Origin of the sequence: Bradyrhizobium sp., from assembly GCF_049519115.1 — a bacterium.
Lineage (GTDB): Bacteria > Pseudomonadota > Alphaproteobacteria > Rhizobiales > Xanthobacteraceae > Bradyrhizobium.
The window spans coordinates 223,360-338,702 of the sequence record NZ_JBEKRB010000003.1; the positions used below are offsets into that span (position 1 = coordinate 223,360).

99 protein-coding genes and 1 pseudogene (2 of these 100 only partly in view) are annotated in these 115,343 nt (G+C 61.8%); 29 read left to right on the forward strand and 71 right to left on the reverse strand.

The features are described from left to right. The 10 genes from addA to ubiE form a co-directional block, all read right to left on the reverse strand. Positions 1 to 2,976, reverse strand: partial view of a double-strand break repair helicase AddA gene (gene addA, locus ABSE61_RS04515; RefSeq protein ID WP_423869858.1) — the 5' portion only. 537 nt of this gene lie to the left of the window's left edge; only the first 2,976 of its 3,513 coding nucleotides appear in the window; the start codon lies at positions 2,974 to 2,976; its stop codon lies off the left edge, out of view. Beyond that, positions 2,970 to 6,113 carry a double-strand break repair protein AddB gene (gene addB / locus ABSE61_RS04520; RefSeq protein WP_423869859.1) on the reverse strand — a complete coding sequence of 1,048 codons (3,144 nt, stop codon included), beginning with the start codon at positions 6,111 to 6,113 and terminating at the stop codon, positions 2,970 to 2,972. Before addB ends, addA begins: the two co-directional genes overlap by 7 nt. 85 nt (positions 6,114 to 6,198) lie before the next feature. Next, entirely contained in the window at positions 6,199 to 6,921 is a 723-nt protein-coding gene (locus ABSE61_RS04525; protein WP_423869860.1) for a nucleotidyltransferase family protein, read from the reverse strand. Between the two features lie 322 nt (positions 6,922 to 7,243). After that, on the reverse strand, positions 7,244 to 7,552 hold the full coding sequence (locus tag ABSE61_RS04530; RefSeq protein ID WP_423869861.1) for a PilZ domain-containing protein: 309 nt from the start codon (positions 7,550 to 7,552) through the stop codon (positions 7,244 to 7,246). Between the two features lie 123 nt (positions 7,553 to 7,675). Beyond that, entirely contained in the window at positions 7,676 to 9,199 is a 1,524-nt protein-coding gene (gene tsaE, locus ABSE61_RS04535) for a tRNA (adenosine(37)-N6)-threonylcarbamoyltransferase complex ATPase subunit type 1 TsaE (RefSeq protein ID WP_423869862.1), read from the reverse strand. Continuing rightward, on the reverse strand, positions 9,196 to 11,706 hold the full coding sequence (locus ABSE61_RS04540) for a sensor histidine kinase (protein WP_423869863.1): 2,511 nt from the start codon (positions 11,704 to 11,706) through the stop codon (positions 9,196 to 9,198). The genes tsaE and ABSE61_RS04540 overlap by 4 nt, the downstream gene beginning before the upstream one ends. Before the next feature lie 190 nt (positions 11,707 to 11,896). Then, a complete protein-coding gene (dut, locus tag ABSE61_RS04545) occupies positions 11,897 to 12,355 on the reverse strand; it encodes a dUTP diphosphatase (protein WP_423869864.1) in 459 nt (152 codons plus the stop codon). Next, positions 12,352 to 13,779 carry a bifunctional phosphopantothenoylcysteine decarboxylase/phosphopantothenate--cysteine ligase CoaBC gene (gene coaBC / locus ABSE61_RS04550; RefSeq protein ID WP_423869865.1) on the reverse strand — a complete coding sequence of 476 codons (1,428 nt, stop codon included), beginning with the start codon at positions 13,777 to 13,779 and terminating at the stop codon, positions 12,352 to 12,354. The genes dut and coaBC overlap by 4 nt, the downstream gene beginning before the upstream one ends. A 61-nt stretch (positions 13,780 to 13,840) precedes the next feature. Beyond that, positions 13,841 to 15,415, reverse strand: a complete 1,575-nt coding sequence (gene ubiB, locus ABSE61_RS04555) for a 2-polyprenylphenol 6-hydroxylase (RefSeq protein WP_423869866.1) — start codon at positions 15,413 to 15,415, stop codon at positions 13,841 to 13,843. Then, positions 15,412 to 16,173, reverse strand: a complete 762-nt coding sequence (gene ubiE / locus ABSE61_RS04560) for a bifunctional demethylmenaquinone methyltransferase/2-methoxy-6-polyprenyl-1,4-benzoquinol methylase UbiE (RefSeq protein WP_423869867.1) — start codon at positions 16,171 to 16,173, stop codon at positions 15,412 to 15,414. Before ubiE ends, ubiB begins: the two co-directional genes overlap by 4 nt. A gap of 114 nt (positions 16,174 to 16,287) precedes the next feature. On the opposite strand from ubiE, the gene mutM reads away from it, so the two are divergent. Then, entirely contained in the window at positions 16,288 to 17,169 is an 882-nt protein-coding gene (gene mutM, locus ABSE61_RS04565) for a bifunctional DNA-formamidopyrimidine glycosylase/DNA-(apurinic or apyrimidinic site) lyase (protein ID WP_423869868.1), read from the forward strand. Positions 17,170 to 17,203: 34 nt separating this feature from the next. Here the strand turns inward: mutM and ABSE61_RS04570 are convergent, their stop codons facing one another. Together ABSE61_RS04570 and ABSE61_RS04575 are read right to left on the reverse strand one after the other, a co-directional pair. Then, a complete protein-coding gene (locus ABSE61_RS04570) occupies positions 17,204 to 17,962 on the reverse strand; it encodes a nucleotide-binding protein (protein ID WP_423869869.1) in 759 nt (252 codons plus the stop codon). A 254-nt stretch (positions 17,963 to 18,216) separates the two neighbouring features. Beyond that, positions 18,217 to 19,578, reverse strand: coding sequence for a serine protease (locus tag ABSE61_RS04575; protein WP_423869870.1), 1,362 nt, complete (start codon positions 19,576 to 19,578; stop codon positions 18,217 to 18,219). Between the two features lie 114 nt (positions 19,579 to 19,692). Here ABSE61_RS04575 and ABSE61_RS04580 point away from each other — a divergent pair, with 114 nt between their 5' ends. After that, positions 19,693 to 20,493: a HesA/MoeB/ThiF family protein gene (locus ABSE61_RS04580; protein ID WP_423869871.1), complete on the forward strand. Its 801-nt coding sequence runs from the start codon at positions 19,693 to 19,695 to the stop codon at positions 20,491 to 20,493. A 111-nt stretch (positions 20,494 to 20,604) separates the two neighbouring features. Here ABSE61_RS04580 and ABSE61_RS04585 read toward each other — a convergent pair whose 3' ends face one another. Next, positions 20,605 to 21,606, reverse strand: coding sequence for a 2-hydroxyacid dehydrogenase (locus ABSE61_RS04585; RefSeq protein WP_423869872.1), 1,002 nt, complete (start codon positions 21,604 to 21,606; stop codon positions 20,605 to 20,607). A gap of 301 nt (positions 21,607 to 21,907) precedes the next feature. Here ABSE61_RS04585 and ABSE61_RS04590 point away from each other — a divergent pair, with 301 nt between their 5' ends. Continuing rightward, complete coding sequence (locus tag ABSE61_RS04590; RefSeq protein WP_423869873.1) at positions 21,908 to 22,432, forward strand: SH3 domain-containing protein; 525 nt, start codon at positions 21,908 to 21,910, stop codon at positions 22,430 to 22,432. A gap of 133 nt (positions 22,433 to 22,565) precedes the next feature. Here the strand turns inward: ABSE61_RS04590 and irrA are convergent, their stop codons facing one another. Continuing rightward, positions 22,566 to 23,057, reverse strand: a complete 492-nt coding sequence (irrA, locus tag ABSE61_RS04595) for an iron response transcriptional regulator IrrA (protein ID WP_423869874.1) — start codon at positions 23,055 to 23,057, stop codon at positions 22,566 to 22,568. Between the two features lie 345 nt (positions 23,058 to 23,402). Here irrA and fabA point away from each other — a divergent pair, with 345 nt between their 5' ends. The 3 genes from fabA (at position 23,403) to fabV (ending at position 26,660) form a co-directional block, all read left to right on the forward strand. Beyond that, complete coding sequence (fabA, locus tag ABSE61_RS04600; protein ID WP_423869875.1) at positions 23,403 to 23,933, forward strand: 3-hydroxyacyl-[acyl-carrier-protein] dehydratase FabA; 531 nt, start codon at positions 23,403 to 23,405, stop codon at positions 23,931 to 23,933. 81 nt (positions 23,934 to 24,014) lie between these two features. Continuing rightward, on the forward strand, positions 24,015 to 25,238 hold the full coding sequence (fabB, locus tag ABSE61_RS04605) for a beta-ketoacyl-ACP synthase I (RefSeq protein WP_423869876.1): 1,224 nt from the start codon (positions 24,015 to 24,017) through the stop codon (positions 25,236 to 25,238). Between the two features lie 246 nt (positions 25,239 to 25,484). After that, positions 25,485 to 26,660: an enoyl-ACP reductase FabV gene (gene fabV / locus ABSE61_RS04610; RefSeq protein ID WP_423869877.1), complete on the forward strand. Its 1,176-nt coding sequence runs from the start codon at positions 25,485 to 25,487 to the stop codon at positions 26,658 to 26,660. Positions 26,661 to 26,705: 45 nt separating this feature from the next. On the opposite strand, the gene ABSE61_RS04615 is transcribed toward fabV, so the two are convergent. Then, positions 26,706 to 27,302, reverse strand: a complete 597-nt coding sequence (locus ABSE61_RS04615) for a glutathione S-transferase family protein (protein ID WP_423869878.1) — start codon at positions 27,300 to 27,302, stop codon at positions 26,706 to 26,708. Between the two features lie 48 nt (positions 27,303 to 27,350). Then, a complete protein-coding gene (locus ABSE61_RS04620; RefSeq protein ID WP_423869879.1) occupies positions 27,351 to 28,265 on the reverse strand; it encodes a hydrogen peroxide-inducible genes activator in 915 nt (304 codons plus the stop codon). Positions 28,266 to 28,380: 115 nt separating this feature from the next. Between ABSE61_RS04620 and katG the strand changes: the two genes are divergently transcribed. Beyond that, positions 28,381 to 30,534, forward strand: a complete 2,154-nt coding sequence (gene katG, locus ABSE61_RS04625; protein WP_423869880.1) for a catalase/peroxidase HPI — start codon at positions 28,381 to 28,383, stop codon at positions 30,532 to 30,534. Between the two features lie 180 nt (positions 30,535 to 30,714). Here katG and pnp read toward each other — a convergent pair whose 3' ends face one another. From pnp to rimP, 8 genes are all read right to left on the reverse strand, one after another. After that, a complete protein-coding gene (pnp, locus tag ABSE61_RS04630; RefSeq protein ID WP_423869881.1) occupies positions 30,715 to 32,859 on the reverse strand; it encodes a polyribonucleotide nucleotidyltransferase in 2,145 nt (714 codons plus the stop codon). 395 nt (positions 32,860 to 33,254) lie between these two features. Beyond that, positions 33,255 to 33,524: a 30S ribosomal protein S15 gene (gene rpsO, locus ABSE61_RS04635; RefSeq protein WP_423869882.1), complete on the reverse strand. Its 270-nt coding sequence runs from the start codon at positions 33,522 to 33,524 to the stop codon at positions 33,255 to 33,257. A gap of 2 nt (positions 33,525 to 33,526) precedes the next feature. Further along, positions 33,527 to 34,633 (reverse strand): tRNA pseudouridine(55) synthase TruB, encoded by a 1,107-nt coding sequence (gene truB, locus ABSE61_RS04640; protein ID WP_423869982.1) that lies wholly within the window; start codon positions 34,631 to 34,633, stop codon positions 33,527 to 33,529. Next, positions 34,633 to 35,046 (reverse strand): 30S ribosome-binding factor RbfA, encoded by a 414-nt coding sequence (gene rbfA / locus ABSE61_RS04645; protein WP_423869883.1) that lies wholly within the window; start codon positions 35,044 to 35,046, stop codon positions 34,633 to 34,635. The genes truB and rbfA overlap by 1 nt, the downstream gene beginning before the upstream one ends. Before the next feature lie 149 nt (positions 35,047 to 35,195). After that, on the reverse strand, positions 35,196 to 37,793 hold the full coding sequence (gene infB, locus ABSE61_RS04650; RefSeq protein WP_423869884.1) for a translation initiation factor IF-2: 2,598 nt from the start codon (positions 37,791 to 37,793) through the stop codon (positions 35,196 to 35,198). Positions 37,794 to 37,812: 19 nt separating this feature from the next. Further along, positions 37,813 to 38,538 (reverse strand): RNA-binding protein, encoded by a 726-nt coding sequence (locus tag ABSE61_RS04655; RefSeq protein WP_423869885.1) that lies wholly within the window; start codon positions 38,536 to 38,538, stop codon positions 37,813 to 37,815. Positions 38,539 to 38,560: 22 nt separating this feature from the next. Next, on the reverse strand, positions 38,561 to 40,171 hold the full coding sequence (gene nusA / locus ABSE61_RS04660; RefSeq protein ID WP_423869886.1) for a transcription termination factor NusA: 1,611 nt from the start codon (positions 40,169 to 40,171) through the stop codon (positions 38,561 to 38,563). Between the two features lie 3 nt (positions 40,172 to 40,174). Then, positions 40,175 to 40,915, reverse strand: a complete 741-nt coding sequence (gene rimP / locus ABSE61_RS04665; protein ID WP_423869887.1) for a ribosome maturation factor RimP — start codon at positions 40,913 to 40,915, stop codon at positions 40,175 to 40,177. 503 nt (positions 40,916 to 41,418) lie between these two features. Here rimP and ABSE61_RS04670 point away from each other — a divergent pair. Further along, on the forward strand, positions 41,419 to 42,504 hold the full coding sequence (locus ABSE61_RS04670; protein ID WP_423869888.1) for a DUF2336 domain-containing protein: 1,086 nt from the start codon (positions 41,419 to 41,421) through the stop codon (positions 42,502 to 42,504). A gap of 185 nt (positions 42,505 to 42,689) precedes the next feature. On the opposite strand, the gene ABSE61_RS04675 is transcribed toward ABSE61_RS04670, so the two are convergent. The 15 genes from ABSE61_RS04675 to murJ form a co-directional block, all read right to left on the reverse strand. Beyond that, a complete protein-coding gene (locus ABSE61_RS04675; RefSeq protein WP_423869889.1) occupies positions 42,690 to 43,430 on the reverse strand; it encodes a tRNA (guanine(46)-N(7))-methyltransferase TrmB in 741 nt (246 codons plus the stop codon). Beyond that, positions 43,427 to 44,560 (reverse strand): M20 family metallopeptidase, encoded by a 1,134-nt coding sequence (locus ABSE61_RS04680; RefSeq protein ID WP_423869890.1) that lies wholly within the window; start codon positions 44,558 to 44,560, stop codon positions 43,427 to 43,429. Before ABSE61_RS04680 ends, ABSE61_RS04675 begins: the two co-directional genes overlap by 4 nt. A 120-nt stretch (positions 44,561 to 44,680) precedes the next feature. Further along, the gene (locus ABSE61_RS04685) at positions 44,681 to 45,097 is read right to left on the reverse strand and encodes a helix-turn-helix domain-containing protein (RefSeq protein ID WP_423869891.1); all 417 of its coding nucleotides are present in this window, start codon (positions 45,095 to 45,097) and stop codon (positions 44,681 to 44,683) included. Between the two features lie 106 nt (positions 45,098 to 45,203). After that, entirely contained in the window at positions 45,204 to 46,805 is a 1,602-nt protein-coding gene (gene lnt, locus ABSE61_RS04690; protein ID WP_423869983.1) for an apolipoprotein N-acyltransferase, read from the reverse strand. Then, positions 46,805 to 47,926, reverse strand: a complete 1,122-nt coding sequence (locus ABSE61_RS04695; protein WP_423869892.1) for a hemolysin family protein — start codon at positions 47,924 to 47,926, stop codon at positions 46,805 to 46,807. The genes lnt and ABSE61_RS04695 overlap by 1 nt, the downstream gene beginning before the upstream one ends. A 5-nt stretch (positions 47,927 to 47,931) precedes the next feature. Further along, positions 47,932 to 48,435: an rRNA maturation RNase YbeY gene (ybeY, locus tag ABSE61_RS04700; RefSeq protein WP_423869984.1), complete on the reverse strand. Its 504-nt coding sequence runs from the start codon at positions 48,433 to 48,435 to the stop codon at positions 47,932 to 47,934. A gap of 50 nt (positions 48,436 to 48,485) precedes the next feature. After that, positions 48,486 to 49,541: a PhoH family protein gene (locus ABSE61_RS04705; protein ID WP_423869893.1), complete on the reverse strand. Its 1,056-nt coding sequence runs from the start codon at positions 49,539 to 49,541 to the stop codon at positions 48,486 to 48,488. 4 nt (positions 49,542 to 49,545) lie between these two features. Further along, positions 49,546 to 50,967: a tRNA (N6-isopentenyl adenosine(37)-C2)-methylthiotransferase MiaB gene (miaB, locus tag ABSE61_RS04710; RefSeq protein ID WP_423869894.1), complete on the reverse strand. Its 1,422-nt coding sequence runs from the start codon at positions 50,965 to 50,967 to the stop codon at positions 49,546 to 49,548. A 43-nt stretch (positions 50,968 to 51,010) separates the two neighbouring features. After that, positions 51,011 to 51,460, reverse strand: a complete 450-nt coding sequence (locus tag ABSE61_RS04715) for a Fur family transcriptional regulator (protein ID WP_423869895.1) — start codon at positions 51,458 to 51,460, stop codon at positions 51,011 to 51,013. 98 nt (positions 51,461 to 51,558) lie between these two features. Then, a complete protein-coding gene (gene rimI / locus ABSE61_RS04720) occupies positions 51,559 to 52,044 on the reverse strand; it encodes a ribosomal protein S18-alanine N-acetyltransferase (RefSeq protein ID WP_423869896.1) in 486 nt (161 codons plus the stop codon). Beyond that, the gene (gene tsaB / locus ABSE61_RS04725; RefSeq protein WP_423869897.1) at positions 52,041 to 52,739 is read right to left on the reverse strand and encodes a tRNA (adenosine(37)-N6)-threonylcarbamoyltransferase complex dimerization subunit type 1 TsaB; all 699 of its coding nucleotides are present in this window, start codon (positions 52,737 to 52,739) and stop codon (positions 52,041 to 52,043) included. Before tsaB ends, rimI begins: the two co-directional genes overlap by 4 nt. A 91-nt stretch (positions 52,740 to 52,830) precedes the next feature. Then, entirely contained in the window at positions 52,831 to 53,400 is a 570-nt protein-coding gene (locus ABSE61_RS04730; protein ID WP_423869898.1) for a NifU family protein, read from the reverse strand. A 138-nt stretch (positions 53,401 to 53,538) separates the two neighbouring features. Further along, the gene (locus ABSE61_RS04735; protein ID WP_423869899.1) at positions 53,539 to 54,033 is read right to left on the reverse strand and encodes a universal stress protein; all 495 of its coding nucleotides are present in this window, start codon (positions 54,031 to 54,033) and stop codon (positions 53,539 to 53,541) included. A 155-nt stretch (positions 54,034 to 54,188) separates the two neighbouring features. Further along, positions 54,189 to 55,241 (reverse strand): tryptophan--tRNA ligase, encoded by a 1,053-nt coding sequence (gene trpS / locus ABSE61_RS04740; protein ID WP_423869900.1) that lies wholly within the window; start codon positions 55,239 to 55,241, stop codon positions 54,189 to 54,191. A gap of 98 nt (positions 55,242 to 55,339) precedes the next feature. Then, a complete protein-coding gene (gene murJ, locus ABSE61_RS04745; RefSeq protein WP_423869901.1) occupies positions 55,340 to 56,887 on the reverse strand; it encodes a murein biosynthesis integral membrane protein MurJ in 1,548 nt (515 codons plus the stop codon). Between the two features lie 99 nt (positions 56,888 to 56,986). On the opposite strand from murJ, the gene ABSE61_RS04750 reads away from it, so the two are divergent. Further along, positions 56,987 to 57,988, forward strand: coding sequence for an adenosine kinase (locus ABSE61_RS04750; RefSeq protein ID WP_423869902.1), 1,002 nt, complete (start codon positions 56,987 to 56,989; stop codon positions 57,986 to 57,988). A 55-nt stretch (positions 57,989 to 58,043) separates the two neighbouring features. On the opposite strand, the gene ABSE61_RS04755 is transcribed toward ABSE61_RS04750, so the two are convergent. Next, positions 58,044 to 59,234 carry a serine hydrolase domain-containing protein gene (locus ABSE61_RS04755; RefSeq protein WP_423869903.1) on the reverse strand — a complete coding sequence of 397 codons (1,191 nt, stop codon included), beginning with the start codon at positions 59,232 to 59,234 and terminating at the stop codon, positions 58,044 to 58,046. Positions 59,235 to 59,548: 314 nt separating this feature from the next. On the opposite strand from ABSE61_RS04755, the gene ABSE61_RS04760 reads away from it, so the two are divergent. Further along, positions 59,549 to 59,869, forward strand: coding sequence for a hypothetical protein (locus tag ABSE61_RS04760; RefSeq protein WP_423869904.1), 321 nt, complete (start codon positions 59,549 to 59,551; stop codon positions 59,867 to 59,869). A gap of 100 nt (positions 59,870 to 59,969) precedes the next feature. Here ABSE61_RS04760 and ABSE61_RS04765 read toward each other — a convergent pair whose 3' ends face one another. The 6 genes from ABSE61_RS04765 to ABSE61_RS04790 all read right to left on the reverse strand — a co-directional run bounded on the left by ABSE61_RS04765 (position 59,970) and on the right by ABSE61_RS04790 (position 67,758). Next, positions 59,970 to 60,551: a hypothetical protein gene (locus tag ABSE61_RS04765; RefSeq protein WP_423869905.1), complete on the reverse strand. Its 582-nt coding sequence runs from the start codon at positions 60,549 to 60,551 to the stop codon at positions 59,970 to 59,972. Positions 60,552 to 60,720: 169 nt separating this feature from the next. Further along, entirely contained in the window at positions 60,721 to 62,310 is a 1,590-nt protein-coding gene (locus ABSE61_RS04770) for a hypothetical protein (RefSeq protein WP_423869906.1), read from the reverse strand. A 142-nt stretch (positions 62,311 to 62,452) separates the two neighbouring features. Continuing rightward, complete coding sequence (locus ABSE61_RS04775) at positions 62,453 to 64,660, reverse strand: SLC26A/SulP transporter family protein (RefSeq protein WP_423869907.1); 2,208 nt, start codon at positions 64,658 to 64,660, stop codon at positions 62,453 to 62,455. 98 nt (positions 64,661 to 64,758) lie between these two features. Further along, positions 64,759 to 65,673: a phosphoribosylaminoimidazolesuccinocarboxamide synthase gene (locus ABSE61_RS04780; RefSeq protein WP_423869908.1), complete on the reverse strand. Its 915-nt coding sequence runs from the start codon at positions 65,671 to 65,673 to the stop codon at positions 64,759 to 64,761. A gap of 70 nt (positions 65,674 to 65,743) precedes the next feature. Beyond that, on the reverse strand, positions 65,744 to 66,661 hold the full coding sequence (locus ABSE61_RS04785; protein ID WP_423869909.1) for a pirin family protein: 918 nt from the start codon (positions 66,659 to 66,661) through the stop codon (positions 65,744 to 65,746). Between the two features lie 89 nt (positions 66,662 to 66,750). Beyond that, on the reverse strand, positions 66,751 to 67,758 hold the full coding sequence (locus tag ABSE61_RS04790) for an MBL fold metallo-hydrolase (protein ID WP_423869910.1): 1,008 nt from the start codon (positions 67,756 to 67,758) through the stop codon (positions 66,751 to 66,753). Between the two features lie 131 nt (positions 67,759 to 67,889). On the opposite strand from ABSE61_RS04790, the gene ABSE61_RS04795 reads away from it, so the two are divergent. Together ABSE61_RS04795 and ABSE61_RS04800 are read left to right on the forward strand one after the other, a co-directional pair. Continuing rightward, on the forward strand, positions 67,890 to 68,708 hold the full coding sequence (locus ABSE61_RS04795; RefSeq protein WP_423869911.1) for an N-acyl homoserine lactonase family protein: 819 nt from the start codon (positions 67,890 to 67,892) through the stop codon (positions 68,706 to 68,708). A 28-nt stretch (positions 68,709 to 68,736) separates the two neighbouring features. Then, positions 68,737 to 69,243, forward strand: coding sequence for a RidA family protein (locus tag ABSE61_RS04800; RefSeq protein WP_423869912.1), 507 nt, complete (start codon positions 68,737 to 68,739; stop codon positions 69,241 to 69,243). Between the two features lie 10 nt (positions 69,244 to 69,253). Here ABSE61_RS04800 and modA (ABSE61_RS04805) read toward each other — a convergent pair whose 3' ends face one another. Next, positions 69,254 to 70,003: a molybdate ABC transporter substrate-binding protein gene (modA, locus tag ABSE61_RS04805; RefSeq protein WP_423869913.1), complete on the reverse strand. Its 750-nt coding sequence runs from the start codon at positions 70,001 to 70,003 to the stop codon at positions 69,254 to 69,256. 138 nt (positions 70,004 to 70,141) lie between these two features. Further along, positions 70,142 to 71,011: an alpha/beta fold hydrolase gene (locus ABSE61_RS04810; protein WP_423869914.1), complete on the reverse strand. Its 870-nt coding sequence runs from the start codon at positions 71,009 to 71,011 to the stop codon at positions 70,142 to 70,144. A 187-nt stretch (positions 71,012 to 71,198) separates the two neighbouring features. On the opposite strand from ABSE61_RS04810, the gene ABSE61_RS04815 reads away from it, so the two are divergent. Together ABSE61_RS04815 and modA (ABSE61_RS04820) are read left to right on the forward strand one after the other, a co-directional pair. Beyond that, entirely contained in the window at positions 71,199 to 72,674 is a 1,476-nt protein-coding gene (locus ABSE61_RS04815; protein ID WP_423869915.1) for an MmgE/PrpD family protein, read from the forward strand. A gap of 45 nt (positions 72,675 to 72,719) precedes the next feature. Further along, positions 72,720 to 73,502, forward strand: coding sequence for a molybdate ABC transporter substrate-binding protein (gene modA / locus ABSE61_RS04820; RefSeq protein ID WP_423869916.1), 783 nt, complete (start codon positions 72,720 to 72,722; stop codon positions 73,500 to 73,502). Between the two features lie 29 nt (positions 73,503 to 73,531). On the opposite strand, the gene ispG is transcribed toward modA (ABSE61_RS04820), so the two are convergent. The 3 genes from ispG to ABSE61_RS04835 are packed head-to-tail and all read right to left on the reverse strand — an operon-like array spanning position 73,532 to position 76,299. Next, entirely contained in the window at positions 73,532 to 74,818 is a 1,287-nt protein-coding gene (gene ispG / locus ABSE61_RS04825) for a flavodoxin-dependent (E)-4-hydroxy-3-methylbut-2-enyl-diphosphate synthase (RefSeq protein ID WP_423869917.1), read from the reverse strand. A gap of 13 nt (positions 74,819 to 74,831) precedes the next feature. Further along, positions 74,832 to 75,782, reverse strand: a complete 951-nt coding sequence (locus ABSE61_RS04830) for a DMT family transporter (protein ID WP_423869918.1) — start codon at positions 75,780 to 75,782, stop codon at positions 74,832 to 74,834. A 31-nt stretch (positions 75,783 to 75,813) separates the two neighbouring features. After that, positions 75,814 to 76,299 (reverse strand): Fur family transcriptional regulator, encoded by a 486-nt coding sequence (locus ABSE61_RS04835; protein WP_423869919.1) that lies wholly within the window; start codon positions 76,297 to 76,299, stop codon positions 75,814 to 75,816. A gap of 230 nt (positions 76,300 to 76,529) precedes the next feature. Between ABSE61_RS04835 and ABSE61_RS04840 the strand changes: the two genes are divergently transcribed. From ABSE61_RS04840 to ABSE61_RS04850, 3 genes are read left to right on the forward strand one after another with little or no spacing between them, the layout of a single operon-like run. Beyond that, positions 76,530 to 77,006 carry a MarR family winged helix-turn-helix transcriptional regulator gene (locus ABSE61_RS04840; RefSeq protein WP_423869920.1) on the forward strand — a complete coding sequence of 159 codons (477 nt, stop codon included), beginning with the start codon at positions 76,530 to 76,532 and terminating at the stop codon, positions 77,004 to 77,006. After that, on the forward strand, positions 76,999 to 78,162 hold the full coding sequence (locus tag ABSE61_RS04845) for an HlyD family secretion protein (RefSeq protein ID WP_423869921.1): 1,164 nt from the start codon (positions 76,999 to 77,001) through the stop codon (positions 78,160 to 78,162). Before ABSE61_RS04840 ends, ABSE61_RS04845 begins: the two co-directional genes overlap by 8 nt. Positions 78,163 to 78,167: 5 nt before the next feature. Further along, positions 78,168 to 79,730 (forward strand): MDR family MFS transporter, encoded by a 1,563-nt coding sequence (locus ABSE61_RS04850; RefSeq protein ID WP_423869922.1) that lies wholly within the window; start codon positions 78,168 to 78,170, stop codon positions 79,728 to 79,730. A gap of 78 nt (positions 79,731 to 79,808) precedes the next feature. On the opposite strand, the gene ABSE61_RS04855 is transcribed toward ABSE61_RS04850, so the two are convergent. From ABSE61_RS04855 to pcaF, 5 genes are all read right to left on the reverse strand, one after another. Continuing rightward, on the reverse strand, positions 79,809 to 80,060 hold the full coding sequence (locus ABSE61_RS04855; RefSeq protein ID WP_423869985.1) for an outer membrane protein: 252 nt from the start codon (positions 80,058 to 80,060) through the stop codon (positions 79,809 to 79,811). A gap of 45 nt (positions 80,061 to 80,105) precedes the next feature. Further along, on the reverse strand, positions 80,106 to 80,468 hold the full coding sequence (locus tag ABSE61_RS04860; protein WP_423869923.1) for an outer membrane protein: 363 nt from the start codon (positions 80,466 to 80,468) through the stop codon (positions 80,106 to 80,108). A gap of 165 nt (positions 80,469 to 80,633) precedes the next feature. Further along, positions 80,634 to 81,236 carry a protocatechuate 3,4-dioxygenase subunit alpha gene (gene pcaG, locus ABSE61_RS04865; RefSeq protein WP_423869924.1) on the reverse strand — a complete coding sequence of 201 codons (603 nt, stop codon included), beginning with the start codon at positions 81,234 to 81,236 and terminating at the stop codon, positions 80,634 to 80,636. A 162-nt stretch (positions 81,237 to 81,398) separates the two neighbouring features. Next, complete coding sequence (gene pcaH / locus ABSE61_RS04870; protein WP_423869925.1) at positions 81,399 to 82,100, reverse strand: protocatechuate 3,4-dioxygenase subunit beta; 702 nt, start codon at positions 82,098 to 82,100, stop codon at positions 81,399 to 81,401. Positions 82,101 to 82,201: 101 nt separating this feature from the next. Beyond that, positions 82,202 to 83,410, reverse strand: coding sequence for a 3-oxoadipyl-CoA thiolase (pcaF, locus tag ABSE61_RS04875; protein ID WP_423869926.1), 1,209 nt, complete (start codon positions 83,408 to 83,410; stop codon positions 82,202 to 82,204). A 344-nt stretch (positions 83,411 to 83,754) separates the two neighbouring features. On the opposite strand from pcaF, the gene mutS reads away from it, so the two are divergent. Continuing rightward, the gene (mutS, locus tag ABSE61_RS04880) at positions 83,755 to 86,493 is read left to right on the forward strand and encodes a DNA mismatch repair protein MutS (protein WP_423869927.1); all 2,739 of its coding nucleotides are present in this window, start codon (positions 83,755 to 83,757) and stop codon (positions 86,491 to 86,493) included. Between the two features lie 63 nt (positions 86,494 to 86,556). On the opposite strand, the gene ABSE61_RS04885 is transcribed toward mutS, so the two are convergent. From ABSE61_RS04885 to ABSE61_RS04905, 5 genes are all read right to left on the reverse strand, one after another. Next, positions 86,557 to 87,378: a hypothetical protein gene (locus ABSE61_RS04885; RefSeq protein ID WP_423869928.1), complete on the reverse strand. Its 822-nt coding sequence runs from the start codon at positions 87,376 to 87,378 to the stop codon at positions 86,557 to 86,559. Between the two features lie 164 nt (positions 87,379 to 87,542). Beyond that, positions 87,543 to 88,052 (reverse strand): OsmC family protein, encoded by a 510-nt coding sequence (locus tag ABSE61_RS04890; protein WP_423869929.1) that lies wholly within the window; start codon positions 88,050 to 88,052, stop codon positions 87,543 to 87,545. A gap of 53 nt (positions 88,053 to 88,105) precedes the next feature. Beyond that, entirely contained in the window at positions 88,106 to 88,891 is a 786-nt protein-coding gene (locus ABSE61_RS04895; protein WP_423869930.1) for an ABC transporter ATP-binding protein, read from the reverse strand. 5 nt (positions 88,892 to 88,896) lie between these two features. Next, a complete protein-coding gene (locus tag ABSE61_RS04900; protein WP_423869931.1) occupies positions 88,897 to 89,730 on the reverse strand; it encodes an ABC transporter permease in 834 nt (277 codons plus the stop codon). A gap of 218 nt (positions 89,731 to 89,948) precedes the next feature. Continuing rightward, a complete protein-coding gene (locus tag ABSE61_RS04905; RefSeq protein ID WP_423869932.1) occupies positions 89,949 to 90,872 on the reverse strand; it encodes an aliphatic sulfonate ABC transporter substrate-binding protein in 924 nt (307 codons plus the stop codon). A 495-nt stretch (positions 90,873 to 91,367) separates the two neighbouring features. On the opposite strand from ABSE61_RS04905, the gene ABSE61_RS04910 reads away from it, so the two are divergent. Next, on the forward strand, positions 91,368 to 94,151 hold the full coding sequence (locus ABSE61_RS04910; RefSeq protein ID WP_423869933.1) for a [protein-PII] uridylyltransferase: 2,784 nt from the start codon (positions 91,368 to 91,370) through the stop codon (positions 94,149 to 94,151). 15 nt (positions 94,152 to 94,166) lie between these two features. Here the strand turns inward: ABSE61_RS04910 and ABSE61_RS04915 are convergent, their stop codons facing one another. Then, a complete protein-coding gene (locus ABSE61_RS04915) occupies positions 94,167 to 94,601 on the reverse strand; it encodes a DUF1330 domain-containing protein (RefSeq protein WP_423869934.1) in 435 nt (144 codons plus the stop codon). 70 nt (positions 94,602 to 94,671) lie between these two features. Between ABSE61_RS04915 and ABSE61_RS04920 the strand changes: the two genes are divergently transcribed. The 6 genes from ABSE61_RS04920 (at position 94,672) to ABSE61_RS04945 (ending at position 103,033) form a co-directional block, all read left to right on the forward strand. Beyond that, a complete protein-coding gene (locus ABSE61_RS04920; protein WP_423869935.1) occupies positions 94,672 to 95,034 on the forward strand; it encodes a DUF1304 domain-containing protein in 363 nt (120 codons plus the stop codon). Between the two features lie 132 nt (positions 95,035 to 95,166). After that, positions 95,167 to 96,393: an ABC transporter substrate-binding protein gene (locus ABSE61_RS04925; protein ID WP_423869936.1), complete on the forward strand. Its 1,227-nt coding sequence runs from the start codon at positions 95,167 to 95,169 to the stop codon at positions 96,391 to 96,393. A 588-nt stretch (positions 96,394 to 96,981) separates the two neighbouring features. Next, the gene (locus ABSE61_RS04930; protein ID WP_423869937.1) at positions 96,982 to 98,274 is read left to right on the forward strand and encodes a carbohydrate porin; all 1,293 of its coding nucleotides are present in this window, start codon (positions 96,982 to 96,984) and stop codon (positions 98,272 to 98,274) included. 34 nt (positions 98,275 to 98,308) lie between these two features. Continuing rightward, a complete protein-coding gene (locus ABSE61_RS04935; protein WP_423869938.1) occupies positions 98,309 to 98,434 on the forward strand; it encodes a hypothetical protein in 126 nt (41 codons plus the stop codon). Positions 98,435 to 98,522: 88 nt separating this feature from the next. After that, on the forward strand, positions 98,523 to 100,517 hold the full coding sequence (locus ABSE61_RS04940; protein WP_423869939.1) for a methyl-accepting chemotaxis protein: 1,995 nt from the start codon (positions 98,523 to 98,525) through the stop codon (positions 100,515 to 100,517). Between the two features lie 326 nt (positions 100,518 to 100,843). Continuing rightward, positions 100,844 to 103,033, forward strand: a complete 2,190-nt coding sequence (locus ABSE61_RS04945; protein WP_423869940.1) for a transglycosylase domain-containing protein — start codon at positions 100,844 to 100,846, stop codon at positions 103,031 to 103,033. Positions 103,034 to 103,079: 46 nt separating this feature from the next. Here ABSE61_RS04945 and ABSE61_RS04950 read toward each other — a convergent pair whose 3' ends face one another. Further along, positions 103,080 to 103,706 carry a LysR substrate-binding domain-containing protein gene (locus tag ABSE61_RS04950; RefSeq protein ID WP_423869941.1) on the reverse strand — a complete coding sequence of 209 codons (627 nt, stop codon included), beginning with the start codon at positions 103,704 to 103,706 and terminating at the stop codon, positions 103,080 to 103,082. Positions 103,707 to 103,780: 74 nt separating this feature from the next. Here ABSE61_RS04950 and ABSE61_RS04955 point away from each other — a divergent pair. Then, positions 103,781 to 104,338 (forward strand): annotated as a pseudogene (locus ABSE61_RS04955) (SDR family NAD(P)-dependent oxidoreductase); the annotation flags it as partial. A gap of 124 nt (positions 104,339 to 104,462) precedes the next feature. On the opposite strand, the gene ABSE61_RS04960 reads toward ABSE61_RS04955, so the two are convergent. From ABSE61_RS04960 to ABSE61_RS04980, 5 genes are all read right to left on the reverse strand, one after another. Beyond that, entirely contained in the window at positions 104,463 to 105,854 is a 1,392-nt protein-coding gene (locus ABSE61_RS04960) for a TolC family outer membrane protein (RefSeq protein WP_423869942.1), read from the reverse strand. A gap of 189 nt (positions 105,855 to 106,043) precedes the next feature. After that, positions 106,044 to 106,883, reverse strand: coding sequence for a M48 family metallopeptidase (locus ABSE61_RS04965; RefSeq protein WP_423869943.1), 840 nt, complete (start codon positions 106,881 to 106,883; stop codon positions 106,044 to 106,046). Between the two features lie 240 nt (positions 106,884 to 107,123). Further along, positions 107,124 to 108,452, reverse strand: a complete 1,329-nt coding sequence (locus ABSE61_RS04970; RefSeq protein ID WP_423869944.1) for a polyhydroxyalkanoate depolymerase — start codon at positions 108,450 to 108,452, stop codon at positions 107,124 to 107,126. A gap of 124 nt (positions 108,453 to 108,576) precedes the next feature. Further along, complete coding sequence (locus ABSE61_RS04975) at positions 108,577 to 109,389, reverse strand: ABC transporter permease (RefSeq protein WP_423869945.1); 813 nt, start codon at positions 109,387 to 109,389, stop codon at positions 108,577 to 108,579. Continuing rightward, positions 109,386 to 110,180, reverse strand: a complete 795-nt coding sequence (locus ABSE61_RS04980; RefSeq protein WP_423869946.1) for an ABC transporter ATP-binding protein — start codon at positions 110,178 to 110,180, stop codon at positions 109,386 to 109,388. The genes ABSE61_RS04975 and ABSE61_RS04980 overlap by 4 nt, the downstream gene beginning before the upstream one ends. A 122-nt stretch (positions 110,181 to 110,302) precedes the next feature. Between ABSE61_RS04980 and ABSE61_RS04985 the strand changes: the two genes are divergently transcribed. Together ABSE61_RS04985 and ABSE61_RS04990 are read left to right on the forward strand one after the other, a co-directional pair. Further along, on the forward strand, positions 110,303 to 111,625 hold the full coding sequence (locus tag ABSE61_RS04985) for an ActS/PrrB/RegB family redox-sensitive histidine kinase (protein ID WP_423869947.1): 1,323 nt from the start codon (positions 110,303 to 110,305) through the stop codon (positions 111,623 to 111,625). An 85-nt stretch (positions 111,626 to 111,710) separates the two neighbouring features. After that, on the forward strand, positions 111,711 to 112,265 hold the full coding sequence (locus ABSE61_RS04990; RefSeq protein WP_423869948.1) for an ActR/PrrA/RegA family redox response regulator transcription factor: 555 nt from the start codon (positions 111,711 to 111,713) through the stop codon (positions 112,263 to 112,265). A gap of 18 nt (positions 112,266 to 112,283) precedes the next feature. On the opposite strand, the gene ABSE61_RS04995 is transcribed toward ABSE61_RS04990, so the two are convergent. Next, positions 112,284 to 112,769, reverse strand: coding sequence for an MmcB family DNA repair protein (locus ABSE61_RS04995; protein ID WP_423869986.1), 486 nt, complete (start codon positions 112,767 to 112,769; stop codon positions 112,284 to 112,286). Positions 112,770 to 113,114: 345 nt separating this feature from the next. On the opposite strand from ABSE61_RS04995, the gene ABSE61_RS05000 reads away from it, so the two are divergent. Then, positions 113,115 to 113,783, forward strand: a complete 669-nt coding sequence (locus ABSE61_RS05000) for an MBL fold metallo-hydrolase (protein ID WP_423869949.1) — start codon at positions 113,115 to 113,117, stop codon at positions 113,781 to 113,783. 26 nt (positions 113,784 to 113,809) lie between these two features. On the opposite strand, the gene ABSE61_RS05005 is transcribed toward ABSE61_RS05000, so the two are convergent. After that, the gene (locus ABSE61_RS05005) at positions 113,810 to 115,045 is read right to left on the reverse strand and encodes an extracellular catalytic domain type 1 short-chain-length polyhydroxyalkanoate depolymerase (RefSeq protein ID WP_423869950.1); all 1,236 of its coding nucleotides are present in this window, start codon (positions 115,043 to 115,045) and stop codon (positions 113,810 to 113,812) included. Between the two features lie 169 nt (positions 115,046 to 115,214). Further along, positions 115,215 to 115,343, reverse strand: partial view of a glycosyltransferase gene (locus ABSE61_RS05010; RefSeq protein WP_423869951.1) — the end only. It continues 1,341 nt past the right edge of the window; only the last 129 of its 1,470 coding nucleotides appear in the window; the start codon falls outside the window, past its right edge; it ends in the stop codon at positions 115,215 to 115,217.

A 115,343-nucleotide genomic window follows, 5' to 3' on the forward strand; every position in this document is an offset into this window, starting at 1 on the left:
CGTGCCGCGCCTTAGCGCGCGCGTCCGCTGCCCGACCGATTCGCTGGATTTGACACGCCGCGCTTTGTCGTCGTTGGCGTCGGATGGACGCAGCAGGTCGGAGGTTCTCGTTGGTGCCGGCAGCGGTGTTCGCAGCCACTCTGGCAACGTGCGTTGCGCGTTTGGTGTGTCCGCCACGCCGCCGCCTGCCTCAAGGCTGTCTTCCGACCGCATGTAACGCCGGATCTGGCCATCGTCCGTCTCGATGATCTCTTCACGCAGGCCGGAGGCCGCAAGGCCCTTGTCAGCCAGATCGTACCAGCAGAACTGGCGCAGGGTTTTCGAGTTGCCGGGCTTGATGCCCGCGACGATCAGCCGATCGGCGGCGCGCGTCATCGCCACGTAAAGCAGCCGGCGATACTCGTCCTCAGTATCGCCGAGCATCGCCGTGCGGGCACTCGCCACCGCTTTGGGATCGTCGGCCTTCCTGCCGGCCCACACCGTAACCTCGCCGCCATTGTCGCGCGGCAGGTGAATCAGCCGCAATCGTTGCGTATCCGAGGGCGACGACGTGGTGTCGACCATGATGACGACAGAGGCTTCCAGGCCCTTGGCGCCGTGCACGGTCATGACGCGGACTTCGTCGCGCGAGATTTCCATGTCGCGCTTCACTTCGGTGTCGGCCGATCGCAGCCACGCCATGAACCCTTGCAGCGAAGCGGGCGCCTTGCGCTCGTAGTTCAGGGCGAGTTCGAGGAATTCGTCGAGCGCGTCGTTCGCTTCGTGGCCGAGCCGCCGCAGCATGCGTTGCCTTCCGCCGTCGCCGCCCAGAACCCACGCGTAGAATGCAAAAGGCGTTTCCTGCCTGAAACGGCGTTCACATTCTTCGATCCGTTTCAGCGCTTCCCCGAATTTTGGATTTGCCGCGGCCTCTCGCGACAGCGCCTCGCGCAGCGAACCCTTGCGATCCCAGGCAAGCGCAAACAGGTCGTCTTCGTCGAGACCGAACAGTGGGCTTTTCAGTGCGACCGCGAGCGCAAGGTCGTCCTGTGGCAGAAGCAACGCATCGGCGAGATTCATTAGATCGATAATGGCGATGTGTTCGGTCAGTTTCAGCCGGTCAGCGCCGGCGACCGGGATGCTCGCATGTTTGAGGGCCTGAATGACCGCGTCGAAAACGTTGCCACGGCGGCGAACCAGCACCAGCACGTCGCCATACGCGAGCCGCCGGCGGGCGCCTGTGGGACCTGTCAGGGTGCCGCTTGTGACCAGCCGCTTGATCTCGGCCTGAATACGTCTTGAAAGCTTCACCTCGGGACTCGTCACCGACACGCCGTCGAACGGTGCGCGCCAGCCTTCGACGTCGTTGCGATCGTCGGCTTCGGCCAGCGGCCATAGTTCGATCAGGCTGGGACCGGCGTCTTCGAGCGCCAGATGCGGCGGCATGCCGTCCTGGTCGGTGGTGATGCTCTTGTAGACGTCTGGCGACTGGAATGCGCGCTCGACCGCGCGCAACACGCCGGCGCCGGAGCGGAACGAATAGGTAAAGGAAATCGATTCGAAGTGCAGGCCAGCGGATTTGAAGCGTGAGCTGAACCGCGCCCGGCGCTCAGCGAATTCGCGGGGCGCAGCACCCTGGAACGAGAAGATCGATTGCTTCTCGTCACCGACCGCAAACATCGTGCGCGTGACGCCTTCGCGCGCGCCGTGGCCTGCAGCGAATTCGGAAATGATGTGCTCGACAATATCCCACTGCCGTGGGCTGGTGTCCTGCGCCTCGTCGATCAGGACGTGGTCGACGCCGCGGTCGAGCTTGTAATGCACCCAGCCGGCGGAAACCTTGTTCAGCATCAGAAGCGTCTTGTCGATCAGGTCGTCGTAGTCGAGCAGACCGCGTTCCTGCTTTTCGCCCCGGTAGTTTGCCGCCGCAGCAACCGCGATATGCAGCAGCGCCGTCGTGCGATCGCGGGTCATCACGGCGCGGCGCTTTTCGATCAAGGGCGTGAGGCGCGAAATCTCTTCTTCGAACAAGCGGGCGACCGAGGGATTTTCGCGGATAAATGCCTTGGTCAGGACGGCCGCGCGCGGTTCGTTTTTATCGGTGAGAAAGACACAGAGATATTCGTCTACCTGCGCCGTGCCGATGAAGGCCAGCGAAGCGCGCAATTGTTCGGCTTGATTCTGATCCTGCTTGCTGCCGGAACCAAGCGCGTCGGCGATCTCCGACCAGCGCGCGCGGGGAAGATAAGGCCCGTCGACGATCTCGCTCTCGACGTCCTCGATAGTATCGCCGGCGCCGACGCCAAGCACGGTCGACATCTCGGCCGCTGCGGCCTCTGCGCCGCCAGCGGCATCGGTCCAGGCCATGAAATGGTCGCGGGACAGACAGGCTTCACGAACGACGTCCTTGAACGTGACGTCGGCGGCGTTCGCCATCGCGGTCTGTAGCGCGCGGCCGAGCACGCTGTCAGGCGCGTTTGAAGCCTCCAGAAACACCTTGAGGTTGGCGCGTTCCATCATGTCGGTCTGGTCGCGATCGTCGAGCACGGCGAAGCGCGCCGGCACGTTGGCCTCGAACGGGAATTGCTGCAAAAGCCGGGTGCACAGCGCGTGGATGGTCTGGACCTTGAGGCCGCCTGGCGTTTCCAGCGCCTTCGCAAACAATTCGCGTGCGACCTTGCGCAGCCTTGCGTCGGAGTGGGGAACGCCGGCGTCGCGGATCGCCGCATCGAGCGCGTCGTCGCCGAGCGTCACCCAATGGCCAAGCGTGGTGAATACGCGTTCCGCCATGTTGGCGGCCGCAGCCTTCGTGAAGGTGATGCAGAGGATCTTTTCCGGCGCCACGCCGGTCAGCAGCAGCCGGATCACGCGCTGCACCAGCACGTGGGTCTTGCCGGAGCCGGCGTTGGCCGAGACGAACGCCGACGAGGCGGGATTCGATGCGCTGGCCTGCTTGTCGCGGACCGCGGGGGGGATAGTGCGCGTGGCCCTCACCATTCCGGAAGCCCCAGGCCGCCGGCCGCCGACCATTCCTTGATCCGCGCGAGATCGTCGTAACTGCCGTAGCGGTTGGTCCACATCGGCAGGTTCAGCGAACGATAGGGCTCGGTCTCGCTCTCGAATTTGCGAATCAACGTCTCGAGCTGGACCCGTGCGTAGTTGGCGGCCTCATCGGGTGGCTGCGGCGTCTCGTTCTTTAATCTCAGTTTCAGCGCCGTGTGCTCGCCCGGCGGATTGTTGCCGCTGATGCGCACATAAGCCAGCTCGCCGACGGATGAGCCTGCATCGATACCGTCGAAGCCGCCCTCGCGCAGGATCGCGGCCTCCAGCGTCAGTTGCGGCGACAATCCCATCCGCACTTGTTTGCCGGTCGGCGGCGTCCCCGTTTTGTAGTCGAGGATGACGAAGCTGCCGTCGGCGCGGCGTTCGATGCGGTCGGCGCGCGCGGAGAGATGAAACGTGCGTCCATCGTCGAGATGAATCGGGATTTCGCCGCGGATCTCGGCATCGATCGCCACGATGCCGCCGCGCCGCGCCGTCTCCCATTCGGAAAACCATCGGATGATGCGCTGATAACGCGGCCACCACAGCGCGCGCGCCTCGGGCCGCTCCATCAACGGCGCAAAATACTTTTGACCGATCTCGCGCAGCACGCGGACAGGGTCGGCAGGCAAGTCCTTCGCGAAGTTCTTGGTGAAGTCACCGAGCGCATTGTGGATCGCCGAGCCGCGATCGGCGGCCGACAACGGCATGTCGACGGGATCGAGCGCCTCGAGCTTGAGGATATGCCGGGCATAGATGGTGTAGGGATCGCGCAGCCAGTCCTCGATCGCGGTCACCGACAATCCGAGTGGCCGCGCGGCGCGTGGGGGCGTCGGCGCGGGCTGCTGGATTGGTCTCACCTCGTCGGGGGCGTCAAGCGCCAGCGCGAAGTGGACATATTGCTCGCCAGCGCTTGTGGCCGCTTCCCAGCGCGCCGCTCCAGCGACCGCTTCCAGCCGGTGCAAAAACCGCGAGGCGACCGCGGGCGCGCCACCGGCCTTGGCGGAGTGGCTGAGAATCACGTCTCTAGCGCCCAGCAGTTGCGCGAAATCGTGAGCGGACAGCCCGATGCGCCGCTCCGGCAGATCGAGGCCGAGTTCGTGTCGCATCGGCCGGCTTAGCCAGGGGTCGGTGCGCGGCGTCGGCGGCCACACGCCCTCGATCAATCCGCCGGCGATGATGCGGTCAGCCTGGATCAATCGCGATTCCAGTGGGCCGTAGATGTGAAGCGAAGCGCCCGGCCGTTCCGGCCGCCGCACCGCGCGATCGGCGAATGCGGTCTGGAACACCTCGGGATAATCAGACAGCGCCACCAACAGGCCGCTTTGCGTCTGTCCGGCGAGCAGGTCGTCGAAGGCCGATGCCAACGCGAGGCCTTCCTGCCCCTCGAACGCCCCCGCGATGCCGTCGGCGTCAGCTGAGAGGGCGATCAGCACCTCGCGGTGCCGCGTGGCAATTTCCGTGAAATCGTAAGCCCGCGTCGAGGAGAGACTTTCCATTGGCGCCAACTTGGCCTGCAATGCATCGATCACTTCGCGCACGCGATCGAGCATCGAGTCCTCAAGCCGCGCCCGCTTCTCCGATCGATGCAGCGAAGAGACTTCGTTGTTGCGAAGCCTGGTGAGTTCGTCGCGGAAGCGCGCGAAATCGAGCGCCAGACCCTTAGCGCCTGCCTGGGGACGTGTCCCGCGCAGCAATGCCAGTTCGAGCGCTTCGATCGCTGCCGTTTGGGTGTCAGACGTACTGCCGAGCCGGCACAGCGGATGTTTGAGCAGAGCGAGCAGTGTCGGCGGCTCGAGGCCGTTCGCGGCGGCTTCCGCCACCAGCCGCGCGAAAATTCCGGCAGAGGTCTCGATCAGCACATCGCCGCCGGAATCGTCGAAGTCGAGATTCCAGCGCTCCAATGCGGCCATCACCCGCCGCGCCAGCGCGCGGTCGGGCGTCACCAGCGCCGCCGATTTCTGCAAATGGGCGGCCTCGCGCATCGCGATCGCAATCGCCAGCGCCTCCATTTCCGGATTTGGCGCTTCGATCACGGCGAGATTTTTCATGCCGTCGGCGATATGCGTGGTGACTTCCGGCATAGCCAGCCGATCATGCCACTGCGCCGTTGCGTTGGATGGCCGCATGGCTTCCGACAACAGCACGTCGCGGCCGTGAGGGGCGGGGGTATCGAGGATCTCGACATCGCCGCGGCCGATACCGAAGCGCTCAAGCAGGGCATGCATGGCGAATTGCGGATGGCTCGCCGCGGGGAGTCCGGTGAAGCGGCCTTCATCGCTTCGCTCGCCGCCGATGCTGTGCCAGGCGCTTTCGTCGAGATCGGTGTCGAGCCCCGGCAAAATGACCGCGCCTTGCGGCAGTTCTGCAATCACGTGCAGGAATTTTGCGGTCGCCGGCATCGATCCGGTCGAACCTGCCGCGATCACCGGGCCGGCATGATGGGCAGCGAGGCGTTTGGCTTCCGCATCGATCAGGAGATCGCGCCGCGCCGCCGGCTCGATCTTTCCGATTTCTGCAAGATATCCGGGCCAGGCCTCGCGCGCGATCTTCAGGAACTGGAGTGTAAGCTGCCAATATTGATCCAGCGCATCCGGCACCAACCCGTCCAGCGCCTTCCACCCGATGCCGCGCGTGACCATGTCGTCCATCAGCCGCGCGAGGTCGCCCGCCAGCGCCAGCGTCGAAGCCGGACCGCCGACCACGAGCGGGGCGGTCGTGGAGGTCTTCGCCCAAGCCGCCACCAGATGCGCCAGCGTCAGCCGGCGTTCCAGTTCGCCGAGTCTGGGTGGCAGTTCCAGCGTGGCGGCCCCGCCATCGGAATCGTCTTCCTCGGCGAAAGCCAGCTCGTCCTCGTCGATATCGCCGAGCGCGACGATGCGGGGCAGCAGCACAGCCTGTGCACCGAGTTCTTCCAGAAAGATTTCCCGCACCAGCCGTCCGGCGCGTCGGGTCGGCAGGTAGAACGTGGCTTCGGTCAGCCGTTCCGGCCGCGTGCGCGCTTCGAAACCCCGGATCAACCGGCCGTCGATCAGCGCCGCGACAACGCTACGCAGGAACGGAACGGAAGAGGGAACGCTGAAGACGCGCATGGGCTGCCCGATTCGGAGATCAGGTTGCATCATGGCATGGGCCTATTTGGGGCGCGAATCCACCGATCCGAAAAAGCGAACAGCCTTACGCCACGCTTTCGAGGAACGCCTCTTCGGCGGCGCCGATCGCCTCCGGCGTGCCGACATGCATCCAGGTGCCGTCCAGCCGCAGGCCAAACAGCCGCTCCTGCTCGTTGGCGGCATCGAACATCTTGGTCAGCGAAAATTCGCCGTTCGGCGCGCCGGCGAACACCGCGGGCGAGATGATCGCGACTCCCGCGTAGACGAACGGAACGACCTGGTGCTCCTTGCGCCTGCGCAGCGCGCCGTCGGGCAGCATCGTATAGTCGCCGTTGCCTTCATATCCGGTGCTGCCGGCGGTCGGCGCCATCAGCAGCAGGATGTCCATGCGCGAGGGATCAAAGGCTTCGGCAAGCCGCGCGAGATTGGGCCGCACGCCGTCGATCCATAGCGTGTCGGCGTTGAGATGGTAGAATGGCGCATCGCCCAGCAGCGGCAGCGCCTTGACGACGCCACCACCGGTGCCGAGCACCTGGTCGCGTTCATCCGAAATGATCACGCGGGGCCGCTTGCGCGTCCTGACATGCTCGATGATCTGGTCCGGCAGATAATGAACGTTGACGACCGCCTCGCTCACGCCGGCATCGCCGAGTTTATCGAGCACGTGATCGAGCAGGGGACGCCCCCCCACCGACACCAGCGGCTTCGGCAGCCGGTCTGTCAGAGGGCGCATCCGCAGGCCGAGACCGGCGGCGAGGACCATGGCTTTGTCGGGTTTGACGGGCATTCTAGTGGTCCGATTCTAACATTTGCATCCTTTACAGCAGCCACTTTTGCAAATGTTAGAATCAAAAGGACCACTAGCAAATCTATGTTTCTGGTGGAGTTTCGGATTTGACATTCGCTTTTCAGCTTTGCGGCTAGATTGGTAGCGAATGTCAAATCCACTCCACCGGAGGCTCTCGAAGCTAGTTCCCAACTCGCTCGCGGGAAGGGGTCGATCATGTCTGCCGGACGACGTCGGGCAAATCGGAACGACAGACGAATCATAGCACTAGCCGACCGCGATAATCACTCGATATGACGGGGGTAAGACGGCGATCGGGGGGTTAAGCTTCGGCAGGACGGCGAGATTTTTTCTTCTTGTCGCCGGTCTTGAGAAAATTGACGCCGATCTGGTCGCCGTTCACCCAAGCGAGTTCGCATCGGCGATAGGCCAGTCCCGTCGACGACAGCAGCAAAAAGAATTCTTTCAGATGCAATCCTTCGACCGAGCCTTCGATGGTCAGCTTGGCACCGGTCTCGGAAACGTCTTCCATGGTGCAATCACGTCGCCACGTGCCGTCGATGCCCATCATGTGCGCGCCGAATCCACGCTCGAACGTGACGCGCTCACCTCTGCGCCGCTCTGTCACCACGACTACTCCGCTGTTGCGCGCCCCCGGCCGCGAACATGAAGGCCATCATGTTTCCAAAGCAGGGGCACCCGGCAGAATAGACGGTAGATGGCTAATATCAGGTAAATCTGGAGTTGAGACGAATTACGCTTTGGGTGGGGGGACTTGCGTGTCGTACCACCCGCGGAGGCCTGACAGCACCGGGTGCGCCAGCGAACGCCTCAGATAGGTCCAGATCCGGGGCTGATGGCGCAAATATTGCGGCTTGCCGTCGCGCCGGTTGAGCCGCGCGAAGGTGCCGAGCAGCCGCGTGTTTCGTTGCGCCGACATGATGGCGTAGCTCTCGGCGAAACCGGCCGGATCGAAGGTATGGTCGGCGGCGTGCCGGGCCTTGATGTATCGGGTCAGCAGCGTCAGTTCGAGCTGTTCTGGGACATCGATCCGCGCATCTTGCAGAAGCGAGACGAGGTCGTAAGCAGCCGGCCCCAGCACCGCGTCCTGGAAATCGATCACGCCGACTTTCGCGATTCCCGATCGGCCGTCGAGCCAGATCAAATTCGGCGAATGAAAGTCCCGCAGCACCCAGGTCCTGGGCATCGCCGCCGTCTTGCCGAGCAGACCGCGCCACTGCGTCACGAATTCATCACGTGCGGTGCTTGGCGGCGCGGCGCCGCGATCCGGCAGATACCATTCGAGCATCAATCCGATCTCGATCATCATCGCGTCGACGTCGAATGGCGGAATCGTATAAGTGATCTGCGGAGCCAAAGGCAGAACGTCCGGCGGTTTTTTCCAGTGCAGCGCCGCGAGCATGTCGACGGCGGCCTCATAGCGTTCCGCAATCGGGTGTGGGGGCTCGCCTTCGATAAAGCCCTGAACGCCGAAATCCTCCGTGATCAGGAAACCGGCGTCGAGGTCGGCGTAGTGAATCGCCGGCGCGGAAATACCGTGCTCGCGCAGGCCATTGGCGATGGCGACAAACGGTTTGACGTCTTCGGCCAGATGGACCGCGGCGCTATAGGATTTTCCGTAATAGATCGCCGGTCCATCGGGGCGCCGCGGCGAGTTCATCAGAATGACGGCGGTATCGTTCCGAAAGAGCCGCGCGTAAGAGCGCGTCGAGGCGTCGCCGGCCATGCGCTGGCGTTTCGCGTCGATCAAACCGGCTCCGTCAAGGAATTGCCGCAACGCCTGCAGGCGAGTGACCTGGGCGGCGGCCTTGCCATGGCCCGTGATCTCGGCCGCGCGCGCTGTCGATCCCAGCGCCGGCCGATGGCTGAACGCGATGTCGATCCGGTCCGGCGGCAATGCGGACGGCGCGCGCTCCGGCCATTCAATCAGTGCTACGACGCCTTCCGGCAGTGGTGACAGGCCGATCTCTTCCAGTTCGGTGGCATCGTTGATGCGGTAGAGATCGGCGTGGACAAGAGGAAAGACCGGCAAGTCGTAGCTCTGCGCCAAGGTGAAAGTCGGGCTTGGAACCTCGATGTCGGGATCGCTGGCCAGATAGCGGATCAAGGCGCGGGCGGCGGCGGTCTTGCCGGCGCCGAGGTCGCCCGACAGCGTGATCACGTCGCCGGCGCCGATCAATAGCGCGAGGTCGGCCATCAAGTTTGCGGTTGCGGCCTCGTTCGCCAGCGCCAGCGAGAATGTCGAGGGAGTGGTCATTCCGCGGCGTTGCGATGCGCCGCCTGATCGATCGGGAAGTCGCAGGTGACGGTCGTGCCCCTGCCGATTATCGAGTCGACGCGCACCCGGCCCCCGTGCAGTTCAACAAAGGATTTCACCAATGGCAGACCGAGTCCCGCGCCGCGGTGCCGCGATCCATTGGAGTGGCTCTCAAACCAGTCGAACACCTTGTCTTTGACATCGGGCGGAATGCCGGGCCCGCTATCGGTCACGGCAAAGATCACATGATGGTCGGTGCGCCTGGCGCTCAGCGTGACCGCGGAATCCTGTGGCGAAAAGCCGACGGCATTGGCGAGCAGATTATAGAGCACCTGCACCACGCGCCCGCCATCGGCGACAAAGGTTCCGATGTTCGGATCGACGTCGATCTTGAGCTCGATATGGTCGCGGGCCAGCCGGTCCTGGATTCCCTCAGCCGCGTTGTCGATGGCTTTGCGGATCTCGACCGGGGCGATCTCGAGCGTCATCGCGCCGGCATCGATGCTGGCAAGATCGAGAATATTGTTGATGAGGGCGAACAGCGAATTGGTCGAAGCGGTGATGTAGTTGAGGTACTCGGCCTGCTTGGGCACCAGCGGACCCGTCGTCGGGTCGTTCAGAAGGTGCGCAAATCCGATGATGGTGGTCAGCGGCGAGCGCAACTCGTAGGAAACGTGATGGACGAAATCGACCTTCATCTGGTCGGCGGTCTCCAGTGCTTCGTTGCGCTCGCGCAGCGCCCGTTCGACATTTTCGGTATCGGTAATGTCCTGGAATGTCAGCATCGTGGCGCCATCGGGCAGCGGCATGGTCATGCAGTCAAGCACGCTGCCGTCCTTGCGCTCAAGCTTCAGCGGCACCGCGACGCGGTTGTCGATCCGGGTTATCGCCTCGCGGAGAACGCGCCAGATTGCCGCGTCGTCGAACAGCGGCCTGCACCAGGTCTCCACGGTGTCGATATGCGGCTGTTCGCCGAGTGCCGCCGGCGAGAGCTTCCACATGCTGGCGAAAGCGGGATTGAACAACTGCGCACGGCCGTTGCTGCCGAACACGGCCACGGCTTCGGCGAGGTTATCGAGCGTTTCGCGCTGAACACGAATCAGGCCGTCATATCGCCGGGCGAGATCCAGGCTTTCGGTGACGTCGTCGAACAGATAGGTGACGCCGCCTTCCGGATTGGGCGTGGTGACGACGCTGAGCGCCCGGCCATCCGGCAAATACCAGGTGTCTTTTTCCGCCTCGACGGCGCGGTAGGCCTCATGCAGCTTGGCTTTCCAGGCCCGGAAATCCGGCTGCTCCGGCAGTTTGCGCGCGGCGCGAAGCCGGTCGAGCACACTTGAATCGTCGGGATTGCTGTCGAGGAAGGTGCGGTCGAGGTCCCAGAGCCGGCGATAGGAGTCGTTATAGAACGCGAGCCGCCTGCGGCCGTCGAACACCGCAACCCCTGATGAGAGTTGATCGAGCGTGCGGCGATGGGCGTCCGCCATCCGCACCAGCGCTTCGCTCAATGCGTTGGCTTCCGAAGCGTCGATCGCCATGCCCACGCTGCCGCCGCCGATGGTGAGCGCCTGCACGTCGTGGAAACGCCGCTCGCCCCCGACCACAATCGGCAGCCGCGCGGCGAAGGAGGATGTTTGCTGCAAGGCGCGCTCCATGTCGGTGCGATCGCCACTGTCGAGCAGTTGCAGGTTGCGCCCGATGGCGTCCTCACTATTGGCGGCTTCGGCCGCCTTGGCATAGGCGCCGTTGGCATATTGCAGGCGGCCATCGGCGCCTTTGGCCCAGATCGGCCAAGGGACGGCCTGGGCGAAGCCGCGCAGCATCCCGGTCTCTTGCAACAGCATAGAGTGCTTCAGGTTGGTCTCCGCCAATTCCCGCCGCACGCCGGAAAGCTCGCGAATTCGCACAATGGCCTGACCGCCGATGGCACGGCCGAGCACTTCGACCGCGTGCCCGTTCGACGCGGTCAGGTTCAGCAGAAATCCCTCGCCGCTCTCGCGCAAGGTGTCGATCGCGCGATCCATTTGCAGCGCCGGCCCCGGCGGTAACCAGGTTCCAAACGCCAGGACGCGCGAGGGCTGCTCCTGAGACGTCAGTGAGGCGACGTCGCCGCTGATCTCGGGACGATCTTCGCCCGCGGGCCACGCAATCAGGACCTGAGGCTCGGCGAATAGCAGCGAACGGTAGCGGTCGGCTTCGTTCTGAAGCCGCTGGATGTCGCTGCGCAAGCCGGCCTCGTTCCGTGCCGCGCGCAGGCGCGTTCGCATCAACAGGATAGCGGCGACGACCGAAAAGCCGAGCAACGACAAAGCCGTCGTCAGCGCCGCGAACTCCTGATGGTTCATGCCGAGGATGGTATGAAGGAAAGACAGATCAGCCGCGTGCGCAGGCCGAGCTAGGCCGAGCCCGGACGCGCCAACAAATGTTCCCAGGGCTGCCCGCCCGCCGCGTGCCAGTGAGGTGCACGACAGCAAGGTCCGGCGCAACGCCGCGATCACGCCCGACATGATGTACCCCAATCCGCACGAATTCAGGCCCGGCGAATCCCCCACCGTGCGCGAATCAAGCGACAATATCGCCAACGAGACTCGAGGGGTAAGAGTCCAGACCGTGAACGTGAATCCTGCCGCCAAAAAATGCGGGATTAATTAGCGCTCGCGTGATTTTTTTAAGAAAAGGCGGCGGGTCGTGTCCGGACTACCGGCCGGTTGACCCAAAACCGCCGCCGCCGCGCGCGGTGGCGGAAAGCGTCGTCACCGGGACGAGTTCCGCCTGGACCACCGATGCAATCACCATCTGCGCGATGCGCTCGCCGCGCCGGATCGTGAATGGAACGTCGCTGTGATTGATCAGGGGCACGCCGATTTCGCCGCGATAATCCGCATCCACCGTGCCCGGCGCGTTCAGCACGGTCACGCCGTGCTTGGCCGCCAGGCCGGAGCGTGGCCGCACTTGCGCCTCGTAACCCGGCGGCAGCGCGATCGAAAGTCCGGTGGGAACCAGTGCATATTTTCCCGGCGCGAGCACAATAGGGGCGTCTTCGGGAACCGCGGCGAGCAGGTCGAGGCCGGCGGCCAGTGCGCTTTGATAGGCCGGCAAAGCGAGACCGGCGCCGTTCGGCAACTGCAATACTTCGAGTTTGACCACGCTGTTCACGATGCTTGGCTCACGGCCTTGGCAACATGGGCAATCAGTTCAGTCGCGACTTCTTCCTTGGTCATGACCGGCCATGAAACGACCTCGATGTTGTCGTCATGGCGGGTCAGCAAATGAACGGTATTGCGATCGCCGCCCATCACGCCTGTTGCGGGCGAGACGTCGTTGGCGACGATCCAGTCGCAGCCCTTGCGAGCGAGCTTCGCTTTGGCATTCTCGATCAGATGCTCGGTCTCGGCGGCAAATCCGATGACAAGCGGCGGCCGCCCGTCTTTCCGGTGTGAGATCGTCGCCAGAATATCCGGATTTTCTACCAGCTGAAGCGGCGGCATGCCTTTTCCTGTCTTTTTCAATTTTTGTTCGCCTTCATGGGCGACGCGCCAGTCGGCAACGGCTGCTGCAAAGATCGCGATATCGACCGGCAGCGCTGCTTCCACCCGTTGCAACATGTCGCGCGCCGATTCAACCGCAATTACCCTGACGCCGGACGGATTGTCGAGTTCGACCGGACCCGAAATCAAAGTGACGTCGGCGCCGGCGGCTTGGGCTGCGGCGGCTATCGCAAAGCCCTGCTTGCCCGAGGAGCGGTTGGCGATATAGCGCACGGGGTCGATCGGTTCATGCGTTGGCCCGGCTGTGATCAGGATGCGCTTGCCGGCCAGCGGTTTGGGTTGTGACGGGCGCAACAGCCGTTCGGCGGCCGCGGCAATTTCCAGCGGCTCCGCCATCCGGCCAGTTCCGGCTTCGCCGGCCTCGGCCATCTCGCCGGCATTGGGCCCGATCATCGAAACGCCATCACGTTGCAGCGTCGCGACATTGCGCCGTGTCGCGGCGTTGTTCCACATCAGTGGATTCATCGCCGGTGCGAGCAGGATCGGCGCGTTCGAGGCGAGCAGGATGGCGCTGGCAAGATCGTCGGCGCTGCCATGGGCCATCTTGGCCATCAGGTCGGCGGTGGCAGGCGCCACCACGATCAGTTCGCTATCGCGCGCCAGGCGGATATGACCGGCGTCGAACTCGCTCTCTGGGTCGAACAAATCCGTGTAGCAGCGTTCGTTCGACAGCGCGCTGGCCGTGAGCGGCGTGACGAAATGCTGCGCGGCCCGGGTCAGCACACAGCGAACATGGATCTGCCGCTCCTTTAGCCGGCGGATCAGGTCGAGCGCCTTATAGGCTGCGATCCCGCCGCCGATGATCAGGGTGACTCGTGAGGCATATCCGTTGGGGTTGGGCAAATGCCGCGGTGAGGAGTCTGACGCTGGGGCGCGCAAGGCGGCCGCAGAAGTCACTGAGGGGCCATCCAGCGCCGTCTCGCGCAGGATCACCCGGACCTCGTCCTCAACCGAGCGGCCGCTGCGGGCGGCCCGCAGCCGTAAGGCGTCCCGGACCGCATCGTCGAGTTTTCGGATGGTCAGGCTGGCCATCGCCATCCCTCGCGAATGAGAAATTGATAGCAATGCTATCAATTATCTGACAGCAATGCAATCATAATTGCCGGATCGCCAACAAGATTCCGATGAACGTGAGCGCAATGATCCAGAGCGCCAGTGCCCGCCAGCGGCTCTTGCGGCCCTCGGTCCGTCCCATGGCTGCGATGGTCTCTTCCGAGAGCGTCAGCCCTTCCCGCGTCATGGTCTCCAACTGCTCGAGCACGGTCATGGCCCTGCTTGCGAGCGACGGCAGGCTCGCGGCGACGCGGCCCAATTCTCCGGCGCCGGCCATCGCGCCCTGGATACGGCCGATCGGGCCGAGATTTCGCTCGATCCATTCGCGGACCACGGGATCGGCGACCTTCCAGATGTCGAGTTTGGGGTCGAAGCCGCGCGCAACCCCTTCAACCACCACCATGGTCTTTTGCAGCAGGATCAATTCGGGCCGGGTGCGCATGTCGAACAGGCCGGTGACCTCGAGCAGCAAGGTCAACAGCCTCGCCATCGAGATTTCTTCGGCGGTACGATTGTGGATCGGCTCGCCGATGGCGCGAATGGCTTGCGCGAAGTTGTCGACGGAATGGTGCGACGGCACGTAGCCGGCCTCGAAATGCACCTCGGCCACACGTCGATAGTCGCGGGTGATGAAGCCGAGAAGAATTTCGGCGAGGAAACGCCGCTCCTTCGGCCCGAGCCGGCCCATGATCCCGAAGTCCACAGCGACAAGCCGGCCGGCATCATCGAGGAACAGATTGCCCGGATGCATGTCGGCATGAAAGAAACCGTCGCGCAGCGCGTGGCGCAGGAAGCTCTGGATCACCTTGCGGCCCAAATCGGCAAGGTCGACTTTCGATTGCTCGAGCCTGGCGTGATCGGACAGCGCAATGCCGTCAATCCACTCCATGGTCAGGACGTTGTGGGCGGTGCGATCCCAATCGACCGTCGGCACGCGAAAATCCGGATCGTCGCGGGTGTTTTCCGCCATCTCCGACATCGCCGCCGCCTCGAGGCGCAAGTCCATTTCCATCGCGACCGAGCGCGACATCGTGTTGATGACTTCGACCAGCCGAAGCCGCCGCGCTTCCGCCGAATAGATTTCGGCCTGATGCGCAACAAAGAAGAAATCGGTGAGATCGCGGCGGAAACGCGAGGCCACGTCGGGCCTGAGCACCTTCACCGCCACCGCGCGGCGGATTCCGTTGTATTCGACCTCGCCGCGATGGACCTGTGCGATCGAGGCGGCGGCGACCGGCGGGCCGAGGCTCGCAAACGCTTGCGTAACCGGGCGTTCGAGCGACGTCGCGATCACGGCCTCGGCCTCGCTTTGCGCAAACGGCGGCAAACGGTCCTGCAGGCTTTCGAGGTCGCGCGCCAATACCACACCGACAACGTCCGGACGTGTGGCGAGGAATTGCCCAAGCTTGAGATAAGCGGGTCCGAGCCGCGTCAGCGCCCGCGACAGCCGTGGTCCCGATTTGACGCCGGACCGCTCCAGGATTCGGGCGAGCCGCAGCGCCAGTTGTCCGGGTGGCGGCACCAGCGAAGGATCGACCGATCCGAACACGCCCTCACGCGCAAACACGAACGCGGCGCGGGCGAGCCGCGCGATGTGAACCAATGCCGAAATCACAGACGCCAGCCTGAATGCAGTGCCACGATGCCGCCCGAAAAACTCTGCCAGCCCACGCGGGAAAAGCCGGCCTGGCTCATCATTTCGGCGAACGCGCCGGGCTTCGGAAATTGGCGGATCGATTCCACGAGATATTGGTAGGACTCGGCGTCGCCCGTCACGGCACGGCCGAGCGGCGGGATCACCTTGAACGAAAACAGATCGTAGATCCGGTCGAGCCCGGGCACGTCGACGCTCGAAAACTCAAGACACAGGAAGCGGCTGCCCGGCCGCAGCACGCGAAAGGCCTCGTGAAGTGCGCGATCGATCCGCGGCACGTTACGGATACCGAAGGCGATGGTGTAGGCATCGAAGGTCGTATCCGCGAAAGCAAGCTCTTCCGCATTGCCCTCGATAAACGAGACCCGATCATCGAACTTTCGCAACGCCGCCCGTTCCCGGCCAACCGCCAGCATGTCGGAATTGATGTCGCAGACGGTGGCTTTGAAGCCTGCGCCGCCGGCAGAAGCGGCACGGAAAGCGATGTCGCCGGTGCCGCCGGCAACGTCGAGCAGGGAAAACGGAGCATCCGAGCGCGGTGGATTGAGCGCGTTGATCATCAGGTCTTTCCAGACCCGATGCAGGCCCACCGACATCAGGTCGTTCATCAGGTCGTAGCGCTGCGCCACGCTGTGAAAGACGTCGTTGACCAGCGTCTGCTTGTCACCGAGGGGGACGTCTCTGAAGCCGAAATGCGTGGTTTCGTCCGGTTGGCCCATTTACTCCACTCCGCCAGCACCACCGATTAGAGCTCCCGCACCGCGTGCGGCAGACCATAGCGCGCCAGCCGCAATGGAGCTATCACGTCAAACTTTCAAGGTGAATACGCCACTATGCCTGAATTACCTGAAGTCGAGACCGTTCGCCGCGGCCTGCAACCGGCCATGGAAGGTGCCAAAATCGTGAAGGCCGAGATCCGGCGCAAGGACCTGCGGTTTCCGTTCCAAAGGGATTTTGTCGCGCGGCTGGAGGGTCAAACCGTGACGGGTTTGGGCCGGCGCGCCAAATATCTGATGGCTGACCTTTCCTCCGGCGATGTGCTCGTGATGCATCTCGGCATGTCCGGGTCTTTTCGCGTCATTAACGACGATCACGGCCATACACCGGGCCAGTTTCACCATCCGCGAACTGAAGATCGCGCCCATGACCATGTGGTGTTTCACATGTCGTCGGGCGCGGCGGTCGTGTTCAACGATCCGCGCCGGTTCGGTTACATGAAGGTCATTCGGCGGCAGGCGATCGAGGAGGAGCCCCTCTTGAGGGACCTCGGTCCCGAACCGCTCGGCAACGAATTCGATGCCGACATGCTGGCGCGGTCGTGCGCCAACAAGAAAACCAGCCTGAAGGCCGCGCTGCTCGACCAGCGCGTGGTCGCAGGTCTCGGCAACATCTATGTCTGCGAGGCGCTGTTTCGCGCGCATCTGTCGCCGCGACGGTTGGCCGCGACGCTTGCGACGAAAAAGGGAGAGACAACCGATCACGCGAGAGGTCTGGTGGAGGCGATCCATGCCGTGCTCAATCAGGCCATCAAGGCCGGCGGCTCGTCGCTTCGGGACCATCGTCAAACCAGCGGCGAACTCGGCTATTTCCAACACTCGTTTCAGGTCTACGACCGCGAGGGCGAAAAGTGCCAAAGCAAAGGCTGCGGCGGCATCGTTCGCCGCTTCGTCCAGAACGGGCGCTCGACCTTCTGGTGTCCGAAATGTCAGAAGTAGAATTTAAAGGCAGCAGACTTTAAAGGCGCGCGTCCTAGCGGGTGAGAGCCTCATCCCCAACAGGCGGTTGCGCTGTTGCGGATTCTGCCTTTTGCGCTGCGTTTGAAAGCAGAGCCGGAACGTTCGCCTCTTCAGGGGCTGCGAATTTCAGCGCGCCACCATTGAGCCGGGCTTCGGCCCATCGCCAGAGGAGTGCGATCTCTTCGGCAGATTTGCCCGCGGGCGCGTATTCGCTAACCGCAAGGCCAAGTGCAAGCGCATCCTGGTGGTCGTTGCGCATCGCGATAAAGGGCCGTGCCAGCACGTCGCTGATGTCGCGCGCGGCGTCGCCGCCCAGCGCTTGCGCCGCCTCGTCGATGCGGCGGCCGCGGACCGGCGTCTGGTTGAGCACGAAGGCGAAGGGCTTTCGCCAGGCGCGAACGGCCTTAAGCGTCGCTGCACAGGCCTCGATATCGGTGACACTGGGCCGCGCCGGGATCAGGCACAGGTCGGTGCAACGGATCGCGGCCGCGGTCGTGGCGCCGACACCGCTCGCCGTGTCGACAACGGTCACCGTGATGCCGCCGCGTGCCAACTGCTCCAGCCTGCTCTCGAAGCGGCCGACGTTGTAGATGGCCTCGACAATCGGCTCGGCGATGCCGCGCCTGGCCTGCCAGTTCGACAGCGTGCCTTGCGGATCGGTGTCGATCAGCCGCACCTTGTGCCCGGCATTCTGGGCGGCAAGCGCAAGTCCGATCGTCAATGTGCTCTTGCCGCTGCCGCCCTTTTGGGTGGCCAAAACAATCGTGTGCATTCGTTAACGCGTCCCTGACGGGTTGCCCCGCTGATATGCCGAAACTGAAGGTGCATCGGGTTCTGGCCGTCGAACGCTACCTGTTCAGGAAGTCCCTGCGCGAATCGCAAGATCAGCAACGAAGGAGTGCGGAACCGAATCAGCGCGACCGATATCGGGGAGCAGTATGACACATTCGCGTTTTTAGTATCGGGTGAATGACGGAGTGCCGCCAATCGTTAACGAGTGTGGCGCGCATGAATGTGGGAGCTCCGCTATTTGCGCACGCAGATCACGCGGACCACGGCGGCCTTCGGGTCCGCCGATCCGCCGGCCGCATTGACGCCGTTGGCTTTGAGGAATTCACGCACGGTGTCGGCCGGCACCAACACCGCCTGTGCCACCGGCGCGGCATTCGATGATCCCCTGACGGACGCTGACTTCAACAACGCAATGCCGGTGAACTTGCCGCGGTCATCGCGCACCGCGGCGCCGGAAAAGCCCGCTCCCGGCGAGGGCGAAAGCGCCAGATCGCTGCCGCCGGCCACCGGCGTCATTGCCGCCTTGAGCGTGGTCGCGGCGCGGCCGCCGGCCTGATTCTGCGGATCGGAAATGCCGATCAGTTCGACGCTGGCTTTGTCGGCCGGATCGGAGGCGACGCTGAGCGGCGTTAGTCCGCGTGCACCGTAGATGTGCAGCAGTGCCAGATCATGCTCTTTGTCCTCGGCGACACGGTCGGCGTTGCCGAACGGAGGAATCGTGATGGCGAGGCATTCGTCGGTGATCTGGCGGTCGGTGACGATCGCGCCATCTTCGGTCACGACCACGCCAGTGCCGTATTCGACGGTCTTGCGCGGTGGCGGCGCGGTTGCGACCGGAAACGGATTGAACGCGCTCGACATTGCGATCACCACCGGCTCGACCGTGTTCTCGGTCGCCTGATCGTAGAGAATGGTGAGGATGCGGACTTCGTCACCCTTGAAAGTGCCGCGCACATAGAACTTCTTCAAGCCTTGCAGGCCCGACAGCACGAAGAACTCCGGCTTGACCACGGTGTAGTCGACGGTGCGCCCCGCAGGCTCCTTTTTCTCCCGCTCGGCGAGTTTGGCCGTAGCCGGGTTCGCTTCCTTGCGGCGCGTCAGCAACACCTGGATGGTGCCGGTCGGTGAGCTCCATTTGGTGCCATTGGCGTCGGATGTCTGTTGCGGCACGAGCTTTGTGGGAATGCCGAGCTGCGCGCCGGTCGGCGCATCGGTCACGATCTTCCATCCGGCATTTTCCCGCCGCCGCCGTCCGGTCTCGGCCAGCACGCTGCGCTCCTTCGGATTGAGCACGCCGGTCGGCTTGCCGCCGCCGGCCTTCTGATATTCCTTGATCGCCTCGACCATCCGCTCGCTGACGTCGCCGGATATGGCGCCGTTATATTGCCCGACCCAGGCAAGGTCGGACTGGATCGCCAGCCGTTCGCCTTGGCCCATCGCGTTGGCGGTATCGGCCGGCGATTGCAGCGCGGGACGGGCCGGTGTGGTGGCGGCTTGCTTCTGTTTGGTGCCGGTGGTGGATGGGGTCGTCGTCTGGGCTTGCGCAGAGATGATCGCGGCCACGAACATCAATGTTGCAGTCGGCATCGATCTCATGACAACAACTCCCAAATCCATTGACGAAGGCTCAATAAAGCACATCTGTTGGGTCGAAACCAACGGCCGGGCGGTTCAGTCAAGAATGGCCCGAGCAAGGGACAAATTCGCGACATGCTGAGTTCTTCAGAACTCGAACGCTATGCCCGTCATATCGTGCTGCGGGAAGTCGGCGGGCCCGGCCAGGCGGCCTTGAAGGAGGCGTCCGCGCTGGTGATCGGCGCGGGCGGCCTCGGCGCGCCGGCGCTGATGTATCTGGCGGCGGCCGGCGTCGGCACGTTAGGGGTGGTGGATGACGACGTCGTGTCGCTCTCCAATCTCCAGCGCCAGATCATTCACGACACGTTCGACGTCGACAAGCCGAAGGTCGACAGCGCGGCCGAACGCATCAGCCGGCTCAACCCCCACGTTCAATTCGCCGCGCACGCGACGCGGTTGAATGCCGGCAATGCGATGGAGCTGATCGGAGGCTACGATCTGGTGCTCGATGGCTCCGATAATTTCGAAACGCGCTATCTGGTTTCCGACGCCTGTTTCCTGGCCGCCAAACCTCTGATCACCGCCGCGCTCGGCATGTTCGACGGCTCTTTGACCACGATCCGGGCGCATGAAAAGAACGCCGACGGCCAGTTCAATCCGACCTATCGCTGTCTGTTTCCGGAACCGCCGCCGCCCGGCACCGTGCCGGCCTGTGCGGAGGCCGGCGTCATGGGCGCGCTCGCCGGGATTCTGGGATCCATGATGGCGCTGGAAGCGATCCGCGAAATCGTCGGATTCGGCGAGGGCTTGGTCGGACGGCTTCTGATGGTGGACGCCCGCGCCATGAGGTTCGAGACGCTGCGCTACCAGCGCGATCCGCTCAACCCGCTCAACGGCGATACGCTTGTTATTACTGATTTGAGCGGACACCGCTGACGCTTGATCAGGTCGAGTCGGCGGTGTTCTCCCTCCCGCTTTGCGGTCGGCGAATCGCGCAAGCGAAGCCAAGGCAAAGGAAGCCGAGGCAAATGATAGCGGTCAGCTATCTCACAGCATGCTGGGCAGCACGCGGTCCGGCGGCTTGTGATTGTCGAGGAAGGTGCGGATATTGATGATCACCTTCTCGCCCATCTCGACGCGGCCTTCGATGGTGGCTGAGCCCATGTGCGGCAACAGCGTCACCTTGCCGGCCTTCGCGAGCCGGACCAGCTTCGGACTGACCGCGGGTTCGTGTTCGAACACGTCGAGGCCGGCACCGGCGATCTCGCCGCCTTCGATCAGCTTGGTCAGCGTTTCCTCATCGATTACCTCGCCGCGCGCAGTGTTGACGATATAGGCGTCCTTGCGGATCAATTTCAGCCGCCGCGCCGACAACAGATGGAACGTCGCCGGCGTGTGCGGACAATTCACCGAGATGATGTCCATCCGCGCCAGCATCTGGTCGAGGCTTTCCCAATAGGTCGCGCCGAGTTCTTCGGCGATGCGCGGGGCGACCGGCTTGCGGTTGTGATAGTGGATCTGCAGGCCGAAGGCGTGGGCGCGGCGTGCGACCGCTTGTCCAATCCGGCCCATGCCGACGATGCCGAGCCGCTTTCCGCCGAGGCGGTGGCCAAGCATCCAGGTCGGCGACCAGCCCGCCCAGTTCCTGCCGTCGGTGAGCACCGAGGCACCCTCGATCAGCCGTCGCGGCACCGCCAGGATCAGCGCCATGGTCATGTCGGCGGTATCTTCAGTCAAAACCTTCGGCGTATTGGTCACGGTAATGCCGCGCGCATGCGCGGCCGTGACGTCGATATTGTCGACGCCGTTGCCGAAATTGGCGATCAGCTTCAACTTGCTGTCGGCCTGCTTGAGCACGTCTTCGCTGATCTGGTCGGTGACGGTCGGAACCAGGATATCGGCTGACCGGACCGCCTCGGTCAGTTGATCCCGCGTCAGCGGCGTGTCGTCGAGATTGAGCCGCGCGTCGAACAGTTCGCGCATCCTCGTCTCGATCGAGTCCGGCAGCTTGCGCGTGACGACAACGAGAGGCTTTTTCCTAACCGACATGTCCTGCCCTCATGAGGTTGTTCAGACCTCATTAACCCGGGTGTTCGACACTGCGCTGCCGCGTGGTCCGGGCGTTTCCGCATGTATCCGACGTCGCCGTCGGAGCTTTGGCGGGAGTTTTTCGGGGTCTTTCGTTCTGGCTTTCCGTCCTCTCTAGCAGAAGGCCGGGCCAAGACAAGAACCCGTAAGGGAACCGGGTTGCAAGCCGAAGGCTATCGGGCGGCGACAGGGGTTTGGGGTCTTACAGGGTAAGGTGTCTCAGCTCGAAGAATTTGAGCTGATCTCGGCAGGAGACGCGTTGATGGCGTGGGGGCGTTTCGGTTTGGCGGTGCTGGCAGCGTGGCTGCTGGGTGCTCCGTTGAGGCCTGCGGTTGCGGTCAAGGATGCCGCGCTGACGGCCAGCGGCCTACCGGTGCCGCGTTATGTCAGCCTCAAATCAGACCATGTGAATGTCCGCGCGGGCCCGACCAAGGACAACGATGTGGCCTGGGTCTATACGCGCTCGGGGCTCCCGGTGGAGATTACGGCCGAATTCGAAAACTGGCGCCGGGTTCGCGATTCTGAAGGTGCCGAGGGCTGGGTCTATCATTCGCTGCTGTCGGGCCGCCGTACTGCGGTCATCACCATGAAGAACAAGGACGACCTCGCCGCGCTGTACGAACGGGCGGATGCGGCCAGTGCCATCAACGCGCGCCTGCAAGCCGGCGTCGTCGCCCAGGTCAAACACTGCGCCGCGGGCTGGTGCCACGTCATGGGCAATGGCTTCGACGGCTGGATCGAGCAGCAGCGGCTCTGGGGCGTCTACGCCGACGAAAAGGTGGATTGAGTTAATTCCGCGTCGTCCCTGCGAAAGCAGGGACCCATACGCCGCGTCCCATCAACTGAACGATGGGGAAGACACTCTCTTAAAACAATGAGCATTGTGGTTATGGGTCCCCGCGTCCGCGGGGACGACAAGTTCAGCGCTTCTTGCGCAGGCGGACGACCATGTCGATACGCGCGATCTCGTAGCCCTCGGGCACCTCGGGCATTTTTTGCAGCACGAGATGGGGGTCTTCGATATCGACCAGCTCGTGATTGTTCTCGAGATAGAAATGATGGTGCGCCGACACGTTGGTATCGAAATAGGTCTTGGTGCCGTCGACGCTGACCTGGCGCAAGAGACCGGCATCGGTCAACTGATTGAGTGTGTTGTAGACGGTGGCGAGCGACACCGGGACCTTTGCCAGCGTGGCTTCCTCGTAGAGCATTTCGGCGGTGAGATGGCGTGCACCCTTGCCGAACAGGAGCCAGCCAAGCGCCATACGCTGGCGGGTCGGCCGCAGGCCCGCAGCCTGCAGCATCTCATTGACGTCGTGCCAGGGACAGCCGGTCAACGCGGGCTCGCGGCCCGTCACCCCGGGCTCAGAACCCGCCGATTCGTCGTTCAAAGTGTCACCGCTGTCGCTCATTGCTACGTCAAACTCTGTCAACAACCTCGATATCTCAATCAAATATAAGGAGGAACGGTCGTAGATGCAAGTTTTTCGCAACTAGGACAACCGAACGGTTAAGCCTCTCAAAAGGCCGGAAAGCGGCTATTTGCCTCGGCCGCACGCTTTGCCACCCGCAAGCGCTGTGATAGAGAGCGCGAACTTCGGTTAACGCCGGATTGGCATCGGTAAATGCCGACTGCCGCAGGGGTTCCCGGCCTTGCGGAGTTTGAGGGACATCCGCACAACAGGCGCCGATTCCCGCTTCTAGTGGGTTGGTTTCGCCTAAAATGCTTCATCGGGATTTTTGACAAGGCTGGCACCATGCTGAATCGGCGCAACGGCTATGAATATGAGGATTTGCTGGCATGCGCCCGCGGCGAGATGTTTGGCCCCGGGAACGCCCAATTGCCGTTGCCTCCGATGCTGATGTTCGACCGCATCAGCGAAATCGCCGAGACCGGCGGGGAATACGGCAAGGGCCTGATCCGGGCTGAACTCGACGTCAAGCCGGACCTCTGGTTCTTTGGCTGCCATTTCAAGAACGATCCGGTCATGCCCGGCTGTCTTGGGCTGGACGCGATGTGGCAGATGGTCGGCTTTTATCTCGGCTGGGTCGGCGGCGAAGGCCGCGGCCGGGCCTTGGGCTTGGGTGAATTGAAGCTTGCCGGCCAGGTGCTGCCGAACGTTCGCAAGGTTGTGTACAACGTCGACATCAAGCGCGTGATGCGATCGAAGCTGGTGCTGGGGATCGCGGACGGCTGGCTTTCCATGGATGGCGAGATTATCTATCGCGCCAAGGATCTGAAGGTCGGGTTGTTCAAGCAGGAAGCCGCCGCGCCGGCGGGCGCATGAACTTTCCACAGGCTCAAGACGACCTTTGAGTGGTTTGGCCACAGGCATTGCAGAAAAAGATAACGATAGGGTGAGGCGGTCATGAGGCGGGTTGTCATCACGGGGATGGGTATCGTCTCATCCATCGGAAACAACACCCAGGAAGTGCTTTCGAGCCTCCACGAGGCGAGGTCGGGAATCTCGCGCGCAGAAAAATATGCCGAGATGGGTTTCCGCTCGCAGGTGCAGGGCGCGCCAACGCTCGATCCAGCCGGCGTGATCGATCGGCGCGCGATGCGGTTTCTGGCGGAAGGTGCAGCCTGGAACCATGTCGCCATGGAGCAGGCGATTCAGGACGCAGGCCTCGAGCCGTCGGACGTCTCCAATGATCGCACCGGCATCATCATGGGTTCGGGCGGCCCATCGGCGCGTACCATCGTGGAGGCCGCCGATACCACGCGGACCAAGGGGCCCAAACGAGTTGGTCCGTTTGCGGTGCCGAAGGCGATGTCCTCGACCGCATCCGCAACGCTTGCCACCTGGTTCAAGATCAGGGGCGTGAACTATTCGATCTCGTCGGCCTGTGCGACCTCCAATCATTGCATCGGCAACGCCTACGAGACCATTCAAGTGGGCAAGCAGGACATCATTTTTGCCGGTGGTTGCGAGGAGCTCGACTGGAGCCTGTCGGTGCTGTTCGATGCGATGGGCGCGATGTCGTCGAAATACAACGACACACCCGCGACCGCCTCGCGGCCGTATGACATCAGCCGCGACGGTTTCGTCATCGCCGGCGGCGCCGGCGTGGTGGTGCTGGAAGAACTCGAGCACGCCAAGGCGCGCGGCGCGAAAATCTACGGTGAAATTGTCGGTTACGGCGCGACGTCGGACGGTTACGACATGGTCGCGCCTTCGGGCGAGGGCGCCGAGCGCTGCATGCGGATGGCGCTTTCCACGGTCAACACCAAGATCGACTACATCAATCCCCACGCCACCTCGACGCCGGCCGGCGACCCGCCGGAGATCGAGGCCATTCGCAAGGTGTTCGGGACTGGCGAGAAGTGCCCGCCGATTTCGGCGACCAAGGCACTGACCGGTCATTCGCTCGGCGCGACCGGCGTGCAGGAGGCGATCTATTCGCTTCTGATGATGAATAACGGTTTCATCTGCGAGAGCGCCCATATCGCCGAACTCGATCCGGTGTTTGCCGACATGCCGATCGTTCGCAAGCGCATCAACAACGTCAAGCTCGGCACGGTGCTGTCGAATTCCTTCGGCTTCGGTGGCACCAACGCGACGCTGGTGTTCAAGCGGCTGGATGCTTGATATCGTCCCGGCCTCTCGTTGATCGAGTCAAGAGATCGGCGGGCTAGTGGTCCGATTCTAACATTCGCATCCCGTCGCAGGGGCCGCTTTTGCGAATGTTGGAATCAAAGGGACCACCGGCAAATACAGGTTTCCAGTGGAGCTTTGGATTTGACATTCGCTAAGCGAACTCGCAGCTAGGTGGGCGAATGTCAAATCCACTCCATCAGGTATGACGATTTTGCGACGATCCGAAACGGAGTGGGCATGATTATCGAACCCCGGGTGCGAGGCTTCATCTGCACGACGGCGCATCCGGCCGGTTGCCTCGGAAATGTCCGCGACCAGATCGCTTATGTTCTCGGCAAGGGGGCCATTCCGGAGTGCCCCAAGCGTGTTGCCGTGCTCGGATGTTCAACGGGTTACGGTCTTGCAAGCCGCATTGTTGCGACCTTCGCCGGTGGCGCGGATACCATCGGCGTGTCGCTGGAGCGCGAGCCTACAGCCAACCGAACGGCAAGCGCCGGCTGGTACAACAACCGCGCGTTCGAGATCGAGGCTGAGAAGATCGGACGATCTCCGCTCACGCTGGAGGGCGACGCCTTCTCCGATGAGATGAAGAAGGCCTTCATCGACCGTGTGCGCGAAAAATTCGGACAGCTGGACATGCTGGTCTACAGCATGGCCGCTCCGGTCCGGACGGATCCGCAAACGGGCAAGACCTATCGCTCGGCAATCAAGCCGCTCGGCGCGCCAGTCGAAATCAAGACCCTCAACACTGAAACCGGCGAAGTGTTCGAGACGACGCTTGCGCCGGCAAGTGAGGATGAAGCGGCCGCGACGGTTGCGGTGATGGGTGGCGACGACTGGAAGCGCTGGATCGACCAGCTTGCCGACGCCGGAGTCCTGGCACCCGGCTTTCGGACTCTTAACTACACCTATATTGGCAGCGAACTGACCTGGCCGATCTACTGGAACGGCACTCTGGGTCGCGCCAAGGTCGATCTCGATCGCAAGGCGGAAGGAATCAGAAGCCTGCTCGGCCAGGAGGATGCGGCCCGCGTGGTCGCACTGAAGGCCGTGGTTACCCAGGCGAGTTCGGCCATTCCGGTGGTTCCGCTCTATGGAACGGTGCTGTTCAAGGTCATGAAGCAACTCGGGCTCCACGAGGGATGCATCGAACAGATCGATCGGCTGTTCCGGACTCGCCTTGGCAAGCAGGCCGAAGTCGATGACGCGCAGCGCCTCAGGCTTGATGATTGGGAGCTGTCGCCCAAGGTGCAGGCCGAGGTGTCGCGGCGATGGCCACTGCTCTCGACGGAAACCCTCGACGAATTGGCCGACCTCACCGAATATAAGAGCCAATTCCTTCGTCTGTTCGGATTTGGCGTCGACGGCGTCGACTACGCGCTGGACATCGATCCGCGCGTCGTCCCGGGTTAAATCACTTAGGGCTTCAGCCTTGCCGCGCTTCACCCGCGCGCGATGTTAACCCATCACCATCGCACCGGCGCGCTGAAACGCCGGCCGTGCCGCACAGGCGTCGAGATAGCGGTCGAATGACGGGCGCGTCGGCACCATCTTGAACAGCCGGATTGAAAAATTCAGACCCGATCCGATCACGATGTCGGCCGCCGAAAAATTCTCGCCAAGAATCCATGGTCCCTTTTCCAGCGCGGCGTCGAGCACGTCGTAGACGCGTTGCGCATCGCCCCAGCCGGCGGACATCGGGTTCATCTCGATCTTGGTGGCAAGCTGCACCATCGCCGGCTCGACACAGCCGGGCCCGAAGAAAAGCCAGTAGAGATATTTCGCGCGCAAGGGATCGCCGAGCGGGGGCGCCAGCCTGGCTTCCGGATAACGCTCGGCGACGTAGGCGCAAATCGCGGCGGCTTCCGCCAGTGTCGCCTCGCCGTCCTGGAGCGCCGGCACCTTGCCCATCGGATTGATCGCGAGATATTCCACCGTCTTCTGTGCGCCCTTGCTGATATCGGTCAGCACCCGCTCATAGGGCTGGCCGGTCTCTTCCATCAGCCAAAGCGCCGAAAACGACCGCGAGCGCGGCGACCAGTACAGTTTCATCATGACGGCGTCCCCGATTTCGATCGAGTTTACCTGACCATCATGTCCGTCTCAACTCGCCTTGCGCCGTCCGCGCGTCTTGCCGGCCGACAGGCACACGACATCGGAAATTTGCTCGAGCTGCCGCGCCAGAGGATTGGTCTTGCGCCAGACCATGCCGATGGTGCGCGAGGGTTGCGGGTTTTTGAAGCGGACGACCGACACCGAGGCCGAGCGTGTTTCGACCTCCACGGCCATCTCCGGAATCAGGGTCACACCGATGCCGGCGCCGACCATCTGGACCAGCGTGGACAGCGAACTTGCGTCCAGCATTTCCCGGGGCGGCGAGGATTGCAGATTGCAGAACGACAGCGCCTGATCGCGAAAACAGTGCCCCTCTTCCAGCAGCAAAAGCTTCATTTCGCGCAAGGTCTCCCGGCTGGGCACCGGCGCGCCCTCATGCTCGGCGGTCCGGACCAGCAGGAAGTTTTCCTGGAACAAGGCGACCTCCGCCAGCGAAGGTTCCGACACCGGCAACGCCACGATGGCAGTGTCGAGGCGGCCTTCGGCGACTTCCTTGATCAGCTTCGGCGTCAGCGTCTCACGGACATGAATATCGAGTTCGGGGTGCAGGCGCGCGAGATTTTCGATGACCTTGGGCAACAGATAAGGCGCGATCGTCGGAATCATGCCGACGCGCAACCGTCCGGCAAGTCGGTCGCGCGAGGCGCGCGCAAAGTCGCCGAGTTCATCGACGGAACGCAGGATGTCGCGGACGCGGTACAGGAGTTCTTCGCCAAATTTTGTCAGCGCGATCTGCCGCGCCCTGCGTTCCAGCAGCACCCCGCCGAGGGTTTCCTCCATTTCCTTGATCTGCATCGACAAGGCCGGCTGTGAAATCGAACAGGCCTCGGCCGCGCGGCCAAAATGGCCGTGGCGGGCCAGTGCGTCAAAGTAGCGAAGCTGCCGCAGTGTCACATTTATCATCAGATTATCCTATCGCAGCGATCATTAATCTCTATTTTACCTGATGGAAAGAGCTGCGTAGATTGGGCCTCTGGCTTTGAGAGGCGGAACTCCCAGACCACAAGAGGAGACGATCATGGACGACCAAGCGAAATGCCCGTTCACGGGCGGTACACGAGGACACGGCAACCGCGACTGGTGGCCTGATACGCTGGACATTTCCGTTCTCCACCGGAATTCCACGTTGTCCGATCCAATGGGCAAGGCGTTCGACTACGCCAAAGAATTCAAGAGCCTTGATCTCAACGCGGTGATCAAGGACCTGCATGCGTTGATGACGGAATCGCAGGAATGGTGGCCGGCCGACTTTGGTCATTACGGCGGTCTGATGATCCGCATGGCCTGGCACAGCGCCGGTACCTATCGCATCACGGATGGCCGTGGCGGCGCCGGTGCCGGTCAGCAGCGCTTCGCGCCGCTGAACAGCTGGCCTGACAACGCCAACCTCGACAAGGCACGCCGGCTGTTGTGGCCGATCAAGCAGAAGTACGGCCGCAAAATCTCCTGGGCCGACCTGATGATTCTGGCCGGCAACGTCGCGCTGGAATCAATGGGCTTCAAGACCTTTGGTTTTGCAGGCGGTCGCGTCGATGTCTGGGAACCTGAAGAGCTTTACTGGGGGCCTGAGGGCACCTGGCTTGGCGACGAACGCTACAGCGGGGAACGCCAGCTCGCTGAGCCGCTCGGTGCCGTGCAGATGGGCCTGATCTACGTGAATCCGGAAGGGCCGAACGGCAATCCGGACCCGCTCGCAGCCGCCAAGGACATCCGCGAAACTTTCTTCCGCATGGCAATGGATGACGAAGAAACCGTCGCGCTGATTGCCGGCGGTCACTCCTTCGGCAAGGCCCATGGCGCGGGTGATCCGTCGCTGGTCGGAGTGGCTCCGGAAGGCGGCGCGCTCGAAGATCAGGGCTTGGGGTGGAAGAGCACGCACGGCACGGGCATCGGCGCCCACGCCATCACCGGCGGTCCGGAAGTCACCTGGACCCAGACACCGACGAAGTGGAGCAATGCCTTCTTCGAGAACCTGTTCAAATACGAATGGGAACTGACGAAGAGCCCGGCCGGCGCCAAGCAATGGAAGGCCAAGGGCGCTGAAGCGACCATCCCCGACGCCTTCGACAAATCGAAAAAGCATGTGCCGACCATGCTGACCACCGACCTGTCGCTGCGCTTCGATCCGGCCTACGAGAAGATCTCGCGACGTTTCCTGGAACATCCGGACCAGTTCGCCGACGCGTTCGCGCGGGCATGGTTCAAGCTCACGCACCGCGACATGGGTCCGATCGTACGCTACCTCGGCCCGCTGGTGCCGAAGGAAACGCTGATCTGGCAGGATCCGATTTCGGCTGCGGATCATCCGCCGATCGGCGAGCAAGACATCGCCGCGCTGAAGACGAAGATCCTCGCTTCAGGTCTGACGGTGTCGCAACTGGTCTCGACCGCCTGGGCGTCGGCATCGACGTTCCGCGGCTCCGACAAGCGCGGTGGCGCGAACGGCGCGCGGATTCGTCTGGCGCCGCAGAAGGACTGGGAGGTCAACCAGCCGGCTGAGCTCAAGACCGTTCTCGGAAAGCTCGAGGCGATTCAGAAAGACTTCGGCAAGAAGGTTTCGCTGGCCGACCTGATCGTGCTCGGCGGCTCTGCGGCAGTTGAAAAAGCCGCAAAGGACGCTGGCCTCGACGTGAAGGTTCCGTTCACGCCGGGCCGTGCCGATGCTTCGCAGGATCAGACCGACGTCGAATCTTTCGCTCCGCTCGAACCGCGCGCCGACGGCTTCCGCAACTATACCAACGCCAAGAAGCATCAGTTCATGGCGCCTGAGGAGGCGTTCGTGGACCGCGCGCAACTGCTCAAGCTGACGGGGCCCGAGATGACGGTGCTTCTCGGCGGTCTGCGCGTGCTTGGCGCCAATGCCGGGGCGTCGAAGCATGGTGTCTTCACCCAAAAGCCGGGGACGCTCTCCAACGACTTCTTCGTCAACCTGCTCGACATGGCCACGGTGTGGCAACCGGCCGCCGACGGCACCTATGTGGGCCACGACCGCAAGACCAAAGCGGCCAAGTGGACCGGCACACGCGTCGACCTGATCTTCGGTTCGCATTCGCAGCTCCGCGCTTTCGCGGAGGTCTATGCGACCGCGGATGCGAAGGAGAAGTTCGCCAAGGACTTCGTCGCCGCCTGGACCAAGGTCATGAACGCCGATCGCTTCGATATCGCGGGCTGACCTTCTTCGTCATGCACCGCGCATGCGGGGCATCCAGTACGCCGAGGCCCATCGTTCAAGCCGCGGCTTCTCTGGAATACTGGATCGCCCGGTCAAGCCGGGCGATGACAGGAAAGTAAGATAACCAAAACAAAAGGGCGGCTGAAAAGCCGCCCTTTTTCATTGCATCTTTTTGCGAATTTATTCGCCGGCGGCTTGCGCGGGCATCGGCTGTTTGGCCTCGAGGTCTTCGCCGGTCGTTTGATCGACCGCCTTCATCGACAGCCGGGTTTTGCCGCGGTCGTCGAAGCCGAGCAGCTTGACCTTGACCTTGTCGCCTTCCTTGACGACGTCGGAGGTCTTCTGCACGCGGTTGGCGGCGAGCTGGCTGATGTGGACGAGGCCGTCCTTGGCGCCGAAGAAGTTCACGAACGCGCCGAACTCCATCACCTTGACCACGGTGCCGTCATAGATCTGGCCGAGTTCCGGATCCGAAGCGATCGACTTGATCCACTTGATCGCAGCCTTCATCGCCTCGCCGTCGTTGGAGGCGACCTTCACGGTGCCGTCGTCCTCGATGTTGACCTTGGCGCCGGTCTTCTCGACGATCTCGCGGATCACCTTGCCGCCGGTGCCGATCACTTCGCGGATCTTGTCGGTGGCGATCTTGAAGGTTTCGATGCGCGGCGCGTATTCGCCGAGCTCGGCGCGGGCGGCCGTGAGCGCCTTCGACATCTCGCCCAGAATGTGGACGCGGCCTTCCTTGGCCTGGCCGAGCGCGACCTTCATGATCTCCTCGGTGATGCCCTCGATCTTGATGTCCATCTGGAGCGAGGTGATGCCCTGCTCGGTGCCGGCCACCTTGAAGTCCATGTCGCCGAGATGATCCTCGTCGCCGAGGATGTCCGAGAGAATTGCAAAGCGCTTGTCTTCGAGGATCAGGCCCATCGCGATGCCCGCTGTCGGCCGCTTCAAGGGAACGCCGGCATCCATCAGCGCGAGCGAGGCGCCGCAGACCGAAGCCATCGACGACGAGCCGTTCGATTCGGTGATCTCCGAAACCACGCGCACCGTGTACGGGAACTCGTGATGCGGCGGCAGCACGGGATGGATCGCGCGCCAGGCGAGCTTGCCGTGGCCGATTTCACGCCGCTTGGTGCCGCCGAGGCGGCCGGTCTCGCCGACCGAGTAGGGAGGGAAGTTGTAATGCAGCAGGAACGTCTCTTTATACGTCCCCGACAGCGCGTCGATGTACTGCTCATCCTCGCCGGTCCCGAGCGTGGTCACGACCATCGCCTGGGTTTCACCGCGGGTGAATAGCGCAGAACCGTGGGCGCGCGGCAGCACGCCGACTTCGGCGATGATGTTGCGCACGGTCTTGACGTCGCGGCCGTCGATACGCTTGCCGGTGTCGAGAATGTTCCAGCGGACGATCTTGGCTTCCAGTTCCTTGAACACGCCGGCGACGCGGAGCTTGTCGTATTTCGGCTCCTGCCCTTCAGGGAAGAAGTGCGCCACCGCCTTTTCCTTGACGGCGCCGACCGCAGCATAGCGATCCTGCTTGACCGGGATGGCGTAGGCCTTGCGCAGGTCCTGTTCGACGAGCCCGAGCATTTCCTTTTCGATCGCGGTATTGTCGATCGCGGTGACTTCGCGCGGCTCCTTCGCCGCCTTCTCCGCGAGCTCGATGATTGCCTTGATCACGGGCTGGAAATGGCGGTGGCCGAACATCACGGCCCCTAACATCACGTCTTCGTTGAGCTCCTTGGCTTCCGATTCCACCATCAGAACCGCGTCAGCCGTACCGGCGACGACGAGGTCGAGCTGGGTCTCTGCCATCTCATCGAGGGTCGGATTGAGGATGAATTCGTCGTTGGCGAATCCGACGCGGGCTGCGCCGATCGGGCCCTTGAAGGGCGCGCCGGACAACGTCAGCGCGGCGGATGACGCCACCAGTGCCACGATATCGGGGTCGTTCTCCATGTCGTGCGACAGCACGGTCACGATCACCTGGGTCTCGTTGCGCCAGCCGTCGACGAACAGCGGACGGATCGGGCGGTCGATCAGGCGGGAGACCAGCGTCTCCTTTTCAGTCGGCCGGCCTTCGCGCTTGAAGTAGCCACCGGGGATGCGGCCTGCGGCATATGTCTTTTCCTGATAGTCGACGGTCAAAGGGAGGAAATCGACGCCCTCGCGGGGCGACTTGGCAGCGACGACAGTCGCCAGAACGATCGTCTCGCCATAGGTGGCGACAACAGCGCCGTCGGCCTGCCGCGCGACTTTCCCGGTTTCAAGCTTGAGGGGACGTCCACCCCAATCGATTTCGACAGAATGCTTATTGAACATTGTGGTCTTCTTTCATGAGTTTGCGAAAGGAGAGACGCCACAAAAACAAAAAACCATGCGCAAGATTGCGAGATGCTGGGCGCGTTGCCGCGTCAAGCATCCGGCGATCCTGCCATGGTTTCTGGTTTTAGGATGGTGTCCATCCTCTCGCGTAAGTATCCCGGGCACCTTGCCCGTTTCGTCCAGCGAGCCGGATTGCTGCTGGACGTTCTCGTTGGGTGCGATCCCTTCGGGAAACCGTTTCCCGCTGTTTGAGGATCACGCCTCAAGGACATGACAGCTTCTGCCTTATGCCCTTCGCGCATCACCGGTTTCGACGGACCGGACGAAGCCGGCGCACGAATCGATGATGCAAAAACGCGCGCCAAACGGCGCGCGCGTACTTCACTAAGAGCTCAACGACGAATGTTGTGCTTTTCGAGCAGCGCCAGGTAACGCGCCTCGTCCTTACGCTTGATATAGTCGAGGAGCGAGCGGCGCGTGGCGACCATTTTCAACAAGCCGCGGCGTGAATGGTTATCCTTCACGTGGCTCTTGAAATGCCCGGTGAGGTTATTGATGCGTTCCGACAGGATCGCAACCTGCACCTCAGGCGAGCCGGTGTCGCCGGCCTTGTTGGCATTCGTCTTGATGACTTCCGCTTTGCGTTCTGCGGTAATCGACATCGTCAGATACTTCCATCGTTGCGAGCCGGACTGGCAGTCAGTCCGGTCAGGTTGAACACGCGCTTGGGGATGAGTTCGCCATTGCCAATTTCAGCAAGCGCGAGAAGCCGGCCTGCCACCGTGACATAGACTGTGCCGCTACAATTGGGCGCATCCCGTCCGCGCAACAAAACGGCTTGGCCCCTGTGGAGCCTTGCCGCATCCGCCCGAGTGACGGCCAGTGCCGGGATGTCGTCCAGCGCGGTCTCAACGGGCAAAAGCGCGTCGGCGAGGCTTCCCTCGCCGGACGCGGCTCTATCGCATAAAGCCTCCAACTGTTCCAGTGGAATCATGTCGTTTTCGCCAAACGGGCCGACAAGCGTCCGTCGCAGCGCGCTGATATGGCCGAAACAGCCAAGAATCCGGCCCAAATCACGGGCCAGGGCCCGCACATAGGTGCCCTTGCCGCATTCCGCCTCGAACACGGAATCGCTGCTATCCGGCTGTTCTACAAGGGTTAATTGGTGAATCTCGACCGGGCGGGGTTTCAGCTCGACCGTTTCGCCGTCGCGTGCCAGGTCATAGGCTCGCTCGCCCTGGACCTTGATCGCGGAATATTGCGGCGGGATCTGCTCGATCAAGCCGGTAAATTGCGGCAGCAGCGCCCTGATCGCCTCGGGCGCGGGCCTGAGATCGCTGGTTCGCACCACCCGGCCCTCGGTATCGTCGGTGTCGCGCTCCTCGCCCCAGGTCACGGTGAAGCGATAGCGCTTGCGGCCATCCATCACGAAGGGGACGGTCTTGGTCGCTTCCCCGATCGCGATCGGCAATCCGCCGGAGGCGAGCGGATCGAGCGTCCCGGCGTGGCCGGCGCGCTTGGCCGAAAACAGCCGTTTGACCACGGCGACCGCGTGCGTGGACGTCATGCCGATCGGCTTGTCGAGGATGACCCATCCATGGACATCGCGCTTGTCGCGGCGCGGCTGGTTGTTCTGTTTTGGCTGCTTCTGGCGCGGATCGTTGTTGACTCGCCGGATGTCGTCTTGCCGTTCGGGAAAAATATTTTTATCCGCCGCGACTGAATCGTCGTTTGTCGATTCGACTACGGGATTTGCCGTCGTCACAGTCATCATTCTTCTTCCGAATCGGGTGCGAGATCGCGCCGCACCTCAGGTGTTCGCAATAATTTCTCGATACGTTCCGCTTCGTCGAATCGGTCATCGGCGTGGAAGCGAAGTTCAGGAGCAAATTTCAGGTTAACGCGATGGGCGACCTCACCGCGCAGGAATTTCTTGTTGCGATTAAGCGCTTCGATCACGACCTCGGTATCGCGGCCGCCGAGCGGCATCACATAGATGGTCGCAAGCTTGAGGTCCGGCGACATCCTCACCTCGGGCACCGTGATGATGTGGCCTTCAAGATCGGGATCGTGGACGTTGCCGTGCGCCAGTATCTCGGCGAGCGCGTGACGCACGGTCTCGCCGACGCGCAGTTGGCGCTGCGAGCCGCCGGGGGCGGTGCTCTTCTGATGGTGGCGGGGCATTATCGTCTCTCGAATTCGTCATGCCCGCGCTTGTCGCGGGCATCCACGTCTTTCTTGTTGAGTTAGCAAGACGTGGATGGCCGGGACCAGCCCGGCCATGACGCCGCATTTTCAGTTAATAAAATCCACGCGCTTTGTGAGATTTGGACTCACAGCGATCGCTGGATCGATTCGACGCGGTAACATTCGATGATATCGCCGACCCGCATGTCGGCGTAATTCTCGAACGCCATGCCGCATTCCTGGCCGGATTGCACTTCCTTCACTTCGTCCTTGAAACGCTTCAAGGTCGACAGCTTGCCTTCGTGAACGACGACGTTGTCGCGGATCAGGCGGACATTGGCGCCGCGTTCCACGGTGCCGTCGGTGACGCGACAACCGGCAACCTTGCCGACCTTGGAAATGTTGAACACTTCCAGGATCTGCGCGTTGCCGAGCATGGTTTCGCGCAGCGTCGGCGCGAGCAGGCCGCTCATCGCCTTCTTCACGTCATCCACGAGGTCATAGATGATGTTGTAGTAGCGAATCTCGATGCCGTTGCGCTTCGCCGCCGCCGCCGCTTCCTTGTTGGCGCGGACCGAGAAGCCGATGATCGCGGCATTGAAGCCTTCCGCGAGCGTGACGTCGGATTCCGAAATGCCGCCGACGCCGGCATGCAGGATGCGGGCGGCAACTTCGTCGGTGCCGAGCTTTTCGAGCGATCCGAGGATCGCTTCCAGCGAGCCCTGCACGTCGGCCTTGACGATCAGCGGGAATTCCTTGCGGCCGGATGTCTTGAGCTGCGACATCATCTGTTCGAGCGAGCCGCGCATGCCGGAAATCGAAGCAGCCGCGTTCTCGCGCTTCTGATGCGAGCGATAGCTCGTGATCTGGCGGGCACGGGCTTCGTTCTCGACGACAGCGAGACGGTCGCCGGCTTCCGGCGGACCATTGAAGCCGAGCACCTCGACCGGAACCGACGGGCCGGCTTCCTCGACAGTGTCGCCCTGATCCGAAATCAGCGCACGCACGCGCCCCATCTCGGCGCCGGCCACCACGATATCGCCAACCTTCAAGGTGCCGCGCTGGACCAGCACAGTGGCCACCGGGCCGCGGCCGCGGTCGAGCTTGGCTTCGATCACGGTGCCTTCGGCGGGACGCGTCGAGTTGGTCTTGAGGTCGAGGATTTCGGCCTGCAACGCGATCATCTCGAGCAATCTGTCGAGATTGGTCTTGTTCTTGGCGGAAACCTCGACGTCGACGACGTCGCCACCGAGCGATTCGACCTGAACCTCGTACTGCAGCAATTCGGTGCGCACGCGCTCCGGCTTGGCATCGGGCTTGTCGATCTTGTTGATGGCCACGATCATCGGCACCTTCGCCGCCTTGGCGTGGTTGATCGCTTCCACCGTCTGCGGCATCACGCCGTCATCGGCGGCGACCACCAGTACGACGATGTCGGTCACCTTGGCGCCGCGGGCGCGCATCGCGGTGAACGCGGCGTGGCCGGGCGTATCGATGAAGGTGATCTTCTTGCCGCTTTCGGGCGAGGTCACCTGATAGGCGCCGATATGCTGGGTGATGCCGCCGGCTTCGCCGGAAACCACGTTGGCATGGCGCAGCGCGTCGAGCAGCGAGGTCTTGCCGTGGTCGACGTGACCCATCACCGTCACTACGGGCGAGCGCGGCTCGGTGTCGGTGGAATCTTCGACGGCGTCGAACAGGCCTTCTTCGACGTCGGAAGCCGCCACGCGCTTCACCGAGTGACCCAACTCCTCGGCGATCAGCTGCGCGGTGTCAGCGTCGATCACGTCCGTGATCTTGTGCATCGCGCCCTGCTTCATCAGCAGCCGGATGACGTCGACGGCGCGCTCCGACATGCGGTTGGCGAGTTCCTGAATGTTGATCGCTTCAGGGATTACGACCTCGCGAATCAGCTTTTCCTTGGGCTCGTTCGCCTGGTGCCCCTTCAGGCGCTGGGTACGGCGGCGGAACGAGGCGATCGAGCGCTCACGGACGTCGTCGGCATTCAGCGCCGTCACTAGCGTCAGACGGCCGCGTTGTTTCTGCGGCGCCGGTTTCGCGGTCGGCTTGGGCGCGACGACCGGTCGGCCGGGGGCACCACGCCGGACCTGACGCGGACCTTCGTCTTCGTCGGAAATATCGGCGGCGATGCCCGGGGCGCGAGCCACCGGAATGGCGGGACGGGCTGCTGGCGCTGCGGCGGGAGTGCGCGCTTCGGTCTCGCCAAAACGCTTCTTGGCTTCAAGTTCGGCCTTGCGCTTGGCTTCCTCGTCATGACGGTGACGCTCTTCCTCGGCCTTGCGGCGAGCTTCGGCGGCCTCGCGCTCGGCCTGCTCGATGCCTTCGCGGCTCGAGCGGCGCTTGGCCTCTTCTTCGGCAACACGCCGCTCTTCGACGTCGCGCAGTTTGGCGTCGGCCAGCGCACTGGCGCGCGCCGAGCGCTCGTCCTCGGTAAGGGTACGCAGCACCACGCCGGAATTGTTGCGCGGGGGCGCAGGCGGCGGCGCTGGACGCGCGGCCGGTGCCGGCGCTGCCGGCTTGGCCACCACCGGTTCGGGCGCGTGGGTCTCGGCGGGACCATCGCCGCCGACCCGGCGCTTGCCGCGCTTTTCCACCACGACCTGCTTGGTCCGGCCGTGGCTGAAGCTCTGGCGCACGGTTCCGGTCTCGACCCGCGGCTTGAGCGACAAGGTCTTGGTCGGCACACTGAGCGTCTTGTCGCCAGGCGTTTTCGTATCAACCATTCAGCAGTCCTAATCCTGTCTAGTCGTGCGCGTTCGCACGGTCTTTGATCGGTAAATTCCCGCCCACGTTCTTGGCCGCGGTTCTGTCGTCGTCCGCCATCCGGTATCGGACCAGCATATGGCTACGTGACAGGAACGTATCGCTCGCCGGGCCCGCGAGCAGGGCAGCATGTATCACATTTGACCGCCCCAGTGCCAAATCCAATTGCTCGGATGTCAGCACATTAACGATAGGGATTCCGGCCGATTGGCCGTCATCCCGGCCATTTTGCCCGGCGATGGCGTCCAATTTGCGGATTCCGTCGGCGGCACCGTCGGTTGCGTGGATCAGCGCCCTGACCGCACCCTGACCGTGCCGGTCGAGGGCGTCTGCAACCTTGGTGAAGCCCGAAAGGACCTGTCCTGCCTTGGCGGCCATGGCCAGCGCGTCGCCGACGAACCGTTCCAGCAGCACCTCGGTGTCAGCGGCAAGCGTCGCCGCAGCACGGACATCACGTTTGAATCCCTTGCTAAATTGGTGACGCCGGACCGCTTCCGCAACCATCTTGCGCGAAGCCGAGACCCACAGGCCCCGGCCCGGGAGTTTGCGCTTGAGGTCCGCCACCACCTCCCCGGAGGGGGCGATGACAAAGCGGATCAGCTCATCGACCGGCCGCACCTCCCGGCTGACCGCGCACATCCGCATGGTCGCGGACCTGTTGGTCCGCGGTCCATCGTCGGTTTCGGGGTCGGCAACGGCGAGCATGCGTGTGACATGGCTCCGATCGTCAAGCCGGCTGATCTTCGGGGCTTGCGGCCTCCTCGGCCTTCTTGTCGAGATCGGCCTGTGTGATCCAGCCGGCCAGGACGCGCGCCTGCATGATCATGGCTTCTGCGTCATCACGGGTGATGTCGTTGCCATCGAGAATGCCGGCATGCTTGGTCTGCTCGCCGCTGTCCTTGCGTTCAGTCCAGCCGACCAGGTCGTCGGTGGCGCAGCCGGCGAGGTCCTCGACGTTCTTGATGTCGTTCTCGCCGAACTTCACCAGCATCTTCGAGGTCACGCCCGGCACTGTCTTCAGATCATCATCCACGCCGAGTTCCTTCCGTTTGTTTTCGAGTTCGGTCTCGAGCTGATCCAGATATTCCTTGGCGCGATTCTGCAACTCAGTCGCGGTCTCGTCGTCAAAGCCTTCGATGCCGGCCAATTCCCGGACATCGACCATCGCCAGTTCCTCCACCGAGGTGAAGCCTTCGGAGGCGAGCAATTGGCCGACGACTTCGTCGACATTGAGGGCTTCCATGAACACGCGGGTGGAATTTTCGAAATCGGCCTGACGGCGTTCGGATTCTTCCTGTTCGGTGAGAATATCGATGTCCCAGCCGGTCAGTTGCGAGGCGAGACGCACGTTCTGGCCGCGCCGGCCGATCGCGAGCGACAGCTGGTTGTTGGTGTCGGGCACCACGACCTCGATCCGCTCGCGGTCTTCGTCGATCACGACCTTGGAGACTTCGGCGGGCGCCAGCGCGTTGACCACGAAGGTCGCGATGTCGGGTGACCAGGGAATGATGTCGATCTTTTCACCCTGCAACTCGTTGACCACCGCCTGCACGCGCGATCCGCGCATGCCGACGCAGGCGCCGACCGGATCGACCGAGGAATCGCGGGAAATCACGCCGATTTTCGCGCGCGATCCGGGGTCGCGGGCGACCGCCTTGATCTCGACAATGCCGTCGTAGATTTCCGGCACTTCCTGCGCGAACAGCTTCGCCATGAATTGCGGATGGGTGCGGGAGAGAAAAATCTGGGGCCCGCGCGTTTCGCGCCGCACATCGAAGATGTAGGCGCGGACGCGGTCGCCGTTGCGGAACACTTCGCGCGGCAGCATTTCGTCGCGCCGCACGATGGCTTCGCCGCGGCCGAGATCGACGATGACGCTGCCATATTCGACGCGCTTGACGATGCCGTTGACGATATCGCCGATACGGTCCTTGAATTCCTGATATTGCCGGTCACGCTCGGCCTCGCGCACCTTCTGCACGATCACCTGCTTGGCCGATTGCGCGGCGATGCGGCCGTATTCCAGCGGCGGCAGCGTGTCGGCGATGGTGTCGCCGATCTGCGCGCCGGGGTTGGCGCGGCGGGCATCTTCCAGCGAAATCTGGTTGGCGGAATTCTCGACCAGTTCGACCACCAGCATGTGACGGGAAAGCCGCAGTTCGCCTTTCTTGGCGTCGATCTCGGCGTGAACGTCGGTCTCGCTGCCGTACCGGGCGCGGGCGGCCTTGGCGATCGCGTCTTCCATCGCCGCGATCACGATGCCGCGGTCGATCGACTTCTCGCGCGCAACGGCGTCCGCGATTTGCAGCAATTCAAGCTTATTGGCGCTGACGGCCATGGCTTAGTCTCCTCTGACAGGATCGGTGTCGCCCCGGCGCGTTTTTTCGGCGGCCAGGCGATGTTGTTTGGTGTTCTTCGGAAGCGGCTTGTTCGCCGCTTTCGGATGGGGACGATTGGCATGCGGCGGCGCCGGCGGCTCGAGGCCAAGGCTGCGCTTCAATTCACGCTCGGCTTTCTTGCCGCGTCGCATCGATTCCGCAATCAGCTCGTCGGTGAGAACAAGCCGTGCCTCCGCGATATCTTCCATCGTCAGCAATACGTTGGTTTCCTCGCCAGCCTTGGTATCATCGCGACGCAACCGTACCGCATCGCCTTCGACACCATCGAGCGTGCCGCGGAATCGCTTGCGGCCTTCATGGGCGACCGCCATCTCGACCTTCACGAGGTGGCCGGTGAAGCGTTCAAAATCGGAACGGCGCACCAGCGGGCGGTCGATGCCCGGTGATGAAATCTCCAGCCGATAAGCGCGGTCGATCGGGTCGGCCACATCAAGCACCGGAGAAAGCGCCCGCGAGATCGCCTCACAGTCCTCGATCTGCATCGATCCGTCCGGCCGTTCCGCCATGATCTGGACGGTGCAGCCGGCTTCGCCCGAAATCTTGATCCGGACCAGCCGATAGCCCATGCCCTGTAAGACCGGACCGGCAACCGCCGACACACGCGCTGCCGCGCCCGGCTCGACGACGAGCCTCGGCTCGGCGAGCAGGTCGGTTTCAACGGAACCAGGCGTTGGGTCGGTCATATCAAACGTCAAATTGGCCTTCGAGACGGGTTTGGCGGTGGTCTTTGCGATGGTCTTGCTTGTTCTGGTCTTGGGCGCGTCCCTGCCGGGTTCCCGGACCCCATCTGGCCCACGTCCCTTCAGGTAATAAAAAAGAGCGGGTCCCGGAGGGGCCCACTCTCAATACGCGATCGTATATGAGAACCTTAAGTGGAGGCGGATATAGCCGTTTTCCCAACGTCCGACAAGGCCTGCCGTGCCGGATGCGGCTAATTTTGCGGGGTACCGCAACGTGGCCAACCTAACCCTTCCTTCACCATCCAAACATTAAATGGCCGGGTAGCCTGCGTTTGGCGGGGTGAGTGTGTTCCATGACCGTTGCCATCCCTGGTGCCGCCCATTTGAAGTTCCCGCACCACAAGCGGCAAATTCCGTTCAGGAACTTCAAATGGAAAAACGGCACTAGGTTTATCGGCTTGCTAGTGCCCATGACTTTCCGAAGTTCGTGAACGGTGGGTGCTGAGGTGGAACACGAACTTCGGAAAGTGGGCGCTAGTCTCGATGAATTCGTCAGGCGCGGCGATCCCAAACGCGTCGCGGAGCTCAGTCGCGGCATCGCCGACCTGTTCGTACAGGGAGCGGCCGGTTTTCAGACCCGTCATGTCGAATTGTTCGACCACATCCTGACCGGCATCGTGCCGCAGACCGAACTGGTGGCTCGCGCCGATATTGCCGAACGCATCGCTGCCATCGCCAACGCGCCGCCAACATTGATCGGGCAACTCGCGCGTGAAGACGACATATCCATCGCGGGTCCGGTGCTGCGCCGCTCGCCTGTCCTCGGAGAGCAGGCCCTGGTCGAAATCGCGCGCATGAAAGGCCAGGCTCATCTGCTGGCGATGACCGAGCGCCCAAAACTTTCTCCAGACCTGACCGATGTCATCGTGCAACGGGGTGAGCGGGACGTCATCCGGCGCACGGCGGCCCATGCGGGTGCGAGTTTTTCGCCGATCGGTTATTCGGCGCTGGTCAAGCGCGCCGCCAGGGATGGCGTCCTGACCATCACCGTCGGGCAACGCAACGATCTGCCGGACCGGCTTCTGAAAGAGCTTCTGGTGGGATCGGTTGACGTCGTGCGCCGCCGCTTGTTCGACGTGGCGGATCCCGCTCGGCAGGCGGCCGTCGCCAAGGCGATGAGCGATCTTTCCGGCAAGAGAGAGCAGCCGGGCAAACAGCGCGACTTCACGTCCGCACAACGCACGATCCTTTCGCTCTACCGGGCCGGAGACCTCAACGAGGCGGCGTTGCTCGGTTTTGCCAAATCTTTTCGTTATTCCGAAACGGTCGCGGCTCTGTCGGCGATATCGGGCGTGCCGATCGCGGCGGTCGATCGCCTGATGGCCGGTGATCGCCACGACCCCGTCCTGATCATCTCGAAGGCGATTGGGCTCGAGTGGCCAACGGTGCGCTCGTTGGTTCTGTTGCGACTCGGGCCGGCGCGCATTCCCGCTTCCGCCGATATCGAGGGTATCCGCACCAACTATCTGCGGCTGACGCCCTCGACCGCGGAACGGGTCGTGAGTTTTTGGCGGACGCGCGAAACCGCGTGATAGCGTTGCTATGAGCCGTTCCAGTGGTCCGGTTCTGACATTTGCATCCCGGTGTGGCACGCACTTTTGCAAATGTTAGAATCAAAGGACAACCAGCCAAAATAGGTTTCTAGTGGAGTTTTGGATTTGACATTCGCAGCGTGGATGCTGCCGCTACAGGGGTAGCAAATGTCAAATCCACTCCACTAGCCGGTCTTCCTGAAAATCAGATAGGCGGCGATGCGGCCTTCACGTTCGGCCTTGCGGCCATACCGCGTCATCGTGTAGTCGGCCCACGGTTCGCGCCAGTCCGTTGCCCGCTCCGCCGTCCAGAGGAAATCCGACGTGCGCATGAAATGCGAAAGCGTCCAGGCGCAATAGTCACTGATGTCGCTGACAAAGCGAAACTCGCCGCCTTGCGCTAAAGCGCGCGCCATGGCGGCAATCGTCGTGTCTTGCACGAAACGTCGTTTCCAGTGCCGCCGCTTCGGCCATGGATCTGGATGGATCAAATCGATCCTCGCAAGCGACTTGGCCGGCACCCACGCCAGCAGTTCGGCAGCATCGCCGGCAAACAGCCGGATGTTGCCGATCTCGCCGGCTTCGATCAGCGTGAGGATTTTCGCCATGCCGTTGACATAGGGTTCGCAGCCGATGAAGCCGGTATTGGGAAAGGCGCGCGCTTCTGCGATCAGATGTTCGCCGCCGCCAAATCCGATTTCGAGACGGAGGTTGCCGACGGGGCTGTCGAACAGCGTAGCTAGGTCGGCGCAACGCGGGTCTGTGATGTCGATCGCAAGTCGCGGCAGCAAATGCGCGATCAGGTCGGCCTGATGCGCGCGCAGTTTGTGGCCTTTGCGGCGTCCGAAGAAGGCACGCTGGCCCTCAACGGTCGCATCGCTCGCGTGCGTTTCGCGATTTCCGCTATCGTCGTTTCGCGCGTTCATCGCAGCGTCTGGTAAAGCCGGTGCAATAGTCTGGTTCGCGGCTCGATCGACGAAATATACATCTGCTCGTAATGGGTATGCGCGCCCTGGCCGTCGACCCCGAGGCCATCGAGGGTGGCGGCAAAGGGCGCGGTGAAATTGCCATCCGAGCCGCCGCCGCTATAGCTGTCGTGAAGTTCGAAGCCGATCTCAGCAGCGAGCTTTTTGGCATGCTCGAACAGCGCTGTGCCGGCGCTGCTCTTCTCAAAAGGTGGACGGTTCAGTTCGCCCGTCACCTTGACGCTGACGCCCTCGGTGTTTGACGTTAGATTCAATATCTTCGGCACCAGTTCGTCGGCGTTGGCGATGGTGGCAACGCGCATGTCGACTTCGGCATAGGCCTCTTCAGGGATCACGTTCGGCTTGGTCCCGCCTTTGACGACACCGACATTGACCGTCACACCGCGTGCAAGATCGTTCATCGCCTCTAGCGTCTGAATGACGTTGCCAAGCTCCCGTATGGCGCTGCGGCCGTCTTCAGGCCGCGTGCCGGCATGAGAAGGCACGCCTTTGATGAACACTTCGAAGCGCGCGACGCCCTTGCGGCTGGTGACGATCTTGCCGCCGTCGCGCGCCGGCTCCGTCACCAGGACATATTTGGCCTTGTGCCCTTCGGCCTCGATCAGCGCCCGCGAGGTTGGACTGCCGATCTCTTCATCCGAGACGTAAAGATGGGTAATACCGAGCGGCGACGTTTCACCGCTGGCGCAAAGTTCGCGAAACGCGTGGAAGGCGAGATAGGCGCCGCCCTTCATGTCATAGATGCCGGGGCCGAACGCGCTGTCGCCCTCGACGTGAAACGGCAGCCGTTCGATGAATCCAAGCGGATGCACGGTGTCGAGATGGCTGAGAACGAGAATTCCGGGTTGCTGTTGGCCCCATGACGATCGCGCAACGATGTGGTCGCCGCATCCGGAACGCCCGGCGACGCGCTCGATGGTTGCCGGCAAATCGCGATAGCCGTCGGCGACCATGGCCGCAAGCTTGTTGACCTGGTCGGGGGCGTCGGTCGGCGTCTCGATCTCGACCCAGCGGCGGATGCCGTCGAGAACGATGCGGGGATCGAAGGGGCGGGCGGACGCCGTCAGCATGTGCTGCCTTTGTCTTTAACTAGTCGGGTGGTGGCGCGGTCGATCCGGTTCATAGCACCATTGTTCGCTCGGGCAATGCCCGGGCCTGTCGTGTCACGTTTCGAAACGGGAGCCAGCGCTTCAGCGCTTGTCCGGAATTTCCTGGGAAGCGATCTGCTCGACAAGATCGACGATGCTGCGTCGAAGCTTGGCGTCGCTGATGCGTGTAAAGGCGCGGGTCAGCGCCAGGCCTTCGGACGTCGCGAGGAAATCGGACACATAGGATGGCGAAGTGCCCTCGGTGCTGCCGTCGGCTTTCGCGATGCCGCTCGGGCCGCCTTCGAACAGAAACGATACCGGCACCTGGAGTATTTCGGCGATCTGCTGAATGCGGCTTGCGCCGACGCGATTGGTCCCCTTCTCGTATTTTTGCACCTGCTGGAACGTGAGGCCGAGCGCTTCGCCGAGTTTTTCCTGGCTCATGCCGAGCATGATGCGACGCATGCGCACGCGACTGCCGACATATTTGTCAACAGGGTTGGGCGCTTTGGTCGACATCGCCAACGCTCCTCCAGACCACGGTGTACGAGAAAACGGAGGGATTATGCCTTAGGCGGTGATGCCGTCAAACCCTGCTGGTTGCGAAGTTCTGGATGAACTCTGTTTATTTTGCGGCGCGACGCCGGATCACGTAGAGCCACGCGGCTGCAAGCATGATCATGATCGGGATATCTCCCGCGCGCGCAAAAGGTGTCGGCGGGATCGCAACCGGCAGACCCGAATCCAGAACGCCTTCAAGCCCAAGACCGAGCTGCGCGACGACGCGCCCCAACGGGTCGATCACCGCAGAGATGCCTGTATTTGCAGCGCGAACAAGCGGTAGCCCCTGTTCGATCGCACGCAGGCGCGCCTGCTGGAGATGCTGGTAAGGACCGGTCGAAATTCCAAACCAGCCATCGTTGGTGAGGTTAACGATCCAGCCCGGGCGGTCGTTACGATCGACAACATTACCGGGAAAGATAGCCTCGTAGCATATCAGAGGTAGCATTCTCGGCGCGTTCGGCACGTCCATGCTGTGACGATGTGTACCTGGAATGAATCCGCCCTGAACCCTCGTCAATTGCTCGAAGCCGATTTTTTCCATCAGGTCCTGAAACGGAAGAAACTCGCCGAACGGCACCAGATGCAGCTTGTCGTAGACCGACAACACATTGCCGTCGTGGTCGATGACGTAAACCGAATTGTAGGCGCGTGTGATCCGCGTGCCGGGCGGCAGGTCAGGCGCGCGCACCGAGCCCGTGACCAACACGGTCCCCTTCGGCAACAGATCGGCGATCTCGGCCATCGCGTCGGCTTCGCGTGTCAGGAAAAACGGGAACGCCGATTCCGGCCAGATCAGGATGTTGACATCGCGCACGCCGGTCGATTGCGGCCCGGACGCGCGGTCGGACAGCGTCAGATATTTCTTCATCACCTCCGCCTTGGCGGAGTAGTTGAATCTCGCGTCTTGCTGCAAGTTGGGCTGCATGATCCGCAGCTTCGTATTGGCAAGCAGCACGGTCGGGTGCTGACTGAGGCGTATCGCGCCAAAGACCGTCATGGCGAGTAGCAGCGCGACCGCGAGAACCGGAGCGATCCAGGGCTTGCGTCCACGGGACGTGCCGTCGATCAGGACCGCAGCGCTTGCGAAAATCGCTACGGCCAGAAATGTCAGGCCCCACAACCCGATCAGCGAGGCGGTTTGCGCGAGCGCCAGCGGTTCGCTCAAGGCGTAGCCGAGCGTGTTCCACGGAAAGCCGGTGAGCGTGTGGCCGCGCAACCATTCGCTCATCGTCAGGCTCGCGGCGAGTGCGATCACGCGCGAACCATCCCGCGTCCAGAAAAGTCGTGCGAGCCCAAAGCCCAACGCCGTGAACAGCGCGAGATAGGCTGGCAATCCGAGAATGGCGAACGGCAGCAACCAGGCGAAAGTGTCCGCATCGACCAGAAAGGCGTAGCCGATCCAGTAAAGTCCGGGCACGAAATAGCCCAGCCCGAACCACCAGCCGGTGAGCGCAGCCGCCGGCACACCACGCCACCGTCCGGCGCCCGCGCCGTCGATCTGCCAGACTGCGACCGGCAAGGTCACAAACAAAACAGGCCACGCATTGAACGGCGCCATCGCGAGCGATGACAGCGCGCCGGCGAGGAGCGCAATGGCTGCGCGCTTCCATCCCCACGCCAGGATAATCGCAAGACCAACTGCGCGAAGCTTCCCAGGAATCATCACGACGATGCGGCTCCGTCGCCGGGCGGATTGGCCGGATCGCTCGGTTGTGCGGCGTCGGGTGCAGCTTCACGTCGGCGGCTTTCACGCGGGGTTCGCGTCGGCGGGCGTTCCTTGCGCGTGGCGATGCGCAGGCGCTTGACCCGCCGCGGGTCGGCATCGAGCACCTCGATTTCGAAATTGCCGGGACCGGAAATTACTTCGCCACGCACCGGCAGGCGGCCGACATGGGTGACGAGAAACCCGCCCAATGTTTCGACTTCCTCGCCGGCTTCTCCGGTCACGAACTCGTCTCCGATCACGGAGCGGACGTCGTCGAGGCTGGCGCGCGCATCCGCAATGAAGGAATTGTCCGCTTGCCGGACAATCGCCGGAGGCTCGTCGCTGTCGTGCTCATCGTCAATCTCGCCGACGATCTGCTCGACAATGTCCTCGATCGAGACCAGCCCGTCGGTCCCGCCATATTCGTCGACGACCAGCGCCAGATGGATGCGCGAGGCCTGCATTTGCGCAAGCAGATCGATCGCCCGCATCGACGGCGGCACGAACAACAATTTGCGAATGATGTTGGCTTCCGAAAGCGGCAGCGTCAGATCGACCGTGCGCAGGTCGAGGCCGGCAGGCGGCGTTTTTTCAGGTGGCGGTTTTTTGGTCTTGGCTTTGCTCTTCGGCTTGGAGGCGCGCGCCGTCATGAACGCCAGGAGATCGCGGATGTGGACGATGCCTTCGGGGTCGTCGAGGGTTTCGTTGTAGACCACGAGCCGCGAATGCGCGGCGCTTTCGAACAGGCTCATCAATTCCCCGAGCGGAATGTCGCGCTTGACCGCGACGATATCGGCGCGATGGATCATGACATCCGCGATCCGCCGCTCATGCAGGGAAAGGATGTTGCGCAGCATGGTGCGCTCGACGGCGGAAAAGCCGACGTCATCGGGCGTAGAGGTGTCGAGCACGACCTGCAGGTCGTCGCGGACCGATCCGGGTTTCCAGCCGAACAGCGTGCGGATCGCGCGCGTCAGCCAGTTGTCCGCGATCGGGCGCATGACCTCGCCCTCCTGCACGACGGCAGGCAGGTTGCGCGTGTTGCGCGGGTTGTCATGGGTCGGGTCTGAATCGGACATTTTATTTATACGGTCCGTTCCGCATAGGGATCGGGGATGCCGAGCTGCGACAGGATCTCCCGTTCGAGCGCTTCCATGGTCTCGGCTTCCTGATCTTTTTCGTGATCGTGGCCGATCAGGTGCAGGAAGCCGTGAATCGCAAGATGGCTGAGATGATGGTCGAACGGCTTCTGCTCTTCGTCGGCTTCCCGGCGCGTGGTTTCATAGGCAATGGCGATGTCGCCCAGCATGCGCGGCGCATCGTCCGCTTGCCGCTCGCCGCGCGGCTGCAACGCCGGAAACGACAGCACGTTGGTCGGCTTGTCGATACCGCGCCAGTTGCGGTTCAGCGTCTGGATGCCGGTGTCGTCGGTCAGCATGATCGCCAGCTCGCTATCGCCGATGTCGACGGTGATGAACTCGGCCGCGGCCGCAATCGCACGTTCGATCGTCGCCTCGGCTTCGGGCTCTGCCTGCCAGCAGTCGGCGACGACGAGAATCTCGGTGATCGGAAGGGCAGACGGTGCCATCGGTTTGGAGTTCTGGTTGCGACGGAATTCGACCTTGAGCGGCGTGCTCGTCACGTCTTGTGGGTTGCCGGCCGTTGCGGCAAGCCTTCATAGGCCGCCACGATCCGCGCCACCAGCTCATGGCGGATCACGTCTTCGGCCTTGAAATGAACCTGGGCAATTCCTGCTACCCCGTCGAGCAGCTTGACGGCTTCCGCAAGGCCGGAAGTTTGACCGTTCGGCAGGTCGACCTGCGAGGGATCGCCGGTAATGATCATGCGGCTGTTTTCGCCAAGCCGGGTCAGGAACATCTTCATTTGCATGGAGGTGGTGTTTTGCGCCTCGTCGAGGATGATGACGGCGTTGGTCAGCGTGCGGCCGCGCATGAAGGCCAGCGGCGCGATTTCGATTTCGCCGGTTTGCAAAGCGCGCTCGACGATGCGCGAATCCATCAGATCGTACAGCGCGTCGTAGATCGGCCTTAGGTAAGGATCGACCTTTTCGCGCAGGTCGCCAGGCAGGAAGCCGAGCCGCTCGCCGGCTTCCACCGCAGGACGCGACAGGATGATGCGATCGACCTCCTTGCGTTCGAACAGTTGCGCGGCATGGGCGACCGCGAGCCAGGTCTTGCCGGTACCTGCCGGGCCGACGCCGAACACCAGCTCGTGGTGCTTCAGTGCACGAATATAGGCGTCCTGTGCGCCGGTGCGCGCCCGCACCGGGCGCTTGCGCAGATTGATGGTGTCGAACGACGATTTGGCGGTCTTGGGGTCGAATTCAAACAGCGAGCCTTGCGCGATCACGGCGCGGATCGCGCCTTCCACGTCGCCTTGCGCGATATCCTGTCCCTTGTTCGCCTGGGCATAAAGCGTCTCCAGCACACGCCGCGCCGCGTCGCAGCCGTCGCGCGAGCCGGCAACCGTGATGTGGTTGCCGCGTGAATCCACCACGACACCCAGGCGCCGCTCGATCAGCGCGAGATTTTGGCCGTAGGGTCCGACCAGCGCGGAAGCTGCGCGATTGTCGTCGAAATCGACGACGAATTGAGTCTCGGGCGGAACTTGCATGTCGCGGTCAGATTTGCGGCTGGGAGCGAGTGAGGGTGAATCCGATGCGCTTTTGGGCAAGGGTTCAGGCTCCCATTCTCGTGTCGGATGAATTGATGATGGGCTGCGTTTCCGGAGCGGCAACGAGCTTCGGCAAAGGGACCGCAAGTTCGCCCAGCAGGCTGTAGCGCTCTAGGCTCTCGATTTTCACTGGAAGGACTTGCCCGATGATCGATTCGGGCGCCATCACATGCGCCGGCTGAAGGTAGGCGGTTCGGCCGACGACCTGGCCCGGATTGCGGGCCGCCCTCTCGAACAACACATCCACGGTGGTCCCAATCAAGGCCCTGTTGAAGGCCGATTGCTGGCTGTCGATCAATTCCTGAAGCCGCGCCAATCGCTCGTCCATTTCTTCCGCTGACACGATCTCCTGCATTTCCGCCGCCGGCGTGCCTGGCCGCGGCGAATATTTGAAAGAATACGCGCCAGCGTAGCCGATTTGTGTGACCAGAGCGAGGGTGGCCAGAAAATCTTCTTCGCTTTCGCCCGGGAAGCCGACGATAAAATCCGATGAAAACGCAATGTCTTGGCAGGCAGCGCGAAACCGGTCGATGGCGCGGCGGTAATCATCGGTGGTATGTTTGCGGTTCATGGCCGCCAGTATCCGGTCCGAGCCGGATTGCACCGGCAGATGCACAAACGGCATCACCGAGGGGATGTCGCGATGGGCCTCGATCAACGTTTCATCAATATCGCGGGGATGGCTTGTCGAGTAACGTAGGCGGACAATGCCGGGAATCTCCGCCAAGTGACGCAACAGGAAGCCGAGCGGCCAGGTTCGGCCGTCGGGTCCCTCGCCGTGATAGGCATTGACGTTCTGGCCGATCAGGGTGATTTCGCGCACGCCGTGATCGGCGAGACGTTTCACCTCGTCGATGATCCTGGCCGCCGGCCGTGAGACTTCCGCGCCGCGCGTATAAGGCACCACGCAGAAGGTGCAGAACTTGTCGCAGCCTTCCTGGATGGTGACGAACGACGATATTCCCCTTGCGCGAATGACGTCGGGCTTCGGCGGCGGCAGAAAGGCGAATTTGTCTTCCGCCGGAAATTCGGTTTCCAGCGCACGGCCGTCCTTCTCGGCGCGCGCCAGCAGTTCCGGCAAATGATGATAGCTCTGCGGCCCGACCACGACGTCCACCACCGGCGCGCGGTGGATGATCTCGTTGCCTTCGGCCTGCGCGACACAGCCGGCGACCGCGATGTTCATGCGCCGGCCCTGGCGTGTCGCTTCATCTTTGACGGCGCGGAGCCGGCCGAGTTCGGAATAGACCTTCTCGGACGCTTTCTCGCGGATGTGGCAGGTATTGAGGATGACGAGATCGGCATCGTCCACACTTGCGGTCTCGACAAAGCCCTCGCCCGCCAGCGTATCCACCATGCGCTGGGCATCGTAGACGTTCATCTGACAGCCATATGATTTGATATGGACCTTGCGGGGCAATTTCATAAAAACCGGGGTGTTGGATTGAAACGGCGTCGCTGCCGACGCCTCAGGATTTGTCGTCGTCCAGCGGGACGCAGTAAAGCTCGAGCCGATGATCGACCAGGCGATAACCGAGCTTGCGCGCGATCTCCGCCTGCAGCTTCTCGATCTCCTCGGAGGTGAATTCGATCACCTTGCCGTCGCGCAGGTTGATCAGGTGGTCGTGGTGGCTGTCGCGCATCTGTTCGTAGCGGGCGCGGCCCTCGCGGAAATCATGCCGCTCGATAATGCCGGCGTCCTCGAACAGCTTGACCGTGCGATAGACCGTCGAGATCGAGATCTTGTCGTCGACCGCGACACAGCGGCGGTACAGTTCCTCGACGTCGGGGTGATCCTCAGCTTCTGCCAGCACGCGCGCAATGACCCGGCGCTGTTCGGTCATGCGCATGCCGGTGGCGGCGCAGCGTGCCTCGATTCCGGTCGCGGTGAGCACGGGATTGGATTTGAACACGGTCATCTCAGGTTATCGCCAAGGGTAATCCGGTGGACCGATTCCGACATTTGCCACTTTCGCGGCGGCCACCGATCATAACACGTTCTGCCATCGCGCAAATGTCAGGACAAGTCGCGCCGCATCAAGAGCGCATCCAGGGCTTCGCTGCCGCTTTGCCGGTAATAGCGTTCGCGGCGTCCAACGACGCTAAATCCGGCTCGCTGGTAGAGCCGTCGTGCCGGCTGGTTATTTTCTTCCACTTCCAGAAATACCGTCCGGATCCCCCGGCCGGCCAGGTGGCCCAGATGGGTCAACAACAGGCCGTTGGACAGCCCGCGGCCGCGATGGCTTTCCGCCACCGCGATCGACAGGATCTCGGCCTCGTCGGCCGCCATCCGTGACACCGCAAAGCCGACGGTTTTTCGCCCCATTTTCAAACGATGGACCAGTGTATTGCGTTCGTGCAGCATGCGCTCGAACTCATCCTCACCCCAGCCGCGATGGAACGAGACGTGGTGAATTTGAGCGAATGCCGCCACATCGCGCGCACTCGCGGGTTCGACCACCGCCCGCTCGCCGCCCCACAACTCAGCGAGCCACGCCATCATGGGGAAGTGGTCTGCGCGGCGCTGGCGAGCCGCTCGCTTGGCGGCTTGGCATCTGGGGCTCGAAGATAAAACGGGCGGGCCGGCGCGGTATTCGGATTGACCGCAGCCCCTAACCATCCCACCCAGGCAATATCGGGGGCGGATTGCTGGTCGACCGTGACCGGCGGAACCGCGTCGGAGGGCCAGCGCTCGGCGAGCAGGCCGGCGGCATTGCCCACCACATACGGCGCGCCGAATCGCGAGGCTTCGAGCGCATCTGCCATCGGCGCGACGCGCGGCCTTACCAGGGCGCTTCCGTTGCCACTGACGACCTGAAGGTAGACGTGATCGTGCCGGGCATCGATCACGGAAATCACCGGATGTTCGGCATTCTGGCTGACGATGGGCGCGGCATAGGCCGCAAGCGTGGTGACGCCGACCACGGGCATATTGCCGGCGAGCGCAATGCCGCGGGCAGCGGACAGGCCGACCCGAAGCCCGGTAAAACTTCCGGGGCCTGTGGTTACCGCGATGCGGCCGAGGCTTGTAAAGGCGGTTTTCGACGCAGCGATGACGCGGCCGATCAGCGGCATCAGCGCCTCGGCATGGCCACGCTTCATGGCTTGGGATTCCTGCGCGATCAACTCGCCCGTTTCGGTGTCGAGCACCGCGGCGGCGCAGGCGTCAAGCGCGGTGTCGATGGCGAGAATCAGCATGGAGACGAGGTGAATAGTGAGTGGTAAATAGCGGATGGAAGGGCAGAGTCACTAGCGGTTTGCCGTTCGCTATCCACTATTCGTCTCTCCATCACATCGGCCGCACTTCGACCACCTCGGGCACGAAATGCCGCAGAAGGTTCTGGATGCCGTGCTGCAAGGTCGCCGTGGACGATGGGCAGCCCGCGCACGAGCCCTTCATGTTGAGATAGACGATGCCATCCTTGAAGCCGCGGAAGGTGATGTCGCCGCCGTCATTGGCAACCGCCGGCCGCACCCGCGTTTCGATCAGGTCCTTGATCATATCGACCGTCTCGGCATCGGCCTCGTTGAAGAATTCGTCGGCTTCGTCGGCGGCCTCATCGCTGGCTGCGCTGCCATCGGAAAGCAGCGGCGCGCCCGACATATAGTGTTCCATGATGGCGCCGAGGATTGCCGGCTTGAGATGCTGCCAGTCGCTGTCGTCCTTGGTGACGGTGACGAAGTCGGAGCCGTAGAAAACGCCCGTTACCCCGGGCACGCTGAACAGTCGTTCGGCGAGCGGAGAGCGGCTGGCGGCGTCGCGGCTCGAAAACTCCATGGTGCCGGCATCAAGCACCGTGCGGCCTGGAATGAACTTCAGGGTGGCTGGATTGGGCGTGGCTTCGGTCTGAATAAACATGGCTTTCTCCGACATCGCCGGTTAAAGGCCGGCGCGTGAGGTCTCTCTATCAGATGGCGATGGGGAAAGCACGGTCAAGGCCGGAAATCCAGACCAATTACAGCAGGTTCGCAAGGCTTAAAGGTCAAGGCTTGAAGGTTAAGACAGTGCGTCGATTTCGGCGTCGCTGAGTTCGCCGGGGACGATCACGATGGGGACCGGGAAGTTACCCACCGCATTGGCCATCGCGGCGATAAACGGTCCGGGGCCTTCGGGACCTGGATTGGCGGCCAGAACCAGTATCGCGATGTCGACATCCTTTTCGATCACATCGATCACCTGTTCGGTCGGATCCCCCTCGCGGATCACCCGTTCGGGTGTGATCGCAGCAATACCGTTGGCGCGGCCGGAGGCGCGATCGAGCGCGGCGTTGGCGTCTTCCATCGCCTCGGCGCGCATGATGTCGGCAACCCCGAGCCACTGCTGATTTTGGTCTTCGATCTCGATGATGCGGAGCATCACCACGCCGCCGCCGGCCCGTATCGCCCAGCGGCTTGCATAACGGACCGCGCGATCCCATTCCGCGGTGTCGTCAACAATGACCAGACATTTTGGCTTGTGACCCGTCTCGTAGCTGCGTCGCTGGGTGGTCATGCATGTTCCGAAGCTGCAACAAGCAAGTCACATGCTGCCATGGCGCGGCCATGCCCGACAAGCGCCAGCGCGAGGTGGTTGGGGTAAAACCGTATTTTGTCGTTGCCGCAGCGCCTAGCGTGGCGTGCGCTGCGGCATTTTATGTACGTCCGGAACTAATGCTTCCGAACGAAGCCGACGATATCGCGCGTAAGCTTCATGGTTTCATCGGCGATGGCTCGCGCCCGATCGGCACCATCGACCAGAATGGCGTCGACATGGCCGGGATCCGCCACCAGCCGCTTCATCTCGGATGCAATCGGCGACAGCTTTGCGACGCAAAGTTCGACCAGCGAGTTCTTGAAACTGGAGAACTGTCCGCCGCCGAATTCGCCGAGTACGTCGGCTTTGGTTCGGCCCGCCAAAGCGGCATAGATTCCGACCAGATTGTCGGCCTCGGGCCGGCTCTCCAGGCCCTTTTCCTCCGATGGCAACGGTTCCGGGTCGGTCTTGGCCTTGCGGATCTTCTGCGCGATGGTGTCGGCGTCGTCGGTGAGGTTGATCCGCGAATTATCCGACGGATCGGACTTCGACATCTTCTTGGTGCCGTCGCGCAACGACATCACCCGCGTCGCCGGACCCGTGATCAACGGCTCGGGTTGCGGGAAGAACAGTCCATCATTGAAGCCGTGGCCGCGAACGGAGTCGCCGAAGTCGTTGTTGAATTTCTGCGCGATGTCGCGGGCCAGTTCGAGATGCTGCTTCTGGTCCTCGCCGACCGGAACATGCGTGGCGCGATACAGAAGAATATCGGCGGCCATCAGCACCGGATAGTCGTACAAGCCCACGGAAGCATTCTCGCGGTCCTTGCCGGCCTTCTCCTTGAACTGAGTCATGCGGTTGAGCCAACCGACGCGAGCGACGCAGTTGAAGATCCAGGCGAGCTCGGCATGGCCGGTCACCTGGCTCTGATTGAAGACAATATGCTTCTTCGGATCGATGCCGGCGGCAATGAAGGCCGCCGTGACCTCGCGGGTGTTGCGCGCAAGCTCGGTCGGGCCGCCCCACACGTCGATGCCTTGCGTGATCGCATGCAGATCGACAACGCAATAGAGACAGCTGTGGGTCTCCTGCAGTTTGACGAAATTGACGATCGCGCCGAGATAATTGCCGAGATGCAAATTACCGGTCGGCTGCACGCCTGAAAAAACCCGTTCGACTATTGCCATGGTCAGCTTTCCGAAAAGCCATCTATCGTTTTACGCCGTCGTTGTTCGAAAGCGCCTCGCGCCGTCCATTGCCATGCAAGTCTTGCCCGCGCAAGCTTTCAGGCGCCGCTTTGACGAAACGCACGGATCGCATCAACCCAGCGAAGCACACCGAATAGAGCGAGAAACAGGCCATAACCCGCCATGCCGCCCGCGATCAGCACGAGAACCATGAAAAGGTGCAATGGCCCAGACTCATTTCCGCCCCAGGCCAGCACAAACGGCGCCGATAACCATAACAGGCCGCCCATGATGAGTGCGGCGGCCACGATGCGCGGCAGGCGCTGACGCGCCATGGGATCGATCGAGAAGCCGAACGTGGCAAAGCCATTCCGGATCAGCACCAGCGCGCCGCTCCAGGCGCCGAGTGCAATCGCAGCCGCGATGCCGCGAATGTCGAACAATCGGCCGAGCACGATCGCCAGGACAATGGTCACCGCAAGGCCCTTGAGGGTTGCCCATAACGGCGTGACGGTGTCGCCACGCGCAAAGAACGCAGGCGACAGCGCCTTGATCAACACTTGGGCCGGCAGGCCGAGCGCAAGCCACATCAGCGCATACGCAGTGCCCGCCGTGTCGCTCGCGGTAAAGGCGCCGTGCTCGAACAGCAACCGCACCACCGGCTCGCTCAATGCCATCAATCCCAGCGTTGCCGGCAGCGCCAGCCCGATCGCGAGTTCGAGCCCGCGCGACTCGGCCTGCGTCGTGGCGTTTCTATCTTGAGCATGTACTGCCCGTGCCAGCTCGGGCACCAGCACCGCGCCGATGGCGACGCCGACGATGCCGAGCGGCAGTTCGATCAAACGGTTGGCAAAATAGAGCCACGAGACCGCAGAGGGCGAGCTTGAGGCGATGATGGCGCCGGCCACGATGAGCAGTTGCGGTCCGGCGCCGGCGATCATGCCGGGCAAGGCCTTGGCAACAAAGCCGCGCATCTCGGAATCGAAAGCCACGCGCAGCGGCGCTGCAAAGTGGCTGCCGCGCGATCGCGCGATGAGGATGAGCAATTGCAACAGTCCCGCAATCCCGACCGTGGTGGCGATGACGAGCGCGGCATCAGACGCATCCGATCGTTTGAAGACGAGGACGATCATTACGGCGATCAAAGCGCCGTTGAACAAGAGCGGCGCGAAGGCCGTCAGCGCGAAGCGGCCTTGCGCATTCAATAGCGCCATCGTCACGGTCGCAGGCCCCGCGAATGCCAAATAAGGTAGCATCAGGCGGGCGTCGTCCATCGCGAGATGCAGCGTCGATTCGCCGGCAAAGCCGGGCGCCAGCGCCGTGATGATCCAAGGCATCAACAGGCCTGCCGCGGCGGTTGCCACGATCAATGCCGTGCTGATGGTGCCGAGCACCCGGCCGGCGAAAGCGCTCGCTGCGACGGGACCTTTCGCCTCTTTGACGGAGAGCCAGATCGGCACCAGTGCGTTATTCAATGCGCCTTCGGTCAACAGCCGCCGCACGACGTTGACGAGTTGAAACGCCACCAGAAAAGCATCGGCGACGGGCCCCGCGCCGAGCAAGGCCGCGACCATGGCATCGCGCGCAAAACCAAGCAGACGCGAGGCCAGCGTTCCCGTCGAGACCGTGAGAAACGAGCGAATCATGGGCTTTATATAGCAGAGGCGCCGATTTGAGTTTGCTTGGGGCGCGGGGATCGTGATAGGCGGCTACACCCGGTTTGGATGGTTTGTCAGGACAGATAAATGACCGCAGCGAAATACGACGTACTCGGGATCGGCAATGCCATTTTCGATGTGCTGGTGCAGACCGATGAGGGCTTTCTGAGCCGTCACGGCATGACCAAGGGCGGCATGTCGCTGATCGATCAGGATCGTGCGGCCGCGATTTACGGGGATATGGGGCCGGCGACCGAGATGTCGGGCGGATCGGCGGCTAACACGATTGTCGGCGTGGCCAGTCTGGGCGCTCGCGCCGCTTATGTCGGCAAGGTCAAGCAAGACAAAATCGGCAGCATGTATGCGCACGACATTCGTGCGGCGGGGGTCGCCTTTGAAACGAAGCCCGCGGCAGATGGCCCGGCGACCGGCTGCTCGTATATCCTGGTAACGCCCGATGGCGAGCGCACGATGAACACCTATCTCGGCGCGGCGCAGGAATTGACGCCGGCCGATATCGACGCCGATCAGGTCGCCGCTTCTGCGATCCTCTATCTCGAAGGTTATTTGTGGGACCCGAAAAGCGCCAAGGAAGCCTTTGTGAAGGCGGCGGCGATCGCGCATCAGGCCGGCCGTCAGGTTGCGCTGACGCTATCGGACTCGTTTTGCGTCGATCGCTATCGCGGCGAATTTCTCGAACTGATGTGTAACGGCACGGTCGATCTGGTCTTCGCCAACGAGGCCGAACTGCATTCGCTTTACCAGACGTCGGATTTCGAGACGGCGTTGAAGCAGCTGCGCAGCGATATCGGCCTGGCGGCGGTGACGCGAAGCGAAAAGGGATGCGTCGTTGTTTCAAAGGAAGGCGTGACGGCGGTGCCGGCGTTTCCGGTCAAAAAAATCGTCGATACCACGGGCGCCGGCGATCTGTTTGCCGCTGGCTTCCTGTTCGGTCTTTCCCGTGGCGTGGGACATGAGCGCGCGGGGCGTTTCGGTGGGCTCGCCGCCGCTGAAGTCATCCAGCATATTGGCGCGCGGCCCCAGGTTTCGTTGAAGGAACTGGCGCAGCAAAACGGCCTGCCGGTTTAAAGCATTATTCCCTCTCCCCACTTGAGAGCGGGGAGAGGAAACGGGCGCAATAAGGTCACGCAGCCTTTTTGCCGGCGGCATCGAGTCCGTCATAGACGCCGCGTTCGAAGCCGGCAAAGGCCTCCAGACATTTTCCGTCCGCAAACGGCAGCACCTGCATCAGGATCACGCCGGTGACGTCTCGTGCCGGATCGATCCAGTAATAGGTGTTGGCAAGACCCGCCCAGGCGAGGCTGCCCGCGCTGCGGCCCTCGGGTGTCTTGGCGGTCGTTATGAGGAACGACAGACCCCATTTCTTGACCATGCCCGGATAAAGGTCGACGTCGTTGGTGTAGACCGGAAGGGCCGATGTCATCTTGGTCACGACAAGGTCGCCGATATGGTTCTGCCCCATGGTGGCGACGGTGTCGGGTTTGAGCACCTGGTTGCCGTTGCCGCGGCCCTTGTTGAGGATCATCTGGGTGAATTTGATGTAGTCGGCTGCCGTGCCGTATAGGCCGCCGCCGCCCATGTGGAATTCCGGCTGCTGCTCAAGTTCGAACGGGATGGGCGCAAGTGATCCGTCCGGCCCGCGCATGTGCATGCCGACGAGGCGTTGACGCATCGCGTCGGTCAACTTGAAGCCGGTGTCGTTCATGCCGAGCGGCGCAAACAGGTGATCGCGCAGATAAGCGTCCAGCTTTTTCCCGCTCACGGCTTCGACCGCCTTGCCGACGAAATCGATGTTGGTGCCGTATTCCCAACGTGTGCCGGGATCCGAGGTGATCGGAGTTTTCAACGCGGCATTCTGGCAAGTGATGACGCCGGGGATACCCGTCTTCGCCAGATACGTCCCCATGCCACCGTTCCACATGTCGTAACAGAAGCCGGCGGTGTGGGTCATCAGTTGGCGCAGTGTGATCGGACTCTTCGCCGGCCGCAGTCTGGGCTCGCCCTTGGCATCAAATCCTTCCAGTACTTGCGGCGCGGCGAGATCGGGCAGCAGCTTGCCGATCGGCGCCTCAAGGGAGAGCTTGCCTTGCTCGACGAGTTGCATCGCTGCCGCCGTCGTGACCGCCTTGGTCATCGAGGCGATCCAGAACACGCTGTCTGTCGTCATGTTGTCTGGCTTGGACAGGTCGCGTTTGCCGAACGCGCCCTGATAGATCACCTCGTTGCCGCTGGCGGCGATGGCGACGACGCCGGGAATTTCCACGGCATCGCTTTTCTGGCGCAATATCTGATCGATCTGAGCTTTGCTATGCATGGGGAATCCTCCTGGATATTTTTTTGAAGTGGTTAATCTTCCTCCCGAGGGTTTCATGCCGCAATGGTGCTGGAACCCGGTCGCGATCTCGTGATCGTCGTTTAGCCAACCTGGGGATTGAGGCAGTGCGTGCCATAATTTTCGACGAATCCGGCAGGATCATCAGCTATATGAGGCTGATCCACCTTGGTTGTGCGGCACGCGAAACTGGCCTCTCAGTAATGCGTTCAGATCAAAGCAAAAATGCAGCACGAATGTTGCATTTGGCCCTCGATAGGATCAAATAAATCAAGGGGTGGCGCAAAGGAAACGTGATGATCTCGACTTGGAGCGAATGGAAACGGTATCCGAGGGCGGGGCGGGGTGAGAATCTCGAAGCGCCGATCACGCCCGGCATTTATGAGGTTCGCTTCGCGGCCTCCGGCGCGCTGCACTCTTTTGGCGCCGTTGACAATGTCGCCCAGGCGCTGGCGCTTTTGCCCGCTGCCTCCAAATCCTGGTTCAGCCGTCGTGCGCCCGCGGAAACCCCCGATCTCGAATATCGCACGTGCGCGACCGCTTCGAAAGCCGATGCCAAAGCGGCGGCCGACCGCATGATCGGGCGACGCGAAACCTATATGAGCGGCGCGGCCTGATCGCAGTCATTACTGTCGCGGCGAACCGCTTCGCATCCCCCGTTCTGGCAAATTCTGCAAATAGTTTGATGCGGCCGGCATCTGACGCGCCGCGAGGACGTTAAAGCCCGAGCGTCACTTCCGCCCAGTGCACGATGATCTCGCTGTTGAGGAATTCGATCACACTGGGCTCTATCGCCTGGGGGCCATCGTGGGCGACGGTCGCCGTTGCAACAATGGCGTCGCAACGATCATTGAAGGCGATTGCCAGCACCGAGCCTGGCGCGTGGTATGGCTCGGTGACGGTATAGGCGCGGCTGCGGCCCTTCATCCAGGCGATATTGATCTCGTGGCCCGGCCCCAGGACCGACGGCTTGTCGCCCATCAGGTTGAAATCACTCAGGCGGTCGAGTTCGTTGTCGTCCGAGACGCCGGTGGAGCAATTGCAAAAACCGATCTTGGCGCGGATGTAGACGTTGACGTCGACACCACAATCCTTGGCCGTGCAGCGGAACGCCTTGCCTTCACCCCACTCGTCGGTCGGAAACGGCCATCGCACTTCCGCAAACTTCGGATGGCCCGGCGGCGTCAACGCCTTGCTCTGAACCAGCATCGGCCAGACCAAAAATGCCGACAGTCCGGCGGATGCGCCGAGCGCGAGACCCAGGATGATCGCAACTATCGTGCTTCGGTTTCCGGCCATGCTCTAGGGGTCCGATTCTAACATTCGCATCCCTTCTCAGCGGTCACTTTTGCGAATGTTAGAATCAAAAGGACCACTAGCAAATATAAGTTTTCTGGTGGAATTTCGAATTTGACACTCGCTTGACGAGCTCGCGGCTAGATGGGTAGCGAATGTCAAATCCACTCCACTAGTTGCTCGCGACGAAAGCCCGTGCCGCGGCAAGCGTCGGCCGTTCGGAATTCGAGCCGGACGCCAACGACAGTAGCTTTTCATAGTTTGCCTTTGCAGTCGCCCTATCACCCAGCGCCTGAGCCGCTTGTGCCGCACCAGTATAGCCATTGAAACGGTTCGGCTCCTTCGCCTTGGTGGCCTCGAACGCGGCAAGGGCCTCCTTCGCCTGGCCACGATCCAGCAGCATGAAACCGTAGAGTTCGCGCGCCGGCACCAATGGGCCGGGCGTGACCGGCGCTTTCTCGGTCTTGTCTTCGGCATCGGCCGCCGCGCTCATCGCCGCCAGCGCTTCATCGTATTTGCCGTCGGCGTAGAGAGCCCAGGCGTTTGCGGCTTGCGTCTCGACGGCAACTTGAGCGGCCCAATAATCATTCCTGGCGGCCTGCAACTGATCGCGAATATCAGCAAGCTTGGCAGCGTCGGCCTTGGCTGCCGAAGAGTTACCGGAGCGGGCGGCGCCGATCGCGCGCGCGAAATAAGTGATCGCCATCACATGTGGAAACTTGCTGTCGATGACGTCGAGTTGAGCCGCGGTTTTCCAGTCGCCCCGCTCCATCGCGTAACGCGCAGGAGCGGCGGCGCGTGAAAATGCCCCGCCGAAAGAATCAGGATCGGGGGTCGTGGCCGCGATGGTGGCGATGACCTTGCGCGCATCCTCGTCCTGGGCAAGTTGCAAATAGGCATAGACCAGATAATCCCCGGCATGCAGTTGCTCGCCGAGATCGTGGCCGGCCTCGGACGCCCGCACGGAAGCAAGGTTGGCGTCGATGGATTCCTTCCAGTAGCCCACGCGTGTGAAAATATGCGACGGCATGTGCTGCGCGTGGGGCGCGTTCGGTGCGATCTTGGCATAGCGAAGCGCTGCGGGGAGACCTTTGGCGGCGATCGGCGGATAGTCGTAGAGATGGATCAGGTAATGGGCCACTCCGGGGTGCTGGGGTTGCCGCTGCCAGATCGGTTCCAGAATCGCGGCGCCCTTGAGCTGGTTGGCGTAGGTCTTGTCGGCGGGTGAGGCCGATACATTCAGGGTAATCGCGTAGAAAATCTGCGCCTCGTCGTCGTCGGGGTATTTTGCCGCGAGGGCCTCCATCTTCTTTAGATAGGATTGCACCCGCGCCTGTTGCGGGTTCTTGTCGTAGTCGAGATACATCGCCGACAGTGCGTCGATGTAGTCGCGCTCGCGTTCGCTTTTGGCGCCGATCGTTTTGGCTTTCTCGATGGCGGCAAGTCCCAGCGGAAGATTGGGCGCAGGGATGGCGCCGTGCGGATTGCCGAGTAGCGACAGCGCGATGCCCCAATAGGCGATGGCGCAATCCGGGTCGGCCTTGATCGCCTCCTCGTAAATATCCTTCGATTCGGCATACCAGAACGAATGCTGGTAACGCATCGCGCGGTCGAATCGCCGCTGTGCGACTTCGTTGCAGGTCGTTGCGAAATGGACCTTGCCCAGTTTCTGGTCCGCTTCGTCCTGCGCCAGCACCGGCAGGCAGGCTCCGAACGTCGCAATGGCTGCAAGGGTCGTGGCAAACCAGAATTGGCGCATCATGTTCCCCTTGCTTCGAAGCGAGCGTCAAATTGAAGCCGATTGCGTCAGCCGATTATATGCCGCAACGAGGTGCTTCTCAACGCGCTCGTGCGGCCCTACGGCTCATAAGGGCAACCGGCTCATAAGGGCAGGGCCGCTTCGTCTACCGCCGGAGCACCGCGATCATGCGGTTGGCGAAGGTCAGGCGTTCGGCGATCACCGATACGAAATAGGTCAGCAATTTCTGGCCAAGCATCGGATTTTCGAGCTTGAGCGCCTCGAACTGCTGCGCGCTCAAGACATAGAGTATGCTCGCGACCTCGGCCTGGATCGTGGCGCTGCGCGGCGCATGCGAGACAAGGCCCATTTCGCCAATGGTGGTGCAGCGTCCGAGGCTTCGTACCCGCGTCGTGCCGCCGCCTTCGCCCGCCGGGATCATGATCCCGACGCGCCCGTCCAGAATGAAATGCATGGAATCGGCGGGCGCGCCGGCGCTGACAATGATCTCGCCGGCCGCGACTTCAAGCCGCTCGCAGCGATGGATCAATTCTGCGGCGTCCTCTTCGGTCCCAAGGATCTGGGTAAACCAGTCGCGAAGTGAGGCTTCCTCCTGGTCGCGGCCCTGATGCAGCACGATGATCTCGTTCTCGCACCATTCGAGCGCGTGGTCGAGTTCGGGAACGATGCTGACGTCGGCCGAGATGAATTCGCTCGATCGCAACGCCTTCTCGGCGGCCGAGGGAAGATGAACCAGCACCAGTTTGATGCCGCGATCCTGCGCCGTCCGCTTGATCTGGGCGAAACTATACGCCGCCGAAGAATCGATTCCAGTTACGAGCTTGAAGTCGAACACGAGGAAGCGGCATTCGGGATGACGCTCGAGAAGCGCCTTGACGTGCTGGTAGAGCCGGTTGGCCGAGCCGAAAAACAGATAGCTCTGCAGGTTGAGGCCCTGGATCTTGCCGCCATGCGCCGACAATACGGCCTGGTCCTCGCGCGAGCGATCGAGCGAGCTGCGATATTCCGAGCCGTCAAAGCTGTATTTGATGGAATCGATGCGCGAGGCGCTCAAGGCAAACGTGGCGCAGCCGATGACGACGCCGATCAGGATGCCGGCGATGAAGCCCCATTGCACGATGATGACGATAATGGCGAGCAGCGACAGGTATTCGATGAACGAGAGCCGCCGCCGCGACTGGACGATCCATTTGTGAAGCTGGTCGGCAGCCAGATAGATCAGAAGGCCGCCGAGCACGAATTTCGGCATATAGCCGAGCAGCGTGGGGGCGAACAGCAGCATCAGCAGCGACATCGCAGCGACGGTGAAGCCCGACAGCGGGCTGGAGCCGCCGCTGTTGAAGTTGAGCACGGTTCGGCTGATGGAAATGCAGCCGGTGTAGCCTCCGAGCGCGCCGGAGAGCAGGTTGGCGATGCCGGTGACGTTGAGTTCCCGTTCCAGATTGGCTTCACGCTGCACGGCGACTTCGATGCCCGTGGTGTTGAAAAGCGTGCACGATGCCGTGACGAAAATCACGGCGATCAAATTGCCCGACAGTTCGGGCAGGGTATGCCAGGGATATTTCTCGATACCGTCGACGCTCCACGGCAACATGAAATCCGCACTGGGTGGGGACTGGAAGGTCCAGCCTGCCGCCTGCGCTTCCGCCAGCGAGATGCCTGTCAGCCAGAACAGGATATGCCCGGCGATCACGCCGCCAACGAGTATGGCAGGCAATCCCAACGAAGAGCGTGAGCGGTGCCATGTGAGATAGAGGATTAGTGCCATGACGCAGGCCGCCGCAAGCTTCGACAACGTCAGGAAATCCTCGAACTGGCCGAGCGTCGCGAATTGCAGGCGCTGGCCGGTGATGACGCGGACCGCGCCCAGAAGGATCAGGCAGCCGGTTGCGCCCAGAAATCCACCGACCACCGGATAAGGCACGTAGCGGATCGCACGTCCCATCCGCGTCATTCCGAAGACGCAAAGCACGATTCCGGTTGCGACGGTGGCAAGGGCAAGGGTGAGCAATACGGGTGCGAGCAGCGGTGCGGACGGATCGGCCGCCACCATCCGTTCCACTACCGATGATGCCAGGATCCCCGTCATCGCCGCGGTGGAACTGTCCGGTCCCGCGACCGCGAACGGCAATGAGCTTCCGGCGGCGATGACGCCGGCAAGCACGGCCGACGAGATGAAGGTTGCTGCGACGCCGTAGGACAGATAGGGCGCGAGAGGTCCGGTGAAGATCAGCAGCGAATAGGACAGTCCGAAAGTCAGCGTCAAAACGCTGGCGGCGCTGCCGCCGAGGACGTCCTTGAGGATTACGCTTAGTGGCAGCTTCGGCCGAAGACTGATCGACTCAATGCTCACGCGCAGATCCTCAAAAGACGGACGTCAGTGGTAGACGAAGGTGGCGCGTCAGGACAAGATCATTTTTGGGATTGTCAAAGCGCGAAGCGCCACCGACGCTATACCCGCAGATCGTCGCCGGTGACCCGGCGATAGGCCTCGAGATAACGTTGGCTGGTTGCATCCACGACGCTCTCTGGCAATGGCGGCGGCGGAGCTTCGCCGTTCCAGCGGCCGGCACGACGCTCGGTGTCGAGGTAGTCTCGCAGCGGCTGCTTGTCGAAACTCGGTTGCGGCTGCCCCGGTCGATAGGCGTCCACCGCCCAGAACCGCGAACTGTCGGGGGTCATCACTTCGTCGATCAGAATGATCCGGCCATCGGCGTCGCGACCGAATTCGAACTTCGTGTCGGCGATGATGATGCCATGTTCGCGGCTTAAGCGTTCGCCGAGCGAATAGACCGCGCGCGTCATGCTTTCCAGCGTATCGGTCACCTCACGGCCCACGATCTCGCACATGCGAGCAACGGTGATGTTCTCGTCATGACCGGTCTCGGCCTTGGTGGCCGGGCTGAAGATCGCAGGCTCCAGTCTTCCGCTCTCCGGAAGAGCAGGCGGAAGCCTGTCTCCGGCCAGCGTGCCCTGCGCGGCATATTCCTTCCAGGCCGAACCGGAGAGATAGCCCCGGATCACGCATTCGATCGGAAACACCGTCGTCCGCCGGCACAACATGGCGCGTCCGGCGAGCGAAGCGCGATGATCCCGCAACGCCGGCACCTCGCGGATAATCGTATCGGCGTCGGCGCTGATCATGTGATGCGGGACAGTGCCTTCGAGCTTCTTGAACCACCAGGCGCTGATCTGGGTCAGCACGGCGCCCTTCATCGGAATGGTTTCTCCCATCACAATATCGAAGGCCGAGATCCGATCGGTGGTCAGAAGCAACAGGCGATCGTCGCCGACAGTGTAGATATCGCGAACCTTGCCGCGCCCGATCCGGGGGAGAGGCAAATCGCTCGCAAGCATGGTGTTCATGAAACTCTACTTTCGAAGGCGGCCGCGGCCGAGTGGCGCGCGGCGGCGAAAGGATCAGGGTGCAGCCAGTTCATTCCGGCAACGGAATGAACTCGTGCTCATTGGGGACGGCAGCAAAGCGGCCGGACTTCCAGTCCTGCTTGGCCTGCTCGATCCGCTCTTTACTGGAGGAGACGAAATTCCACCAGATATGACGCGGACCTTCGAGCGCATCTCCACCGAGAAACATCATCCGCACAGGCTTCAGCGTCTTGACGGTGATGCGGTCGCCTGGGCGGAACACCAGGAGGCGAGGGCCCTCATAGCGCTCATTGGCGATCTCGACCTCGCCGTCCACGATATAGATGGCACGCTCCTCGTGATCGGCGTCCAAAGGGACGCGGACGCCTGCTTCCGCCGTCACCTCGACATAGAACCAGGGCGAGACCATCGCGACCGGCGATGTCGCGCCGAACGCACTCCCTGCGATGATCCGCGCCGTGATGCCACGATCCGTCACGACCGGCAGATCGGAGGCCGCATAGTGCTGGAAGGTCGGCGCGATCTCTTCTTCTCCGGCCGGCAATGCGATCCAGCTTTGCAGACCCAGCATTTTCTGGCCGCTCTGGCGCTGGAGGTCGGGCGTGCGTTCGGAATGGGCGATGCCGCGGCCCGCCGTCATCAGGTTCATAGCGCCGGGCTGGATTTCGCGGATATTGCCCTCGCTGTCGCGGTGCATGATGCTGCCGTCGAACAGATAGGTGACGGTCGCAAGGCCAATATGGGGATGCGGGCGCACGTCCATGCCCTTGCCGGACACGAATTGCACCGGGCCGAAATGATCGAAGAAAATAAACGGGCCGACCATCTGCCGCTTGCCATGCGGCAGCGCGCGTCGAACTTCAAAGCCATCGCCGAGGTCGCGGGTGCGCGGCACGATGACGAGTTCCAGCGCATCGCAGGAGGCGGGATCGCCGAGGATCGGATCGTTGGAGGGCTGCCAGCTCATGGATTTCTCCCTTGGATATTGGCTGATATCCATAGCAGAAAACTTGTCGATTTGCCCGTCGGGCAAATCACTTCGGTTTCGAGATCGAGCTAGTGGTCGCTTTGACCCGCAATGACCTTGAGGCGCTGGGCCTGGGCGCACTCGTCCTCGATCTTGAAATAACGCGCCACCGCCTCAGTGCCGACGTTGAGGGGATGTCGCTCGCCCACCTGCCGATCGGCCAAACTCCGCAGCTTGTCCGCGGCTCCGTTGAACTGGGATTGATTGTTGATGATGATCGTGGCGCCTGCGGCCACCGCCAACGAGGCAAGCCGGCGCACCGACGCCAGATATTGATCGAAATGCGCCACGTCGTTGGGAAAATTGAATTCCGTGCCGCCGGAATAAACAACTGTCAGCGGCTTGCCCTGATCCAGCACCTGGAAAATGCCGGAAATGGTTCCCGGCGTATGTCCGGGCGTCAAGTAGAGCGTGACGGTGCGATCGCCCACCGTGACCTTCATGTCGTCGGTGGCAACAATGTCCCGCTTCGGCTTGCCCGTCGGATATCCATAAAGCGAACCTTCAATGAGGTCCCAATCCGCCGTGACGATACGCGCGCCGTATCGCGATTGAAAAAGAGTGGCCCCGCCGGATTCGCCGCGATGGCCATGTGAGACGATGACGTATTTCACTTTGGCGGGCTCGAGACCAAGTTTCTGCATGCCGCCGATCAACACATCTTCGGCATCATAGACGTAGGCGGTATCGTAGAGGATGTAGCCGTCGTCTGACGTCAGCAGCCATGCCGAGGTGCTTTCGGTCCCCAGCCAATAGACGTCGTCGAACGCCTTCTTCGGCTGCATATAGGTCGCCTTCCGGTTCGGATCTTCGCGTGGGGCAGGTGCGTCGGGGGCAGGCGCGCCGCGCTGAGGTGCAACACAGATCGCCGTCACGAGCCCATAGAAGTCCGGCGTATTGTCGCGCCCTCCGGCCGCGTTCTTGCCCGCGGCCAGATGGCCCTCGATCGTGTCGGGTACAGATGCCGGCGATTGGGCGTAAGCCGGGCCCACGAGCACGGTCAGAGCCAACGGGCACAGCGCCTTGCGCATCGACATTCCGTCCCCCCTTCACATGCGTGTATTCTGCATGCTCTACTTAGCACCTGATCTGTCGCGCCGAATACTTTGTGAACCACATCGGGCAAAAGTGAGCCGCGCCTCAACCTTTCAAATCAAGGGAAGAAACCATGAATCGAGCACTGACCACACTCGCTTTTGGCGCCAGTCTGTTCGCAAGCCTCGCGGGTTCAGCGCACGCGGCGCCGGAAGTGTCGCTGGCGCGTTTCGAATGCGGCACGCCTCAGGAACCTCAGGCGGTCAATCCGCGCTTCTCGGATACTTACTCTTACGGCGATCTCAAACTTCAGTTCGTCTACAGCTGCTATCTCATCAAGCATGGCGACGAGTATATGTTGTGGGATACCGGCCATGCCATGACCATGCCCAAGGTCGCACCGAAGGTCAGTCTCGTCGATCTTCTGGCGAAGATCGATCTCAAACCCGACCAGATCAAATATGTCGGCATCAGCCACTATCACGCCGATCACACCGGCCAGATCGCCTCGTTTCCGAAAGCGACCCTCTTGATCGGCGCCAGGGAATGGGACGCGATTTCCGCGCCCAAGCCAGCGGAAGGCGTGAACTTCAAACCGTTCGAGAGCTGGATCAAGGGTGAAAGCAAGGTCGAGCCGCAGACCCTCGACAAGGATGTATTCGGCGACGGCACGGTGATGCTGCTGCGCACGCCCGGCCATACGCCGGGTCATTCCAGCCTGCTGGTCAAGCTGCCGCAAATGGGCCCTGTGATCCTCTCAGGCGATGCGGTGCATTTCCGCGAGAACTACGATTCGGACGGCGTGCCTTCGTTCAACTATGACCGCGCCCAGACGGTAGCTTCAATCGAGCGCATCAAGAAGATTGCATCGAACCTGAAGGCGACGCTCATCATCCAGCACGATGCACGTGACATCGAAAAGCTGCCGGTATTTCCGGCGTTCGCCAAATAGTGGCTGGCTTTATCGTCGAGGGTTTCGGATGAACCGTATGGTTGTCGTATTGTTCATGTTGCTGCTCGCAACTGTGGCGCAGGCTGCCGAGTACATGCAGAAGACGCCGTTCCAGCTGTCGCGTGCATTTTCCCCAGGTGTCATAACGTCTGGCGGAATCACGGTCTGGGTAGCCGGCCAGACTGCGACAGAGGACGGACAGGGCCACGATATCGCCAACAACTTCGAAGCCCAGGTCAAACAGGTATTTGCTCAGGTCGATGGCGTCTTGAAGCGCGCCGGCGGCAGCCTGGACAATGTCGTCGCCATGACGGTCTTCCTCAAGGAATCCCGGTATGGCGACAAGTTCGTGGAAATGCGCAAGGACTTTTTCAAGAACGGGAACTATCCCGGCAGCGCCCTCATCACCGTGACGAATTTCGCGCGCCCCGGGATCGAGATCGAAGTCCAGGCTATTGGCGTGATCGGCGATAGTTGCTCGACCGAGAATCCATGCTCGGTCGAGGGAAAGGCCAAGGGCACGCCAAATAAATGAACTTGTAAGATCAACCCGGCTCCATGCCTTTTGCCTTGATAACGGCCAGTGCCAACGGTGTGGCGAGAAATTTGATGAAGGCCTTGGCCACGTCGGCTTCCTTGCTCGCCGGCGACGCGGCCGCCGAGAAGTAGGTGTAGGACTGGATATCCGGCGGCAGCGGTCCGGCCAGCTCGACGCCGTTATAGGGTAATATCTCGCTGATCTGGGTCATGCCGATTTCGATTTCGCCTGATGCCGCAGCCTCGCCGACCGCGCCCGGCAAAAGTTTGAGTTTCGGTTTTAGCTCGTCGGCAATCCCAAGCTTCTCGAACAATGTTTTGAGGTAGGCACCGGTCGCCCCCGCCGCGGTAAACCCGACGGATTTGGCATCGAGCAGCATTCGTTTGAATGCTTCCGTCGTGCTGATATCGGGCTTTGGGGCGCCCTTGCGGATCGCAACGCCGATGCCGGAATGCGCAATTGTCGTGGCCGGCGTAGCTAGCTTCCCACTTCCGGCAAGGCTGTCGGTGATCGGTGCGGCGAGGATGGCGACGTCAAACGCCGCGCCCTCCTCGATTTTCACCTTGAGGGCCGCGGCCGGTGCGAAGGTGATGTCGACTTTATTGCCGGTCGCTTTCTCGAACTGCGGCGTAAGCTCCTCCAGGGTCGTCTTCACGGCCGTCGAAGCCAAAACCTTGATATCCGCCGCCTGCGCACCGCTCGCCAGCAGCGCCAATACCGATCCGACGATCGGAGCCATCACGCGTAGAATTTTCATCGTTTCCTCCCAAGCTTCTGCTTTTTGTATCGATGTCGAACCAACCTAGCGAAAAGCACCCACGACTGCGAGACGCGCCGTCGAAATAAACCTGATCGTGATGAGCGCGCGTCTTGTCTTGCGCCGATGCGACGCCCTTCAATGCCGTTGGATAAATTCGAGAACTTTCGCGTTGAATATTTCCGGCTGCTCCCACGCTATCGCATGGCCGGCATCGGTGACGACCGCCCATTCATGATTTTTCATGTGAGCTGCCCAGGTGCGCATCAGGCTCGGCGGCGCAAGCAGATCGGCATCCGCGGCGAGGATCAGGGTGGGTGTCGGGATCGTCTCGATCTTCGCGAAGGTGTTGGGGGTGCGAAGGGATTGATCTGGCGCTTCAGCCTGGCGCGCGTGCTCGTCGATCTCGATCCAGCGTTTGGTCCCGTCCGGGTTGGCGCCGCGGTAGGACGGCCCGACTTCCCGGTAGACCGCCGGCAACTTCCGCAATCCCGGAATTTCAAGGCGAGCGATAAAATCGGCGATCTCCTTGTCTGCCATCTGGCCGGTGCTCGCCGCGATCACCAGGCTTCGAAGCTTTTCCGGACGCCATGCGGCATAGTCCAGAGCTGCAAACCCGCCGCCGGCGACGCCCAGCAAATGGAATTTGTCTAGCTTGAGATGTTCCGCGAGCGCATCAAGATCGCCTGCAATAGTGCCCGGCTGCGGACCTGTTGCCGGATTGGGCATGCTTTTGCCCCAGCCGCGGCGGTCGAACGCGATGATGCGGTATCCGGCCCGGGAGAAGCTTTCGACCTGGTTTTCCCAGACGGCACTGGTGCCAGTGTTGGCGTGAAGCAAAATCAGCGGCACGCCGGTGCCGCCGCTGTCCGTGAACCACAGTTTCACGCCGGGCAGCTCAGCGAAGGCGCCGGAAAGCGGATGATCGGCAGCATTGGTTGCCCGGGCGATCGCGCCCGAGGCCACCGCACCCAAGGCGCCGGCAAGAAACGCGCGCCGCTTGATCATATCGTCCTCCCGACATTCGAACCTGGGGCGCCAGGAAAGTTTAGCACTTTGACAGGCGATCCGCGCTTGCCCCGTTTTGTGCCGAAGGCTGACATTGCGCCGAACCTCACATACTCTCAGCCGAACCATTTACAAAAGGCCCGTCAAGGACCGCCGCCGAATTTCGGCATACGATTGAGGAAATGCCATGAAGCTCGCTCGTAGAGCCGTTCTGCGCCTGGCAGCCGGTGCTGCGGCACTCCCCGCCGCTTCCTGGGCGGCGGACGCGCAAGACCATCCGAAGCCGGCGCAGTCGGTCGCTCCGCTTGCGGAACGACTCGCGGTCTATGCCGACCGCCTGCGATATGAGGATATCGACGCGGCGACCATCGAGCGGGTCAAGACGCACCTTATCGATACGATCGGATGCGGCATCGGCGCCTTCAATGAAGGGCCAGTTGGTATTTGCCGCAACGTTGCACTGGCGGTCAGCGGCAATGCCACCATCATCGGCACCAACAACCGCACGACGCCTGAACTGGCGTCCTTCGCCAACGGCGCTGCGTTCCGCTATTTCGACTTCAACGACACCTATGTCGGACGCTTCTCCGTTCATCCCAGCGATCACATAGCGGCCTGTCTTGCGGTGGCCGAGGCTGAGCGAGCCAGCGCCAGGGATTTAATTCTCGCGATCGTCATCGCCTACGAGGTGAACTGCCGGCTGGTCGACGCGCTCGACATCACGGCGCGCGGCTGGGACCCGCCGGTAATGAGTCTTCCGGCCGTGGCGCTCGCGGCGGGAAAGTTGATGAAACTTAGCCCCGGGCAGTTGACCCAAGCCGTCAATATCGCCGTCAACGACCACATCCCGATGGCCCAGACCCGGGTGCAGACGCTGTCGGACTGGAAGGGACTCGCCGACGCCGAAGCCGCGCGCAATGCGGTCTTCGCGGCAACTCTGGCGCGGGGCGGCCTGACCGGCCCGGCGCCGATCTTCGAAGGTCAGTCCGGCTTCTTCAAGCAGGTGTCCGGCCCAGGCGACATCGACCCCGACAAGTTCGGTGGCGGCGACGTGGCATTCCTGATCCATCGCTGCGCCATAAAACCTTATCCCGCTGTGATCTACACTCAGACCGCGATCGTCGCCGGCATCGACGTTGCGAAAGAAGTCGGCTCGCTCGACCGCATCGCCGCGATCGAGATCGCCACGACCCAGCGCGGTTATCAACGGACCGGCAGCGAGCCTGAAAAATGGTCGCCCAAAACCAGAGAGACCGCCGATCACAGCCTGCCCTACATCACCGCGCGCGCGATGTTCGATGGCGACGTCACCAACGATAGCTTCGCATCTGAGATGTTCGGTGACCCCCGCATTCTCGCTTTCATGCAAAAGATCACGGTGCGCGAGGACCCCGCACTCACCGCGCGGGTCGGAGCCGCGCCCACGCGCGTGACGGCGATCCTCGCCGACGGGCAGCGAATTTCGCGCGAAGTCGACTACGCGCCCGGGTTTTCCGAGCGGCCGATGAACCGATCCGAGGTGGAACGGAAATTCCGCGGCAATGTGGGCAAGCGCTGGCCACGAGAGCGGACCGACGCCATTCAGCGGGCGCTGTGGGCGATCGATGAAAGGGATGATCTCTCCCGCCTGCTGGGCCAGCTTTCGATGCCAACAAAACCTTAGAGCGCCGAATGCGCGATACATAAATTTAAAAAGGCCGGAGGCTTCATGAGCTATTTGAAGATCGCATTGGCTGGTCTTGCCGCGATCGCCGCCACGTGCAGCGCGGACGCCGCCGAAATCAAGGTTCTGGCCTCCGGCTCGTTGAAGGGTGCGCTGTCCAGGCTCGCTCCGGACTTTCAGAAGTCCTCCGGCAACACGGCAACAATTGAATACGGTCCAGCGGGCGCCATCACGAGCCGGATTCAAAAGGACGATGCCGCGGACGTCGTGATCGTATCCAGATCGCAGATCGAGAAACTTGCAAGCAACGGCAAGGTTCTGCCAGGGAGCCTCGTCAACGTCGCCGGGATCGCACTCGGCGTCGCGGTTCGCAAGGGAGCGCCCAAGCCTGACATCAGCAGTGTCGAGGCGTTCAAGCGAACGCTGCTCGCTGCCCGCTCGATCGGCTATCGCGATCCGGCAACGGGATCGACGTCTGGTACCTACGCCGCGAGCCTGATCGAGCGGCTCGGCCTCGCCGAGGATTTGAAACCGAAACTGAGGCTCGACCGCACCGAAGGTGATGCTCCCGAGAACGTCTTCCGGACGGTTGCGAGCGGCGAGATTGAAATGCAAATCGGGCAAATCACCGAGATCGTGATCGCGCCCGGCGTCGAACTAGCCGGGCCGTTGCCTGCCGAGATCCAGAATACAACCGTGATGGCCGCCGGGATCATCGCGACCAGTAAGGCGCCGGAGGTCGCCCGCGCATTCATCAGCTTCATCTCGTCGCCATCAGCGGCCGCCGTTCTGAAGGCAACCGGATTTGTGGCAGTGAAAGAGAATTGATCCCGATCGATTGTTTGAGCGGCGGAAGTTTACTCCGCCGCCGTTGTCTCCGGCAGCTTGGCGTTCGCGCCGTAGCGCTGATCGATGTAGTCGATCACCAGCGCCTTGAAGTCGGCGGCAATGGTCGGTCCGCGCAGGGTGCGGAACTTCTTGCCGTCGACGAACACGGGTGCGGCCGGCGCTTCGCCGGTGCCGGGCAGCGAGATGCCGATATTGGCATGCTTGGATTCGCCGGGGCCGTTGACGATGCAGCCCATCACGGCGACGTTGAGCTCCTCGACGCCGGGATAGCGCGTCTTCCAGCCCGGCATTTCGACGCGGATGAAATCCTGAATCGAGCGCGCCAGTTCCTGGAAGGTGGTCGAGGTGGTGCGGCCGCAGCCCGGACAGGCCGCAACCAGCGGCACAAAGGTGCGGAAACCCATGGTCTGCAACAACTCCTGCGCGACCTGAACTTCCAGGGTGCGGTCGCCTCCGGGTTCGGGCGTCAGCGAAATGCGTATGGTGTCGCCGATGCCGTCCTGCAGGAGAATGCCGAGTGCAGCGGAAGAGGCAACGATGCCCTTCGAGCCCATGCCGGCTTCGGTGAGCCCGAGATGGATGGCGTAGTCCGAACGACGGGCGAGTTCCTGATAGACCGCAATCAGGTCCTGCACGGCGGAAACCTTTGCCGACAGGATCATCCTGTTCTTGGGCATGCCGAGTTCTTGCGCGCGCGCGGCCGACAACAGTGCCGACTGCACCATGGCCTCGCGCGTCACGGCGCGGGCATCGCGCGGATTGGCGGAAGCCGTATTCTCGTCCATCAGCTTGGTGAGCAGTTCCTGGTCGAGCGAGCCCCAGTTCGCGCCGATCCGAACTGGTTTATCGTTCTTGTTAGCGATCTCGATGATGTCGGCGAACTGGGTGTCGCGCTTGTTCTTGAAGCCGACATTGCCGGGATTGATGCGGTACTTGTCGAGCGCCTCGGCGCAGGCGGGATATTCCGCGAGCAGCTTGTGGCCGATGTAATGGAAGTCGCCGATCAAGGGCGTATTGATGCCGCGCTTGCGCAGGCCGTCGCGGATATGCGGAACGGCGGCGGCGGCTTCCTCGCGGTCGACTGTGATACGCACCATCTCCGAGCCGGCGCGCGACAGCGCCGCCACCTGGGCGATCGTGCCGTCAATATCGGCGGTGTCGGTATTGGTCATCGACTGGACGACAATCGGCGCACCGCCGCCGACGGCGACATGGCCGACCATGACCTGGGTGGTTTGATGCCGGGCCTTTGGCCCCGCGACGTCGTTTTCGGGTGGTTTTACGGGCTGGTTCATGGGGTCTCGAATATCAGGTTTTGGTGACGGTCAGCAATGCATCACTGGCAACCGGGGCCTCCGGATTCGGCCGGTTCACGAGGTAAAGCCCCGCGATGACCAGAAGCGCTGCGGCCCCGAAGATGGGGGTTAGCGTATCATGGAGGATGAAATAGCTAGCCACGACGCCGAACAAAGGGGTGATGAAGGAAAATGCCGACAATTTGCTGGCGGAATAGGCCTTGATCAGGCCAAACCACAGCAAAAAGGTTAATCCGACCACCCAGAATGCCTGATAGGCCGTCACAAGGACCGCCAGGGGACCGGGAACCCGGGTCATGGTTTCACCCGAAACAAAGGCGGCGAGGGCCAGAATCGGGATCGAAATCGCCACCTGATAGATCAGCGCTTTTTCCGGTGGGGCGTGACGGAGCCGACTGGCCTTCACCATCAGGGTCGTCGCCGCCCACAGGGCGCCGCCGCCGACGATCAGGAAATCGCCCCACAGCACGTCGGCATCGACATTGGCCTGTGGAATGCCGATCGCGAGCGCCACGCCGATAAAACTCAAGCCCAGCCCCGCCCATTGCGAGGCGCGCAACCGCTCGCCGAGGAATCGATACGAACCGAGCGCGACAAAGAAGGGTGCGGTGTAGAGGAAGACCACCGCACGGGAGGCCGAGGTCAATAACAGCCCGCGATAGATCAGCGCGAACTCGACGCCGAACATCAAACCTGCGCACAAACCCGCATAAAGCGTGCCGTCGCGCGCAAAGACGTTTACGCCGCGGAAGCGGGCGATAACCAGCAAGACCGGAAGGGCGGCGATGGAGCGGATCGTGCCTTGCAGCAGCGGCGGAATGTCCGGAAGCGCTAGTTTGACCGCGATCTGGTTGAATCCCCAACTCAGGCACAGCATCAGCATCAAGGCGATCGCGCGCGGCGGAAGCGAGCGCTCCGCCGATTGCAGCGGTAAATTTTCCATGAGTTCTCCGCGGAGGCTTATCGCCTTCTTGTTAATTCTGACAATGCGCGCAAACGCCGGTGATTTCGACAATCGACATTCTGGGCGTAAAGCCGGTCGACCGCGCCGAGGCATTGAGGCTTTGCGCGACGGGCGACGCCGGGATCTCACCAACCAGGCCGCAATGCTCACATATCAGGAATGCCACCATCGCCGCCTCGTCATGATCATGGGCGCAGGCGAGAAACGCGTTGCGGCTTTCGATGCGATGGACCAGGCCGTTTTCCATCAGGAAATCAAGCGCACGATAGACCGTGATCGGCGCCGGCCGCGAGGTGGTTTTTGCCAGTTCCTCGATGACCTCATAGGCGCCGAGCGGCCGGTGACTGGACAACAGCGCCTCGAGGACGTGGCGGCGGATCGGCGTGAATTTTTGCGAGCGCCTGGCGCAGACCCGCTCGGCATGCTGCAGGGCGTCCGCGGTGCAGCGGCCGTGATCGTGATCGGGTGCGGGAAATGTCGGTTTGGCCAAGGTCATCTCGTGACCGTAGCATTTTGTCACATGAACCAAAATCCCGTCACACGGAAAACCGCCGACCCGGAGCCTCGTGCAGCCATGCCGTTTTGGTAGGGCAGGGCCGCAGTGCCTTCGCCATGCAAAATTCATAAGCAAGCTTATTATGTTTAAAGCTTAAGATGGATCCGTACCGCCGGTTTGAAGTTCCAGCGCCTATTGTTTCACCGAACTTCCAAATAAGGTTCACCGTGATGGCCCGCGGTTCCGTGGATATGAATTTCCTGTTTACGCTCGGTGAATTGCAGCGACTGGTGCGCGCCTATGCAGACCGCCAGGCGTCGCGCTACGGCATCACCCGCGCGCAATGGGCGGTGCTGGCCAAGATCGAACGCTTCGAGGGCATGAAGCAGACGGAACTTGCCGAACAGATGGAGATGCAGCCGATCACGCTGACGCGTTTGATCGATCGCCTGTGCGACAATGGTTGGATCGAGCGCCGCAGCGACGACAGCGATCGCCGCGTCAACCGGCTTTATCTGCGCAAGGCGGCAAAGCCGCTGCTCACCAAGCTGGCCGGCTTGAAGTCCGAGCTGACCGCAACGGCGCTTGAAGGCATCACCCCATCGGACGCGAACCGGCTTCTCGGCCAGCTTGAGACCATCAAGGAAAACGTCCGCAACGCCATTCAGGAACAAGAAGATGCAAGGAAGGAACAGCGCTATGGCTGATCCGGTATTGAAATTTCCGCCGGAGCAAAAAGGCGCCCCCGGGCACCTGTCCCGCGAGAAGCTCGCGGCCGAACCGCGCCGCCGGCTGTTGGCCGCGATGCGCCGCTATCGCCGCTTCCTGCTGCTCGTGGTGCTGCCGATCGCAGCCGTGATTGGCGGCATCGTGTTCTATCTCAATGGCGGCCGTCATGTCGGCACCGACGACACTTATGTCGGCGCGCAGAAGGTGATGATCACGCCTGACATCTCCGGGCGAATCGACAAGGTCGTGGTGAAGGAAGGTCAGCTCGTTCATCATGGCGACGTGCTGTTCGAAATCGATCCCGTTCCGTTCCGGCTTGCCGTCGACCGCGCCCGGGCCGCCCTCGAACAGGCCAAAACGACCTACAGCAACCTTGGCGCCAACATCAAGATCTACGACCAGATGGCCGACCTGATGCAGCAGGCCATCGACCTGAAGCAGCGCGACGTCGAGCGCAAGTCGGCACTGGTAAAGAACAGCTACGGTTCGCAGCTCGACCTCGACAATTCAACGAACTCAGCCATCACTGTGCGCGCCGAACTTGCTTTCGTTCAGCAGCAGCGGTCGAGTTCATTGACGCAGCTGCTCGGCAACCCGAACCTCGCGCTTGAGGACTTTCCGCCCTATTACCAGGCGCAGGCCGCGCTTGCGCAGGCCCAGCGCGACCTCGACCACACCGAGATGCGGGCGCCGATGGATGGTGTCGCCACCATGGTCGACCAGATTCAGCTTGGCCGTTTCGTTGTCGCAGGCTCGCCGGTATTCACCATCATCGATGTCGCGAAACCCTGGGTCGATTCCAATCTGAAGGAATCTGATCTGACCCATGTCGAGGTCGGACAGGCGGTCGAGATCGACGTCGATGCTTTCCCCGACCATACGTTCAAGGGCACGGTAGGCTCACTGAGCCCCGGTACGGGCGCACAATTTGCGATCCTGCCGCCGCAAAACGCCACCGGCAACTTCGTCAAGGTGGTGCAGCGCGTTCCGGTGCGGATCTATTTCGATCAAGACGATCCGTTCGTCAAAAAGCTGAAAGCCGGCATGAGCGCCTACGCCACGATCGATACCGGCCACAAGCGCACGCTCGCCGGCCTGCTCGGCTTGCGCTCGGCTCTAGCAAAAGAAGACTAAAGCCGATGTCGCCGACGGCGATTCCAGCTCCCAGCGCCGTTCCCGGCCTGCGCCGGAACATGGTGACGATCTGCGCCATGACCGCGACCATCATGCAGGCGCTTGACACCACGATTGCCAACGTCGCGCTGCCCTACATGCAGGGAACGCTTTCCGCCTCGCAGGACCAGATCAACTGGGTGCTGACCTCCTATATCGTCGCGGCGGCGATCATGACGGCGCCGGTGGGATGGATCGCCAACCGTTTCGGCCGCAAGCGCACCTTTATCATCTGCTCCGCCGGCTTCACGGTTGCTTCCGTGATGTGCGGGCTCGCGCAAGACATCGAGCAGATGGTGCTATTCCGCCTGCTTCAGGGCGTATTCGGCGCCGCGCTGGTGCCGCTGTCGCAGGCGGTGATGCTCGACTCCTATGCCTTGCACGAGCGCGCCAAGGCAATGTCGATATGGGGCATGGGCGTGATGATGGGACCGATCATGGGACCTTCACTGGGTGCGTGGCTGACCGAGACCTATTCCTGGCATTGGGTGTTCTTCGTCAACCTGCCGTTCGGCATCGTCACCGTGCTCGGCCTGATGGTGTTCATGGACGAGACGAAGCAAGATACCGATCTGCGCTTCGACTGGTTCGGTTTTGCGGCGCTCGCCATCGGCATCGGCGCCCTGCAGGTCGCGCTCGACCGGGGCGAACAGCTCGGCTGGCTGGAATCCAACGAGGTCATTGCCGAGTTCGTCATCGCGATTGTTGGCTTCTATTATTTCTTCGCGCACTCGTTCACGACGTCGCGCCCGTTCATCCAGTTTGCGCTGTTTAAAGATCGCAATTTCCTCACCGGCTGCATCTTCATGACGGTGATGGGGCTTGTGCTGTACTCGACCATGGCGCTGGCCTCGCCCTACCTGCAGAATGTGATCGGCTATCCCATCATCACCGCTGGCGTGCTGCTCGCAAGCCGCGGCTGTGGCACCTTCGTCGCCATGATGCTGGTCGGCCGCCTGATGCGCTATATCGAGGCACGCACGTTGATCATCACCGGCCTCAGCCTTACTGCGCTGTCGCTCTACTGGATGACGGCATGGACCGACCAGACGGGCGTGCCCGAGATCGTGACCATCAGCATCATCCAGGGTTTTGGCTTCGGGCTCGTCTTCGTTCCACTCTCGACGGTAGCGTTCATGACGCTGCCTAATCAGCTGCGCACCGACGGCACCTCGATGTTGACCCTGATGCGCAACGTCGCAAGCTCGGTCGGCATCTCCATCGTGATTGCGCAACTGACCGAAGGCGGACGGCGGGTTTATGCGATCCTCTCGGAACACATCACCCCGTTCAATCACGCCATGCAGATGCCCGACGTCAGCGGCATGATTAACCTCGGCACCGACAAGGGCCGCGCCATGGCGGACGTGATGGTGTCACTTCAGGCGCAGATCATCGCCTTCTCGCTGGATTATCAGCTCGTGATGTTCTTTATTATAGGCTCGATTCCGCTCGCGATCATGATCGGTTCGACCAAGGCTGCCTTGCGCAAGCAGGTGGCGGGTCCGGAACATGCGGTGATGGAATAGGGTTTTCGAGAATTCACCGGTCAAAAACAAAAGGACGCTGCGTGCACCGCTCCTTTGCATTGACTGAAGCTTGCGCGATCAGAAGTGGTAGTTAATGCCGACCTGTCCGCTATTGATGTTCAGCGTTCCGGTCTGGATGCCCGGCGCGAACTGGTTCGCAAAGAACGTCTGTCCGCCGAAGCTGCGATAGAGATATTCGCCCTTGAGCGACCAGTGCGGCAGGAACATCCACTCGATGCCCGCGCCCGCGGTCCAGCCGGTCAGGGTCTGGTTGTCGCTGATGCCGACGCCCAACGCGGTCGCGCTGAGCTTGGCGTCCGCGATTGCCAGGCCGGCGGTGCCCTAGAGCAGGACCTGATCGACAGCGATACCAAATCAGCCGCGCACGGTCGCCAACGCATCGAGCTTCGCGCCGACAGTGACGCCACCGATGGTGACGCTGTTGTTGACGTCGGCAAACGCGCCGTCGCCTTCGATGCCGGCGACGAACTGACCGAACTGCCAGTTGTAGCCGACCGTGCCTCCGCCGAAGCCGCCCTTCAACGCGAGCGGATCGCTGCTGTTTTCTTTTCCATAGCCGCCCATGGCACCGATGTAGAATCCGGACCAGTTGGTCACGGGGCTGACGATGGCAGGCGCCTTCGTATAGGGCGCGCTCGGCGGCGCAGGCAGGTCGGCAGCGTAGGCGCTGCCTGCGATCGAGGTCAGCAGAAGTCCCAAAGCAAGTTTTTTCATCATTTCCTTAGCGGTAAAAAGCCCGCTGGAGGCCATAATGCATGTTTCCGATCGTTACAATCAGGTTGCAGAACGTATTCGATTAAATCTGACGGGTGTGGTCACCAAAACACAGTTTTCCGATCAGGTGACAAATCCGTGAATGATGGAGTCGGGGCTGTTGGCGCCTTAGACGTCAAAAAAAACCGTCTCGTCGTTGCCCTGAAGGTGGATGTCGAAATGATAGACGGCGTTGCCGCCCGGTACGCGCTTGGCGATCAGCGTGGCGCGACGCTCAGTGGGCACCAATGCGAGGACAGGATCGGCGGCGTTAGAGGCTTCGCCATCCAGATAGATGCGCGTGTAGTTATGCAGGATCATGCCGCGGGCGAAAATCGTAACCAGAATATGCGGTGCCTGTGGCTTGCCGTCGGGATCGGGCACCTGCCCCGGCTTGATGGTGTCGAACGCGTATTCGCCATTGGCGCCGGTGCCGCAGCGGCCGAAGCCGCGGAATTTGGAATTGGGCAGCGCCCGGTTGTCCTTGGGATCGGCGAAACGTCCCTGCGCGTCGGCCTGCCAGATCTCCAGCATGCAGTCGGGCACGGGTTTGCCGTCGCCGTCGAACACCCGTCCTTCGATCCGGATTCGCTCGCCCGTCGCATCTGACGTCACGAGGTTGTTCGTGAACGCGTCGTTCCATTCATACTGGCCGGTCGGCGTCAGCCCGTAGGCGAAGAAGGGACCGACGGTCTGTGAGGGCGTTATGCCTTGCGGCTTGGTCGTGGACACTAGAGCTCCGATTCCGAAGTTCGCAAACTATCGCTGCAACCTCTGACGCGAACTTCGGAATCAAAGGAGCTCTAGCAATCAAAAATTGGTAGTGCGGCTTTTGAATTTGAAGTTCCTAAACGAACTCGCGGCAAAATTGATAGGAACTTCAAATTCGCCGCACTATTTGGTCTCCATCGGCGTGGCATTGCGGCCGCGCAACACGATGTTGAAGCGATAACACAGCGCCCATTCGGGCTGGGTGTTCTCAAGATCGAACGAGGAAATCATCCGGTCGCGCGCTTTCGCGTCGGTCACCGAGTTGAAGATCGGATCGAACGGGAACAATGGATCGCCGGGGAAATACATCTGCGTCACCAGCCGCGACACGAAGGAATGGCCGAACACCGAGAAATGGATGTGGGCCGGCCGCCACGCATTGGGATGGTTGCCCCAGGGATAGGCGCCCGGCTTGACGGTAACGAAGCGGTAATAGCCTTCGCTGTCGGTTTGCGCACGGCCGGTGCCGGTGAAATTCGGATCGAGCGGCGCCGGATGCTGGTCGCGAACATGAATATAGCGTCCGCAGGCATTGGCTTGCCAGAGTTCGACCAGTGTGTTGGGCACGCCACGTCCGTCTTCATCGCGCACATGGCCATGGACGATGATGCGCTCGCCGATCGGCTCGCCCCTGTGCTGGGTGGTGAGATCGGCATCGCCGGGGCGCACGGTCTCATGACCGTACACCGGGCCGGTCAATTCCGAGAGCGTGTGGCGCATGATAATCAGCGGCTTCGAAGGCGAACGCTTCACCGTGCTCTTGTAGTCCGGCGACAGCCGCGCCGGATGGGCTTTATTGCTGTCGATTGGATAGGTGAATGTCATGGTGCATCCTCATCAACACCGTCATTCCGGGATGGTCCGAAGGACCAGACCCGGAATCTCGAGATTCCGGGTTCGCTTCGCGCCCCGGAATGATGAAAGTCTCAGTTCAACTTCTCGATCGCCATGGCGACGCCCTGGCCGACACCGACGCACATCGTCGCCAGCGCGCGTTTTCCGCCGCGCTTCTCCATGCCATGCACGGCAGTCACGACCAGGCGCGCCCCGCTCATGCCTAGCGGATGACCGAGCGCGATGGCCCCGCCATGCGGATTGACGAAATCGGCGTCGTCCTTGACGCCGAGCTGGCGCAGACAAGCGATACCCTGGCTGGCAAAGGCTTCATTGAGCTCGATCAAATCGAAATCGGTGATTTTCAGCCCGAGCCGCTCCATCAGCTTCCTCGTTGCCGGGACCGGTCCGATGCCCATGATGCGCGGTGGCACGCCGGCAGAAGCGAGCCCAAGGATCCGCGCCCGCGGGGTCAGGCCGTGTTTCTTCACGGCTAGCTCCGAAGCCAGAATCATGGCGGCGGCGCCGTCATTGACACCCGAGGCATTGCCGGCGGTCACGGTGCCGGGATTGCGCACGATCGGCTTCAATTTGGCGAGACCTTCCAGCGTGGTCTCGGGGCGCGGATGCTCGTCCTTGTCGACGGTGATGGGACCGGCCTTGCCGCCGGGAACCGAAACCGGCGTGATTTCCTCGGCGAAGTAACCCGCCGCGATTGCTTGTCCGGCGCGTTGCTGCGAGCGGATCGCAAACGCATCCTGGTCGGCGCGCGAGACCTGAAACTCCTCGGCGACGTTTTCGCCGGTCTCGGGCATAGCATCGACGCCATATTGGGCCTTCATCAGCGGATTGATGAAACGCCAGCCGATGGTGGTGTCGAAAATCTCGGCCGAGCGCGAAAACGCTTCCGCGGCTTTGCCCATCACGAACGGCGCCCGCGTCATCGATTCAACGCCGCCGGCAATGGCGAGATCGATCTCGCCGGCCCGAATGGCGCGCGCGCCGGCGCCGACGGCGTCCAGCCCCGAAGCGCACAGGCGGTTGAGGGTCTGGCCGGGAACGTTGTCCGGCAAGCCTGCGAGCAGCAGCGCCATCCGCGCCACGTTGCGGTTGTCCTCGCCGGCCTGGTTGGCGCAGCCGAAATAGACCTCATCGACCTGCGACCAATCGAGTTTCGGGTGCTTCGCCATCAAAGCCTTGACGGGGGTTGCCGCCAGATCGTCGGCGCGAACCTTGGCCAGCAAGCCGCCGAAGCGGCCGATCGGGGTTCGTACCGCATCGCATACAAATACCTCACCCATCGATCTCTCCTTGGGATTTCCTGATTGAGGCGAGTTGTAGGAGCGGCGGTGGAACAGGTCAATTGATCGCTTTTCGCCTTTTACGCGAGGGTGCTATGCCGGGGAACGGCGATAATTCCAGCATGTGGTAGAGAACGTGGAAAACCTCCCGGCGAGGGGCAAAGCGAATAGGATCGACGGCTAAAATTCAGTAGTTTGCGCCGCGGGAGCGCGGTCCTGATTTATCAGAACCGAGCTCCGGATTTCTCATTTTGACGCGTTTTCTACCGCAGATTAAGTCTACGCAATCTGCGTAAACTTGATTGCTATGCGAACCGGTCCCCACTTCACTTGAAAACGCTCTGATGACCATACAACCGACATTTCCCGCATCGCCTGCTCCGGTGGAGGCCCAACCGGCCGCCGAGCCGGTGGCCCGCGTCACGCCGATGATGGAACAATATCTGGAAATCAAAGCGGCCTATCCCGGCCTGCTGCTGTTTTACCGGATGGGCGATTTCTACGAGCTGTTCTTCGAGGACGCCGAAATTGCCTCCCGCGCCCTCGGTATCATGCTGACCAAGCGCGGCAAGCATCAGGGTGCGGACATCCCGATGTGCGGCGTTCCGGTAGAGCGCTCCGACGATTATCTGCATCGCCTGATCGCGCAGGGCCACCGGGTGGCTGTCTGCGAGCAGATGGAGGATCCGGCGGCCGCGCGCGCTCGTGGCAATAGGAGTGTCGTGCGCCGCGACGTCGTGCGGCTGGTGACGCCGGGAACGCTGACTGAAGACACATTGTTGGACGCACGCGCCAACAATTACCTGCTGGCGATCGCGCGGCTACGCGGCGCGGCCGGCGCGGAACGCTTGGGGCTCGCCTGGATCGATATTTCGACGGCGGAATTCATCGTCACGGAATGTGCGGTGAGCGAACTCGCCGCAACGTTGTCGCGTATCAACCCCAACGAGATCATCGTCGCCGATGCTCTATATGGTGACACCGATATCGGGCCGACGTTGCGCGAATGGCCGGCGGTGACGCCGCTGACCCGTGACGTCTTCGACAGTTCCACGGCCGAGCGGCGATTGTGCGATTACTTCGCGGTCGCCACCATGGATGGTCTGTCGGCGATGTCGCGGCTGGAGGCGACGGCTGCGGCAGCCGCCGTCACCTATATCGACCGCACGCAAGTCGGAAAACGTCCGCCGCTGTCGCCGCCCTCTCGCGAAGCCGTCGGCACCACCATGGCGATCGATCCGGCGACTCGCGCCAACCTCGAATTGACGCGCACGCTTGGCGGCGAACGTCGCGGTTCCCTGCTCGATGCGATCGATTGCACCGTCACCTCCGCCGGCTCACGGCTTCTCGCGCAACGAATAGCTGCCCCGCTGACGGATAGCGCCGCGATCGCGTGGCGGCTCGATGCGGTTGCGGCCTTTGTGGCGGATAGCGGCCTTCGCCACGATCTTCGCAGCACGCTGCGCGCGGCGCCCGATCTGTCGCGCGCGCTGGCGCGATTGTCGCTTGGACGCGGGGGCCCGCGCGACCTCGCAGGCTTGCGCGATGCTATTCTCGCCGCCGACCAAGCGTTGGCGCAGTTGGCGCGGATGGAGCAGCCTCCGCAGGAAATTGCAGCAGCGATGGCGGCGTTGCAGCGTCCGTCACGCGAACTGGCGCGGGAGTTCGAACGCGCGCTGGCCGAGCAACTGCCGTTGCTCAAGCGCGACGGCGGTTTCGTGCGCCAGGGTTATGAGCCCGCACTCGATGAATCCCGCAACTTGCGCGACGCCTCGCGGCTAGTCGTTGCCTCGATGCAGGCGCGCTATGCCGACGACGCCGGCGTCAAGGGCTTAAAGATCCGTCACAACAATGTGCTCGGTTACTTTGTCGAGGTGACCGCCCAGCACGGCGACAAATTGATGTCGCCGCCGCTCAACGCGATCTTCATTCATCGCCAGACGCTGGCCGGACAAGTTCGCTTCACCACCTCCGAACTCGGCGAGATCGAAGCCAAGATCGCCAATGCCGGTGATCGCGCGCTTGGACTTGAGTTGGAAATCTTCGACAAGCTTTGCGCACTCGCGGTTGAGGCGAGTGAGGATTTGCGCGCCGCCGCTCATGCTTTCGCGAGCCTCGATGTCGCGACCGCCTTGGCGAAGCGCGCGGTGGACGACAACTATGTGCGCCCGGAAGTCGATGGCTCGCTTTGTTTTGCGATCGAAGGCGGCCGCCATCCGGTAGTCGAGCAGGCCTTGAAGCGCGACGGCCAGTCTTTCATTGCGAATGCCTGCGATCTCTCGCCGGCCCCGCAACAAGTGTCCGGCCAGATCTGGCTGATCACCGGCCCCAACATGGCCGGCAAGTCGACCTTCCTGCGCCAGAACGCCTTGATTGCGTTGCTCGCGCAGGCCGGCAGCTTCGTGCCGGCGTCGCGCGCACGGATCGGTGTCGTCGACCGGTTGTTTTCGCGCGTCGGTGCCGCGGATGATCTGGCGCGCGGCCGCTCCACCTTCATGGTCGAAATGGTGGAGACCGCCGTCATCCTCAATCAGGCCAGTGAGCGCTCGCTGGTGATCCTCGACGAAATCGGAAGAGGCACGGCCACCTTCGACGGCCTGTCGATCGCCTGGGCGGCGATCGAGCATCTGCACGAGGCCAATCGTTGCCGCGCGCTGTTCGCCACGCACTATCACGAACTTACCGCGCTGTCGGCGAAGCTGCCGCGGCTGTTCAATGCCACCGTTCGCGTCAAGGAATGGCAGGGCAATGTCGTGTTCCTGCATGAAGTGTTGCCGGGTTCCGCGGATCGCTCTTACGGCATCCAGGTTGCGAAACTTGCAGGGTTGCCTCCATCGGTGATTGCGCGCGCCAAGTCGGTCCTCGCCAAACTCGAAGCGCAGGATCGCGGCCAAACTGCGCGCGCGCTCGCCGATGATCTGCCGCTGTTCGCGGTGCCGTCGCGCGCCGCCGTCGAGCCGGCGCCATCGAGTGAGGCGGAGAAACTGATGGAAGCCGTCAAGGCGCTGCATCCCGACGAAATGTCGCCGCGCGAGGCGCTGGAGGCGCTCTATGCGCTGAGGGCGAAATTGCCGAAGGACTAGCCGTCACCGTCTTCGTCATCGCGAGGAGCAAAGCGACGAAGCAATCCAGCCTTTATATTATATCTATCTGGATTGCTTCGCTTCGCTGGCAATGAGGGCGGCCTTTCTTCGCCCCAGCCACCACAGGCCGAGATTCCAGACGACAGAGGTGGCAAGCGCGAGGCTCAACGCCGCGGCCGAGCCCAACGGCAGCGCGGCGAGACGGAGCACCGCAATCGCGATGCCAAATCCCACCATGCCCCATCCGCCATTGGCAATCATCGCAGCCGTTGCCGGACCGCCGATGCGCGGATGCAGGATCAGCGTCATGCTGGCCAGCACCACCGGAAACAGCGCGATCGTGCCGCTGACGAGCGGGCCGACCCAGCGCGACATCCCAACGACGATCGTGACCAACGTCGCCACCATGCCGGCGCGCACCGGGATGTCGTACCAGCGGCGCGTGACCAGCGGCATCTTCACATGCTGAAAGCGTTTGAAAAGCGGAATGCAGATGGCAAACGCGATGACATTCGCGATCAAGCCCCCGAGAAGCGTCCACGTCACCAGACGTTCGAGCGCGGCCAATGCAATCCACACGACTATCGCGCCGCCGACGCTGACCGCCGTATTATGGCGCTGAGCGAGCACCACATAAGTCAAGCAGAAGGCCATGGTGACGGCGTTGATCGGAAAACTCGCCAACGCGCCTTCGGATATAAACGCCGCATCGTGGTCGAGCGCCAGAAATACGTAAGAGGGGCCGGCCGAAATCGGCAACGTCGCAATCAGCGCGCCGATCACCGGACCAGCGCGCTCGGTGATGAACGATGCCGTCACCACGAAGGCGGCGGCGACCGCCATGCGTAGCGCGAGCAAAAGGATGAAGTGGAGGTCAAGGGACATAAATTTGTCGTCCCGGCCAAGCGAGCATTTGCGAGCGAGAGCCGGAACCCATAACTAGGCAGAGGTTTGTCGGATGATCGGGGTTTAGAGCCTTCGTAGGAATACAAGCCGGTGGTTATGGGTCCCCGCTTTCGCAGGGACGGCACCGATTGCGGGGTCGATCTTCACACCCGGTTCATCGTCACTGAAACTTTCGGGCCATTCTTGATGGTCTGATAGACCACGCAATAACGCTCGGTCAGTTTAAGCAGGAGGTCGAGTTTCTCCTGCGGCGCTTCGGTGTCGACGTCAAAACGCAGGCGGATTTCGGCGAATCCTACCGGCGCCTCCTTGTCGACGCCGAGCGTGCCGCGAAAATCGAGGTCGCCCTCGGCGCTGACATTTCCGGTCTTCAACGGCACCTCGATCGCGGTCGCCACCGATTTCAGGGTCACGCCGGCGCAGGCGACCAGCGCTTCCAGCAGCATATCGCCCGAACACAATTCAAGCCCGGAGCCGCCGGTCGCCGGATGTAGTCCCGCAACCGCCAGCGCCCGTCCGGTCTCGACCTTGCAGGCGATGCCTTCCTGATCGATCGAGCCCTTGGCTTTCAAGGTGATGAAAGCCGCTTTCGGATCGGTCTTGTATTTTTCCTTGATCGGGGCCTGCGTGGCGCGAAGTTCGGCGGCGTCCATTTTGTTCTCTCCCGGATGTTTCGCGTCGGATGTAATGCCTTGGCTGGCGGTTGTCACCACCACAGGGCCTCACCGCCGCCCGATTTCGCGTCCCTCTCGCGCAAACTTCGGTCGAGCGAGCGATCGAGCGCCGTCAGAACCCGGCGCTTGAAATTGTCAAACAGCGGCGAGTTGCGATCCCGCGGCCGGGCGAGGTTGATTTTGATTTCGTCAAACAGCCGGCCCGGCCGTGGCCGCATCACAAACACCCGGTCGGCGAGCACGACCGCCTCGTCGACATCGTGAGTGACCAGCACGAGCGTGGGACGGGTCTCCGCCCACAAGTCCAGCAGATGATCCTGCAAATCACGCCGGGTGAAAGCGTCCAATGCCGAAAACGGTTCATCGAGCAGCAGCACTTCGGGCTGCGGCACCAGCGCGCGGGCAATCGCGACCCGTTGCGCCTGCCCGCCAGAAAGTTCGCGCGGCCATGCCCCGGCCTTGTCGGCCAGGCCAACCTTCGTGAGCGCATGCGCAATCCGCGCGCGCCTGACTTCGGCAGGCACATCGCCAAGGCCGAAGCCGATATTGTCGGTGACGCTGAGCCACGGCAGTAATCGAGGCTCCTGAAAGATGATGCCGATTTTCGCATGCGGCGCCGTGATGGTGATGCCGTCGAGCGTCACACCGCCCGATGTGGCGGGATCGAGGCCGGAGACCGCGCGCAACAGCGTCGACTTTCCGCAGCCGGAGCCTCCGATGATGGCGACAATTTCACCGAGATTGATGGTTGCCGAAAACCGTTCGAGCGCGTGGACGCCGTTCGGATAGGTCTTGTCGATGGCATCGAGCACCAGCATCAAATCTACTCCCCTGGCTTGCTGAAGGCGTCCTGCCAGCGCAGCAGCGGCACGGAGGCGGTTTCGATCAGCCAGTCGGTCGTCTTGCCGAGAATGGCGAAGATCACGATCGCGGCGAGGATTTGCGCCGGCTTGCCGAGCTGTTGACCGTCGAGCAGGAGATAGCCCAGCCCCTCGGAGGCGCCGATCAGTTCGGCGGCGACGACGAACATCCACCCCAAGCCAAGGCCGACACGCAGCGCCACCACATAGGCCGGCAGCACCGCGGGCAACAGGATGCGGCGGATCATGGCCGGCCCCGAAAGGCGAAAAGCACGGCCGACCTCGACGATCTTGCGGTCGACCGAGAGGATCGCGCCCATCACACCGAGATACACCGGAAAGAACACGCCGATCGCAATCAGTGCAATCTTTGAAGTTTCGAAAATGCCGAGCCACAGGATGAACAACGGTACCCAGGCGAGCGAAGGAATCGCGCGTAGCGCCTGAATCGTGGGATCGAGCAGCCGCCGCGCCAGGGCCCAATAGCCGGAGATGGCGCCGAGAATCGTGCCCGCGAGCACGCCGAAGCCAAAGCCGAAGAGCACGCGGCTCAGCGTGGCTGTGATATGGTGCAGCAGCTCACCGCTTTTTGCCAAATCGGCAAGCTCGGCAAAGACGCGCGACGGCGGCGGCACCAGCCGTCCGCTGGCGAAGCCCAGCCGGACGATGATTTCCCAGGCGAGCGCCAGGCCAATGGGCAGCAGCAGGCCAAGCAAAGGCCGTGCATAGTTGCGCAGGCGGCCGGGCGGGCTCGTTGTCAGATCGGGTTTCGGAGTTGCGACGGTATCCAGCGTCATGGCGGTTACCAAAACCGCGTCTGGCTGACGATTGCAAGGTGGCTGCATCAGGCACACTGCGACCCGCTCCCCTTGTGGGAGCGGGTGGTTTCGAGCGTGAGCGAGAGACCGGGTGAGGGGTTTGGCTCTATCGAGAGCGCTACCCGCCCGGCTCGAATGTCGCTTTGCTCATTCTCTTTCCCTCCCCCACAATGGGAGAGGGCAAGGGAAGCAGTGGCTCAATTCGTCGGCAGCGGAACGCCGTCGTCGATCAATGAATCGAGCGACGCCTTGACGTCGACCTTGGCGTCGATCACGCCCGCTTGCTGTAACGCAAGGCCCGCGGCCAGGATCGAGTCGCGCTGCGGCGCGCCAATCCGGCTATACGAAAGGTCCGTTCGTTCCTTGAGCTGCTTGTCGGCGACCTCGTCCGGAAGCTTGGTGGCGGTCACAAGCGATTTCTTCAGCTCGTCATAGTTGGCGAGTGAATATTTGCGGGCTTCCTCATAGGTCGCGAGCACCCGCTGCACGATTTGCGGATTCTCTTTCAAAAACTGTTCGCGCACGTTGAGAATGCCCCAGGAGTTGGCGTCCGGCTTTCGGAAAAACAATTTCGCGCCGTCCTCGATTTCAGCCTGCGCCATCATCGGATCGAGGCCGGCCCATGCGTCGACATCGCCCCGGATCAGCGCGGTCTTGCCGTCGGCGTGTTGCAACAGCACCGGCGTGATGTCTTTTTCGCTCAAGCCGGCACCGAGCAGAGCGCGGACAAGAAAAATGTGCGGGTCGGTGCCGCGCGTGACCGCGACGCGCTTGCCCTTGAGATCGGCGACGGTTGCGATTTTCGAGTCCTTGGTCGTCACCAGCGCCGTCCATTCCGGGCGCGAATATACATAGATCGATTTGATCGGGTTGCCATTGATCCGGGCCACGAGGGCTGCGGAACCCGCGGTCGAGCCGAAATCGATCGAGCCGGCGTTGAGATATTCCAGCGCCTTGTTGGAACCGGCCGATTGCACCCAGACGATATGGATGCCGTCCTTGGCGAATTCCTTCTCCAGCATTCCCTTTTGCCTGAGAATCAGGGACACCGGATTATAGGTCGCCCAATCCACGCGAATCTCGCTCACAGCCTCGGTGGCCCGGGCACCGGCGGGGGCCATCGCCAGGATGGCGATGGCAGCGGCTAGTACCGCCGATCTGAAGTCCCTGCACCGCAAGCGGCGAGTTCGATCGGGGACTTCAGACCGATAATGCGGTACTAGATTCAATATGTTTGCGAGTGCCCATGACTTTCCGAAGTTCGTGACGGTGGCCGCTGCGATGGAGCACGAACTTCGGAAAGTGGGCACTCGGCCGCGCCGTGAAATTCTGGACATCGTCGCAATTCTCCGTGGCATGATTAGATCAAAGCAGATCGCCGGCCCGCTTCAAAGCAAGCCCGTCGAAACCGAGCGGCCGGATCTCGCCCGATCACTCGCGAAACCCCATTCTCTTTCAACGAGTTAGGGTAACGGTCAAGGACAAGAAAAAATGCATCTTCGGCGCGACATCTGGAGAACGGCGTTATTCCAAATCGCGGCAATTGAGGATGAATGGACTGCAATCGTTGGGATGGGCGGTGACAGGCCGCGCCGCGTCCAGTATCGGAATGGGTGATGGATAACATCGTCAAACAGGCCCGCCCCGAGGCCGACGAGCGTTTCGATACCGCGCGGATCGCCACGGCGGTCACGGCGCTTGCGACTGAGCATGCCGGACGCGAGGATGTTTTCCGCGCTGCGGTAGCAAAGCTGCTGAAGGCCGAAATGCTCGAAGCGCGCGCGACCGCGCAGGCTGTGCTCCTGAAGGACCGGCACGGCCGGCGTTGCGCGGAACGGCTGTGCTTCGTCCAGGACGAGATCATCCGCATTCTGTTCGATGCTGCGACGCGTCATCTCTACCATTCGCCAATTCCATCCGGCGCCGAGCGGATGGCGGTTGTTGCGACCGGCGGCTATGGCCGCGGGTTGATGGCGCCGGAATCCGACATCGATCTTCTCTTTATCCTGCCCTACAAGCAGACTGCCTGGGGCGAGCAGGTCGCCGAAGCTATTCTCTACTGTCTGTGGGACATGGGCTTGAAGGTCGGCCATGCGACGCGCTCGGTCGATGAATCGATCCGTCAGGCGCGTGGCGACATGACGATCCGCACCGCGATTCTCGAAACGCGTTTTTTGGCCGGGGACCAACCGCTCTATGACGAGTTGGTATCGCGGTTCGACAGAGAGGTGGTGCAGGGCAACGCCACTGAATTCGTGACCGCCAAGCTCGCCGAGCGCGAAGAACGTCATCGCCGCGCCGGACAATCGCGCTATCTGGTCGAACCCAACGTCAAGGACGGCAAAGGCGGGCTTCGCGACCTGCACACGCTGTTCTGGATCGCGAAATATGTCTACCGCGTCCGCCTGACTGGCGAATTGCTCGATCGCGGCGTGTTCGACGCGCAGGAATATCGCACCTTCCGCCGCTGCGCCGATTTTCTGTGGTCGGTCCGCTGCAACCTGCATTTCGTTGCCGGCCGCGTGGAAGAGCGCCTGTCATTCGACATGCAGCGCGAGATCGCGGTGCGGCTCGGCTACACCTCGCATCCCGGCATGCAGGATGTCGAGCGCTTCATGAAGCATTACTTCCTGATCGCAAAGGAAGTCGGCGATCTCACCGCGATCCTGTGCGCCAAGCTGGAAAACGAACAGGCCAAGCCCGTGCCCGTGTTGAGCCGCATGATGGCGCGGTTCCGGCCGAGCACGGTCAGGCGGCGGGTGCCCGAAAGCGACGACTTCATCGTCGACAACAACCGTATCAATCTCGCCGCGCCCGATGTCTTCAAGCACGACCCCGTCAACCTGATCCGGATTTTCCGGCTGGCGCAGAAGAACAATCTCGCCTTCCATCCCGACGCGATGCGGACGGTGACGCGCTCGCTGAAGCTGATCAATACCGAGTTGCGCAACGATCCCGAGGCCAACCGGCTGTTCATGGAGATACTGACCTCGAACGACGCCGAAATCGTGCTGCGGCGCATGAACGAGACCGGCGTGCTCGGTCACTTCATCCGCGCCTTCGGCAGGATCGTGTCGATGATGCAGTTCAACATGTACCACCATTATACGGTGGATGAGCATCTGCTTCGCTGTATTGGCTTTTTGCAGGAGATCGAGCGCGGCGGCAGCGATGAATTCATTGTCGCCAGCGACTTGATGCGTAAAATTCGTCCCGAGCATCGCGCCGTGCTCTATATCGCAACCCTGCTGCACGACATCGCGAAGGGGCGCCCCGAGGACCATTCGATCGCCGGCGCCAAGGTTGCTCGCCGCCTGTGTCCGCGGCTCGGCTTCAGCGCGGCCGATACCGAACTGGTGGCGTGGCTGATCGAAGAGCATTTAACAATGTCCACGGTCGCCCAATCGCGCGATCTGTCGGACCGCAAGACCATCGAGAATTTCGCCGCCGTGGTTCAATCGGTGGAGCAGATGAAGCTTCTGACGATCCTGACCACCGCAGATATCCGCGGCGTCGGTCCCGGCGTGTGGAACGGCTGGAAGGCGCAGCTTCTGCGCACGCTTTATTACGAGACCGAGCCGGTGTTGACCGGCGGCTTCTCGGAAGTCGATCGCGCCCGGCGCCTGGCGATGGCACAAGGCGAGTTTCGCGCGGCTTTCACCGAATGGCCGGAGCAGGAACTCAACGCCTATGTCGCGCGGCACTATCCGGCGTATTGGCTCAAGGTCGAATTGCAGCGCAAGATTCGCCACGCGCGGTTTCTGCGCGCCAGCGAACAGGCCGGCCACAAGCTTGCGGTCAATGTCGGCTTCGACGAGGGACGCGGCGTCACCGAACTGACCATCCTGGCGATGGACCATCCATGGCTGTTGTCGATCATCGCGGGGGCCTGCGCGTCGGCGGGCGCCAACATCGTCGATGCACAAATCTATACGACGACCGACGGGCGCGCGCTCGATACCATCGCGATCACGCGGGAATATGACCGCGACGAAGACGAGGGCAGGCGCGCCACACGGATCGGCGACATGATCGAGGATGTACTCGAAGGCAAGCTTCGTCTGCCGGAGGTGGTGGCGCGGCGCGCGGCCAGTCGCGGCAAGGCGCGTCCCTTTGTCGTTGAACCCGAGGTGACGGTCAACAATCAGTGGTCGGACCGCTTTACGGTGATCGAGGTATCCGGTCTCGACCGGCCGGGCCTGCTGTACGAACTGACGACAGCGATCTCGAAGCTCAACCTCAATATCGCCTCCGCCCATGTCGCGACCTTCGGCGAGCGCGCCCGCGACGTGTTCTACGTCACGGATCTCCTGGGCGCGCAAATCTCGGCGCCGACACGGCAGGCGGCGATCCGCAGTGCGCTGTTGCATCTGCTCGCCAGCGAAAAGGCGGCGGCTTAACGCCGCCTCACGCCTTCATTCGTCTTCCGGAATTTCACCAAACGTCTTGCCTGCGGCAAGCGGCTTCAATCGGATCAGTCGCGAGTCCGCAACCGCCGCCTGACGGTGTTTGACCGCCTCGCGGTACACAGGATCGCGGATCATTTCGACAAAAGCTGCCACATCAGGATATTCCGCAATGAAACAGTGATCCCAGTGTTCGTCGGAGGGGCCGATCAGCATGAGTTCGAAACGGCCTTGCCACGCGACCTTGCCGCCGAGGCGCGTGAACACCGGACCGCTCTCGCGGCCATAGGCCGCGTAAGCTTCAGCGCCGGTGGCCGATCGGCCGTCCGGGTAGGCCGCGCGCTCGCGCAACTTGACGAGATTCAGCATGTGAATGGGGCCGGGACGGTCGCTCTCGCGAAAGCTGGCGAATGTTTCCTTGGTCGGATCGATATAACCTGTCACTTCATTTGCCTCTCTCATTGCCTCATCGTCAGCAATCGCGTTTGATCGATCGAAATTGGGGAGGGACCACATGAACGCGATTGCCAGTATCTTAGTGGCGCTCGTCGCCGGCTTGCATGTTTATTTTCTCGCGCTTGAGATGTTCTTTTGGACCAGGCCGCTCGGCCTGAAGACCTTTCGAAACACGCCGGAAAAAGCCGCGGATTCCGCGGTGCTCGCCGCCAATCAGGGGCTCTATAACGGTTTCCTCGCCGCGGGGCTGGTCTGGGGGCTGTTGCAGCCGAATGCGGCCTTCGCCTTCCAGATCAAGGCGTTTTTCTTAGGCTGTGTAGTCGTGGCCGGCGCTTATGGCGCTGCAACCGTCAGCCGGAAAATCCTGTTCGTCCAGGCGGCGCCGGCCGTATTGGCTTTGGTTATACTTTGGTTGGCGTAAGCCAATCCCGTCTTCAAGGCCGAGCTGTCTTGCATTGCCATAGTCGTTCATTCAGTATCGGCATCAAACGATGATTTCCGTCACGCGGAAGATTCATCGCAATCATCAGAAAACATCAGGTGAGGCAACGACATGAGGAACGGCCTTTTTCATTTCGTCACCGGCTCGGTGCTGGCGCTGGCACTCGCGACGTCTCAGGCTTACGCGCAAAAGAAATACGACCCCGGCGCGACCGATACCGAAGTCAAGATCGGCCAGACCTTGCCGTTCTCCGGGCCGGCCTCGGCCTATGCCAGCATCGGCAAGACGCAAGCCGCCTACTTCAACATGATCAACGAGCAGGGCGGGGTGAACGGCCGCAAGATCAACCTCATTCAATATGACGACGCCTATAGCCCGCCGAAAGCCGTCGAACAGATACGCAAGCTGGTCGAGAGCGACGAAGTACTTTTGACGTTTCAGATGATTGGCACGCCCTCGAACGCGGCGGTGCAAAAATATCTGAACACCAAGAAGGTGCCGCAACTGTTCGCCGCGACCGGCGCTTCCAGATTCACCGATCCGAAGAACTTCCCGTGGACGCTGGCCTTCAATCCCAACTATTTCGTCGAGGGCCGCATCTACGGTCAATACATTCTGAAACAGTATCCGAACGCCAAGGTTGGCGTGCTCTACCAGAACGACGATCTCGGACGGGACTATCTGAACGGCATCAAGTCAGGCCTTGGCGACAAGGCTGCGACCATGGTCGTGGCGGAAGCGTCGTATGAAGTCTCCGACCCGACGGTGGACTCCCAGATACTGAAACTGAAATCCGCCGGCGCCGACGTGCTGTTCAGCGCCTCGACCCCGAAATTTGCAGCCCAAGCGATCAAGAAGAACGCCGAACTCGGCTGGAAACCGGTGCACATCGTCGACATCAACGCCACTTCGGTCGGCGCGGTCATGCAACCCGCCGGCCTCGAGGCCTCCAAGGGCGTGATCAGCGTCAACTATGGCAAGGACCCGCTCGATCCGACCTGGAAGGACGATCCGGGCATGAAGAAGTATTTCGACTTCATGGCGAAGTACTATCCGGAAGGCGACAAGAATTCGAACTTCAATTCCTATGGCTATGGCACCGCGCAGTTGATGGTTCATGTCTTGAAGCAATGCGGCGATGATCTCACCCGCGAGAACATCATCAAGCAGGCGACGAACCTGAAGGATGTCCAGCTCGACCTTGCGCTACCCGGCATCGTCAACAACACCACGCCGAACGACTATCGCGTCAACAAGCAGTTGCAGATGATGCGGTTCAACGGCGAGCGCTGGGAGATGTTTGGTCCGATCCTCGAGGACACAGGCCCGGCAGGGTAGGGCGTGTACTCACCAAATCGCTAGGTTCGTTTCATCTTCGAAAGCCCACGTCGGATCGGAGGTAGACCGCGTCTGCTATTGCCGGACGTAAGCGGGTTTTACTCGATCACCTCGTCGGCGCGGGCAAGCAGCGCCGGCGGTACATCGAGACCAATTTTCTTCGTGGCACAGTTCGTATTCCACCGGCCTACGCCGCAAAACTGCCGGCTACTCAATCTTTGAGGATGCGATCGACATTGGTAGCTGCTAGCCGGCGCTGATTGCGCCGATTCCTAGACACCCCGCCGCATGGAAGCTTTACGGACACCCCGGCGATTGCACCAGTGTGCGATTCCTTAGCCACTGCCGTGTGCCTCAGAGGCGATATTCAGAGTTGGCTCGGCGGCGCATCCCGCATGCCCCGAGGCGGGATGTCTACGTATTTATACTTAGCATCTGACGCCTAACTCGCCAGAAATACGGTGTGACGAATGTATTCAAGGTCATTTTATTTGGAATGTGCGTATTCATACGGACGGTAATCATGTCTTTTGGTTAATGACTCATTGCCACGGTGCCCCATGTCGATTTTCAAAAAGGAATGGGCCTTTGGCACGCAGCACAGTTCTCTGTCGTTTGGCCGTTGTCGCGAGTTGGTGCTTTAGTTTTCCGGCTCTTGCGGCCGATCTGTCGGTGCCGGCCGCGCTGCCAGCGCTGGTCGATCCCTCGGTGCCGGTTGCACTTCGGCCGCTTTCGCAGGTCTTGACCGACAGCAGCCCTTCTCCATTCCAGCTCAGGCTGCAATACACGGGCGAAGCCTGGCAAAATAGCGGCGGCCTGCAGAACGGCAACGACTACATGGCTAACTATTATGCTTCTCTAAGTGTCAATACCGACAAAGCGTTCGGCTGGACCGGAGGCCGGTTTGTCGTGTCGGGTTTCTATAATAGCGGCCCCTCGTTGAACGAGCACTTTGTCGGCGCATTCCAGGACCCGAGCGCCATCGATGTCGACAGAGGCAATCTGCTCCGTCTCTATCAAGTCTACTACGACCAGAAGATAGGGAACACCGACATCAGGTTCGGGGTGATGGACCTGGAAACAGAGTTTGGCGTCACCCGGCCGATGGATATGTTCTTCAACGGCGCCTTTGCCTGGACATCGACGCTCGATGTCTCGGGTGCGCAGGGGTTGAATGGCCCGTCGACCTATCCGAACACAGCGCTCGGGGTGCGCATCAGACAGATAATAAACGATCAGTGGAGCGTTCAGGGCGCCGTGGTCAACGGAATGGCGGACGAGGCGGCTTTGCCGCAAAGCAATTCCTCCACCTTCAGCAACAAGACTGGCGCTTTGGCGATTGCAGAAGTCGATTATACGCCAATCGCTCGCACCAAGATCATGGCAGGTTACTGGATGTACACTGGTCTGATGGACACTCAGAACGAATACACCGACAGCGGCGAGTTACGACAGGCCCGCGGGAGCGCCGGCGCCTACATCGGCGGAGCAACCCGTCTTTACACGATCAAGGACGCGCGCGGATTGGACGTATTCGTCAACTTCGGTATCGCCGATCCGAAGGTGAACGCGGTCGACCGCTCGGTGAATGCCGGGCTCACATTTACGGGTCTGTTCGACACCCGTCCCGGGGACAGATTCGGATTCGGAGTCGGCGTCGCTCGCGCGGGCGAACCATTCCAGCAGGCACAACTTGCTGAGGGCAACGCAGTTTACGCTTATGAGACCATCTTTGAATTGACCTATCGCGCGGTGCTAAGCGATTGGCTGACGGTGCAGCCGAACATTCAGTACACTTTGCATCCGGGATTTAACGGGGCCGTGAAAAATGACTTTCTGGTCGGTCTTCATTTCGAAATAGGCCGCTTGTTCAACCTTTAAGAATGCGCCTAGCGGCAAGATCAGGGAAGACGCCATGCGAAAGATCGTTTCACTGCTATTTCTGCTCCTCGTTCTCTTCGGCGTCGCGGCTGCGGACGCGCGCGGGGGACGAGGCGACGCGGATTGCCCGCCGAAGTCGACCGACCCCGACTGCAAATAGACAACCGCTCGCGGCTGACGCGGAGGGATCAGTCTCCGCGGTGCCTGTCGCCAGGCGCGCGGCAAACACGGAATGAAAGTATTCAGTTATGCAGAAGCTTCTCCAGTTTAAGATTCTGCCGAAGATATTGATGCTCTTGAGTCTGCTTGCTTTGGTGTCGCTGGGAGCGACCGTGTTCGCCACCGGAAAAATGCGATATATCGATGATACATACGGTGATCTGATTGACGGTCCAGGCCGAGCCAATCTGGCGATCGCGCGCGCGAACCGGAATCTTGTGTACCTGAACCGCTCTATCTATCGGTTGATCACCGAGGTCACCGAGGAGCGGAGTCAGAGCGCGACAAAGGAAATCAATGATTCGCGGGAGTATTTCAATAAGCAGATAAAAACGGCGGTTGGAGCCATGCCGTCGAAAGAGGCCGAGATCGGGCAAATTGGAGCAAAAGTAAATCTCGCATTGACCGGAGTTTGCGCCGAAACGATAGATTTGGCGAACTCCATCAAAGGGGGAGACAAAAGCCGCGCGGCGACGCAAATGCACGAGAAATGTGATCCCGTCCTAAACGAATCCATGGAGGAGATCGCAATACTTACCAATCAAATTCTAAGGGTAAACGACAAAGCGTCGGAAGATGCGCAAGCGGTCACCAATGCCACCATCAGAAACTCCTATATTCTGATCCTCGGAGGTCTGACCATCGTCATGCTGTTGGTTGCTACGCTCGTTGTGCGCTGGATAACCAGGCCGATCCGCGAACTCGTCGCCGACGCGACACGGCTGGCTGGTGGCGATACCTCTGTCGAATTCGTGGCGGCCCAGCGTGGTGACGAGATCGGCGAAATGGCGGCCGCCATCAAAATCTTCCGGGAAACGGCGATTGAGAAAAAGCACCTCGAAGGATTGCATCTCTTGGCTCAGGAGGAGGCGCAGCGCGAGCGCGTGCAAGCTTTGCAGAAGATGGCTGAGACGGTCGAACGCGAAACGACGGCTGCTGTTAGCCAGATTGCAGCCGGCACGGACCGCATGGCCAAAAATGCGGTTCAAATGAACGATGGCGCTGTGCTGCTTGGGACCAACAGCACCAGTGTAGCGGCCGCCGCAGAAGAAGCGCTGTTGAATGCGGAAATCGTGGCTACATCATCCAATGAGCTGAGCAAATCGATCACCGAAATCGCGTCTCAGGTGAACGCATCACGGGTCCTGACGGTGAAAGCGGTTGCTGCTTCCAGCAAAGCGCAGTCGACGATCGGAAAATTGTCGAACGCAGCCAGCAGAGTTGGCGCGGTTACAAATTTAATCAGCGAAATAGCCAGTCAGACGAATCTCCTGGCGCTCAACGCAACAATCGAAGCCGCACGTGCAGGACTGGCCGGCCGCGGGTTTGCGGTGGTTGCCGCCGAAGTAAAGTCTTTGGCGGAACAAACGGCTAGGGCAACGACCGAAATCGCCCAACAGATCTCTGAAATCCAACACGCAACAGAAGAGTCAGTTGCATCCATCAGCGCTATTGGCGAAGTAATCCGGAATGTGGAATCTGTATCGTCGATGATTTCGGCAGCGGTCGAGGAACAAAGCGCTGTGACGAGTGAAATCGCTCGGACCGTCGAACAGACGTCACAGGCGGCGCGCGAAGTTGCGGCGCAAATTGTGGTCGTATCAACCGAGGCTGTGGAGACCAGCCGTCGCGCCTCTGAAATTCGCGATGGGTCTTCCGACATTGCGAACAAGGTCGATAATCTTCGCTCAATTCTGGTCCGTGTCATTCGTACTTCGACGGCAGACGTCAATCGCCGTATGCTCGAGCGCAAGGAGATAAATCAACCTGGAACGCTTGAGGCGCGCGGCATTTCGCATCGGATCGTTATCCACGACCTTTCCGAAGGCGGGGCGCGACTACGTGATCTGAAGGCCGACATTGGCGTAAACGACGCTGTCAGCCTTGTGATTGACGGCCTAACGACAAAGCTCGGAGGCTTTGTAACGGGCAAGGATGCGGCCGGGGTTTCGTTGCGCTTTGACTTGACCGAAATCGCCGGACAGGCGGTTAGAGAATTCATAGCGGGTCGCAAAGCGGCCTAGCTTGGCTCGCCAGCGCTCTAATGCCCACGATGCTCATGACCCTTGTCAGATTATAAACCAGGAGTGAGAGAGCCATCTCGGCGGCCACTTTTGGAAGCGTTTCGGTCAGTAAGTCTGTCGATGCCGCCGCAAGCCCGTCTTGACGCGGCGGCTCTTGCACGGCGGCATTTGCGAATTCTCCACCCGCTTAGGGTTAAGCGGGTCTGAATTCCTTGCAAGTCAAACGGTTACGAGAAGCGCCGCGGCTTGCAATTAACCATCGTTTAAGACGGCTTTAAATCCGTCCCGCTACCGTGGCCGCATCTATTGGTGCGGGCGTTTGGCGTATGGCGTGGGGACGAAAAAAGGGCGGTGGGCGCAAGGAGCCAGTATTCGGCCTTGCTGCGGCGCTTTCCGATCTGCGGCTGTCGCCCGATGACCGTGTTCCCGGCGGCGGCGCGCCGAAAAAATCGCCCCGGCCGAAGAACGACGATGTCGACGACGAGCCGCCGCCGGAGCGCAAGCCGCGCGCGAGCCGCAGCGGCGCCAAGCGGCGGTCGAAGTCGAGCAAGGGTCTTCCCATAGGACGGCTGCTCTATTGGGGGGCGGTGCTCGGCCTCTGGGGTGCCATTGCCGCGGTCGGTCTCGTCATCTGGGTCGGCGCGCATCTGCCCGCGATCCAGTCGCTTGAAATCCCGAAACGGCCGCCGACCATCCAGATCACCGGCGCCGACGGCAGCGTGCTCGCCATTCGCGGCGAAATGGCCGGCAGCAATGTCGCGCTGAAGGATTTGCCCCCGTATCTGCCGAAAGCGTTCATCGCCATTGAGGACCGCCGTTTCTATTCGCATTTCGGCATCGACCCCTGGGGCATTCTGCGAGCGGCGGTTGCCAACATCCTGCATCGCGGCGTGTCGCAAGGCGGCTCGACGCTCACCCAGCAACTGGCGAAAAACCTGTTCCTGACCCAGGAACGAACCTTCCAGCGCAAATTGCAGGAAGCCGAACTGGCGCTCTGGCTGGAGCGCAAGCACTCCAAGGCCGAGATTCTCGAGCTCTATCTCAACCGCGTCTATTTCGGTTCTGGCGCCTATGGCGTGGAGGCAGCAAGCCAGCGTTACTTCGGCAAGTCGGCCAAGAACGTCACCATTGCGGAAGCCGCGATGCTGGCTGGTCTCGTCAAATCGCCGTCGAGACTTGCGCCCAATCGCAATCCGGAAGGTGCGGAAGCGCGGGCGCAAACCGTGCTGACCGCGATGGCGGAAGCCAAATTCATTACCGAAGCGCAGGCGCAGGCCTCGATCGGTCATCCGTCCTACAATGTGAAGCCGGTCGGCGCCGGGACGATCAACTATGTGGCGGACTGGATCGGCGAAGTGCTCGACGATCTCGTCGGCCAGATCGACCAGAGCGTGGTGGTGGAAACTTCGATCGATCCGAAACTGCAGGCGGTCGCGGAGGCCGCGATCATCGACGAGCTTGCGGCGAAAAGTGTGAAGTTCGACGTCAGCCAGGGCGCGATGGTGGCGATGTCGCCGGATGGCGCGGTGCGCGCCATGGTCGGCGGCCGCAACTATTCCGAAAGCCAGTATAATCGCGCGGTGATGGCGAAGCGCCAGCCGGGTTCGGCCTTCAAGCCCTTCGTTTATCTCACCGCGATTGAAGCGGGCTTGACGCCGGAGACGGTCCGCCAGGACGCGCCGCTCGATATCAAGGGCTGGAAGCCCGAGAATTACGGTCATCAATATTTCGGCCCCGTGACGCTGACGCAGGCGCTGGCGATGTCGCTCAATACGGTCGCGGTGCGACTCGTGCTCGAGGTCGGCCCCAAGAATGTGGTGCGCACCGCGCATCGGCTCGGCATTTCATCGAAGCTCGACGCCAATGCCTCGATCGCGCTCGGCACCTCCGAAGTCTCGGTGGTGGAACTGGTCGGTGCCTATGCGCCGTTTGCCAATGGCGGCCTCGGTGTTTCGCCGCATGTCGTGACCAAAATCCGCACCGTCGACGGCAAGGTTCTCTATACCCGCTCCGCCGATCAACTCGGCCAGGTGATCGATCCGCATTACGTCGCGATGATGAACACGATGATGCAGGAGACGCTGCTCTCCGGCACCGCGCATAAAGCGGAACTGCCGGGCTGGATGGCGGCCGGCAAGACCGGGACCAGCCAGGATTTTCGCGATGCCTGGTTCATCGGCTACACGGCTAACCTGGTGACCGGCGTCTGGCTCGGCAACGACGACAGTTCGCCGACCAAAAAAGCAACCGGCGGCGGCTTGCCGGTGGAAATCTGGACCCGCTTCATGAAAGCCGCCCATCAAGGCGTGCCGCCTGCACCACTGCCGGCCTCGACGCCGGGCGGACTGCTCACCACGATCGCGCAAGCGGTGTCTTCGGGCGCGGCGTCGCCGGGCGCACCCGTCAGTCCGCCGCCGGCCGTTGCTGCCAAGCCCGCGTCGACCCGGGCCTCTGTTCGCCCGGAGGCCGCGGGCGGCCTCGACGGCTGGCTGGTGGATCGGTTGTTTGGACGGTAGAGCGTCGGCTCACGCGCGCTGCATTTTTGGGATTGCCTGGACGTTCTCACGCGTCGCTTTTGTTAAACTGACGCGCAAGCCAATCGCTAAATGCACGCACGCGCGGCGAGAGCTGACGGTTCTGGGCATACATCAGCGAGACCGGCGCGGACGGGGGCGGACTATCGGTCAGCAGAGCCACCAGATGTCCGCGCTTGAGATCTTCGGCAACATGAAAATGCGGCATCTGCGCGAGCCCCAAGCCGAGTCTCGTGGCCAGCAGATAGCTTTCCGGTCCCGTGACCGAGAACGGCGCGGGAAGCGACAATTTGTGCAGCTTGCCGTCAACGAAAAAGCTCAGCGGTTCGAGGTCACCGGTGGTGAAGCGGCGCAAGCCGACCATCTGATGGCCTGCGTCGAGATCCTGTAACGTTTTCGCGCGGCCGAAGCGTTTCACATAGGCCGGAGACGCACAGGTGATACGCGTCAGCACCGCGAGGCGGCGTGCCACCAACCCGCTATCGGCAAGTTCGCCCCAGCGTAGCGCGCAGTCCACGCCTTCATGCACCAGGTCGACCCAGCGATCGCTCTCGCTCATCGATATCTCGATCTCCGGGTGCTGCGCGAAGAACGCCGGCAGGTTCGGCATCAGGAAATGGCGCGCCAGCGTGCCCTGCACCTCAATGCGCAACATGCCCCTCGGCTTGGTGCCAGAGAATGCGCCCTCGGCGTCTTCCACATCCTCAAGAATGGCGAGGCACCGCCGGTAATAGGCTTCGCACGCAACGCGTCAACCGTGCCGTGCTGCCGCATATGCGCCGACAAAAACAAGGCCTTCTGGTCTGGGTTTCCAGCAGCAGCTCCGCAGGCGGGACCCCGCCTTACCTCGCATCCTACTTTGCCGCCAAGGCGGCGATGGATGCGATTGCCGTGCAATATGCGCGGGAACTGTCGCGCTGGGGCATCGAGACCTCGATCATCGTGCCCGGCGCTTTCACCTCCGGCACCAACCACTTCGCCCATTTGGGTCGACCGGCCGATGCCGCGCGCGCCGTGGAGTATGAGGCGGGCCCGTATAACGGCTTTGGCCGACAGATCCAGAAGGCGTTTGCGGCCATCGTGCCGCCTGACGCGGACGCCGGCGCGGTTGCCGAAGCGATCGTGAACGTCGTCGACACCCCATTCGGAAGGCGGCCGTTTCGCGTTCACATCGATCCCACGCAAGACGGCGCCGATGTCGGCTTCACCGTGCTCGATCGCGTCCGCGCCGAGATGCTGCACCGTGTCGGCTTAAGCGATCTTCTGAAGCCGAAAGCGCAGGCTTGAGAGGGTCGCTATCGACACCCGGCGGACTTGCCGCCGGGTGTTCGCCCCAGGCGCTCTAATCCGAAGAAACGGATTGAGGGTGCAAAAGCGGCGGCAGTAACGGGACGGGTGTTTCGCGTAGAACTCAGTGGCCGTCGGGCGTGCTGACGCCAACCCAGTTGTCGCGCACCTGCTGGTAGTGAACGCTTGCGTCATAGGTTTGCGTCGACAGATGCAGCACCTGAGGCGACAGGCGCCCGATCGCGTTCAAGACGGCGTAAGAGGCAACGACGCGGTCATGTTGCGCCGTCACCAGCGCCACGCGGGCGTTCACCAGCGTCTGTTGCGCATTGAGGATGTCGATCACGGTGCGCTGGCCGACCTGGGCTTCCTTGGTGGTGCCGAGATAAGCGATCTCGGAGGCCTGGACTTGCGACTGCGCGGCTGTCACCTGCGCCTTCCCGGCCAACAGTTGACCCCATGCAGTAACAAGATCGGCACGAGCCTGATCGCGAACCTGCTCCAGCGTGAGACGCTGCTGCGCCAGCGTTTCCTTTGATTGCCGGATCAGAGAGTACTCAGCCCCGCCCTGGTAGACCGGCACGGTCAGCTGAGCATTGGCGGCCGCGGTGAACTGGTTGATGGTCGTGATGTTCGGGTCCCAGACCTTCGACACCGTCGCCTGCAAAGAGACCGTTGGGTACAGCGCGCCTTCGTTGATTTTCACAGTGAGAAAACTGACGTCGACGCCGTACGTCGCGGCGGTCACGTTGGGATTTTGCCGGAGCGCCAGTTCGATCGCGCCGCCCACCGTTTGCGGCAGATAGCGGTCGACCGGCGAGGCCGGTTGCAGGTTTGCCGGCTCGATGCCGATGATGCGGCGGAAGTTCGCGCGCGTGGTCGTCAGCGTCGAGACCGCCGCGAGTTCTTGACTCTTGGCTGCCGCAAGTTGCGCCTCGGATTGGGCAACGTCGGTCGGCGTGACGAGGCCCGCACTGTAGCGGTCGCGGGTCTGCCTCAGGGTCAGTTCGAGGACATGCGTATTGCTTTTCTGGACCTCCAGGATCGCGGCGTCGCGCAGATAATCCATGTAAATGGTGGCGGCTGCGAGCAGCACCGACTGCTCCATGAGCCGCAAGCCCTCGCGCGCGCCAAAAACCTGGCTTTCAGCGGCGCGGGTTTTGTTGGAGGTTTGATTGCCGTTGTAGACCGTCTCGGTCACGGTGAGAGCGGCGGAATGGGGGCCTTGTATTCCCTCTTCGATCTTCTTGCCGACCGAGCCATCGGCAAGCTGATTGACGAATTGGGCGCCTCCGGTGAAGGTCATCGCGGCCTTGGGGCGATAGCCGGCCAGCGCCTGTGGGACGTTTTCGTCGGTGACGCGCACCGAGGCGCGCTGCGCGTTGAGCTGGGGATTGTTCCGGTAGGCGCGCAACAGCGCGCCCTCCATGGTGTCGGCATAAGCTGACAACGCTGCCAATTGACCAAGGAGAACGACGGCCGCCGCTGTTCCGGTTAAAACTCTTGCCCCACCCATATTCAAGTTATCCAACGCCTTAGGCAGCCTGACAACATCCATACGCAATTCAGAAGTGGATCAAAAGCGCATAGCTGTAGGCTTCCCAGCACGCGAGCGTGATGGCCGCCGGAATATCGCGCAGTGTTGCTTTTTTCGCTCAAAACAGCGGCGGGGTCCGCCTATCAGAGGTGCTCGACGGCGAGCACCTCAATCCTGGATACCATAACGGTGCAGATCGTTGCCATGTGTGTCCAGCCAGGTCTTGGCACGTTCGACATGGTTGCAGACTTTCGCAACGACCTTCCAGAACCGCGCCGAATGGTTCATTTCGACGAGGTGGGCTACTTCATGGGCGGCGAGGTAATCAAGCACGTAAGGCGGTGCGAGGATCAGCCGCCACGAGAACGACAGCGAGCCCGCCGACGTGCATGAACCCCAGCGGCTCGACTGGTCGCGGATCGATATCCGCCGCACGCGCACGCCGAGCGCCTGGGCATAGGATGTGGCAGCTTTCTGCAAATCCTTGCGGGCTTCGCGCTTGAGGTAGTCGTGCACCCGCCGCTCGATATAGTCGGCGCCGCCGGCCACGCAGATGATACGCTCGCCGCTGTCGCGAATTTCGGTCCAGACCGTGCCGCGCTGGCCGGCGCGGTGCACGATCCGGTGCGCGACCCCGCGGAGCGGCACCACCGTGCCCGGAAGAAACGGCGCTGCCTTCGGCAACCGGCCGAGACGTGCGGCGATCCAGCCGCCGTGACGTTGCGCAAAGTCCTTGGCGTCGGCAATCGTGCCGCGCGGCGGGATGGTGAGGATCGCTTCGCGATCACTCGGATGGATCCGCAAGGTATAACGACGCGCGCGCCGATGACGGCGCAGCCGCACCGAATAGATTTGCGAGCCGTGTTTGACCAAAAGGCGAGAAGGTTCGTAAGGCCGCCGATAAAGGAGCGCGCGAGTGGCCATGTCTGCAATTCCGGGGAGCAAGAGTTCGCCCGGATTCTGCCATATCCGCCGCCAGGTAAATCGCTCGGCGCGAAAACAAATCATTTGCCCAATATACAGGGGCTAAGCCCCAGTGCCGACCCTATAGAATGGGGGTGGAACAGGAAATTTGGACTAAAAAGTAACCCAGTTAGGGTCTTAAAAGAACGAATTAATATTCATTCTTTTAATCGAGCCCGGATTCGGGTTTCTTCCGGCCATATCAGCAGCTTAGAGACCGCTCACCTAGGTGGCGGATTTTGCGGAAAGCGATGTTCCGCACGAATTTCAGTGCTGATGATGCGATCACTCCGCAGCGTAAGCGAGCGAAGGCTTCACGTTCGCAGCCGACACCATGAAATCGTGAATGCGTGGCACGATTTCCGATTTGAAACGCGAGCCGTTGAAGACTCCGTAGTGACCGACGCCCTTCTGCACATAGTGCACCCGGCGATGATTGGGGATCGAACTGCACAAAGTGTGCGTCGCTTCGGTCTGCCCGAGCCCGGAAATGTCGTCGTTCTCGCCTTCCACCGTCATCAGCGCGACGCGCCTGACCTTGGAAGGCTCGACCAGCTTGCCGCGATGGGTCATCTCGCCTCTGGGCAGAGCGTGCTTGACGAAAACGGTATCGACGGTTTGCAGGTAATATTCCGCCGAAAGATCCATCACCGCCAGATATTCGTCATAAAAGTCGCGGTGCTTGTCGACCAGATCGCCGTCGCCCTTCACGAGATTCCGGAACAGCTCCTTGTGGGCGTCCATGTGCCGGTCGAGGTTCATGCTGATGAAGCCGTTGAGCTGCAAGAAACCCGGATAGACGTCGCGCATCACGCCGGGATGTGGAAACGGGACTTTCGTGATGACGTGGTTGCGGAACCAGTCGATGCCGCGTTCGGCGGCGAGGTTGTTGACCGCGGTCGGATTGCGGCGGGTATCGATCGGGCCGCCCATCAACGTCATCGAAATCGGAACGAAAGGGTCGTTTTCCGCTTCCATGACGGAAACCGCTGCTACCACAGGCACGGAGGGTTGGCACACCGCGATGACATGCATGTTGCCGCCCAGCACATGGAGCATTTCGATGACGTAGTCGACATAGTCGTCGAGGTCGAAACGGCCTTCGGTCAGCGGGACCATCCGGGCATCGGCCCAATCGGTGATGTAGACTTCGTGGCCCGGCAGAAAAGCTTCGACCGTGCCGCGCAACAGCGTGGCGTAGTGGCCGGACATCGGCGCCACGATCAGCACGCGCGGCTGCGGGCTGCGCAAGGGGCGCGTCAGCTTGCGGTCGAAGTACAACAACCGGCAGAACGGCTTCTCCCAGACGCTGCGAACTTCGACCGGCGTACGGATCCCGTTGACGTCGGTATCTTGGAGGCCCCATTCGGGCTTGCCGTAACGACGGGTGGTTCGCTCGAACAGTTCACACGCCGCGGCGACCGATTTGCCGGCCTCGGTGTGCGACCACGGATTGAGCGGATTCTGAAACAGGATCTTTGTAGCGTCGGTCACCGCGCGCGCGGGATTGAGCGACGCGTGCGCCATTTCGTACATCCAGTACATCGGCGTTGTCAGTGCCGGGCTGCCTTCGGCCACCAGTGGCGGCGCGCCACCAAACTCCCCAATCGGCATTTCGCCCTCGTTTCCTTTTGCGTCGCAATATAGTGCAAAAAGCACAATAAAGCGTCAATGCATAGATCGGCATTGCCACGCCGCTGCACAAGTTAAGTATGCCAAGATCCCGGGTTTTAACGGGCTATTCGCCGGTCTGGATCAACGATCCGTGTTGCCGCGCGCTGCGCAGAAGCACCAGAAACACCGCAAACGATGCCGCGATCAGGACCACATTGATGGCGAGCGCATCGATCATCAGATCGGTGTGAAATACATGCTCCGTTAACAATGCGCGCATGCCTTCGAACACGTAAGTCGGCGGCAGCGCCCAGGCGACATGCTGCAGCCAATGCGGCAGCACCGTTACCGGATAGTAGATGCAGGCCAGCGGCATCATGGCGAACATCAGCGTCCAGACGATGCTCTCGGCGCCAAGCCCATGGCGCAGCACCAGCCCGGAGACGAAGATTCCGACCGACCAGCTGGTGAAGATCAGGTTGCAGAAAAAGGCGATCAGCGGGAATCCGATGCCGTATAGATTGAAGTCGAAAAAGATCATCGCGAGCAGCGTCATCGGAATGACGCCGATCATAAGCCGTATCAGGCTCATCGCCATCAGCGCGAGCAGGAATTCGACCGGCTTCAACGGGCTCATCATCAGGTTGCCGAGATTGCGCGCCCACATCTCCTCAAGAAAGGAGATCGAAAAGCCGAGCTGACCGCGGAACAGGATGTCCCACAGGATCACCGCGCCGACCAGCGTGCCGCCGGCACGGGCAAAGAAGCCGGCATTCTGCGAGATGTAATTCTGAAGAAAGCCCCAGGTCACGATCTGCAGCGCCGGCCAATACAGCAGCTCCAACAGCCGCGGCCATGACGACATCAGGACGTACCAGTAGCGCAGGATCATCGCCGCGATCCGGTGCAGCGAAATACCAGTGGTGAGTGCGCTCATGGCGTCGCCTCCTGAACCCGGCCGCGGGCGACGTCGAGAAACACTTCCTCCATCGTCGCCCTGTTGTAGCGGGCCATGATCTGTTGCGGGCTGTCGTCGTCCTCGATGCGGCCGCGCTTCATGATGATGACGCGGTCGCACAGGCGCTCCACCTCCAGCATGTTGTGGGAGGCGAGCAGGATGGTCGCGCCGTTCTCCTTGCGATAGGTCTCAAGGTGCTGCCTGATCCAGTCGGCAGTGTCGGGATCGAGCGACGCCGTCGGTTCGTCGAGCAGCAGCAATTCGGGTCGATTGATCAGCGCCTTTGCCAGCGCTACGCGGGTCTTTTGTCCGGCGGAAAGCTTGCCACTGGGGCGATCGAGAAAATCGCCAAGGTCGAGGTCGGCGGCGAGCTTGTCGATCCGCGCGGCCAGATTGGCCACCGAATAGAGGCGGCCGAATATCTTCAAGTTCTGCCGCACCGTGAGCCGCGACGGCATATCGACATAGGGACTTTCGAAATTCATCCGGCCAAGCACCTCGGCGCTCTCGTTCGGCATCGGGTGACCCAGGACCTCGATGCGTCCCGAAGTCGGCAGGACCAGTCCCATGATCATGGCAATGGTCGTGGTTTTGCCGGCGCCATTACCGCCGAGCAGCCCGGTGATGCTGCCGCGTGCGATCGAGAACGAAATATCGTCGACCGCCCGGGTGCTTTTGTAGAGCTTCACGAGATGCGCAACGTCGATCGCCGCGGCTTCGCGCCGGTCGATCGGGGCTCGTTCTGCCGTCATGGTGACTTTGTTGGTCATCGGGCCTGTTCATAGAGGTATTAACTTCCTTGGCGCAAGGCTTCCCGTGGCCTTACCTCGCGGGTGACAGATCAGGGAAATTTGTCGGCGGCCGCTCGTGCCGCTAGATTGGTTTGGTGCTGATGTCCGATGCCGCCGCCGCCGATTTTCGTCTTCCCCGCCGCCAGGTCCGCCTGGACACGATTCTGCGGCTGCGCTGGCTCGCCGCGCTTGGGCAACTCGCGGCCATCTTCATCGTTGAGCAGGGTCTCGAATTCGATGTCGAGGTCGTGCCTTGCCTCGCCATCGTCGGCTTTTCCGCGCTTTTGAACCTGATCCTTCAGCTCTGGTTCAATCCGATGGAGCGGCTCGAGCCGTCGTTTGCGGCGGCGCTGCTGGCGCTGAACATCGTCGAGCTCGCTGGCCTGTTGTTCTTCACCGGCGGCTTGCAGAATCCGTTCTCCTTCCTGTTTCTCGCGCCGGTTCTGATCTCGGCCACCGCGCTGCCGATCAGGTTCACCATCGCGCTGGGAATGCTCGCGGTCGCCTGCGCCTCCGTTCTCGTGTTCATTCATTTCCCGCTCCCCTGGGACAGCGATGATCCGTTGGTGTTGCCGCCGATCTATCTGTTCGGCGTCTGGCTCTCGATCGTCGTCGCCATTGGCGTCACCAGCCTTTACGCGTTTCAGGTCGCCGAAGAAGCGCGTAAGCTTTCGGACGCGCTGGCCGCCACCGAACTCGTGCTGGCTAGGGAACAGCACCTGACCCAGCTCGACGGCCTGGCGGCTGCGGCCGCACACGAACTGGGCACGCCGCTGTCGACGATCTTCCTGATTTCGCGAGAACTCGAGCAAGGCGTCAACGACAAGAAGCAGCTCTTGGTCGACATCAAGACGTTGCGGGAGCAGACGCAGCGATGCCGCGACATCCTTGCCAAGATCACGCAACTGTCGTCGAGCGGCGCGCCGTTCGACCGCATGCCTTTGTCTGCGCTGATCGAGGAGACGGTGGCGCCACATCGCGATTTTGATGTCGCCATCAAAGTACGCATCGCGGTCGCCGGCACTCCCGAACCCGTCGGGATGCGAAATCCGGCCATCATCTACGGTGTCGGCAACATCCTGGAGAACGCTGTCGATTTCGCCCGCACCGCCGTGGAGGTGAATGCCTGGTGGAATACTGAGGCCGTCGAAATCGTCATTTCCGACGACGGACCGGGAATCGCGCCCGATCTGCTCAAGCGCATCGGCGAGCCTTATTTGTCGCGCCGGCGCGATGCCGATGACGCCCAGGGTGTCCGCAGCGGTCTCGGTCTTGGCGTGTTCATCGCCCGTACCTTGCTCGAGCGTACCGGGGCAACGGTCTCATTTACCAATCGGGTGTTTCCGGACCACGGCGCGGTGGTCCAGATCGTCTGGCCGCGGAGCCGCTTCGAGACGAAGGAACCCGCTGCGGAATTAACCTGAGCGAGCGAATCGGCCCCGGACGGCCTTGGCGCGCCCCGGTGGACGCCATATGTTGTGGGGGTGCATGGACAAGGATGGCATTATCTTGAACGCGATTCCTGAACTGGCCGGATACTCCGATCGCTCGCTCCTGATCGTGGAGGACGACAAGCCGTTTCTGGAGCGGCTCGCGCGTGCCATGGAAGGCCGGGGCTTTGCGGTGACATCCTGCGACAGCGTCGCCGAGGGGCTTACTCAAATCTCCAAGGCCGCCCCCGCTTTTGCGGTGGTGGATTTGCGGCTCGGCGACGGCAATGGGCTAGATCTGGTGTCGGCGCTGAAACGCAAACGGCCGGATGCGCGCGCCATCGTCCTCACCGGCTATGGCAATATCGCGACCGCGGTGACCGCCGTGAAGCTCGGCGCGGTGGACTATTTGTCCAAGCCTGCCGATGCCGACGATGTGGTGTCGGCGCTGCTCGCCATCGGCAACACGAAATCCGAACTGCCGAATAATCCGATGTCGGCCGATCGCGTGCGCTGGGAGCATATCCAGCGGATCTACGAGATGTGCAACCGCAACGTTTCGGAAACCGCACGCCGACTGAACATGCATCGCCGCACGTTGCAACGGATCCTGGCCAAGCGCGCTCCGCGCTGAGCACCCAAACCCTTTCGCTCAAAATTCCGCGTGGCCTTGCGGATCGACCAGGCGATTGATCCGCAGCGCCGCGGCACGCGCAAACCGCACCGTCATCGACTTCCGGGTCGGAGCCGGCAGCCGGTGCTCAGGCGCCGGACGTTGCAGATGCGCGCCATAGGCGTCGGCGATAATCAGCCCGGTCTCATCGGGGAAAATCTCGCACGGCAAATCCTGCAAGAAAGCAAAGAACAGCCGGTCGCAATGCGCCCGGTATTCCGGCCATTTCTGGTCGGCGCGCAAATCCTCGATCGAGGACTTGATCTCGACAATCCAGATTTCGCCGCGGTCATTGATGGCGACAAGATCGGCGCGGCGGCCCGAAGGCAACGGCAGTTCGCTGATGCAGGCAAAGCCGAGTGAGTGCAACAGCCGCGCGGTGCCGCGTGCGATCGCAAGCGCTGTTTCCGACTGGCGTCCGTCGGCTGCGGGAACGATGACATTTTTTTGGGCGAGCGATTCCATCTGACGAAGCATAGAACGCGGCTCAAAAAGCAGGCAATGCGTTTGATGGTGGATTTGAGCAGGAAATCTGCTTTTCGAGAGATGCCCCCGTTCCTTTGCGGCGGCGATGTTCCGATCACAAATACGCGGACCTCCCGGAAATTTTCCTTGGCGGAATACAAAAAATCGGCATTGTGACTAGTGTCCCGGTTCTGACATTCGTATCATGTCGCGGCGGGTTCGTTACGAATGTCAGAACCAAAGGGACACTCACAAATATGGGTTCCTGGTGTGGTTTTGGATTTGACATTCGCCTTGAGAACTCGCGGCAATACTCGAGCGAATGTAAAATCCACCACACTAGCCATGACCCAGCCATCCGAAAACAAGCCGAAAGCCGGTGCGATGATTGTCCCGGTAACGCCGTTCGAACAGAACTGCACGCTGCTTTGGTGCACGGCGACCCAAAAGGCCATCGTCATCGACCCCGGCGGGGACCTTCCGAAAATTCAGGCCGCGATCAAGGAGGCCAATGTCACGGTCGAGAAGATCTGGCTGACCCATGGCCATATCGACCATGTCGGCGGCGCGGCCGACTTACGCGACGCGCTCAAGGTGGCGATCGAAGGTCCGCACATCGCCGACAAGTTCCTGCTCGACAATGTCGTGGCGAGCGGGGCCCGTTTCGGCTTCACTGATGTGCGTGATTTTGCGCCGGATCGCTGGCTCGAAGAAGGCGATCAGGTTTCGGTCGGCGAATTGACTTTCGACATCCTGCATTGCCCCGGGCATTCCCCGGGCAGCGTTGTCTTTTTCAACAAGGACATGCGCTTCGCCCATGTCGGCGATGTCTTGTTCAACGGCTCGGTCGGGCGTACCGATCTTCCCGGCGGCGATCACGCCACCCTGATCAAGTCGATCAAGGAAAAGCTGTTGCCGCTCGGTGACGATGTCGGCTTCATCTGCGGGCATGGCGCCGGCTCCAGGATCGGCCACGAACGAATGACCAATCCGTTCCTCACCGGCGCGATGTGAGATAGCGGGCCCCGAGGGGCACGCTGCTATTTCATGAGACCCGCTGCGGTCAAAGCGCGGGTAATGACCGCACTGACATCGAGGCCGCCGGCTTGCTTGGCGTTTTGTTCTGTCGGGGGATTGGCGGGCTTCTTCGCCGCCGCCAGTGGCCGAAGTACTTTATTGAGGGCGGGCGCAGGCGCCGAGATCGGAGAAGCAAGCGGGATGAGCTTTGCGCTCGGTGAGTCTGCCGCGGTGCGTGAGGCCGGTTTTGCAGCGTTTTCAGGTTGATGAATTCCAGCGGTGAGCCCGAAGAAGTTTGCGATGTGATGAGAGGACGAGATACCGGCCTCGATCAGAAACGCGCCTTCCTTGCCATATCGTTCGTCGTTCTCCGCCTTCCCGAGCGGCGTGCCATGGGCCATATCGGTGATGGAGTAGGACTCGACCAGCGTTTCGCCATCCGTGTTCCACCATACCTGGTGGGGATAGCCGTCGACGACTCCTTCCGACATCGGATGGGACGGCAACCGATGGACGTCGAGCCACTGCTTGACGATCTCGTGGGCATTGGCGGGATTGACTGTGCGGTCGGCAGTGCCGTGCCACACCGAAACCTTGGGCCAGGGTGCGCGATGCTTCGAAGCATTACGCACCAGATTGCCCAACTCGCCCGACGAACGCGCCGGCGATCGCAGCATGCCGCTCAAGGCTTCCCGCACATTGGAAGCGATTCCGTAAGGTAACCCGGCGATGATCGCGCCGGCTGCAAAAACGTCCGGATAGGTGGCGAGCATGACCGATGTCATCGCGCCGCCTGCCGACAGCCCGGCGACGAAAATACGACGCTTGTCGATCTTGTGATCGGCGACCATTCGCGCGGTCATTTGCCGGATCGAGCAGGTTTCGCCATGGCCTCGTTTGGTGTCTTCGGGATTGAACCAGTTGAAGCAGCCGTGCGCGTTGTTGCCCGGCTGTTGCTCGGGCATCAGCAGGGCAAAACCGTAATGTTTCGCAAGCGTCGACCAACCGGCGCCCACATCGTAACCGGCCGCGGTCTGTCCGCAGCCGTGCAATACCACAACCAGAGCTGCCGAGGCCGGAAGGTCCGCAGGTGCATAGGAAAACATCCGCAAATCGCCCGGATTGGTGCCGAATTGCTTCGTTTCGACCAATATGCCCCGGGTTGCCACCGGCGCGGGATGGTTAAGACCATCCCAACCGTTCATTCCGGGCAAACGGGGCAGTTGGCGCAGGAACTCGATATTTCTGGCAAGCGACAACGGCTGCTCCTCTGCCCGGGTGAATCGGGCCATAACCAAAGACACATAATTGCTGCACTGCAAAATGAAAAGACCGTGTGCTGTCAGTCCTCAGAAATTTTATTTTCTGAGGTTTGGAACAACCAGCTTCATCTGTGGGAGACGCGCAAAAAGGCCAAACGCCGGAAGCTCAGATCGCTTTCAGCTTGCGATAGGCGAACCACACCATTTTCAGCAACAGCCAGCCGTCGCGGAAGCGCGAAATCTGGGTCTCGCCAAAGGTGCGGGCCTTGTAGTGGATCGGTGTCTCGACAATTTT

Bases quoted from the DNA above. Each gene is read 5' to 3' on its own strand.
- ABSE61_RS04840 (WP_423869920.1), top strand. From the start codon at position 76,530: ATGGCCCGCGGTTCCGTGGATATGAATTTCCTGTTTACGCTCGGTGAA.
- ABSE61_RS04950 (WP_423869941.1), bottom strand. From the start codon at position 103,706: ATGTTGCGCATTGAGGTGCAGGGCACGCTGGCGCGCCATTTCCTGATG.
- tsaB (WP_423869897.1), bottom strand. From the start codon at position 52,739: ATGCTGATTCTCGCCATCGACACCGCGCTTGACGCCTGCGCCGCCGCG.
- ABSE61_RS04860 (WP_423869923.1), bottom strand. From the start codon at position 80,468: ATGATGAAAAAACTTGCTTTGGGACTTCTGCTGACCTCGATCGCAGGC.
- ABSE61_RS04920 (WP_423869935.1), top strand. From the start codon at position 94,672: ATGAACGCGATTGCCAGTATCTTAGTGGCGCTCGTCGCCGGCTTGCAT.
- ABSE61_RS04755 (WP_423869903.1), bottom strand. From the start codon at position 59,234: ATGCATAGCAAAGCTCAGATCGATCAGATATTGCGCCAGAAAAGCGAT.
- ABSE61_RS04945 (WP_423869940.1), top strand. From the start codon at position 100,844: ATGGCGTGGGGACGAAAAAAGGGCGGTGGGCGCAAGGAGCCAGTATTC.
- ABSE61_RS04655 (WP_423869885.1), bottom strand. From the start codon at position 38,538: ATGCTCGCCGTTGCCGACCCCGAAACCGACGATGGACCGCGGACCAAC.
- ABSE61_RS04585 (WP_423869872.1), bottom strand. From the start codon at position 21,606: ATGTCGGTTAGGAAAAAGCCTCTCGTTGTCGTCACGCGCAAGCTGCCG.
- ubiE (WP_423869867.1), bottom strand. From the start codon at position 16,173: ATGGGCCAACCGGACGAAACCACGCATTTCGGCTTCAGAGACGTCCCC.
- ABSE61_RS04965 (WP_423869943.1), bottom strand. From the start codon at position 106,883: ATGATTTGTTTTCGCGCCGAGCGATTTACCTGGCGGCGGATATGGCAG.
- fabB (WP_423869876.1), top strand. From the start codon at position 24,015: ATGAGGCGGGTTGTCATCACGGGGATGGGTATCGTCTCATCCATCGGA.
- modA (WP_423869916.1), top strand. From the start codon at position 72,720: ATGAGCTATTTGAAGATCGCATTGGCTGGTCTTGCCGCGATCGCCGCC.
- ABSE61_RS04780 (WP_423869908.1), bottom strand. From the start codon at position 65,673: ATGAACACCATGCTTGCGAGCGATTTGCCTCTCCCCCGGATCGGGCGC.
- ispG (WP_423869917.1), bottom strand. From the start codon at position 74,818: ATGAACCAGCCCGTAAAACCACCCGAAAACGACGTCGCGGGGCCAAAG.
- ABSE61_RS04995 (WP_423869986.1), bottom strand. From the start codon at position 112,769: ATGGAATCGCTCGCCCAAAAAAATGTCATCGTTCCCGCAGCCGACGGA.
- fabV (WP_423869877.1), top strand. From the start codon at position 25,485: ATGATTATCGAACCCCGGGTGCGAGGCTTCATCTGCACGACGGCGCAT.
- coaBC (WP_423869865.1), bottom strand. From the start codon at position 13,779: ATGGCCAGCCTGACCATCCGAAAACTCGACGATGCGGTCCGGGACGCC.
- ABSE61_RS04735 (WP_423869899.1), bottom strand. From the start codon at position 54,033: ATGACCACCCAGCGACGCAGCTACGAGACGGGTCACAAGCCAAAATGT.
- ABSE61_RS04790 (WP_423869910.1), bottom strand. From the start codon at position 67,758: ATGTCGATGCGCAAGGCGCTGTGCCCGTTGGCTCTGACCGTGCTCGTG.
- ABSE61_RS04540 (WP_423869863.1), bottom strand. From the start codon at position 11,706: ATGTCGGGCGTGATCGCGGCGTTGCGCCGGACCTTGCTGTCGTGCACC.
- ABSE61_RS04765 (WP_423869905.1), bottom strand. From the start codon at position 60,551: ATGGCCGGAAACCGAAGCACGATAGTTGCGATCATCCTGGGTCTCGCG.
- ABSE61_RS04525 (WP_423869860.1), bottom strand. From the start codon at position 6,921: ATGCCCGTCAAACCCGACAAAGCCATGGTCCTCGCCGCCGGTCTCGGC.
- ABSE61_RS04575 (WP_423869870.1), bottom strand. From the start codon at position 19,578: ATGAGATCGATGCCGACTGCAACATTGATGTTCGTGGCCGCGATCATC.
- ABSE61_RS04960 (WP_423869942.1), bottom strand. From the start codon at position 105,854: ATGGGTGGGGCAAGAGTTTTAACCGGAACAGCGGCGGCCGTCGTTCTC.
- ABSE61_RS04985 (WP_423869947.1), top strand. From the start codon at position 110,303: ATGTCCGATGCCGCCGCCGCCGATTTTCGTCTTCCCCGCCGCCAGGTC.
- rpsO (WP_423869882.1), bottom strand. From the start codon at position 33,524: ATGTCGATTACCGCAGAACGCAAAGCGGAAGTCATCAAGACGAATGCC.
- ABSE61_RS04695 (WP_423869892.1), bottom strand. From the start codon at position 47,926: ATGTCCGATTCAGACCCGACCCATGACAACCCGCGCAACACGCGCAAC.
- ABSE61_RS04750 (WP_423869902.1), top strand. From the start codon at position 56,987: ATGACCGCAGCGAAATACGACGTACTCGGGATCGGCAATGCCATTTTC.
- katG (WP_423869880.1), top strand. From the start codon at position 28,381: ATGGACGACCAAGCGAAATGCCCGTTCACGGGCGGTACACGAGGACAC.
- ABSE61_RS04620 (WP_423869879.1), bottom strand. From the start codon at position 28,265: ATGATAAATGTGACACTGCGGCAGCTTCGCTACTTTGACGCACTGGCC.
- ABSE61_RS04715 (WP_423869895.1), bottom strand. From the start codon at position 51,460: ATGACCGTGTTCAAATCCAATCCCGTGCTCACCGCGACCGGAATCGAG.
- ABSE61_RS04900 (WP_423869931.1), bottom strand. From the start codon at position 89,730: ATGACGCTGGATACCGTCGCAACTCCGAAACCCGATCTGACAACGAGC.
- ABSE61_RS04770 (WP_423869906.1), bottom strand. From the start codon at position 62,310: ATGATGCGCCAATTCTGGTTTGCCACGACCCTTGCAGCCATTGCGACG.
- trpS (WP_423869900.1), bottom strand. From the start codon at position 55,241: ATGGCAATAGTCGAACGGGTTTTTTCAGGCGTGCAGCCGACCGGTAAT.
- ABSE61_RS04570 (WP_423869869.1), bottom strand. From the start codon at position 17,962: ATGCACACGATTGTTTTGGCCACCCAAAAGGGCGGCAGCGGCAAGAGC.
- lnt (WP_423869983.1), bottom strand. From the start codon at position 46,805: ATGATTCCTGGGAAGCTTCGCGCAGTTGGTCTTGCGATTATCCTGGCG.
- ABSE61_RS04835 (WP_423869919.1), bottom strand. From the start codon at position 76,299: ATGACCTTGGCCAAACCGACATTTCCCGCACCCGATCACGATCACGGC.
- murJ (WP_423869901.1), bottom strand. From the start codon at position 56,887: ATGATTCGCTCGTTTCTCACGGTCTCGACGGGAACGCTGGCCTCGCGT.
- ABSE61_RS04680 (WP_423869890.1), bottom strand. From the start codon at position 44,560: ATGCTGACGGCGTCCGCCCGCCCCTTCGATCCCCGCATCGTTCTCGAC.
- rbfA (WP_423869883.1), bottom strand. From the start codon at position 35,046: ATGCCCCGCCACCATCAGAAGAGCACCGCCCCCGGCGGCTCGCAGCGC.
- ABSE61_RS04910 (WP_423869933.1), top strand. From the start codon at position 91,368: ATGGATAACATCGTCAAACAGGCCCGCCCCGAGGCCGACGAGCGTTTC.
- ABSE61_RS04890 (WP_423869929.1), bottom strand. From the start codon at position 88,052: ATGGACGCCGCCGAACTTCGCGCCACGCAGGCCCCGATCAAGGAAAAA.
- ABSE61_RS04925 (WP_423869936.1), top strand. From the start codon at position 95,167: ATGAGGAACGGCCTTTTTCATTTCGTCACCGGCTCGGTGCTGGCGCTG.
- truB (WP_423869982.1), bottom strand. From the start codon at position 34,633: ATGACTGTGACGACGGCAAATCCCGTAGTCGAATCGACAAACGACGAT.
- ABSE61_RS04580 (WP_423869871.1), top strand. From the start codon at position 19,693: ATGCTGAGTTCTTCAGAACTCGAACGCTATGCCCGTCATATCGTGCTG.
- rimP (WP_423869887.1), bottom strand. From the start codon at position 40,915: ATGACCGACCCAACGCCTGGTTCCGTTGAAACCGACCTGCTCGCCGAG.
- ABSE61_RS04830 (WP_423869918.1), bottom strand. From the start codon at position 75,782: ATGGAAAATTTACCGCTGCAATCGGCGGAGCGCTCGCTTCCGCCGCGC.
- ABSE61_RS04675 (WP_423869889.1), bottom strand. From the start codon at position 43,430: ATGAACGCGCGAAACGACGATAGCGGAAATCGCGAAACGCACGCGAGC.
- mutS (WP_423869927.1), top strand. From the start codon at position 83,755: ATGACCATACAACCGACATTTCCCGCATCGCCTGCTCCGGTGGAGGCC.
- tsaE (WP_423869862.1), bottom strand. From the start codon at position 9,199: ATGACCACTCCCTCGACATTCTCGCTGGCGCTGGCGAACGAGGCCGCA.
- miaB (WP_423869894.1), bottom strand. From the start codon at position 50,967: ATGAAATTGCCCCGCAAGGTCCATATCAAATCATATGGCTGTCAGATG.
- pnp (WP_423869881.1), bottom strand. From the start codon at position 32,859: ATGTTCAATAAGCATTCTGTCGAAATCGATTGGGGTGGACGTCCCCTC.
- ABSE61_RS04795 (WP_423869911.1), top strand. From the start codon at position 67,890: ATGAATCGAGCACTGACCACACTCGCTTTTGGCGCCAGTCTGTTCGCA.
- ABSE61_RS05000 (WP_423869949.1), top strand. From the start codon at position 113,115: ATGACCCAGCCATCCGAAAACAAGCCGAAAGCCGGTGCGATGATTGTC.
- irrA (WP_423869874.1), bottom strand. From the start codon at position 23,057: ATGAGCGACAGCGGTGACACTTTGAACGACGAATCGGCGGGTTCTGAG.
- pcaF (WP_423869926.1), bottom strand. From the start codon at position 83,410: ATGGGTGAGGTATTTGTATGCGATGCGGTACGAACCCCGATCGGCCGC.
- rimI (WP_423869896.1), bottom strand. From the start codon at position 52,044: ATGATGGCGTGGCTCGCTGAGTTGTGGGGCGGCGAGCGGGCGGTGGTC.
- ABSE61_RS04850 (WP_423869922.1), top strand. From the start codon at position 78,168: ATGTCGCCGACGGCGATTCCAGCTCCCAGCGCCGTTCCCGGCCTGCGC.
- ABSE61_RS04615 (WP_423869878.1), bottom strand. From the start codon at position 27,302: ATGATGAAACTGTACTGGTCGCCGCGCTCGCGGTCGTTTTCGGCGCTT.
- ABSE61_RS04810 (WP_423869914.1), bottom strand. From the start codon at position 71,011: ATGATCAAGCGGCGCGCGTTTCTTGCCGGCGCCTTGGGTGCGGTGGCC.
- addB (WP_423869859.1), bottom strand. From the start codon at position 6,113: ATGCGCGTCTTCAGCGTTCCCTCTTCCGTTCCGTTCCTGCGTAGCGTT.
- ABSE61_RS04800 (WP_423869912.1), top strand. From the start codon at position 68,737: ATGAACCGTATGGTTGTCGTATTGTTCATGTTGCTGCTCGCAACTGTG.
- infB (WP_423869884.1), bottom strand. From the start codon at position 37,793: ATGGTTGATACGAAAACGCCTGGCGACAAGACGCTCAGTGTGCCGACC.
- ABSE61_RS04845 (WP_423869921.1), top strand. From the start codon at position 76,999: ATGGCTGATCCGGTATTGAAATTTCCGCCGGAGCAAAAAGGCGCCCCC.
- ABSE61_RS04730 (WP_423869898.1), bottom strand. From the start codon at position 53,400: ATGTTTATTCAGACCGAAGCCACGCCCAATCCAGCCACCCTGAAGTTC.
- ABSE61_RS04685 (WP_423869891.1), bottom strand. From the start codon at position 45,097: ATGTCGACCAAAGCGCCCAACCCTGTTGACAAATATGTCGGCAGTCGC.
- fabA (WP_423869875.1), top strand. From the start codon at position 23,403: ATGCTGAATCGGCGCAACGGCTATGAATATGAGGATTTGCTGGCATGC.
- modA (WP_423869913.1), bottom strand. From the start codon at position 70,003: ATGAAAATTCTACGCGTGATGGCTCCGATCGTCGGATCGGTATTGGCG.
- ABSE61_RS04935 (WP_423869938.1), top strand. From the start codon at position 98,309: ATGCGAAAGATCGTTTCACTGCTATTTCTGCTCCTCGTTCTCTTCGGC.
- nusA (WP_423869886.1), bottom strand. From the start codon at position 40,171: ATGGCCGTCAGCGCCAATAAGCTTGAATTGCTGCAAATCGCGGACGCC.
- ABSE61_RS04940 (WP_423869939.1), top strand. From the start codon at position 98,523: ATGCAGAAGCTTCTCCAGTTTAAGATTCTGCCGAAGATATTGATGCTC.
- ABSE61_RS04590 (WP_423869873.1), top strand. From the start codon at position 21,908: ATGGCGTGGGGGCGTTTCGGTTTGGCGGTGCTGGCAGCGTGGCTGCTG.
- ABSE61_RS04785 (WP_423869909.1), bottom strand. From the start codon at position 66,661: ATGAGCTGGCAGCCCTCCAACGATCCGATCCTCGGCGATCCCGCCTCC.
- ABSE61_RS04815 (WP_423869915.1), top strand. From the start codon at position 71,199: ATGAAGCTCGCTCGTAGAGCCGTTCTGCGCCTGGCAGCCGGTGCTGCG.
- ABSE61_RS04895 (WP_423869930.1), bottom strand. From the start codon at position 88,891: ATGCTGGTGCTCGATGCCATCGACAAGACCTATCCGAACGGCGTCCAC.
- ABSE61_RS04760 (WP_423869904.1), top strand. From the start codon at position 59,549: ATGATCTCGACTTGGAGCGAATGGAAACGGTATCCGAGGGCGGGGCGG.
- ABSE61_RS04905 (WP_423869932.1), bottom strand. From the start codon at position 90,872: ATGGCCCCCGCCGGTGCCCGGGCCACCGAGGCTGTGAGCGAGATTCGC.
- ybeY (WP_423869984.1), bottom strand. From the start codon at position 48,435: ATGGCACCGTCTGCCCTTCCGATCACCGAGATTCTCGTCGTCGCCGAC.
- ABSE61_RS04970 (WP_423869944.1), bottom strand. From the start codon at position 108,452: ATGCCGATTGGGGAGTTTGGTGGCGCGCCGCCACTGGTGGCCGAAGGC.
- mutM (WP_423869868.1), top strand. From the start codon at position 16,288: ATGCCTGAATTACCTGAAGTCGAGACCGTTCGCCGCGGCCTGCAACCG.
- ABSE61_RS04975 (WP_423869945.1), bottom strand. From the start codon at position 109,389: ATGAGCGCACTCACCACTGGTATTTCGCTGCACCGGATCGCGGCGATG.
- ABSE61_RS04980 (WP_423869946.1), bottom strand. From the start codon at position 110,180: ATGACCAACAAAGTCACCATGACGGCAGAACGAGCCCCGATCGACCGG.
- pcaH (WP_423869925.1), bottom strand. From the start codon at position 82,100: ATGACATTCACCTATCCAATCGACAGCAATAAAGCCCATCCGGCGCGG.
- ABSE61_RS04885 (WP_423869928.1), bottom strand. From the start codon at position 87,378: ATGTCCCTTGACCTCCACTTCATCCTTTTGCTCGCGCTACGCATGGCG.